Origin of the sequence: Actinomyces sp. HMT897, from assembly GCF_016626125.1 — a bacterium.
In the GTDB taxonomy this organism is placed as follows: domain Bacteria; phylum Actinomycetota; class Actinomycetes; order Actinomycetales; family Actinomycetaceae; genus Actinomyces.
Window position 1 is genome coordinate 2358906 of sequence record NZ_CP067336.1, and the last position, 115343, is coordinate 2474248.

A 115343-nucleotide genomic window follows, 5' to 3' on the forward strand; every position below is an offset into this window, starting at 1 on the left:
TAGCTGGCGGGCGGGTGCGCGGAGACATAGGTGTCAGCCGCCTCCGGGGTCGTAATCGCCTCGAAGCCGGTCAGACGCCGAATATTGCGACAGCCTCGGCGGTCGGGGGAGGGATACTCGGATCGATGATGTCCTCGATGGTGATCTCATTCTCGATCGGGACCCTGAGGCGCTCTGCCAGAACAGCTCGCGTCGCCTTGGGGCCGGGGTAGCCATCGACATCGACCACGAGCGGGTAGCCCAGAGCGGCGACCTTGGGGAAGTTGTCCTCGACGTCCCACCAGGCGGTGATGTCACCGTCTCGTGTGAAGTGGCCCTCAAGGACGCTGGCGACCTGGGCGCGCGTGGGGCCGGAGCCGATGTACAGCGTGTACTCGGTGCCGGTATCCCAGTCATCGGCGTCCATGTCACTCGTCACGTCTCCAGCGTAGCTCCTGGTCGTCCGGGAGGAGAACCATGACCTCGTCTACCTGGTCTCCGCTCTGGGAGAGCACAGGCCAAAGCACCGGATCATCCCCGCTTGCTCAAGGTCAGTGAAGCGGGGCCCATTCCCGGGCGTTCTGGACGTCTACCAAGGACGTCGGCCTCTTATTTCAAGGCTAGCCCAGGGGAAATCCCCGCTTCGTAGCTGATTCTACACCGGATCATCCCCGTTTGTACAGGGTTAGGCATGCGTGTCACCGTCGCGCTCGACGGCCGGGGGCCATCCCCGCGCAAGCAGGGTTAGCTGGCTCCGCAAGATGGTCGCCTGGCTCTTCGTCGGATCATCCCCGCTTACGCGGGGTTAGCTCCGGGACTGGGTTGCGGCCCTGCTCCCAGCTCGGATCATCCCCGCCGCGGGGTTAGCCCCAGGGCCGTACCAGGGCTACGTAGTTGGGCCGATTATCCCAGCTCGCGCGGGGTTATCGCCGAGGCGGGCACGACCCAGTTGCGGCCGATCGGATTATCCCAGCTGGCGCGGGGTTATCCTTGGGGATCCTTGGGATTCCAACGGTCCTGAAGTCTACCAGACCCCGGTTTCCCTCACTGCCGACCCGGCGCCCGCTCGGTGGCACTGCGGTCGCACCGCCGACTGGCCGCGACAGATCGTGACTGCCTCGGCAGCCTGATTGGTGACCTGGTCGGGGTGGCGCCCGGCAGCCGCCCGTCGTCACCAGCCGTGGCCCGGACTAGGGGTTCCCTGCTCCGCACCTGGGGTGCTATGGCACCGTCAGCCCGCCTCGCCCCGCACCTGGAGCGGGGACGGGGGGTTATACACGGCCACGGCGGTGGTGGGCGGACGGTTCTGTCGCAATCTGAGGATCAGAGCCGACCCCACCCCGTTCCCAGCTTTGTACACTCAATGTCCACGCAGGTCAGGAGCCTGGGCCCCGACGCGGCCGAGGGTGGCCCTCGTTCTGATCCTCAGATTGCGACAGGCACATGAACCGGGCCAGCAGACAGGCGGAAGATCATCCGAGGGACTGCATAGAACCACCCGAGTCCGCGCCACGAGAGACCGGGAACCCTCGCCCCCGCAAATCAATCTCGTCCTGCTCGCGCTACAGGCGAGGGAGAAGTCGCAAGAGGGCGTGTGACCTGTTTCGCTGTCGCCTGTGTCCGGTAGGTCAGGGAGGCGTACGCGCCCGACATGACCGTGCCCTGCCCGTAGAGGATGTCGTAGCGCACCGCGGTATCTACCCGCCAGGGGTTGTGCCGTACTGTCCGGGGCGCCGCGGCCGCCATCCCCGGGTTCCGGGTGGTGCCCCCCGTGGGGCTCGAACCCACGACCTTCGGATTAAAAGTCCGCAGCTCTGACCGACTGAGCTAGAGGGGCGTACGGGGTCGGAGGTGGGCCGACGCCGGTGCGGGCCCAGCATAGCGAGCTTGACGTAGTGCCGATAGTGGTCCGTTGGTGAGCTCACCATCCGGCCAGCAGGCTTACCACCCAGCCGGTGAGCTGGCGGCGGCTGGTGTCGGCGACCTGGGCGGCCGCGCGCTCCAGACCGTCACACGGGTGGCGTCGGTATGGGAGTCTACCCTACGCGGTCTCATAAAGTGAGACGTTGTGCGAGGTGCTGTACAGGTACTCACTCCTCTAGTAGCGTGACCTGTGACCTATTCGTCGCACTACGTCGCCGCTGGTTGAGGGAGTTAATGCCATAAGAAGAGTCGTCATTGCTGCTGCTGTGGCCGTCCTGGGTGTGGTCGGATGCGTCGGTGTCGGTGCCAGCGTCGGTGTCGCAGCGGCTACGCCGACGCACCCGGATGTCGTGTCCGGCTGGTGGCAGCCCGGAGGGGAGCCCAGGCCGCGTAACTGCTGGTACGTGGACCGCTTCCACAGGGCCTGCCTGCTGGGCGACGGCGGATCGGTCCCCGCGTGAGCCTGCTGTCCCGCCTCGCCCCAGGGGCCCTGGTAGGGGCCGCGCTGCTGGCCTCCTCCTTCCTGGGCTCGAGCGTGTCGGTCTCTGTCAGGGACCGGCTGGAGGGGGTGCGGGACACTCCTGTCGATATCGTCGTGACCTCCCGGGACCCGGTGACGGTCCTGGGGGGTCACCGGTACCTGGCCCCGGACGCCTGGATGACCCAGGGGAGCGTGACCCCTGACCAGGTCCGGGCCCTGCGAGACATCCCGGGGGTGGAGGTCGCCGCCCCGGTCACCGTGGTCGACCTGGCCGACCAGGACACGGAGCAGGTCGTGAGCGCCTGGGTGCCCCGGCCCGCCGCCGACCAGGACGGCGACCACCTGCGGGCCTGGCGCGTCCAGGTCACCGTGTCGGTCACGGACGGCACCGGTACCAGGGCCTCCGCCCCCTCCACCCTCCTTCTCGCAGCCCAGGGCAGGAACATGCTCCTCGCCCCTGGCACGCGGTCCGCCATCAACCTCCTGTCAGGAGACGAGCTGGGGCAACCGGTCCCCGTGGTCACCGACCAGGGCGTAGCCCTTGAGCCGCTGACGGCCCCGGGCCTCTCCTCGGCCGCGATGACGGACGTGAGCCGGGCATCCATCGTCGCCCTGGACCCGGCCTCCGAGGCCGCGCTCGCCAGGGCCAGCGGCGACGAGGCCCTGGCGGCCTCCATGGACTCCCTTGCCAGGGCCGCTGCTGACCCCGGTGCCTTCGTACAGTGGGCACGGGACACCTGGCGGGGCGGTTCGGGCCCGAGGGCGGACGACCCCCTGAGCCTGGACGGTCCCTGGCTCCTGTCCTACGGGTACCCCGTGCCGGCCCTGGTCGCGGACTCGGGCCTGCCCGACATGACGGTGAGCGGGCAGGCCACCGAGCTCGACACCACCGGGACCTCCCTCACCGAGGACGACACGGACAGGGCCTACCGCTGCCCACCGGTCGCGGGTGAGGACTGCCGCTACCTGACCGAGTCCGCAGCCGACCGGCTCCTGGCCCTGCCGGGGCACGATGTCGCCACGGTGCCCACGACGTCGCCCGCCTACTTCTGGCTCGCCCCCGCACACCCCCTGGGGGTCGGCGCCCCGTCCCAGGTCGTGACCTACGGGACCATGTCCTACGGGGACGTCACCACCGACTCCTCAAGGACCGCCACCCGCAAGGAGCCGGCGCCCCTGTCCGCCGTCGACACCACCAGCCCCGGCGGCGACCCCAGCCTGCGCTACACGGCCGTCGCCGGGATCACCTCCTCGGAGTGGCGGGAGGAGATCTACCGGGTCCGGGGGCTGGTCGGGGGCGCCTACCGCAAGCCGGGCATGATCTCAACGGGCCTGTACCCGGTGACCTCGGGGTCCCTGCCGGGCACGGATCCGCTGGCGGCCTCCACCCTGAGGACCAGCCGGGGGCCGGTCGCCCAGGACGTGTCGGGTACCGGGGCCGCCACCTCACCGGCGGGCGCGGTCATCCCCGACACCGCCCTGGACGACCTGGCCCTGGACGGGACCCGGCTGCCCGCCGGCATGGTGCGCCTGCGCCTGGAGCGGCCCGACGGCGGGGCGGCCAGCGAGGACGACCTAGAGCGCGTGGCCGCCCGGGTCGCCGACATGGGCCTGACGCCGACGGTCGTGACAGGCTCCTCGCCGGTGGAGGTGTCCGTGGAGCTGACCGGTTCCATGACCGGCGCCTGGCACGGCACCGCCACCCAGCAGTGGACCGAGCTGGGGGCGGTGGCCCGCGTGGAGGCCGCCTCGTCGTGGACCACCAGGATGCTGACCGTCGTGTCAATGCTCACCTGTGGCCTGCTGGCCCTGGTCGTCGAGGGGCAGGCCTCCGCGGCGCGGGTCCTCCGGGCCCGGGTCCTGGTCCAGTCCGGCTGGTCCGGGCCCCGTCTGCGAGCCCGGCTCCTGGGCGCTCGTCTGCCCGCCCTAGCAGCCGTGCTCCTGGGCGCGGCGGCGGCCTGTGCCGTGAGCGCGACGCAGGGGAGCAACCCGGTGGTCCTCGTCCTGGCCCCCGCGGTCGGGCTCGTCTACGTGCTGGGGGTGGTGGTGTAGGTCCTGTGGGACGCCGCCGCCGCCCTGCGTCCCCAGCGCACCAGGGCCCGGGTCCGGGGGAGCCTGCCGGGGCAGGGCGATACCGACGCCACCGGAAGGTCTCCGCAGGGGTCTGCGCAGGCGGGCCGGCCGCGACTGCCCAGGTGGGGGTCTCGCGCCGTCCGCGCGCAGGCCCGGTCACGGTGGAGGGTCGCCAGGCTCCGGGCGCCTCGTGCCGTCCGCGCGCGGGTCCGGCGGACGGTGCCGGGGCCCGTGGGCGTGGGCTACCGCCTTGCAGGCGCCTCGGGTGGGCTCGCCACCGGGGCCGGCGTCGTCCTGACCGGGCTGGCGGCCGGGGCGGGCCTGACGGTCCTGTCCCAGTACACGTCCCAGGCGGGCACCTCCCAGGCCGCCGGGGTCGGCCTGTCCCTGGCCCGGTTGGCCACGACGGTGCTGGTGGCCCTGACCAGCGTGGCCGCCCTGGCGCTGCTGCTCACGGGCCTGCGCGCCGTGCGCGCACCGCTCACCGGGAGGCACCAGGTCCTGGCGGCGGCCGGCTGGTCCCGCGTCGCCCGTGTCCGGGTGGAGGCCGTGTCCTGGGGGCGCCGGTACGTGCCGGTCGTGCTGCTCCTGGCCTGCCTCACCCCGGTAGTGAGTCTGTGGGTGCCTCAGGTCCCTGCCGCCGCCACCGTCCTGGCCCTGGCGGTCTGCGCCCTGGCCCTGGTCCTTACCGCCGCCGTCCACCTGCTGCCCGCCGTCAGGGCCTCGCGGCCCCAGCGCGCACCGGATAGCGGCTGGCGGCCCGGCCTGTCGCGTCAGGGACGGCGCCTTTGGCAGGGACACCTTTCGCAGGAGGATGTATGAGTGCTCACGCAGCTGACGGCGAGCTTGCCCGTCCGGCAGGGAAGGTTGCTGCAACAGGGACAGTGCCCGGTGACGGCCTCGATCCTGGGACTGGGCCCAGGTCCGGTGATGGCTCCGATCCTGGAGCTGGCCCCGATCCAGGGACTGGTCCCGGCCCAGGAGCTGGTTCCGGGCCCGGTGACGGCCCCGGAGCCGGGTTCGGGGCCCAGGCCGCCTCCGCCTGCTGCCTGGAGACCGACGGCGGATCCGGGGCCCAGGCTCCCCGCTCAGGGCGGATCCCCGGTGGTGCACGTGGTCAGGGCGACGTCGCAGACGAGGCGTCCACCTGGGCGGGCGACGTCGTCGCCTCCCTGGAGGGTGTTTCCATCACGTACGTTACCCGGGGCTCCGCCCGTACGGTGGTCAGCTCCTACGACCTGGTCCTGCGCGCAGGAGCGGTGACCTGCCTGGCCGGTCGCACCGGCTGCGGGAAGACCAGCCTGCTGCGGGTCGTGGCCGGGCTCCTCCAGCCCAGTACCGGTAGCGTCACCTGGGCCGGGGAGCCGGTGCCCTGGCGCCGGCCCGAGCGGGTCGCCGCCGCCCGGGCCGGGTTCCTGGGCTACGCCGGGCAGGACAGTCCCGTCCTGCCCGGGCTGAGTGTTCTGGGGAACATCCTCCTGGGCTGCCCACCAGGCCGTGCCTCCCGCGCCGTGCGGGCCGGCCTCAGGCAGCGGGCCGTCGACCTGGCTGAGGAGCTCGACCTCCACGAGGTCCTGGACCAGGACGCGGCCACGCTCTCCGGCGGTGAGCGTCAGAGGACCGCCGTGGCCCGGGCCCTGGTCGGCGCCCCGCGGCTGCTGTGCCTGGACGAGCCCACCGCCGCCCTTGACGAGGAGACCGCCCGTCATCTCGTCGCCCTCCTGCGGGCGCAGGCCGGTCGGGGCGCGGCGGTCCTGGTCACCTCCCACGACCCGCTCGTCCTGGAGGTCGCCGACGAGCTCCACCACCTCACGCCCCGGCCTGCTGTGCCCGGCCCCTCCCCGACCGCACCCACCTGACGGGCCGCCACCTGCCCCGGCCCGCTGTGCCCGGCCCCTCCCCGACCACCCGTCAGACCGGGTGACACGGTACCGGGCCTGACGGGGCTGGTGGGGACGCGGTTCGGGCTGGGTGAGGACTCAGGCGTCGTGGACGGGTCTGACGGGGTCGGTGGGGACGTGGACTGGTCTCGGGGGTGCTGGCAGTGCGGTACCGGGCCCGCTGGAGCACTGGCCCGGCGAGCCCGGTACCGCTCGCAGGCACCGGGGGGCCCGCACGCAGCGGTGCCAGTGACCTACGTCCCGCGGCCTGTGGTGTGGGCGTCCAGGTCGATAGGGTAGGCTCACGTCCACCATCCAGAGCGGCCGAGAGACCTGGCTCCTTGACGCCGCAGCAACCCGGTAGGCGGGTGCTTCAGCCAGGACCGATGGAGAGATCATGACGTCACCAGCACCGACCCGCCCCACGCTGAGCCTGGAGCTCTTCCCGCCGCGCTCCTCGGCGGCCTGGGGGCGCATTGACCGGCTCCTGGCCACCGCCCCGGACTTCGTGTCGGTGACCTACCGCCCCCGTTTCCTCGCCCCGGGCGGGGCAGGGGAGGGGGCCGACGCCGCCCCTGCCCGCCCGGACACCGCAGGCTCCCGCCCGGACCCTGCTCCCGCCAGCCCCTGCCCGGACCTCACCGCTCCGGCCCGCTCGGACACCGCTCCTGCGGACCCCGTCCCCCGCGTCCGCGTCGTCAGGGAGCGCAATGCCGCCGAGGACGTCGCCGCCCACGTCATCTCCTCCTCCCAGGTGCCTCTCATGGCGCACCTGACCTGCATCGGCTACACCCGGCGTGACACCGTCGAGATCGTCTCCCACTTCCTGGCCATGGGCGTGCGCCGCTTCCTGGCCCTGCGCGGTGACCCGCCCCCCGGCTTCTCCCCCCAGGACGTCCACGGTGAGCTGCGCTACGCCACCGACCTGGTCCAGGTCATCCGCGAGGTCGAGGCCAGTTACTTCGGTGACGACCGGCGCCACGTCACCATCGCGGTGGCCGCCTACCCGGCCGCCGCCGACCACCTCCGGGAGGTCGAGGTCCTGGCCGCCAAACAGGCCGCCGGGGCCGACCTGGCCATCACCCAGGTCTTCTACGAGCCCGAGGACTACGTGGCCCTGGTCCGCGCCTGCACCTACGCCGGGGTGACCATCCCCATCCTGCCCGGCGTCATCCCCCTGACGGACCTGACCCGTCTGACCCGTCTGGAGTCCCTCACCGGCGTCGCAGTGCCCCGCAGGCTGCGCGACTCCCTGTCCACCGCGACCGGGGCCTCCCTGGTGGCCCGCGGCGTGGACGCCACCCTGGGACTGTCAACCGCGCTCCTGGAGGCTGGCGCCCCAGGACTGCACCTGTACACCTTCAACCGCACCCGACCAGCCCTGGACATTATCAGCCATTTGCGTCTAGGGCGGATCCTCGACGGCGCCGCCCCGGACCGGGAGGTGCGTGACGCCGTCGACCGCGGCTACCTCCAGGCCACGCCCGGCCGCGGCCCCTCCTTCCTGCGCCGCGGGGGCCGGGCCGCCGCGGGCGCGCCCCTCCAGCCAGCCCAGCCACACACCACTAAGACCACCATCAAGGAGAACGCATGAGCGCCGCCCCCGACCAGCCCACGTCCGGCTCCCTGCCCCCCCTGCCGGGGGCCACGATCCTGGGCTACCCGCGCATTGGCGCTGACCGGGAGCTCAAGAAGGCCCTGGAGTCGGCCTGGCGCGGTTCCACCACCCTGGCTGACCTGCGTGCCTCCGCCGCCGACCTGCGTGCGGCCACCCGCTCGCACCTGGCCGCCCTGGGCCTGGGCGGGCCCGCCTCCGTACCGGCCGACTTCACCTACTACGACCAGGTCCACCAGGTCACCACCGCCCTGGGGGCCGTCCCCGAGCGCTTTGCCGACCTGCGCGGCACCGCCGGCCAGGGCTTTCCCGGACTGGGCCTGGAGGAGTACTTCACCGTGGCCCGCGGCGAGGGCGAGCGTGCCGCCGCCGAGATGACCAAGTGGCTGGACTCCAACTACCACTACCTGGTGCCCGAGCTGGACGAGACCACCCCGGTGCGCTACGCCCTCGGCTTCGGCGCCGTGGACCCCACCGACGGCCCGGTGGCCCAGGTCCTGGAGGCCGCCCGCGCCGGGACGGACGTGCGGCCCGTGGTGGTGGGCCCCGTCACCTACCTCCTCCTGGCCAAGGCCTCCGACGCCGCCGGCCGGGACTTCCACCCCCTGGACCGCCTGGGTGACGTCCTGGACGCCTACGCCCACCTCCTGGTCGACCTGTGGGCCGCGGGCGCCACCTGGGTCCAGCTCGACGAGCCCGCCCTGGCCTGCGACGCCTGGGACGTGCCGGAGGAGCGGATCCTCGCGGCCGTCCACCAGGCCTACACGCTGCTGTCCGCCGTGACCGAGCGCCCCCGGATCCTCGTGGCCGGCACCTACGGCCCGCTCGGCGCGGCCCTGCCCGTCCTGGGCGCCACCGGGGTGGAGGCCGTCGGCCTGGACCTGGTGGCCGGCCGCCTGCCCAATGCCGAGGACCTGGCCACCCTGGAGGGTAAGACCGTGGTGGCCGGGGTGGTCTCGGGGCGCAATATCTGGCGCACCGACCTCAGTGCTGCGCTGTCCACCCTGGAGGCGCTGCGTGACGCGCTGCCCGCGGGCACGCCCGTCACCGTGGCCACCTCCACCTCCCTCCAGCACGTGCCCCACGACGTGGGGCGTGAGACCGGCATCGACCCCGAGATCCGCTCCTGGCTGGCCTTCGCCGACCAGAAGGTGGGTGAGGTCCTCACCCTGGCCAGGGGACTGGCCCAGGGTCGTGAGGCGGTCGCCGACGAGCTGGCCCGCGACGCGGAGCTGCGGGCCCGGCGCGCCGCCCACCCCGGCGTGCGCCGGGACGAGGTGCGCGACGCCGTGGCCTCCGTCACCCAGGCCGACCGCACCCGGGCCCCCTACCCCGAGCGCAAGGCCGCCCAGGACGCGCGGCTGGGCCTGCCGCTCATCCCCACCACCACCATCGGCTCCTTCCCGCAGACCGCCGAGATCCGCAGGGCCCGGGCCGCCCACCGCCGCGGTGAGCTGGGCGCGGCCGGCTACGAGGACGCCATGCGCGCCGAGATCGCCCGCGTGGTGGCGCTCCAGGAGGAGATCGGCCTGGACGTGCTGGTGCACGGCGAGGCCGAGCGTAACGACATGGTCCAGTACTTCGCCGAGCTCCTGGACGGCTTCGCCGCCACCGAGCACGGCTGGGTGCAGTCCTACGGCTCACGCTGCACCCGCCCCTCCATCCTGTGGGGTGACGTCGCCCGGCCCGCGCCCATGACGGTGGCCTGGTCCGCCTACGCCCAGTCCCTGACCGACAAGCCCATGAAGGGCATGCTCACCGGCCCGGTGACGATTATGGCCTGGAGCTTCGTGCGCGACGACATCCCGCGCGCCCAGGTGGCCGACCAGCTGGGCCTGGCCCTGCGCGCCGAGGTGGCCGACCTGGAGGCGGCCGGGATCGGCGTCGTCCAGGTCGACGAGCCCGCCATCCGCGAGACCCTGCCGCTGCGGCGCGCCGACCGCCCCGCCTACCTTCAGTGGTCGGTGGGCTCCTTCCGCCTGGCCACCGGCGGGGCGGCTCCGGCCACCCAGGTCCACACCCACCTGTGCTACTCCGAGTTCGACGTCGTCATTGACGCCGTGGACCACCTGGACGCCGACGTGACCAGTATCGAGGCCTCCCGCTCGCGCATGGACATCCTCCCGGCGGTGGCCGCCCACGGCTTCGAGCGCCAGCTCGGCCCCGGGATCTGGGATATCCACTCACCGCGCGTACCCAGCGTGGAGGAGTGCACCGAGCTGCTCCGGCGGGCCGTGGACGCCCTGGGAGCGGGCAGGGTCTGGGCCAACCCGGACTGCGGGCTCAAGACCCGCGCCTACGCCGAGACCGAGGCGAGCCTGCGCAATCTTGTGGATGCCGCCAAAGCTGTCCGCGAAAGCCTCTAACCACTCGTCAAGACCCCACTTTCCATGAGATCATGGGCGCATGACGCTCTTCGCTCTCGACGACGACCGCCTCACCCCCGTCATCTGGGGGCGTGAGGCGTCGTCACAGGTACGGGCCCAGGTGAGGGCGGCCCTGGCGACCCAGACGACCGCCCCCGTGTTCGAGTTCCTGGACGCCGACGCCCTGGTGTCCGCCATCGCCGAGATGTCGGACACCGGGCTGACCATCCTGACCGAGGGCGTCAGCGATGACGTGCGCGCGAGCGTACGACGCCTGTCCGAGGCCGGGGTACATATCCGTATCGTGAGTGTGCGCAGCTACGGGGGCACCGTCCTGGTGAGCGTCGAGTCCGTGGAGGACGCCGCCCTGGCGAGTATCCGCCAGGCCACGCCCATCCAGATGGTCGAGGAGACCAGCGGGAGCACCGGCGACGAGAGCGTGTGGGCCGCCTCCCGTACCACCGGGGACTCCCGTACCACCGGGGAGACGGCGGGGACGACGGGGCGGACCTCCCACGCCGCCCCGGACAGCCCCTGGGCGGCCCGTAGCGCCGCGGAGGAGGCGTGGGCCAGCAGGCGTGAGGCGCCCTCGGAGTCCAGGTCGAGCCGGGGGAGCACGGACTGGAGGTCCAACGAGTTCGAGACCACCCCCATGCCCCGTATTACGGTCCCGACCTGGGAGGGCGACGACGTCACCGTCGAGGAGCTGCCCGGCCTGCGTCGCGGGCACCGCAGCACCGGCCCTGTCCTGGGGGCCCAGCCCACGGTCACCTCGGGCAACGAGGCCGCGCAGGCGCTGGCCCTGGTCGCCGCCAGCCTCCAGACCCCCGCCCGCCTGGTGTGGGACCGGCCGCGTCGGGGGATCCACCACGAGGCCATCCTGGACCGCAGCGGTCGGATGACCCTGTCCACGGGGGAGTCCTTCGTGGATCCCTCAGCCGCCGCCAACGCCGCCCAGCACACGCAGGACATTGACGGCTGGCGGGTGTGGCGCCTGGGTGTCACGGGCCCGAGCCTGGCCGAGCTCCTGACCCGCTAGGCCTGCTGGCTCCGGGAGTCAGGCCGCCCGTGTGGCTGCCCGGCTCCGGGTGTCTGCTTAAGTCGTCTGGCTCCGGAGTCTTCTCAGGCCGCCCTGGGGATCTACCCAGGCTGCCCGGCTCCAAGCGTCTTCCGACGTGTCTCGGTTTTCTGGAGTCTTCTGGTATTTTCGAGCGTCTCCTGAAGTCTCTTAGCTTTTTCTGGTGTCTTCTGGTGCTTTCTAGCGTCCCCTTGTGTCTTCGAGCGTCTCCTGGCGCGGGGCCGTCCTGGTCCCGCGCCATTCTCTTGCCCCCCTTCCGCGAGAACGGTACTTGTTCTTCGCGAGAACGGTACTTGTTCGTCGCGAGAACGGTACTTGTTGGCCGTGAGAACGGTACTTGTTGGCCGTGAGAACGGTACTTGTTGGCCGTGAGAACGGTACTTGTTCGACACGGACGTGCCTTGGTCGCCGGGGACGTACCTCTACGGTACGTCCCCGGCGACCAAGGTACGTTGCCAGCGAGGTCGGGGTCGCCAGGTCGGGACAGGGCTGTACTTGGGGCCCTGCTCCCTACAGGATCGGCGGGTACCCCTAGTGGAGGGCTGGGTACAGGGACCTGAGTCCTACTCCGCCCTCAGGATGGAGTGTGCCGAGAAGCGGAGGGAGGGCTGGTACAGGACCCGAGATCTGCGGGAGCTCGTACGGGCGGCACGTGGACGACGGGACCCGTCTGTCCCCCAGGTGCAGTGGGGCAGACGGGTCCCGTCAGGTCTAGGTACCGGCACGTCCGTTCTCGCGAAGAATAAGTACCGTTCTCGCGGAAGGGGGCGGGTGTCAGAAGCGCACGGCGTAGGGCATGGCCCCTGAGTAGCGCATGGCGGTCACCCGCACGGTCATGCCGAAGGTCGGGGCCTCGATCATCTGGTCGTCACCCAGGTACATGGCCACGTGGTAGATGCCGGACTGGGTACCGTTGTCCGACCAGAAGACCAGGTCACCGGGCTGGACGCTGCCCAGGGGCACCAGCGTTCCCTCGCCGTACTGCACACGTGAGGAGTGGGTGAGGTACACCCCGGCACTGCGCCAGGACAGCATGGTCAGGCCCGAGCAGTCCACGCCACCGTAGGACTCCCCGCCCCAGACGTAGGGCGTGCCCAGGAAGGAGTAGGCCGAGTTGATCGCGGTCGAGGCCCCGCCGTAGGAGGGCGCGGGCTCGGGGTCCGGCTCAGGCTCTGGCTCGGGCGCAGGTGCCGGCTCGGGCTCGGGCTCCGGGTCGGGCTCAGGTGCCGGGGCCGGTGCGGGCTCGGGGGCCGGTGCGGGCTCAGGCTCAGGGTCGGGTGCGGGCGCTGGTGCTGGCTCCGGGTCGGGTGCCGGTGTGGTCGGGTCAGGTCCCGGGGCGGTGGGGGCGGGGGCCGCGGGCTGGCTGGCAGCAGCCTGGTCCCGGGCGGCCTGGTCGGCAGCCGCCCGCGCGGCAGCAGCCTGGGCGGCCGCCTCAGCCGCCGCCTTGGCAGCGGCCTCCTCCTTGGCCTTGCGCTCGGCCTCCCGCTGGTTCTGGTACTGGGTCTCCAGCTCGACGGTGGTGTTGCGCTGGGTGGCGAGCTGGCTAATGAGGTTGGTGCGCTTGGTCTCGGCGTCGGTCACCGCCGCCTGGGCCTGCGCGGCCGCGGTGTCGGCGGTGGCCTTGGCGCTCTGGGCGGTGTCGGCGGCAGTCTGCTTGGCCACGACCTTGCTGTCCGCGATGGACTGCATGGTGTCGGCCACGGCCTGGAGGGCCTCCACCCCCTGGACCTTGGCGTCAGAGTTCTCCCCGGCGCGCATGAGGGCCACGTTCTGGTCGGCGAGGTCCGCCAGCGACTCGCTGGTCAGGTAGGGGGTGAGCATGTCCAGGGGGTTGCCACCCTCCTGGTAGGTCTGCACCACCACGGAACCCAGCGCGGTGCGGGCCTCGGTGGTCTCCTGCTTGGCGTTGTCCGCGTTGGTCTGGGCGGTCTGCGCGCTGGTGGTGGCCTGGTCGAGGTCGTCCAGGGCGACCAGGTAGTCCTCGTTGGCCTTCTCGGCGCTGATCTGGGCGGCGTTGAGACTGGCGTTGAGCTGGGAGAGCTGGGCCTCAAGGGTCGCGATGGAGGCCGACGTCGAGCTCTCGGCCGCCTTGGACTTGTCAATGTCGTCCTGGGAGACATCGTCCGCGACCGCTATGGGGCCCAGTCCGGCTGCCAGGGCGAGAGCGGTCGCCGCGAGGACGGCTCTGGTCGTCCTGCGGTGAAGGATGCTGCTCACGGGTCCTCCGTTCCTCGGCGCGCCACCTTGACGGACGCGCCTGGCTCACTACTGAGAACACTAGCGGGACGTGGGGCCGCAAGAAACACTGTTCCCACAAATCACAGGTGTCACACGCTCACCATCTGTCCCGTCAGGGCGGGAATCGCGCGCCAGGACACGGCAGAACGACGTCGGTGAGACTGCTCACACGGACGCGCTGTTCGCCCCCAGGAGACGTGCCTGTATCACTTGGTGGTCGCGGGTGCCCGCTATCCGGACGGCCGGGTGCTCCCGGCCCCGGCGCCGCCCCCCGAGAAAGGAACCGGCGCCACCCGGACCTGGTCCCTTGAGTTTGCGCGCCCCGCGGACCCGTGCCTACGGTGGCCCCATGTGCTGCACCCGCCGAATGCGCAGCTGACGCGCACGCCGCCACCGGCCCACAGGCCCTGGCCCTCGTGCACGTCAAGTCCTGCGGTCCCGCCGTGCGCGGGCCGTGACCCTCGCGGACGGGGCGCCGCCCCACGCCGGAGGGCGTAGGCGCGCAGGTTGCCCCCGTGACCCTCGCGGACGGGGCACCGCCAGGATCCTCCCTCCTGGGTGCCGCAGTCCTCCCGGCCTGGCCACGCCGTCGTCCGCCCCTGAAGACCCCCGCGACGTACCGCACCAGGAGCGAACCATGAGCACCCCGACCCCCAGCCACCACACCGACACCGCCCACGCCGACGCCGCCCGAGCCGAGGCCCCCGCGACGGGCCGCCCCGCCGGTGGGCCGGCTGGTGCCGCCGACGCACCCCCTCAGGCGCCCGCGGCGTCGGCCCCGCCCAGCGCCGCCGACCCCGCTGGCTGGCACTTCGAGACCAAGCAGGTCCAGGCCGGTCACACCCCCGACTGCGCCACCGGGGCCCGGGCCGTCCCCGTCTACCAGTCCACCTCCTTCGTCTTCCCCTCCGCCCAGGAGGCCGCCGACCGCTTCGCCCTGCGCAGCCTCGGCCCTATCTACACCCGCCTGGACAACCCCACCAACGCCATTGTGGCCGCCCGGGTCAACGCCCTGGAGGGCGGGGTCGGCGCCCACCTGGTGTCCTCCGGCATCGCCGCCGAGACCCTGACCTTCCTGACCCTGGGGCAGGCGGGCAGCAATATCGTCGCCTCCCCCTCCCTGTACGGGGGGACCACCAACCTCCTGACCCACACCCTGCCCAAGTTCGGCATCACCACGCGCTTCGTGGAGGACCCCGCCGACCCCGCCTCCTGGGCGGCCCAGGCCGACGAGGGCACCGTGGCCTTCTTCGGGGAGACCATCCCCAACCCCAAGGGCGACATCCTGGACATTGAGCCCGTTGCCGCCGCCGCCCACGCCCTAGGCATCCCGCTGGTGGTGGACAACACCATTGCCTCCCCCTACCTGACCCGGCCCATTGAGTGGGGTGCCGACATCGTGGTGGAGTCGGCCACCAAGTACCTGGGCGGGCACGGCTCGTCCGTGGGCGGGATCCTGGTCGACTCCGGGAACTTCGACTTCGCCTCCGTCCCCGAGCGCTTCCCCGGCTTCAACACCCCCGACCCCTCCTACAACGGCCTGGTCTACGCCCGTGACCTGGGGGTGGGCAGCGAGATGGGCAACGTCGCCTTTATCCTCAAGGCCCACACCGAGGGCCAGCGCGACCTCGGCTTCGCCGCCAGCCCGTTCAACGCCTTCCTCATCGCCCAGGGCGTGGAGACCCTCTCCCTGCGCATGGAGCGGCACGTGGACAACGCCCTGGCGGTCGCGCGCTTCCTGGAGGGGCACGACGGCGTGGCGCGGGTGGGCTACTCCGGCCTGCCCTCCAGCCCCTACTACGAGCTGCACCGCAAGTACTGTCCGCGCGGGGCCGGGGCCGTGCTGTCCTTCGACCTGCCCGGGGGGCGGGCGGCGGGCGCCGCCTTCGTGGACTCCCTGAGCCTGTTCTCCCACCTGGCCAATATCGGCGACGTGCGCTCCCTGGTGGTCCACCCCGCTACCACCACCCACTCCCAGGTCGACGACGCCGGCCTGGCCCGGGCCGGGATCAGCGCCGGGACCGTGCGCCTGAGCGTGGGGATCGAGCACATTGACGACATCCTCGCCGACCTGGAGCGGGGCCTGGACGCCGTCGGCGCCTGAGCCCCGGCAGCGGATCCCGAGGAGGGACACCATGACGATCCCCGAGAGCGTTCCCTACGGCGTGGGTACCGCCCGAGCCAAGCTCGTGGACCGCAAGGCCGGGTCCCCCACCGGGGCCTGGCGTCCCGGTGACGACCCCGGCCACCGCCGCTTCCTGGAGATCGGCGACCTGCCCCTGGACTCCGGGGAGGTGCTGCCGGACACGGTCCTGGCCTTCGAGACCTGGGGGGAGCTCGCCCCGGGGCGCGACAACGCCGTCCTGGTCCTGCACGCCCTGACCGGGGACTCCCACGTCACCGGCCGGGCCGGGCCGGGGCACCGCAGCGCTGGGTGGTGGGGCGACGTCGTGGGGCCGGGGCGGGCTGTCGACACCGGGCGCTACTACGTGGTGGCCGCCAATATCCTGGGCGGCTGCCAGGGCTCCACCGGGCCGTCGTCCACCGCCCCCGACGGGCGGCCCTGGGGCTCCCGCTTCCCCTGGCTGACCACCCGCGACGCCGTCCGTGCCGAGGCCCTCCTGGCCGACGCCCTGGGGATCGACACCTTCCACCTGGTCATCGGGGCCTCCCTGGGCGGGCACCGCGCCGTCGAGTGGGCCGTGACCTACCCCGAGCGGGTGAGCAACCTGGCCCTGGTGGCCACCGGGGCCTCCACCACGGCCGACCAGCTCGCCTGGTGCCACCTCCAGGAGCTCGCCATCGTGGCGGACCCCTACTTCCTGGACGGCGACTACTACTCCCACCCCATCGGGCCGGTGCGGGGGCTGGGGCTGGCACGGGCGATCGCCCACACCACCTACCGCAGCGCCGCCGAGCTCGACGCGCGTTTCGGGCGCGCCCCCCAGGGGGAGGAGGACCCGGCTGTGGGCGGGCGCTACCAGGTGGAGTCCTACCTGGACCACCACTCCGGCAAGCTCCTGGCCAGGTTCGACGCCAACAGCTACCTGATCGTCACCCACTCCATGATGGTCCACGACGTGGGCGCCGGGCGCGGGGGGACCCAGGCGGCCCTGGGGACGGTCACCGCCCGGACCCTGGTGGTGGACGTGGACTCCGACCGGCTCTTCCTGCCGCCCCAGGCCGAGGAGCTCACCCGGTGCATCCCCCGCACGGTACGTCGCACCGTGCACTCCCTGCACGGGCACGACGGCTTCCTCATTGAGCACCAGCAGGTGGGCGCCATCCTGCGCGAGTTCCTGGCGGGGCCTGACGACGTCGCACATTCTTCCGACGGGGTCCGGTAGGGCGGTGGCGTAGTTCCAACGATTTCCCGACCTGGGAGGCGGCCGGGGCCAGGATGAATGTGCAACAGCGCCTCCGTTGCACATTCATCCTTGTGCCGGACGCTGGACCACGTCGCAGATCCGCGTGATTCCGCGGTTCCTTGATCGAGGTCTGAAAGAAGAATGTGCGGTCCCGCCAGGTGGGCCTGCTGGTCGGCCGCCGCGCCCCTGACATAATGGGGTCGTGAGCACCTCCACCACGACCCCTGGTGCCCCTCAGGCTCCCGTGGGCTCCTGGGGCCCCGACATCCTGGGGCCCGGCTTCCAGGCCCGGACCCTGCCGCTCCTGCCCGACGAGGAGGACGACGGCGCCGTGGCCACCCTGGTGCGCCACGTGCCCGCCCTCGACCCGCATGCCCTGGCCGCCACCCCCACGACGCCGTCGTTCTCCTGGCTGTACCTCCACGGCTGGAACGACTACTTCTTCAACACCACGCTGGCCCGCGAGGTCGCCCGGATCGGCGGGGCCTTCTACGCCGTGGACCTGCGCCGCTACGGCCGGAGCCTGCGCGAGGGCCAGATGCTGGGCTGGACCGCCAACCTGACCGACTACGACGAGGAGATCGGGCAGGCCCTGGCGGTGGTGCGCGCCGAGACGGGCATGGACACCCCGGTGGTGCTCTGCGGGCACTCCACCGGCGGGCTGACCGCCTCCCTGTGGGCCGACCGCCACCCCGGGGCCCTGGCGGCCCTGGTCCTGAACTCCCCCTGGCTGGTGATCCAGGGCGCTGACCCGGTGCGCCTCGTGGGCGAGCCGGTGGTCAACACCCTGGCCCGTCGGGATCCGCGCCGTCCCGTCCCCCTGCCCAGCTTCCCCGAGGAGAGCCTCTTTACGGTCCTGTCGGGCTGGGACGTGGAGCGCGACGGCGAGCTGCCGGACCCCGCCTGGGAGGGTGACGAGTACGTGCGCGGCTGGCAGGTGGAGCACCGGTGGAAGGTGCTCCCGACGGCGCCGGTGCGGCCCGGCTGGCTCCAGGCCATCCTCGCGGGGCAGGCGCGGGTGTCCGCGGGGCTGGACGTGCGCTGCCCCGTCCTGTGCCTGGCCAGCGCCCGCAGCCGCCTGGGGGTGACCTGGAACGAGGACGCCCGCCACGTGGACACGGTCCTGGAGGTCGACGAGGTCGTCGCCCGGGCGGTGCGGCTCGGGGCCCTGGTGACGGTGGCACGCTTTGAGGGCGGGGTCCACGACCTCATGCTGTCGGCCCCGCCCGTGCGCGAGCAGGTGCTCAGCGTGGTGCGCCGCTGGGTCGCCGCCTACGTCCTGCACTGACTACGTCCCGGCAGAGCGGCCGCACCGACGGCGCGCAAGGTGGCCACCGCCCCTCCGCGAGAACGGTACTTATTCCTCGCAAGAACGGTACTTATTGCTCGTGAGAACGGGTCGTGCCTGCCGGTGGGCCGGCCCCGGGCCCCCGGTCCTGCCGATGCCGCTGGGACGGGCCAGCACCAGCCCGGCAGCCGGCGACACGGCTGGCACCCGGCGACGTCGCCAGCGGCTGGCTGGCGGCACCCGGCGATACGGCTGGCACCCGGCTTCCGGCGCCCGACAATATGGTGGGTGACCAGCAGGCGTCAGGCTCCCGGCGACGCGCCAGGCTCAGTGGCCCTCGCGCGCCACCCGCTCGGCCTCACGGGCGTAGGAGACGCGGATCTCGGCCTCGGCCTCCTCGCGTCCCACCCAGTGGGCGCCCTCGACGCTCTTGCCCGGCTCCAGGTCCTTGTACACCTCGAAGAAGTGCTGGATCTCCAGACGGTGGAACTCCGAGACGTCCTCGATGTCGGTACGCCAGGAGGCGCGCTGGTCGGCGGCCGGCACGCACAGGACCTTGTCGTCCCCGCCCTTCTCGTCGCGCATACGGAACATGCCCAGGGCGCGGCAGCGGATGAGACAGCCGGGGAAGGTGGGCTCCTCCAGGAGAACCAGGGCGTCCAGGGGGTCCCCGTCCTCGCCCAGGGTGCCGTCAATGAATCCGTAGTCGTCGGGGTAGCGGGTGGAGGTGAAGAGCATCCGGTCCAGGCGGATGCGGCCGGACTCGTGGTCCACCTCGTACTTGTTGCGGTTACCCTTAGGGATCTCAATAGTGACGTCGAACTCCACCGGTGCTCTCCTTCGCGTGACGCGCCCCTGGCGGTGCCCGCGTGGACGGGCGTCGTGTCGGGACGGCTGGCAGTGTTGGCACTAGTGTGACCCACGACGGCGCCTCGCACGAGGCTGCCGCGCGGTACCGTTCCAGTCAGGCGCCCTCGGCCGTTCCGCCACGGAGGCGGACGACGGCGTCTCCCGACCAGATCCTGACCGTCCCGACCCTACTGGAGGACTCGTGCGCAAGGCCACCACCGCAGCCCTTACCGCTGCCACGCTGCTCGTGGTCGGCGGCTACTACGGGCTGGCTGACGCCCTCGACCTCGTCCCGGGGCCCCTGACGGTCGCCGCCGCGGACTACCCGATCCAGCCCTTCCCAACCCCGGCAGCGGGCACCCTCGTGAGCGCGCAGGCGGCTGGTCTGTCGCCGGACGCGCCGGTGCCCTCCGACGGCGTCCTGACCAGGTACGCCGACGCCCTGGCCGCGGACTCCCTGGTGGGCACGGGCAAGGTGGGGGTCAGCGTCATTGACGTGGCCACCGGGGAGGTGCTGGTGGACCGGGGTGCCGACACGCCCCTGACCCCGGCCTCCTCCAACAAGGTCCTCACCGCCTGGTCGGTGCTCTCCGTCCTGGGCGCGGACCACAGGGTGTCGACCACGGCGACCCTGTCAGGCTCCACGGTGACCCTGGTCGGTGGCGGGGACGTCCTCCTGTCCGCCGACGCCGGGAAGCCCGGTGACACCGTCGGCCACGCGGGCCTGGGTGACCTGGCCCGGGCCACCGCCGAGCAGCTGACGGCCAAGGGGGTCACCAGCGTGAGCGTGGCCCTGGACGACACCCTGTTCACGGGTCCTGCCTGGAATTCGGCCTGGGAGGCCGGTAATGAGGCCTTCGTGGCCCAGATCCAGCCTCTCATGCTGGACGTCACCGCCCACCACAACAGCGGTAGCTACCCCGCCGACCCGGCCATGGAGGCCGCCCAGACCTTCGTCACCCGTCTGGGCGAGGCCGGTATCACGGTCACCGGCACGGTGGCCCGGGCCGCCTCGCCCGCTGACGCCGTCGAGCTCGCCAAGGTCGAGTCCGCGCCCCTGGAGGACATTCTCAAGGTCTCGCTCAAGTCCTCGGACAATACGATGACCGAGGTGGAGGGGCGGTTACTGGCCTCCGCCGTCCACCAGGAGGCCAGTTTCGAGGGGGCTGCCGCCGCCGTCATGAGCCAGCTCACCAAGGACGGCTTCGACGTCACCCGCACCGTCCTGCTGGACTCCTCCGGACTGGCCGTGGGCAACAAGGTTCCTCCCCGGCTCCTGGCCCAGGTCATTGCCCGCGCGGCCGGGGACTCGGGCGGCACGACGGGGCGGACCCTCCTGGCGGACCTGCCGGTAGGCGGCCTGGACGGCACCCTGAACGAGCGTTTTGTGGGGGCTGCCGGTGAGGGGACGCTGCGGGCCAAGACCGGCTCACTGGACCAGAGCGCCTCCCTGACGGGCACGGTGGTCACCCAGGACGGGCGGCTCCTGGCCTTTGCCGTGGTCGTGGACGGCTTTGAGTCCGGGGGGCTGACCGCGGCCCGCACGGCGATCGACAAGGACCTGGCGGGGCCGCTGGCAGCCTGCGGGTGCCAGGGCTGAGGCGCCGCCACCGGGGCCGGTGCACCCGGGACGCCTGGGGTGGTCCCCTGCATGCGTGGGGATGATCCCTGAGCCCCCACCGTCAAGCCCTTGATCGACGGGTAAACCCCGCACGCGCGGGGATAATCCCAGGACCTCGCGGTGCAGGTGACTTGGGGCGATCCGTCCGGGGCGTCGGCGGTTGGGCCTACGCCGCCTGTCACCTGGCGGACGTTGCCTGCCACCTGGTGCACGCCGCCCGATCCGTCCGGGACGCCGGGCGGGTGGTCCCCGGCCTGCGGGCCTGCCCCGCGTAGGCTGACGACGTGACTGAGCCGACCGGCATACCCCCAGCCTCGAGCGCCGCCGACCTGGTGGACTGGCGCACCGCCACTACCCTGGCGCGCCTGGGGACCCCCGCGGGGCCGGTCGTGCCCGCACCCGTGCGCCGCTCCACGGTCGAGCTCCTGCGCCGCAGCGCCATTGAGGCCCCCTCCTGGGTCGGACGGATCACCGGCCTGCGGCGTGCGGCCCAGCTGGCGGCAGACAGGACGGAGGTCCTGGTGGTGGACCGCGCCGGGCTCCAACGAGCCTCGGCGGAGGCGCTTCAGGGCATCCTGACGCGGGTGGACGCCCCGTGCCTGTCCGGCAGGCTCGCACGGGCGGGGTGCCTGCCCGCCACCGTCCAGCTCGCCGGGGCCCTGGGCGCCGTCTCCACCCGTCTCCTGGGCCAGGTCGTCCCGGTCATGGCCGGGCAGCGGCCTGCTGGCCGACGGCGGCCGGGACCCGCCACCGCGGAGGCCGACCTGGTGACCTCCCGGATCCTCCTGGTGGCCCCCAACGTCCTGGCGCTCCAGCGTCGCCTTGACCTGGACCTCCTGGACCTGCCCGCCTGGATCTGCCTGCACGAGACCGCTCATGCCGTCCAGCTCGCCGTCGCCCCCTGGCTGGCCGAGCAGATCGTCTCCGACCTGGCCGCCGTCCTCGGTGCCGTTAGCCAGGTCGGTACCAGCCAGGCCGCCAGTCCGGCTGGTACCACCGGGCAGGCCGCTGACCAGGCCGCTGGTCAGGCCGGCACCGGGCAGGTCGCCAGCCCGACTGGTGCCGCTGGTCAGGCCTCTGGCCAGGTCTCCTCTGACCACGGTGGCGCGGAGCCCGGGCCGTCCCCGGTGTCCACGGTCCTGGGACGTCTGACCCGTATCGCGGCCGTGGCCCGCCTGGACGGCCCCACGCCCGCCAGGCTGGGTGGCGTACTCAGTGAGGAGGGGCGGGAACGACTGGCACGGCTGGTGGCGACCCTAACCTTCCTGGAGGGGCACGCCGAGGTGGTGCTCGACGCCGTCGAACCTGCCCAGATGCCCTCGGTGTACCGTCTGCGCTCGCTCCTGGCGCACTCACGCCGACGTGAGCAGGGGGTCGGACCTGGGCTCGGGCTGGGGTCCCTGATCTACCGGCTGGCAGGGCTGGAGGCCAAGAGGGCGCAGTACGCCACCGGGGCCGCCTTCGCCCGTGCGGTCGTGGAGCGGGTGGGGCACACGGGCCTCAACGCCGCCTGGGCCGGTCCTGAGATGATGCCCCGCCCCGAGGAGCTGGAGCACCCCCGCGCCTGGATGGACCGCGTCCTGGGGTAGGGCGCGTCCCTGCCCGTCCCACCCTTGTGCGTGGCGTGCACCTGCCCCGCGGCGCGCAGGCGACGCAGCCGGGAGCTCGCGGCCGACGGCAGCCGGGAGCGCCTGTCCGGCACGCGGGCGACGCCTTCGAGGGCTCCCGTCCTTGCCTGGGGAAGTACTGACCCCGTCCTGGTGCGGGTCATCCTCCCGTCCTCGCCCGGGCAGATCCCGGACCAGGTGGTGAGGATGCGCCGAGGCCAGCCTGTGGCAGGCTTGGGGTGTCGGCGCGGAACCGGCCCCCAGCCGTCGGGCCCTGCTGGCGGCGTCGGCCACTGGTCCTCACCGGGACCGGCTGGTCGGCTGGAACCTGCACGGCGGGAGCTGGGCCTCACGCACCCGCAGGCACCTGCCCGCCGTCGGGCAATGCGCGGCAGGACCTTGCGGCAGGACCCTGCGACGGGAGCCAGCCGTTGCCGACACCGTACCGGCGCCAGATGCCACACAGTGAAGGACTGAAGTGATGGACGCAGGAGACATGGACGGCGACCTCGCACAGGTGCTCATTACCGAGGAGGAGATCGCCTCCCGCCTGGACGCCATGGCGGCCCAGATCGAGGCCGACTACGTCGACAAGGACGTGCTGCTCGTAGGCGTGCTCAAGGGCGCCGTCTACGTCATGGCGGACCTTTCCCGCCGCCTGCACCGTAGCGTGCCCATGGACTGGATGGCGGTGTCCTCCTACGGGTCGGGCACCAAGTCCTCCGGTGTGGTACGTATCCTCAAGGACCTCGACGCCGACCTGACCGGCAGGCACGTCCTGATCGTGGAGGACATTATCGACTCCGGGCTGACCCTGTCGTGGCTGGCGGGTAACCTGTCCTCACGCGGGGCCGCCAGCGTGCGTATTGCGACCCTTCTGCGCAAGCCTGAGGCCCTGAAGGTGGAGGTGGACGTGTCCTACGTCGGCTTTGACATTCCCAATGAGTTCGTGGTCGGTTACGGCCTGGACTATGCCGAGCGCTACCGCAACCTGTCGTTCATTGGCACCCTGCGGCCTGAGGTGTACCACCACTGAGGGGGACGCGGGCGACAGGTGCGCACCCGCGCGTGGCTGGTCGCAGGCTCCTCTGCCAGCGCCTTCAGGGGTAGGGCATGATAGGCCCATGAGCAAGACCGTCCGCCTGTATGACGCCCTTGATCCGCCTCAGGGGCGGCGCTGTCCGTTGTACTGGAGGCGACGGCGTCGTATTGTCGTTCCCGCGGTCAGGCAGCCGAGCATGCTGCTGGGGTGCCTGCTCTTTTTCCTTACCTTTGGGGTCGGCGGCTCCTGCTATTTTGTCAGCCAGGTCCCGGAATGGCTGCACGACTGGCGTTCGCACGTGGGGTCGGTAGTCCTCTCTGCCCTGATCGGGATACTCACGGCCGCGGTCTGCGCGGTCGTCGTCTTCTACTCCGTACTGTTCGGTACGTCCGCCACCTGGTTCGACCGCGAGGGGGCGCACGTCTTCTACCTCTGGAGGCCGAATGTGCTGGTGCCCTGGGAGACGGTTCTGGCGGAGGGGAGCCTACGGCAGGAGAACGTCCACACCACCGTCTCAAGCTCCCTGCCGTTCGTCTTCGTCACGGTGAGCGACGACCCCCGGATCTGGCTACCGGGGTTCGCCCGCCTGGGGGTGCGGGCGCGCGCCCGGGGGCCGCTCATGCGGCGTATGCGCCGCGTCCTGCGCTGGGCCGACTGGGCAGGCTACCTGGAGGAGGCCAAGCGCCACCTGGGTGACGACCCCGACACCCGCAAGGAGGAGCGCTACACCTGGTACCAGTCCTCGTCCCGGGCCTCCAGGAGGGGCAGGGTACGTCGGCCGGGCAGGCACGCGGCCACCCGGCTGGGCCCTGAGGACGACACCCCGTAGTCCCGGTCGACTGCCAACGCCAGTCGGCTCCTGACCCAGGCCGCCTTCTGCGAGGACGACACCCGGTGTCTGCCACTGGCACGTGCTATTGTCCGCGCCAAGCTCCGCCACCAGACGAATGTGCTGCGCCGTGTGGGACGGCGGGGGCTGGCCGAGACCGTGACCGAGACCTGCTCCGCCCTGCGCGACGCCGTCCGAGAGGCTGGTGCCGCTGCAGACGTCCAGGAGCTCATGGGCGTGGAGGGGGCGGCGTCAGCACGGTACTTTGCCTGCGTCTCCGCGCTGTTGCCTGAGGAGATGCGTTTTACCGCCCGGAGCCGTCGCCCGCCTCTGGATCTTCCTAACGCGGCGCTGTCATACGCCTACGCGATCCTCCTGGGAGAGTGCGTGGGGGCGTTGCTGGCGGCTGGGCTGGAGCCCTCTCTCGGCGTGCTGCACTCCTCCACGGACAAACGCCCCAGCCTCGCCCTGGATCTGATGGAGGAGTTCCGGCCGCTGTTGGTGGACAGAACTGTTGTCGCGCTGCTGCGCACCGGGCGTTTGAGGGTGGAGCACGCGGTTCCCTCACCGGATGGTGAGGGTGTGTGGCTGAGCCGTGATGGTAAGAAGGCGTTGGTGGACGGTTACGAGGCTACTATGCAACGTCAGGTCAAGGGGGCGCTGCCGGGTTTCTCCGGGACGTGGCGGCGTCACCTGCACCACGAGGCCCAGTTGCTGGGGCGGGCGATTGTGGAACCTGGTTATGAGTGGGTGGGGGCGTCGTGGCGGTGACCGTGATAGCGGCCTATGACATCTCCTCTGACCACCGGCGGGGACGTCTGGCTGCTGAGTTCCAGGGGTGGGGGTACCGTCTGCAGGAGTCAGTATTCCAGCTGCGGATCGAGCCCGCTGACCTTGAGGTACTGCGTGGTAGGATCAGGGACATTATGGCCGGAATTAAACAAAACGGTATTCTGGGGTGGCTTCTGCGGGGTTCCTGGTTGACGTCTTCGGAGTATCTCGTGTAGGATTGTCTCGTGCAGATCGACATGACGAACGAGGAGCGGGACGTCCTCATCAGGTGGAAGAAGCGTTCGGACACCTACAAGCTGGTTCGGATGAAGGCGGAGGCGATTGTGTACGCCGCCCGTGGCGTCGGCCTGGACACCGTCGCGGAGATGGTCGAGCGGACCGAGAGGACGGTACGCGAGTGGCTCTCGGAATGGCGGAGGTACAGGCTGGGATCCGTGGTGACCGGTCACGCCGGAAACGAGAACGCGGCGAAGCTCAAGAGGGCGCAGAAGGAGGAGCTGGAGGAGATTCTCAGTAAGCCGCCCTCGGAGTCGGGAGTCAAGGCCGCCTTCTGGGACGTCCCGGCCCTCAAGGACGTCGTGCAGATAAGATTCGGAGTCGAGTACAGGTCGGACTCCTCCTACCGGCTGCTCATGCGCTTCCTGGGAATGAGTTTCAAGCTCCCCGACCCCTTCGACAAGCGCCGCGACGAGGAGGCCGTCACCAGGCGGATGACCGGGACCCGGCACCAGGTCGCAGGCCTCCTGAAAGAAGGCTGGGAGGTCTACACCGTCGACGAGGTCCGCGTCGAGCACGAGGCCGAGACAAGACGCATGTGGCTCCCCAGAGGAAGGAGGACAAAACTGTACGTGGACCGCGAGAAGGCGAGCCAGTCGTTCTTCGGGGCACTGAGCCTGACGACCAAGAAGATGAGGATCTACCCCATCGAGGGAAACCAGAACACCGAGCAGACCATCCTCATGATGGACCGTCTTCAGCGCGAGACCGACGAGGGAAAGAAGATCGCCGTCGTCCTGGACAACGCCAGGTTCCACCACGCCAGGGCCCTGACCGACCTGTACGCCCCCGGCCAGGCCCTGGAACGCATAACACCCATCTACCTTCCCCCCTACGCCCCCGACCACAACCCCACGGAACACGTGTGGAACGCCGCCAAGAACAACATCGCCAACCTCCAACGCGACACCCCGGAGAAAACCTTCACGGCCTTCACCACCTACATCACCAACCGCACCTTCGACTACGACCTCGAGCACCTCCCAGTCACACCACCACACACCGATCTTGTTTAATTCCAGCCATATTAAGGAGTCCGACGACGTGGTCCACCTCTGTCTGTTGTGCACGTCCTGTGCGGGACGGATGGAGGTCTACGGCACGGCGCCCGCGCTCGACGACGGGGGCCTGTACCGGGGGATCTGGTGAGGGGGCGTGGTGCGGTGCCCGCGGGGTTGAGGCCGGTCGAGTCTGTGGTCTTGGTCACTACCGATGTGGTGCGGGACACCCCTCCCGACCGCCACTTTTCCGCATGGTCTCGTCCAAAGCCGGCGCCGGATCCGCTCCCGGGGTCGTCGGTGGCGAGTGGCGTCATACCAACGAAAGGTGGTAGAAATGGCCCCGTTCTGGCCACCTCCGGAAGGGCCTCCACAGGCCGGTGGCGATCCAGCCCCTGGAAACGTTGCAATCACGCGGCTCCCAGAGGCAGGGTCAGGGAGCACCCCGCACCGCTAGGTGCATTAAGACGCAGTAGCAGGTGTCCACGGTCTCACCCGCGTCCCACGTCAGGGAGCACCCCGCACCGCTAGGTGCATTAAGACCCACGATGGCTGGTTGCTGGCGATCACCTCCAGCCAGTCAGGGAGCACCCCGCACCGTTAGGTGCATTAAGACCCACGATGGCTGGTTGCTGGCGATCACCTCCAGCCAGTCAGGGAGCACCCCGCACCGTTAGGTGCATTAAGACACGGCATCCACCGTGCCGGAATACGCTTCCATTTTAGGTCAGGGAGCACCCCGCATCCCTTTAGCCCTCTTGGTGCGGACGGGGCAGGGTCTGCTTGCGGGGGTCGGGGCTCCTGGTCACGCGGGTGAGGGTGGTGTGGGGGGACGTTTTGTGCGGGGCGGGACATTTTGTGCACAGGGTGACGTTTTGCGCAGAAGGTAACGAATCTGGGTTGTTTTCTGCGCAATCGGTTACCTTGTGCACAAAATGTTCCCCTAGGCGGCCGCACTGGTCCTCTTTGCCGGGAGGGCCGTCTCTGGCCTGGTCTCATGAGGTGGCCTCCTGTGGCGTGGTCAGGGTAAGGGGCCTGGTTGTGGGGGTGGGGTCGGAGGTGGGCCGTCGGGGTTGGCTTCCTTGTCGGGGTATCTGCTGGTTGTGTCGTCCTGTAGGGGTCGGGGCGCGGGGTGTTTGCTTCCGGGTTGAGGTAGCGTGCAGGTCGTGTGGGGGCGGGGGTGGTCGCCGGTGGGAGGTCGTGGTGCCTGCTGGTGGCGTGGGGCCGTGTTGCACATTCATTCTGGGGTCCTGGTGGGGTCGGTGGCGTGGTTCCAACGTTTTCTCGCCCTGGGGGGTGTCCGGGGACAGGATGAATGTGCAACTCGGGCGCTGTTGCACATTCATCCTGTTTCCGGGCCCTGGTTTGCCGGGAAGATCCGCGTGATCCCGCCGTTTACTGATCGCGGTTTGTAAAAAGAATGTGCAACTCCGGCTGACGGCCGCTCGCGAGCGCCGCCTGAGCCACTATGGCCTGTCTGTGGGCGCCGCCCGAGCTGTCCGCGAGCCACCCGAGCGCCGCTTAAGCTGCTATGGCCTGCCTGTAGGTGCCACCTGAGCCGCCATGGCCCATCCGGGACCCGCCGTGGCCCGCCCGTGAACCGCCATGGCCTGCCTGTGGGCGCCGCCCGAGCCGTCCGCGAGCCACCCGAGCGCCGCCTGAGCCGTCGTGGCCCGTCCGTGAACCGCCTGAGCCACCCGGGTGCAACCTGAGCCACTATGCCTGCCTGTGGGTGCCATCTGAGCCGCCGTGGCCTGCTTGCGAGCCGTCCGCGGCTGCCATGGCCCGTCCGCGAGCCGCTTGAGTCGCCGTGGAGACGCCGCTCTGCGACCATCGGGGCTGAGTGGCGTATAGGAGCCACCCGGGACCTGCCCGGGCGCCACCCGAGCCACCGTGGAGGTGCCTCACGCCGAGCCACCTCCTTAACAGTGTGCGCTCCGACACGCTCGAGGGTGAGAGACAGACCGCCCTCCCGTGTGGCAGGATGACCCATGTCACAGCCCACCGGAGGACGTCCCCATGCACCTGGTCATGCTTGAGACGAACGGTAACCAGCGGTTCGTCTTCACCTCCCCGCGCCAGCGCGAGAACATTGGCGCCTCCTACCTGCTGACCATGCTCGCCCCCTGGACGCTCGCCGCGGCCCAGGACCTGGGGATCGACGCCACCCCCGTCTCGGTGTCCTCCGGCAAGATCATCCTCACGGTCCCCGACGAGCCCAGCGCCAGGCGGCTCATTGGCGCCGTCACCCGCCAGGTCCTGGCCCTCGCCCCCGGCATGGACGTCAGCGGCGTCTTCAAGGAGATCACGTCCCTGACCGAGGACGAGCTCAGGGACATCCACGTCGTCGCCAACCGCTACAACCTCGCCCGGCCCCCGGCCGAGGCGCGCTTCGCCCAGATCCCCTACCTGGTGCGTGCCGACGACTCCTCCCTGCCCGCCGCACCCGCCTCAAGAATCCTCGGTGGCATGCCGCCGGAGGAGCGCGCCTACTCCCTGCCCAGCCAGGTCAAGCGCGCCTGCTCCCTCAAGGCCCGTAACCGGCTCGTGGCCCAGGCCCGGGAGAGCACGAGCTTCAGGCACGACGACGAGTTCATTGAACGCCTGGCCAAGAGCCTGAAGACCCTGGAGGACGCCTTCGACCCCGACCCCTTGGCGCAGGGTGCCGGTGACGCGCCAGGAGAGGACGCGGCCACCACGCGGCCCGCGATCGACCTGTCCAAGATCGCCGTCATCCACATTGACGGCAACGGCGTGGGCGCCATTATGCGGGACATTAAGGCGAGCATGGACAGCATTCCCGCGGACGACCTCGACACCGTCCTGTCCCCGCCCCCACCGCGGTCCGCCAGCACGGGCGGGGCCGTGCCGCCCGGCGGGCCCGACGCGCCGCCCAGCGAGCCCGAGAGGCTGCGCCGCTTCCTCCTGGCCGTCAACGAACGCCTTGACTACGTGGTCAGGGAGTCGTTCTTCCGGGCCTGGCGCGAGATCGCCCAGTGGTGGGCCCTGGAGCAGGAGGGCAGGCCGGGTCGCGAGGACGTGCAGGAGGGCGGGCCCCTGCTCACCGGCGTCATCCCCGTGGTGCCCATCCTCCTGGGCGGGGACGACCTCACGGTCCTCACCGAGGGGCGGTACGCCCTGCCCTTCATGGCCTCCTACCTGACCGCCTACGAGAAGCTGACCAGCCAGGACACGATCCTCCGTCACCTGAGCCCTCGGGCCCGGCGCGACGGCGTCCCCACCCCCATGACGGCCGCCGCCGGGGCCGCCGTCGTCCCGCGTCCCTTCCCCTTCCACCTGGCCTACACCCTGGCCGAGCGCCTGGTGGCCGAGGCCAAGAAGGTCGGCAAGGCCGAGAGGCAGGAGTGCTCCACCCTGACCTACCACGCTCTGTTCGACTCCACCGTGGCCGACGCCGGGGAGCTGCTCAAGGGCTACGAGACCTTCACCGCCCGCCCCTACCGCCTGGACGCCACCGTGGCCGGGACGTCTGCGCCTGACGCCGGGGACGACCACGCGACGGCCCTCCCGCCCCACCCCGGGCCGCAGGCGCCGTCCGGGCCCGCCAGCCCCGACGCCCTCCCCGAGCCTGCCGCATCCCAGAGCGTCGAGCCCGACCTGGTCGAGCCCGACCTGAGGGGCACCTCGTGGGCGCACATGTGCGACCTCAGCCGCCGCTTCCGGGGCCTGGGTGCGTACACCGGGGACGGCCCCGCCCCCGCGGACGCCCCGGGCGCCGGACCTGACGCCGGCACCACCTCCTTCCCCAAGACCCGCGCCGCCCGTATACGCAAGCTCCTCTCCGACCGCGCCGCCACTGACAGGCAGGAGGAGCAGGAGGAGCTGACCGGGAGGATCGCCGACGAGTGGGCGGACGCCCGCCGGGTCCTGGGCGAGGACCTCGTTGACACGATCGGCGACCCCCGTTACGTCTTCGACCTCATTGAGCTCACCGACCTCCTCCCAGCGTCCTACCTGACGGGGGCCGACTCCGCCAGGCCGGCCGCCGCACCCGGGGCCGGTCGGGAGCGCACCACCTCAGCGACCGCCCAGGAGGACCAGTGACGCCGGAGCCGAGCACAGATCTCATCCTCCGCCTGACCCTGACCTCCGACTGGGGCGTGGCCACGGGCGCCGGCGTGGCCGGGGGAGTGGACGCCGTCATCGAGAGGGGAGGGGACGGCCGCCCCGTCGTCCGCGGCACGGTAATCACCGGGCTCATGCGCGAGCAGGCCCTCAACGCCGCCCACGCCCTGGACGGCGCCCGCCCGGACGGCCCCTGGGCGGCCCTGGCCACCACCCTGTTCGGCACCCCCACCCAGCCGCGCCTGGTCGCCTTCTCCGACGCCCCGGTCAGCGTCACCCCCGCCACCGCGCCCGACGGCCGCCCGCGCCCCGCCACCCACGAGGTCGTCGGCGTCTCCATTGACGCGGAGACCGGGACCGCCAAGGACGACTTCCTGCGCTTCCTGGAGCGCGCCGGCTCCGGTGTCGGCGAGTCCGCCGTCACCCTCCTGACCGAGACCCTGGACCGCACCCCCGTCACCTGGAGCCCGCGGCAGTACGCGGACGCCCGGCTCCTGCTGGCCCTGGCCGCCCAGCTCGTCACCGCCGTCGGCTCGGACCGCTCCAACGGCGACGGCGCCTGCCAGGCCCTCCTGTGCGACGACGACGCCGAGCTGGGACGGCAGTGGTGCGCTGAGGTCGTGCGCCGGCTCCGGGCCCCGGGGGCGGTCCGCGCACCCCACCTGCCCACGCTGGCCACCAGCGAGCCCGCCCGCCTGGCCTCCCCGGCTCCCGCCAGGACCGGTGGGGGTGCCCCCGCCCCGGCTGGCGCAGCCCGGAGCGGTGCCCCGGGTGCCGTCGGCCGCCCTGCCATGGCGGCCCGGCCCGGCCCTGCCACGGCAGCTGAGCCCGGCCCTGCCATGGCGGCCGAGCTCGCCCTCACCATTGTCCTGACCACCCCGCTGGTCTCCTACGACGTGCCCTACTCCAACGAAGTCCGCTCCCTGGACTTCCTGCGCGGCACCGTCCTGCTGCCCTGGGTCCACTCCCGCCTGCGCCACGCCTTCGCGGGCTCGGACCTGGTGCGCGACGCGGTGGTCACCGGGCGCCTGCGCGTCAGCGACGCCACCCCGGTGGTGGGCGGGGTGCGGGGCCTGCCCGTACCCCTGGTGCTCTCCCGCCCCAAGGTCCCCGGGGCGCGCCAGGAGACCCTGGAGATCTGGAACCGACTGCTCCGCGGCGAGCCGTCGGAGGTCCACGTCCCCCTGCGCTCCGGCTACGTCTTCTACCCCGGCCCCAGGGCGGACGCCGCCACCGGCGCACCCGGCGGCACGGCCCCCGGAAGCGCGACCGCCTCCGGCCCCACCGTCTGCCTGGGCGCCCCCGTCCTGACCGGGCGGCAGTCCACCGCCATGGACGCCGCCACCGGCACCGTCGCCACCGGACAGCTCTTTATGGTCCGCGCCATCCCCGCCGGGGTCACGCTCCAGGCCCAGGTGAGCCTGTCGGCGGACCTGTACGACGCCGTCGGGTCCCGCCTGGCCGAGCTCCTGTCCGTCCCCGCCCGACTCGGCTCGCGGCGGTTCTCCGGGAGCTACGGGCAGGTCGTCTGCCAGGCCGGGCGGGCTGACACCGGTCTTAGGGCCGGGGGCCACCCTGAGGCCGGGGGCCACCCCGAGGGCGGGCGGGCCACCAGCCGCTCGGGTCCCGGTGGCGCCCCCGGAGGTGCGGGTGGCGCTGGAGGTGCGGGTGACGCCAGAGGCGCGGATGACGCCGCCGGGGACGCCGTGACCGTCTGGTGCACCTCGGACCTGCTGCTGCGCTCGCCCCGCCTGGGCCCGGTGGACGGGATGACGGGCCTGCTGCGCGCCCTGGGAGGGGGCATCGAGCTGGAGCTCGTCGGCTCCTCGGGCCCCCTCGCCCCTGGCCCCCACCTCACCCCGGCCCCTCGGGGCCCCGGGGGTGCCCGCGCCCTTCGCCCCGGCGGCTCCCCGGGCCTGCCCGCGGTGGTCGGCCGGGCCCAGGACGCCCGCTACTCGGCGGGCCTGCGCTACCGGCGGGTGGACGGCTGGTCGGCAGCCGACCAGCAGCCCCGTGCCAGCCGCGTCGCCGTCCAGGCGGGCTCCACCCTCCGCGTGCGCCCCACCGACCCCGGTGCCATGGGCTCGCTGCGCCGCCGCCTGGCCCGCCTGGAGCGTGACGGCGTCGGGCTGCTGCGGGAGCAGGGCTACGGGCGTATCGCCGTGGGGCACCCGTTCCTGGGGCCGGGCCCGGACGTCATCCGGGCGCGCGTCCTCCAGCAGTCCGACTTCACCACGGAAGGGCAGGGACAATGAGCGTGACCCGCTACGAGGTGGACCTGCGTCTGGTCACCACCTCGCCCCTGCACTCCGGCGGGGCCGAGCACCAGGTCGACCGCTCCCCGTCCCGCCGCTCCCGGCCGGGACCGGGCCAGGAGGCGCCCCGGCGCGAGAGCGAGCCGCGGCGTTTCGTCCGCGACGGCTGCGGTCGTCCGGTCCTTCCCGGGCGCTCGGTCAAGGGCGCCCTGCGGGCCGCCTGGGTGAGGGCCTACGGCGGGCGGGCCGGTGGGGACGACACGGAGCCAGCCGGTTCTGACCGGCTCCTGCCCCTGTGGGGCGGCCCGGAGCGTGCCGGTTCCCTGAGGGTCCACACGATCGCGCTCGACGGCGTGGAGATGGTGGAGCGGATGGGCAACGCCGTAGACCGCTACTGGGGCAGCGCCGGGGACACCGCCCTGTTCAGCCACGAGATCGTGCCCGCCGGCGTAGCGCTCAGGCTGCACCTGTCCGGCCAGGTCGGCAGCGTCCACGACGACGGCGACCCCCAGGGCCTGGAGAGGCTGCTGGGCCAGGTCCTGGGGCTGCTCCAGGCCGGGCGCGTCAGCCTGGGCGGGCGCCAGAACGCCGGGTGGGGCGGGGTGCGGCTCAGTGACGCCGGGACGAGGAGCGTGGACGTCGCCCGCTACCGCCTGGACGGCCCCGACGGCCTGCTCGCCCTCCTTGACGGCAGGGGCAGTACCGTGGCCGTCCCCCTGGTGGCGCCGCCCGACCCGGGGCAGCTCACCGTGACCGTGACCTGGGACAGCCCCACCGGCATCCTGGTGGCCGAGCCCCGGGACAAGGAGCAGAGGGGCGACCAGGAGACCGTGGACACCCTCCCTCTGCGGACACGCTCCCGCAAGGGCCGCGACCCCCAGGACGCCGGCACCCTGGTCCTGCCCGGCAGCTCCGTGCGCGGCGCCCTGCGCAGCCGGGCCAGCCGGATCGCACGCACCGTCCTGCTGGCCGGTCAGCAGCTCCCGGGGCAGGCGGACTGGTCCACCACCGGCGTCCACGACCAGCTGGCCGAGGACCCGCCGCTGGTGCACGCCCTCTTTGGCAGCACCGAGCGCCGCGGTGCGCTGCGCGTCCTGGACACCCTCGCCCTGGGGCGGACGCAGACGCTCAAGCGCACCCACAACGCCGGGGACAGGTGGACCGGGGGCGTGGTCGACGGCGGCCTGTACGCCGAGCAGGTGCCCGCCCCCACCACGCGGTGGGACAGCATCACCCTGGTAGTGGACCTGGCGCGCCTGGGGGGCCCGGGCCAGCGTCGGGCTGCACTGTGCCTGCTGGGGCTGGTCCTGGCCGAGCTGGCCACCGGCACCCTGCCCCTGGGCAGCCGGGGCACGCGCGGACTGGGGGAGGTCAGCGTCAGGGCCCTGAGCCTGACCGGTGACACCAGCCTGCTGGGCGGGCCCTGGGAGATCCGCGCGGGGGCCGAGGGCGGCACCGGCGTCGCCCGCGACCTCCTGGCCCGCCTGCGCACCCTGAACGACGACGTCGGCGGCGCGGGCTGGACGGACTACCTCGTGGACGCGCCGCGCACGGCACAGGACGGTGAGTGAGATGACGCAGGAGCAGGATGCCGGGCACACCGGCCTGTTCGCCCAGGACATTAGACAGGCCCGGGACCTGGCCCAGGAGCTGGGCAGGTCCGGGGACCTTCCCGCCCTGGAGGAGGGCGCCTGGGGCGTGGAGGTGGACGAGGCCGCCACCTTGGACCACGTACTGGGACGCCTGGGGACCGGGGAGTGGACGGGACTGGCGTTCACCACCCGGGGCACCCGCGTCCTGGGGACCGTGGCGCTGGACGGCCTGAGGGACACCGCCAGTGCCGTGGTGGAGCTGGACACCGTCTACGAGCTGCGGCTCTGGCAGCCCGACGGCGGGCCGGAGCCGGGGGTGGCGGCCCACGAGCTGCGCTGGCTCAACGGGTCGGGGTGCGCCGAGATCCGGGTGTACACCTCCCCCAGGGCCGACGGCGCCCCTGCCGGGGCGGGTACCGGCGCGAGGGAGGGCGCGAGGGAGGCGGCGCCCCCCGGCCTGCCCCTGGAGAGCTGCTGGTACCGCCGGAACCGCTACCTGGAGCACCGCAGCGCCTCCCGCTCCGGCGCAGCCGGCCGTATGACGGCCCTGGAGGTCTTTACCAGGGAGCCGGTCTACGGGAACACAGTCTTTACCGACGAGATCCTGACAGGAAGGTGGACGTGAGATGGGTGAGTTCCACTCCGCCGTCAACCGGATCCCGGTCCTGCGGCGGGCGGCGGCACGGCTCGTTGACGGCGGCAGGCTCCCCGCCGCCCTCTTTACCGACCACGAGGCGGCTGGGCACGACCGCCTCCACCCCCGCAGGTGGTCGGGGACCATCGACCTGCGTATGACGCTCATGACCCCGCTCGTCCTGGGTGAGCAGGATGCGTCACCCGACGGCAGGCAGGCGGGCACCGTCCGCCTCCCCCGGGACACCAGCGGGGGCGTCGTGGTCCCGCCGACCATGGTCAAGGGCATGCTGTCGCGCGCCTACGAGGCCCTGACCGCCTCACGGTTCCGTGCCCTCCAGCCGCGTGCCGACCGCCTCACCTACCGCTCCGACGCCGCCGACTCCCTGCGGCTCGTGCCCCTGCGGGTGACCAGGGTCAACGAGGACGGCAGCCTGGAGGCCGAGCTGCTGGCCGGGTCGTCCACACAGACCGTCAGCCACGACGGCAAGAGGATCCCGGTCATGCGGGCGGCGGCCATGCAGACCGGCTACAAGGGCAGCGCGACCCTGGTCCTGGATGGCAGGGGGCGCAGGCTCACGGCCATGACCCACCACGGCAAGCAGCTGCGCTGCCACCTGGCCCTGTACGTGCACGGCAGCGGCAGGTACGCCTTCTGGCACGTGACCCACCTGGGGGTCGGGGAGGCGGAGCCGGAGGAGGCCTTTACCGTCGGCGGGGAGTCCGCGATTCCCAAGTACATGAACGAGTACGACGTGACCGGGTACGTCTACCGGACCGCGAGCGACCAGGACGCGGAGCAGCCCTGGCTGCTGTACGAGAAGAAACGCTACGAACGGGTGTTCTTCACCACCGAGAAGGAGCCGCTGACCGTCACCATTACCCCCGAGGTGGCCAGGGGCTACACCATTGTGGCCAACAGCTACCGTGAGCAGCGCGAGGAGGAGGAACGCCGGCAGGTCAGGGCGGGCCGGACCCAGAGGGCCAACCGGGTGACCGAGAAGGCCCTCGCCGGCAAGGAGGCGGGGCACCCGGGGCTCGCCGAGGGCGACCTCGCCTACGCGCTGCTGGGAGAGGAGAGCTACCGGGAGGACAACACCCTTATCAGGGGCGTGGCGCACAAGGTGGTCCAGCTCGTCCCCACCATGATCGGACGACGCGCCTACGACTTCTCCCCCCAGGACCTGGGACGCGCCCAGGGGGTCCTCCCCCTGGCCTCCCGCTGTGAGGCCAGCGCGGCGGACCGGCTCTTTGGCTATGTCGTCCAGGACGCCCCGGAGGGGGCCGTCGGGGGCGACGTGGCCGCCAGGGGGCGGGTCGCCGTCGGGGTCGTGGACACGAGTCAGGCCCAGGTCACGCGCGGCAGGGGTGAGCTCCTGGCGCCTCTCCTCAGCCCCAAGCCCGCCTCGGCACGGCGGTTCCTGACCGACTCCGAGACCGGCCGGACACCGGCCGACGGTGGCCGTCCCCTGCCGCGCCCCAGGCTCTTCTTTATCCCGGGTCAGTACCTGGGCCTGGCCGCCTACCCGGTCCACCGGGGCGTCCTGGGGAGGAAGGGACTGCCGCGGGAGGCCACGAGCGTGCCGCCCCAGGAGGGGCTGGACGTCCCCGCGGACACGGTGCGCCTGCGCGTGCGCGACTGGCTGGAGACGGGCAGCGTCCTGACCTGCCGGCTGCGGGTGGACGACGTCGAGCCCGAGGAGCTCGCAGCGCTCCTGTGGCTGCTGGACCCCAGAAACCTCGTCCCGGCCTCCGAGCGCACCGGGCAGGCCGTGGGCTTTATGCGCATGGGCCTGGGCAAGCCGCTGGGGCTGGGGGTGGTCAAGGTGGAGGTCCCCGAGGGCGGCGTGCGCGTCCACACCGGGCAGGCCCTGGCGGACGGCTACCGCAGCCTGGAGGGGTGCCTGGGGGTGGTGCCCACGACTCCGCCTCCCACCCTGTCCGACGGCGTCCTGGACGTCCTGGACCGGCGCCCCTGGGTCAGGGCCATGCAGCGTGCGGCCTACGGCTACACCGACGGGGTCCCCGTACGCTACATGAGCCTGAAGGAGAACCGGGCCAACAACCAGACCGAGGAGGGCAGGCCCAAGAAAGGACGCGGGCAGTCCCCCACACCACTGGCGGACCCCCCGAGGCCGCTCAGTATTGAGAACCCGGCCCGGCGACAGGGCAGGCAGGTCCCGGGCCCGCCGCAGCGGCGCGGAGGCTACGGGGGCCGTGGGGGCCACGGGGGCCGTCGATGGTGAGCTACAGACTGGTCAACCTCAACCCGCACGAGGTGGTGCTCATAGGCGACGGGCAGCAGCTGGTCCTGCCGCCGTCGGGCACGGTCCCCCGCCTGGTGCTGGGCGGTGGCACCACGGTCACCGTGGGCGCCCTCGGTGCCGGGGACGGTACCGGGGAGGAGACGCCGGTGACGCTGTCCCTCACCTACGGGGAGGGCCTGGTAGGGCTCGACCCGCCCCTGCCCGACCCGCAACCAGGAGTGTTGTACGTCACCAGCAGGGTCGTCGCTGAGCACTGCCCGCAGCGGGACGACCTGGCCTGGCCCCACGAGCTCGTCCGCGATACGGCCGGGCGCCCCGTCGGCGCTCGCGGCCTGGCCACGGTGGGACCCCCTCCCGGCCAGAGCGGGAGGAAGAGCTTGCCATGACCATGCTCATTCACGTCGTCGGCCGCTCGGACCTTGGCGTCGGCACTGGCAGGAACGCCGGTGAGCTGGACCTGTACGCCCTGCGCAGGGCAGAGAAGCTGAGGGCCCTGGCGGGGCGCCTCCGGTCGTCCCGCGAGCCGGCCGGTGACGGCCCGGGCCCCCGGCGCCCGGACGGTAGGGCTGCCGTCGGCGACGCGGTCATGAGCCCAAGCCCCCGGCGTCCGGACGGTAGGCCAGCCCCTGGGACGGAGCCCCCCACCGAGCAGACCCTTCCTGAGGAGGCTGTCCGGCGCGTGGTGCAGGCGCTCCTTGACGGCGTCCACCCCGACGCCAAGACCGCGGAGCAGGCCGACCGGGTCGAGATCGTCCGCCCTCACGAGGGGACGCCGCTGTACAAGTACCTTAAGGCGCTCGTCCAGTGCGGGCGCGCGGACATTGACCTGCTGCTCGTGGCCACCCGTAAGGGACGCGGGGCCACCGAGCCGTACCTGAGGGCCGTGCACGAGTGCCTCAGTGAGCCCGGGGTGCGTGCCGGGCTGCGCGACCGCACCGGCGCCACGCTCCGGCTCCGGGAGCCGGTCCTGGTAGCGGACCTGGGGGAGCTGGAGGACCTCATGAGCCAGGTCGACCACCGCCTGACCGACTACTGCGGCCACGTGGCGCTCGCCTTCGGCTCGGGCGCGACCGCCTTCTCACTGTCCCTCGCGGGGACCGTGGCCGCCGCCCAGGCCGACGAGTGGTCCCTGATCCTGGCCGGTGAGAGCGGGCCCGCCCGTATCGAGGACATGTCCGTCACCGGGGTGACGGCACACCACCCGGAGCGGGGCTGGTTCCTGGGCCTGGGGCTGCCCACCTGCCTGGAGGACCGCGACAACGACGACGTCGTCAAGGCCGCCGTCCAGGTAGCGCGCCGGGCGGCAGGGGATAGAGGCCACCCGACGTCGCACGACCTCGGTGAGCTCCTGCTGTGCGACCTCGCCCGGGGGGACCAGGCAGCGGGGATGGCGGCCAGGGCCTGGCTGGTGGCCGAGTACCGCAGTCGCAGGGAGCAGTACATGAGGGACTCCGGGGAGGCCCCCGAGCAGGTTACCGACCAGGTGAGGCAGGGAAACCGAGACCGCATGCTCGGCCGCGTCCTGGGGAACCTGGAGAAGAAACGGAGCCGGGGCAGGGTGCTCCTGCCGCACGACGAGTGGCTGCGCACCAAGGGCTGGCTCAATGATATCGGCAAGCGCGCCACCCACGAGCTCGGTGTCATTGGGGCGGGAACCGGTTCCAGGACCAGCCCGGGCACCGAAGGCGACCAGGAAGACCTTAAGGATCAGGCGGAGGCCGGGGTGGATGCCGGGACCAGCCCGGACAATAAGACCGGCCCGGACAATGGGACAGACCCGGGCGCCGGGCCCCGGTCCGGGGGCTACCCTGGGGCGGCCGTGAGCCCGGTGGACCGCGTGGCCGACCTGCTGAGCAGCTGCGGGATCGAGCGGCCCGACTGGCTGTCGTGGCCGGGCGGGGACATTGCCATGGTCTGCGCGCAGTCCCGCCCCCAGAGCGACCGCGGTACCGGGTGGACCCGCCCCTCCCCGGCGGAGCAGATTCTCCACGGCCTGCCTCACGCAGAGGATCTGGCCCAGGTGCGCCAGGCGACGGGTAGCGGCGGGCCGTTCACGCTCCACCTCATGCTCCTGGCCTCCCAGGACATGGAGGACTACGCCCAGAAGGAGAGGCAGAAGATCAGGTGCCTGACCGCCAGGCCAGAGGGCCACCCGGCGGGTGAGGGTTCCGGGCCCGACGGCCTGGCCGGGAGGGGCCCGGGTACGTGGCCCTCCGGCCAGGACCAGGGCTCTTCGACGGCACCGGCAGCGTCGACCTGGTGTAGGTGGTCCTCTAGCCAGGACCAGGGGCTGGCTGCCCACTGGGAGCCCGCTGACGTGCGGGTGACCCCTTACGGGACGGCTTTTAGTCGGTATAAGGACGGCAGACGCCAGATGGCGGCCTTTAACGGCCTGCGTGAGGGTGTCAAGGACTGGCTCGACTCCCTGGACCCCCGGCCGCGGGCGGTGGTCGTCTACGCGGCGGGGGAGAAGCAGGCCCTGCTCGCGGCACTGCGGGTCGCCCAGGAGTACGGGGCTGGGCACGGGGTGCCGGTCTTCCTGGTCTCGGGCACCACGCGCCCGCCTGCCAGCTCGCAGTCCTCCCAGGGGCGTGAGCACCTGACGACCCACCAGTTCGGGCTCGATAAGGACGCGCGCCAGGTCCTGATCGAGGCTGCGCATTTCTGCCTGCGGCGTCTGGACCTGCTCACCGCCGCGCGCCTCCTGCGCCTGGGATCCCCCGAGGCGGCCTCGCTGGCCGACCAGGCCCAGGACCTGGCCCGTGGGCTCGCGGAGCCAGCGGGTGCTGACGACATTGACGTCTACGCCCCCCGGCTGCTCTCGGTCATGTGCGGTGTGGCCCGGATGTGGCCTTCTGTCACCAAGCCCGATGCCCGGGCACGCCTTATGACCATAGTCGGCGAGCTTATTGCCGACCCCCCGAGACGCCACGCTTGTGTCCTCCAGAAGTCCAACGTGGACAACCTGGAATCCTGGAAGAGAGCAAAGGCGGCGGACCTTCTCCGTGTAGTGGTGCGCGTGCGCGATAACACCACGGTCACCCACGGGCCGGGCGATAAGGATCCGTTCGCCGTCGCCTGCGCTATTACCTTCGCAGGCTGGGGCCGTGAGAACGTCCCGCCCGGGGACACCTTTGAGGGGGTTGACTACCCGGAGCTGCTGGAGCGCGCCGTCGCGGCGGTGCGTGACAAGCACGGCGTCGAGCCTGACGACTGGGCGCAGCGGCTTGCTGACCTCGATGAGAAGATGGGTCAGCTGGTGAGCGCGTCCCCGTCGGGCTGCGCGCCCGCCTCCACGTCCACCACCCCCATGCCGTAGGCGGTGTGCGATCCGGCGTTGGTAAAGCAGGCCAGGGCCATGAGCCGGGAGAGGACCTGCGCTGTCGCCCCGGGGCGTGCGCTAATACGCAGCTCGCCCTCGTAGGCCACGATCCGGTTCGCGGAGAGCCTGCCCCGGCCGTCACCGCGCGGCATGGCCAGGCCCACCTCCACGGGCTCGGTACGGTCCACGGTGGTGAGCGCCTCCGCCAGGGCCTGGCGGTCGGGCAGGCGCAGCGGTCCCGTCGGGCTGTAGGCGCACCAGCGGGCGTGCAGGCTCGCCGCCAGGGAGGCTGGTGAGACGCCGGGCACGTGCCTGCCCCGGCTCGAGAACACCGTGGGGGTGAGCAGTCGCACCACCCATGACGTGTCGGTGTCCTGCGCCTCCAGCTCGGCCCAGGTGCGATGCTCCACCACCTGGGCACTGCGCGCCGCCAGGGCCACGGTGCCCCGGCCCCCGTCACCTACCGGCAGCACGCCGCCCCAGGTGAGCCAGCCGTCGAGGGTGTCCACCAGGCGGTCGTCCAGGAACCGCAGCTCGAACCCGTACGTCCTGCCCGACGCCGTCGTCTGCCCCACGCAGTACGGCTTGGGGCCGCCCAGGGCGTGCGGGGGCCGGGGCGCCAGGGCCGGCAGGGACCGGGCCCGCTCGGGGCTGACGCCCTCAGGCAGGTCCAGCACCCGACCCCAGGCCGCGTGCAGGCGGCGGGGCGTGGCCTCCACGGGGGCGGGGGAGTCGAACTCGATAAAGACGGTGGTGGGCATGACTGACCTTCCTGGCCCGTGAGGGCCGGACCGCTGCCGGGGTGAGGGCCGGACCGCTGCCAGGCCACCGTGTCACACGACGTGCGCGGTACCTGGCATGTGACACAGTAGACCCATGAGCCCTGAGCCTGCCGTGACAGCCTTTATGAATGTCGGTGGCCCCGGTGACGCACGCCTGGTGATCGTTATCGAGGGGCACGCAGACCGGTGCTGGGACGAGGCCTTCCCAGCCGGCCCGGGCCGTCCGTGGCACACGGGGACCGCCACCTTCCGCACCCGGGCCGGGGCCAAGAGCCCCCGTGACGTCAGGCGGCAGGTGCTCCACCGGGAGGTCGCCGAGAGGCTGCTGGACAACGACGTCCGCCACCACGTCGTCCTCAACGCGCAGGAGGCTCCTGAGCTAATGCTGCCTGACGGGTGCGTCCTGGTTCTCGGCGCCCTCGAGGTGCTCCATATCGGTACGCAGTCGGTGCCGGGGACGGCCTTTATGGTGGTGGTCCACGCACGTGCGGCCAGCCTGCCGCAGCGGGCGCTCCACGACCTCTTCCAGAGCAGGTACCGGGAGAACTTCCTTGCCGTGGTCGGGGACCTGCTGGGTGCGCACACCACGCACGACGTCGGTTTCAGGCTCCAGTACAACGCCATGAGCGACCGCACGGTCCCGCTGTTCACCGTGGTCTGGGTCCCCTACCGCGACGCCGTGGCGGCGGTGGAGGGGGCGTCCGCGCGCCTCCCCCTGGGCCAGGAGGTCCTCGCCGGGATGAGGCCGCTGCCGGCGGGGGCGCGGCTGGGCGTGCATGAGTGCGTCGTCGTCGGGTGGCAGATGGCGTGGCTGCCCACGCCGATCTCCACGGAGCTGGGGGAGGAGAAGCTGGCCGAGGTGCGCGGCGCCACCCACCTGCTCTCGCAGAGCTGGTCGGTGACCATGAACGAGAACGTCGTCGCCTACGTACAGCGCCAGGAGGACGCCTGGGGGCCGCGCGGGCGCCTGGCCATGGTCACCACCCACCTGGACATCTACCTCCTGGTGCTGCTGGGCCGGGCGCGGGTCAAGGAGCTCTCCAGCCGTCTGGGGCAGGCCGCCGCCGAGCTGCGCTCCCTGGTGGGCTCGACCGCTGAGGGGGTTACCACGGGTGCGCGCCACCGGCCGCATGCCGATGTCGGGGACGCGGACCAGGCGGCACGAGGGCGGGGAGCAGACCCGGCCCCCGGGGAGCAGGCCGTGCCGACGCTCGACGCGGCTATCGACAAGGCCATTACGCTGGACAGCGAGGCCGTGGTCTTCCTGGCCGGGGAGTGGTGGACCGACGTCACCGACGCGCCCCTGGGCGACCGGCTCCTGCGGTGGATGCAGGCCACCGGCGGGCTGGAGCGCTCCGTCCAGCAGGTCGTGGAGCAGGTCCACCAGCTCCGTGAGAGCGTCCAGAACCTGCTGGGGCGTCAGGAGCAGCGCATTGAGCTCGAGCGCCAGCGCTCCAGCCGGGTGATGGAGAAGGCCCTGGCCGTCCTGGCGTTCGTGGGGGTGCCGCTGAGCGTCGTGCTGGAGCTGTGGGTCAACTGGGACCCGGACCGCGGCGTGGGGGACCGGGGGTGGCTGGCCTGGCTCCTCCTGGCGGGCATGATCCTGGCCAGTATCGGCGTGGGGCTGGCGCTCACCGTGCTCATTGGGGGCCGGTCATGGTCGGATCACCGGTCCCGGTCGGACCGGGGGTCCCGGTTGGATCGAGGGTCCGCCGAGTCCTGAGCCGCGGGGCCCGACCTGAGCCGCGGGGCCCGACCTGAGTCCCACGCCGACCTGAGCCGCAGGGCCCGTCCCCGAGCTGCGGGACCCGTCCCTGACGGGAGGCGCGCCAATGCCCCGGAGGGCGGGGCCGGCGCCCAGGCGGCCCGTTTCCGACGGGAGGTGCACACCGCCGTCGTCTGTTACGATACGGTTACGTCTTGATCGTCCCGACGACAGGAGATGACGAGCGTGACCACGCCTGAGACCGCGTCCCAGACCACACGCAGACGTGTGGTCGGCTCCCTCAGCGCCCTCGTCCTCATCCTCATACTGGCCGCCTCCGCCGTCATATCGCCGGTCATGCACCCGGGCCCGGGCGCCTCGGGCGGTCCCCGGCTCAACAGCACCGCGGACCTGCTGCGGGTCAGGGGCCTGTCCGGCACCGTGGCCACCCTGGGGACCGTGAGCGCCGGTGACGGGGGCGCCATGTCCTACTCGGTCACCGACTCGTTGCCTGCCGGTGACCTGGGGGACATTGCGGTGCCCCTGGCCGACGGGCGGTGGGCGGTGCCCGAGGGCCTGCCCACCGCGCCGCGGACCGTGCCCGACCCGGCCGCCGTCGAGGACACCGTGGCCCGTGCCATGACCTTTGCCGCCGCCGGGGAGGCCCTGCACTGGGACTCCGGGCGCGCAACACCCCTGTCCGACCAGGTCGTCCACGACACCCAGACCCGCCCCTACGCCGTGACCGCCTCCGCGTTCGTCGGCATGGTCCTACGGGGCTGGGACTACGAGCACACCACCTACGTGGCGGGTGGGAACACGCAGGTGGGCCAGGCGGTGGACTTCGGGACGACGTCGGGGGCGGAGCTGGGGCAGGCGAGCAGACTGGCCCGGTGGTTCTACGCCCACGGGGACCTGTGGCTCGACACGGACGGGCAGTACCAGCGCGGGGACGTCCTGTTCTTCTCCAACCAGGAGCACGCCGGGACCCAGCCCGGTGGCGCCCCCTACTTCGGCAACGTCTACCACACCGCCGTCTACCTGGGGGACGGCAGGCTCGTCCACGCCACCGGTCCCACCACGTCCGCCGGGGTCCACGTGGACGCCCTCTCACCCAGCCTGCAGGCGGACTTGACCTTCGTGGCCCGGCCCCACGGCGTCACCGTCTCCACCGGCCTGCCGGCCCAGGGTAACGGGCAGCCGGACCAGGGTGACGGGCAGCATCCCCAGGGTAACGGGCAGCCGGACCAGGGTGACGGGCAGCATCCCCAGGGCGACGGGGCCCCGGGCGGGGCCGCGTCTGCGCAGGGCGACGGGACCCAGGCCAACCGCACCGCCTCCCCGGACGGGGCGCGGGGCCGGGGCGCCTCCTCAGCACGGGCCTCCCAGGACGGCCCGACGTCGCAGGGCACGCCCCTGGAGGCCGACCCCGCCGAGGGCACCGTGCCGTCCACGCCGACGGCGGCGTCCACATCCCACGGCACCGACCAGATCCGGGGCGGCGTGTCCCTGGCGGCCATGATCGAGGAGCGCCGCCGTCACCACCGGCTGGTCAGGAACGTGACCGGGACGGGGGTGGCGACCATGGCCGCCTCCGCCAGCGGCCTGATCCTGGCCCGGTACCGACGGCACCCGGGGCAGCAGGACGATGACGGCTGAGGGGCTTCAGGCACCCTACGCGGATACCGTCCAGGACGGCTTTCACACACCCCCGAGCGCGTTCATCGCGCACACCGGGCCCGGCCGGGGGCGAGCGGGGCCGGGGCGCCTTGAGGCCACGCCGGGCGCGAACGAGGGGGCAGCGGGGGCGAACGCGGGTCGCCGTATCGGCTACCGTCGGGTCAGCAACGCGTGAAGGGATACCTCGCATGAACCACACTGGTCGGCCTCGTCAGAGCCGCCCCTCCGGCCACCCGGACAAGGGGGGCGCCAAGGGCCAGGGCCCCAAGGGCCGTAAGAAGGGTCTGGCGAGCGGCCCCCTGGGCAACCCGCTGACCTGGGTCCTGCCCTTCGTCCTGCTGGCCGTCCTGGCCTGGAGCCTGCTGAGCGCCATGAGCGGCTACCGCAGCGTGGACACCTCCGACGGCCTGGATATCCTCAAGAACAGCGCCTCCACCGTCAAGTCCGTGACCGTCATCGACGGCACCCAGCGCGTGGAGCTGGATCTCACCGAGCCCTACACCCTCAAGGCCAAGAAGGAAGGGCAGGCCGACCAGGAGATCGGTACCAAGGTCCAGTTCGTCTACACCTCCGCCCAGGCCAAGCAGGTCGATGAGCTCGTCCAGGCCGCCAACCCGTCCGGTGGCTACAACTCGGTGGTGCCCACCTCCAGCTGGTGGGGCTCCACGCTCCAGCTCCTGCTGCCCATGGTCCTGTTCCTGGGCCTCATGTGGTGGCTCCTGGGACGCATGCAGGGCGGCGCCGGGGGAGCCCTGGGCTTCGGCCGCTCCAAGGCCAAGGTGGGGGAGAAGGAGATGCCCGACGTCACCTTCGCGGACGTCGCCGGGGAGGACGAGGCCGTCGAGGAGCTCCAGGAGATCCGTGAGTTCCTCTCCGAGCCGGAGAAGTTCCAGGCCGTGGGCGCCAAGATCCCCAAGGGCGTCCTGCTCTACGGGCCTCCCGGCACCGGTAAGACCCTCCTGGCGCGGGCCGTGGCCGGGGAGGCCAGCGTGCCCTTCTTCTCCATGAGCGGCTCGGAGTTCGTGGAGATGTTCGTGGGCGTGGGGGCCTCGCGCGTGCGCGACCTGTTCGAGCAGGCCAAGGAGAACGCCCCCGCGATTATCTTCGTGGACGAGATTGACGCCGTCGGGCGCCACCGCGGATCCGGCATGGGCGGGGGCCACGACGAGCGCGAGCAGACCCTCAACCAGCTCCTGGTGGAGATGGACGGCTTTGACGCCACCACCAACGTCATCCTCATTGCCGCCACCAACCGCCCCGACGTGCTGGACCAGGCCCTGCTGCGCCCCGGGCGCTTTGACCGGCAGATCTCCGTCGAGGCCCCGGACATGGCCGGGCGCGCCGCCATCCTGCGCGTCCACGCCAAGGGCAAGCCCATGACCCGCGACGTCGACCTGGACCTGGTGGCCAAGCGCACCCCCGGCTTCACCGGCGCGGACCTGGCCAACGTCCTCAACGAGGCGGCCCTGCTCACCGCCCGCTCCAACGCCCAGCTCATTGACAACCGGGCCCTGGACGAGGCCATTGACCGGGTCATTGCCGGCCCCCAGAAGCGCACCCGGGTCATGAACGAGCACGAGAAGGCGGTCACCGCCTACCACGAGGCCGGGCACGCCCTGTGCGCGGCCGCCGGCGCCTACTCCGACCCGGTCACCAAGGTCACCATCCTGCCGCGCGGCAAGGCCCTGGGCTACACCATGGTCATGCCCAGCGACGACAAGTACTCCACCACCCGCAACGAGCTGCTGGACCAGCTGGTGTACGCCATGGGCGGGCGGGCCGCGGAGGAGATCGTCTTCCGTGACCCCACCACGGGGGCCTCCAACGACATTGAGAAGGCCACCGCCACTGCCCGCAAGATGGTCACTGACTACGGCATGAGCGCCAGCGTGGGAGCGGTCCGCCTGGGTACCACCGAGCCGGACAACCCCTACGGCCTGGGCTCGGGCGGGCGTGACTACTCCGAGGCCGTGGCCGGGAGGGTCGACGCCGAGGTGCGCGCCCTGCTGGACGCCGCCCACCGGGAGGCCTGGGAGATCCTCACCCGCAACCGCGCCGTCCTGGAGGAGCTGGCCAGCCAGCTCCTGGCCAAGGAGACCCTCCTGGAGAAGGACCTGGAGGCGATCTTCGCCCCCGTGGTCAGGCAGCCGCCCCGGCCCCTGTGGAGCGCCGACGAGGAGCTGGTGGCCGGTGAGGAGCTGACCGGCTCCTTCACCGCCGCCCGCCAGGCCGACGCGGCCTCACCGAGGCGTCCTGCTGGCAGCGGGCTCGGTTACGCTGTCCCCGCTGCCGGCTCCCTGGCTGGCGAGGCCGACTCCCCGCGTAACGTCGCCGCCGCCCCGGAGCAGGCATGACCTATGACGCCGAGGGCGTGCGCCGGGCCGTGTACGACCTCCTGGTGGCCATTGGCGAGGACCCGGAGCGTGACGGGCTGCGCGAGACCCCCGAGCGCATGGCCCGCGCCTACGCGGAGATGTTCTCTGGCCTGGGGCAGGACCCGGCCGCGCACCTGGAGCGGGTGTTCGACGTCGGCCACGAGGAGATGGTCCTGGTGCGCGACGTCCCCATGTACTCGGTGTGCGAGCACCACCTCCTGCCCTTCCACGGGATGGCCCACCTGGCCTACATCCCCGGGGAGGACGGGCGCGTCACCGGCCTGAGCAAGCTCGCCCGGCTCGTGGACGGCTACGCCCGCCGGCCCCAGGTGCAGGAGCGCCTGACCGCCCAGGTGGCTGACGCCCTGGTGGGACGCCTGGGGTGCCGGGGGGCCCTGGTGGTGGTGGAGGCCGAGCACCTGTGCATGTCCATGCGGGGTGTACGCAAGCCCGGCGCCAATACGGTGACCTCCGCCGTGCGTGGGATTATGCGTAAGTCCGCTACCCGCGCGGAGGCCATGAGCCTCATTATGGGGAGGCGGTCCTGAGTCTCGCGCTCCTGAGTCGCGTTGTGGGGTGGTCGCCCTGGGTGCGGGGCTGGGGGCCTGGTCCGGGGCTGGCTCCCGGCGGACGTGATGGGCAGGGATGTTCTGTGGGCGAGGATGTTCTTGTGTGGGGAGGCGTCCTGCGCACAGAGGAACATTTTGCGCGTGGGGGAACACTTTGTGCACAGGGTAACCGATTGTACAGAAGGTAACCAATCCAGGTTGCTTTCTGCGCAAAACGTCCCCCTGCGCACAAAATGTCCCGTTACGTGTGACAGGCCTTGGGGGGCGACGGGGCAGGTCGTGGTGCCGGGGCGGGTTTCGTGCGGCCGCCTGGGCTACCTGTGGGCTACCTGGGCCGCACACGCAGGCAGAACGGAGGACGACACGGCCTGCACAGGCTACGCGCCCAGGCGATCCGGGCCGTACACGCAGGCGCGGGGGACGGGGTCACCGGCGCTAATGGTGGGGTCGTAAGGGACGGCCGCCGCACACGCAGGCAGAAAGCGGGGGATGGTCAGGTACACCTCCTGCCGGGGGCGCCTGAGGAGAGCCGCACACGCAGGCAGAACGAGGGACGGGGATATTCTTCTGGTTTGTGCTACTGCTGGCGGGGCATGGTCCCAGGTCCCCCGTCAGGCGGGCACACCACTCCGTTGCGCTGGTGCTGGCAGGGGTGCAGCGGCGGCGTGGGCGGCCATGTGCGTGGCCTGCGTTGTACCGGTGCTGGTGGGGATATGGTTCCGGGTCCCTGCGCCAGGTGGGCCCACTGTGCCGGCGCGGGCGGGGGCGCGGTGACCGAACTTGTCCTCAGGTGGCCAGGACGGTGGGGATGGCCTTGTCGAGGTACCAGGTCCAGAAGGCGCGGCGTGCTGGGACGTCGGTCTGCTCGAGCGGCTGCCAGTTCAGGGCGCCAGCAGCTGCGCTCGCGCAGCTGTAGCTGGACTCGAGGGTGTCGGGAAGCATCTCGTCGTCGTCGACCATGTCGTCGTACTCCTCCCACAGGTCCATGTCAGGATCACGATAACAGGCCGAGATAGTCATCATAGAGGCGGCGTCGGCGACAAAGGAAGAAGCTTCCTTGGTAGCATCTGGCTTCAGTAGTCCGGGTTCCACCTCTGTAGCACTTGCGTTTACGTTATCGATTACGCCAACAAGCAGGCTCTCGGCGTCCTCCTGGGCCTGGTCCGTGTCTGTTTCCCTCCTGTCCATGAGGTCCTGGGTGAGGGTGATCATCTCCTCGACCCGCTGGTCGCCGGGGAATCCGCGGTACCAGACGGGTAGGACGTGTCGGACGCAGGCGATCTTGAGCCTGATACGGTGCTGGTAGGAGACCTCGTCGTCATCGGGGTCGAGCATAGCCCGCCAGATCCGCTTGCGCGTGGGCAGGGACAGGATGCCCTTGGCATTCCCGGGGTCGGCCAGCTCGGCCCGCGCCGCCCGGATCTCACGGTCCACGGCCTCCATGTCGATCATGAGGGGATTGTCCCCCACGTTCCTGGTGGGGTCAAGGTCTTCCTTCCTGGGGCCTGGTACCAGCGAAGATGCTCGTCTAACGCAGGCACATAAAGCGCAAGTTCTGGATAGTCCTAGTTGAAGTAGTCGGGGTACTCGGTGTAGGGGTCGTGCTCGGAGTGGTCGACCCAGTTCGTGGTGATCTGCTCCGGGGTGATACCGGGGTACAGGACGGTGTGCCCGGAGAAGGAGTCGTCTACGAACCACAGGACGAGGCCCGGGTCCGGGTTCGCCTGACGCACCCAGGCCGCCACCTCGGCCGCCTGGTCAGGTGTCCCGTCAGTCGAGACCATTCGATTGTTAGGGAAGTGATCTATAGAGAATGAGGGTTCGTCTTGCGGCTCCATCTGAACAAGCGTAGTCTGACTATCTTTACTTCGATTTGCGTCGAAGACCTCGCATCCTGGCCACCTCTCCTGCGCCTCGCGCACGAAGATGTCGGCGCCAAAGATGAAGTCCTCGGACCTGACGGCAAGGACCACGTAGTTCACGCCCATAACAGTTATCCTTTCTCGCTATGGTGTAAATCGTACCTCAAAAGGTATCTTACCGTCCAGAGCCTCTAGTGCTCGCTGGTAGAGATATGCTTGTGCTTCGGGCGTGTTGGTGGCTAGCATGAGGCGGTTCGCAGGGTTGCCGCTAGATTCGACTATCGCTCGATATCTTTTCGTCTCTTTATCGAAGCCGGACATAAGTATGTTTTGAAGTTTGGGCGAGGTATTCCCCTCATACAGGGATCCGCGCCCGCTGCCGGAGCGCTTAGCGGCCCAGGCGATGTAGGTGCTCCCGTCCGGAGTGACGGCATCGGCAAAGATCTCCTTACCGTCATCGGAGACGGGCCTCCGCTCAACGGCTGTTGGGAGATTTTATGCACGTCACGCAGAGCGGCAATTGTCTATCGCGGCAAAAATACCTGCCATTGGAGTGTTAAAAATGTCTGTAACGACTGCCAAGAGTACTTTTCTAAACTTGCTCAGTATCAGGGGGGAGACTGGTATGTTGCTGACCCTAGTTGGACCTGGATCTTCCACTCTGACGGGGTCGTAACAAAGCTGCCCAGGTCGTAGACGGACCCTGGGCGGACGTGTTACGGTAGAGCTGTCACGCCTGACTGAAGACAAGACTAAGGAGAGTTCAATCATGATCGATATGGAGGCCGTGGACCGTGAGATCCGGGCGGCGCGGGCCGAGCTGGCCGACCCCGGGAATGCCAAGGGCATCCTGTCCCTGCCCACGCGCAAGCGGATCTGGCGGGCTATGCTCGACCCCGATGACGACGAGGTCTCCTACCAGCACCGTATCAGGCTGAAGATCGCCTGCGTCCGGCACGTCCTACCCGTCTGGTACCGCGGATTCCCCGGCGACCAGAGGGTCGAGGAGATGATCACCCTCACCCAGGACCTCATGGACCGACGCACAACGGATATAGACCAGGCAAGAATGACGGCCGGAACATTCCTCTCCAACGCCATCAGCGACGCAGAACCAGACACAACCGAACCAGAACCGGGCGAAAGCGTGATCTACCCGGACCCGGTCAAAGACGTCTCAGCTCTCGTCGCCAACGCCGCCTCGCTCATGGTCGTCTCGGCCTGTCACCGTGATCCTGACATGGACCTGTGGGAGGATTTTGACGACATGGTCGACGACGACGAGCTCCTCCCGGACTCGCTTGAGTCCAGCTACAGCTGCGCCAGCGCCGCCGCTGGCGCCCTGAACTGGATGCCGGTCGAGCAGACCGACGTCCCCGCCCGCAGGGCCTTCTGGACCTGGTACCTCAACGAGGCCATCCCCACCACCCTGACCACCTGAGACCTGGTTACCTCTTACCCAGCAGCTGCACTCCCGGTCGTGGTGCCGGGCGGCTAAACCGCTTGGTACCATGACCTGCCTTGTTGACCCTTCTCAGGTAACGGGGGACAATCCCCCCATGATCGATATGGAGACCGTGGACCGTGAGATCCGGGCCGCTCGGGCCGAGCTGACAAACTCCGGTAACGCCAAGGGGATCCTGTCCCTGCCCACGCGCAAGCGCATCTGGCGGGCCATGCTCGACCCCGATGACGACGAGGTCTCCTACCAGCACCGCATCAGACTGAAGATGGCCTGCGTCCGGCACGTCCTACCCGTCTGGTACCAAGGCTTCCCCGACGACCAGAGGGTCGAGGACATGCTCGCCCTCGCCCAGGACCTCATGGACCGACGCACAACGGATATTGATCAGGCCCAGGAGGACGCCGAGACCTTCCTCTCCAGTGCTATCAGCGCCGCGGAGTCAGACGAGCTGGAGCCGGGAACCGATGTCACGAGGACAGACCCGGTCAAAGACATCTCATCGCTTGTCGCCGACGGCGCTTCTCATGCCGTATTTTCGGCTTGTTATCGTGACGCTGACATGGACCTGTGGAAGGAGTTTGACGACATGGTCGACGACGACGAGATGCTTCCCGATACCCTCGAGTCCAGCTACAGCTGCGCCAGCGCTGCCGCTGGCGCCCTGAACTGGCAGCCGCTCGAGCAGACCGACGTCCCCGCCCGCAGGGCCTTCTGGACCTGGTACCTCAACGAGGCCATCCCCACCGTCCTGGCCACCTGAGGACCAGTCGGTCACCGCGCCCCCACCCGCGTCGGCACAGTGGTGCGCCCGCCTAGCGCGGAGACCCGGAACCATGTCCCCGCCCGCACCAGCACAAATCAGGAGGTGGGGTCCGTTCTCCGTTCTGCCTGCGTGTGTACCACCTACGAGCCGGTAGGGCCCTGCGGTCCGCCCCCGTTTTGCCTGCGTATGTGGCCTGAGTGGCTCCAGGTGGCCGTACCAAGACCGGTTCGGGCCCATGGGACAGTTCTTGACCCTGCCTTGGGCTGTGGTGGACAATTGTCCTTGTGATTGACATGGATGCTGTGGACCGTGAGATCCGGGCGGCACGGGCCGAGTTGGCTGATGCCGGAAACACTAAGGGGATTCTGTCGTTGCCGACCAGGGTGAGGATCTGGCGTGCCATGCTCGACCCCGCAGACGACGAGACCTCCTACCAGCACCGCGTCAAGCTCAAGATCGCCTGCGTCCAACACGTCCACCATCTTTGGTACCGGGCCTTTCCTGAAGACCAACGGGTCGAAGAGATGCTCACCCTTGCCCAGCAGCTCATGTACGGTCAAGTAGATCCGAATCAGACAATGGAAGATGCGGAGAGCTTCTTTGCCAGCATCTACGAAGAGATAGAGGATTTTAACAGCATTACCCAGCCTGCAGTCTATGTTGCTGATGCCTCTGTGCACATGGTCACGTCGACCTGCCATCTCTCTCCCAATTACGACACCGTAGGCAGAGCGGTAGATGACGACGACTTGCTCCCGGACTCGCTTGAGTCGAGCTACAGCTGCGCCAGTGCAGCTGCTGGTGCCCTGAACTGGATGCCGGTCGAGCAGACCGACGTCCCCGCGCGCCGTGCCTTCTGGGCCTGGTACCTCGACGAGGCCATCCCCGCCGTCCTGGCCACCTGAGGACCAGTCGGTCGCTGCGTCCCTCGCCCGCGCCGGTACAGTGGTGCGCCCGCCTGGCGCAGGGACTCGGAACCATATCCCCACCAGCATTAGCACAACCAGAGGGGGTCCGTCCCCTGTGCCTGCGTGTGCGGCCTGGGTGCTTCCGGGCAACCGCACGAGGAGCGCCCGGGCCATGGGACAGTCCTTGACCTCGCCTTGGGATGTGGGGGACAATTGTTCCTATGATCGACATGGAGGCCGTGGACCGTGAGATCCGGGCGGCGCGGGCTGAGCTGGCTGATGCTGGGAACACCAAGGGGATTCTGTCGTTGCCGACCAGGGTGAGGATCTGGCGGGCTATGCTCGACCCCGATGACGACGAGGTCTCCTATCGGCACCGCGTCAGGCTCAAGATGGCCTGCGTCCGGCACGTCCTACCCGTCTGGTACCAGGCCTACCCCGAGGACCAGAGGGTCGAGGAGATGCTCACCCTCGCACAGGACCTCATAGACCAAAAAGAGGTGGACACGGACTGGTTGCAGGATTATGCGGAGGAGTTTATCTCCAATGCCATTAGCGATGCAGAACTGGACACTACCGAACCAGGGCCGGGCGAAAGCGTGATCCATCCGGACCCCGTCAAGGAGATCGCCTCTTTTGTTGCCAGCGGAGCCGCTGGCACGGCTATTTCTGCGTGCTACCGCGACTCCGATTACGACACCGCCGAGGAGAGTGACGACATCGCTGATGACGACGAATTGCTGCCAGACTCTATTGACGAAAGCTACAGCTGCGCCAGCGCCGCCGCTGGCGCCCTGAACTGGATGCCGGCCGAGCTGACCGACGTCCCCGCGCGCCGCGCCTTCTGGACCTGGTACCTCGACGAGGCCATCCCCGCCGTCCTGGCCACCTGAGGACCAGTCGGTCGCTGCGTCCCTCGCCCGCGCCGGTACAGTGGCGCGCCCGCCTGGCGCAGGGACTTGGAACCATGTCCCCGCCCGCGCCGGTACAACGCAGGCCGCGAACGTGGCCGCCCACGCCGCCGCTGCGCCCCCGCCAGCACCGGTGCAACGGAGTGGTGCTCCCGCCTGGCGGGGGACCTGGGGTCATGTCCCCGCTAGCAGTAGCACAAACCAGGAGGAGGTCTCCGTTCTCTGTTCCTGGGTGTGCGGCTCCGTACCACCTACGAGCCGGTAGGGCCCTGCGGTCCGTCCCCGTTCTGCCTGCGTGTGCGACGCGGGTGGCTCCAGGTGACCGCACAAAGACCGGTTCGGGCCGTGGGACAGTCCTTGCCCTACCCGGGAGCGTGGGGGACAATCCCTCCATGATCGACATGGAGGCCGTGGACCAAGAGATCCGGGCGGCGCGAGCTGAGCTGGCCGACCCCGGTAACGCCAAGGGGATCCTGTCCCTGCCCACGCGCAAGCGCATCTGGCGGACCATGCTCGACCCCGTAGACGACGAGGTCTCCTACCAGCACCGTATCAGGCTCAAGATCACCTGCGTCCGACACGTCCTACCCGTCTGCTACCGCGGATTCCCCGGCGACCAGAGGGTCGAGGAGATGCTCGCCCTCACCCAGGACCTCATGGACAGGAGAGCAGCAGACACGCATCAAGTTATGGTCTCCACCCAACATCTCTTTGTACAGGTAATGGACGACGTTAACTCGAGCGCCACAGAGGTGGAACCCGATGTGCTGAAGCCGGAGGTCACCAAGGAAGTAGCCTCCTTCGTTGCCGACGCTATTATGCACACTGTAACCTCGGCCTGTCACCGTGACCCCGACATGGACCTGTGGGAGGAGTTTGACGACATGGTCGACGACGACGAGCTCCTCCCCGACACCCTCGAGTCCAGCTACAGCTGCGCCAGCGCCGCCGCCGGCGCCCTGAACTGGCAGCCGCTCGAGCAGACCGACGTCCCAGCACGCCGCGCCTTCTGGACCTGGTACCTCGACAAGGCCATCCCCACCACCCTAGCCACCTGAGGACAAGTTCGGTCACCGCGCCCCCGCCCGCGCCGATACAACCTCATGCGGGTTAAGTTACAACAATGCGTTGTACCGCGCCTCTCCGCCCCCGCCAGCACCAGCGCAACCGGACTAGTGCGCCCACCTGGCGCAAAGACCTGGCTGAGTGTGGTGGGTGCGCGTGTTTAGGAGTAGGTGCGCCCATGGCGCGGGAGCCTGGGGCCGTGTCCCACCAGCATCAGCACAACAAAGAGGAGGTCCCCGTTCCCTGTGCCTGCGCGTGCGGCGGCCGTCCCCTACGCCCCCGCCAGCGCCAGTGACCCTGTCCCCCGTGCCTGCGTGTGCGGCCCGGGTGGCTCCAGGCAACCGCACGAAGACCGGTTCGGGCCCATGGGATACTCCTTGACCACGTCTTGGGCTATGGGGGACAATTGTCCCTGTGATCGACATGGAGGCCGTGGGCCGTGAGATCCGGGCCGCTCGGGCTGAGCTGGCCGATGCCGGTAACGTGAAGGGGATCCTGTCCCTGCCCACGCGCAAGCGGATCTGGCAGGCCATGCTCGACCCCGATGACGACGAGGTCTCCTACCAGCACCGTATCAGGCTCAAGATCGCCTGCGTCCGACACGTCCTACCCGTCTGGTACCGCGGATTCCCCGGCGACCAGCGGGTCGAGGACATGCTCGCCCTCGCCCAGGACCTCATGGACAGGAGAGAAACAGACATAAACCAGGCAAGAATGACAGCTGGAACACTCCTTGCTGACGTGATTGACGAGGCCGCTTCAGACGACGTCGAGCCGGAAGTGGACGTTAACACCACCGAACCGAACTCGATCAAGAATGTCGCGTCACTTGTCGCCGATGCTGCCTCTCTCATGGTCGTCTCGGCCTGTCACCGTGACCCCGATATGGACCTGTGGGAGGAGTACGATGATATGGTCGATGATGACGAGCTTCTCCCGGACACACTCGAGTCGAGCTACAGCTGCGCCAGCGCCGCTGCCGGTGCCCTGAACTGGCAGCCGCGCGAGCAGACCGACGTCCCAGCACGCCGCGCCTTCTGGACCTGGTACTTAGACGAGGCCATCCCCACCGTCCTAACCACCTGAGAACCAACCCAATGACCCAGCCGGGTGACAAGAGACCAGCACCCGTAAACACTCCACCGCCCCGACCTCACGACCCGACCCGCCGCCCCCAGCAGGCCACACCCCGTACCCACCGCGACCCCGGACGACCGCCCGGAGCCACCTGGAACACGGCCCCTGGTTGCGGGGAATAGGCCACCTCCTGGTTACGCCAGCGCGGACGGGGCCATTACGCGGGGGCGCGCATAGAGTAATTCTCTAGCGCAAGTGAAACGAGGGAGGCAGCGCCGGTGTCTCTCGCGCGCGGCACGGATCTGGGTACTCGTGGTACAGATTTGGATGCTCGTGGTATGGACCGGGTGCTCGCGGCGCAAATCTGAGTGCTTAATGCGACATCCTGGATGATCTTCCGACCGTCCGGTGGACTGGATCCGTGTGCGTGTCGCAATCTGAGGATCAGAGCAGTAGGCACTCATGGCCGTCCTGAGGTCCGAGGCTCTGACCTGCATGGACATTAAGTGTACAAAGATGAGAGTGGGGTGGGTCCGGTTCTGATCCTCAGATTGCGACAGAACCAGACTCCGGTGCCTCAAGGCCGTGCATAACCTCCGGTCCTCCCGCAAGCAGGACAGGCCGCCGCCTCCTGACAGACAGTATTTGTAGGAGCACCAGTCCGCCGCGGAGCACCTGTAGATGGCGACGACATGCCGGGGGCGGTTGGGCGGAGCAACAGCTCACCCAGGGGCACCTGGTGGGGGAGGGGGCTGGCGCGGCGGCCGGCGGGGAGCACCAGCCCGCCCAGGGAGCAAGGGAGCACCTCCTAACCACCCGCCCGCGCCACAGGTGCGCCAATAGCAGGAGCCACGAATGCACCAACAGCAGAATACTGCGAAGGTCGTGGCGCTAGCGAGCCGTAGCCTCCCGCCACGAGTGCACCAACAGCCCGCGCCACGGGTGCACCAACAGCAGGCCGGTGGGCCCCTACTAGGCCTGTCCCTACCGGGCCTGTAGCGGCACGCTCAGGATCACCGTCCAGCGCCCGGCCCCGCCCGAGGCGCTCAGGGTGCCCCCCAGCGCCTCTACCCGGCGTCGGGCCCCCTCCAGGCCCAGGCCGGAGGACAGCGCCGCCTCCCGGCCGTCCGCCACGTCCTCGGCCACGGCGTTGGTGACCATGGCCTCCAGGCTGTGGCCGTCGCTGTCCAGCTCCAGGCGGGCGGTGCTCGACGCCGCCGCGTACTTGGTCATATTGCTCACCAGCTCGTTGAGCACCCGTACCAGCTGCTGACGGACCCCGGGGCTGACCTCCTGACGCTCCAGGAACTCCAGGCCGCGGACCTCCAGCACCGTCCCCCGCCCGGCCAGGACCTGCACGGCCTGGACCAGGGACTCCTCCAGGGGCCGGGGGGCCGAGGACGCCAGGACGTCGAGCCCGCCCCCGCCGGCGTCGTTCATGGCCCGCAGGCTGGACCTCAGCTGCTCGACGGCCGTGCGCACCGCCAGCGTCATGGCTCCCAGCTCGTCGGCCAGCGGGCTCTGCCCGGGGTGGGCCAGGCGGGCCTGCTCAGCGGTCATGACCGCCCGGGTCAGGTCACGCACCACCGTGTCGTGCAGCTCGGAGACCACCAGCAGACGCTGACGCTCCAGGTCGGCCTGGTAGCGCGCGGCCACCGTGTCAGCCTGCTCGCGCGGGCGGCGAATGAGCTCAGCCACAATGAGGAAGGCAGCTCCTATGAGGTACACCATGAACGGGACCTCTGTGTAGTTCTCCGTCCCCGCCAGGCGGAGCGAGAGGAAGAGGACCACAATGGTCATGACCACCAGGCCGTAGGCCGCCAGACGGTTGAAGCCGCGGGTCAGGAGCACGCTGGCGCACAGCCACGGCCCCAGGACGAGGGCGATCCCGACGGGCTCGTCGGTGACCATGGTGACGCAGAAGCCGCAGGCCGCCAGGAGCTCCACCGCGCTGCCCACCAGGGGGCACGTGCTCAGCAGCGCCAGCCCCACGCCCCCGGCCAGCTCGTAGGGGATTGCCCGTGAGCCCAGCGGGTGCATGGACATCATGCTGAACAGCGTGAACAGGGCCGCGCAGGCCAGGCACAGCAGGTGGGTGCGGCCCCTGGGGGACCAGGTGTCGAAGCAGGAGCTGCGCAGGAGCATGCCGAGGCCCCGGACGACGCCGGTGCGGTCTGGGCCCTGGGACTGGGAGCCACTGACGCCGTAGGCGGCAGGACCGCTCGTGGCCCGGGAGCCGGTGACGGCCTGCAAGGCGGCTGTGGTCCGTGCAGCCCAGGGGCAGGGGGTACGGGCCGGGCCCCGGGGCGCTCGTCGCACGGTCCCCTCCTTCCTGCTCAGAGTCGGTAGCATCCTGCCATGTTCCCCACGTCCCCACCTGAGTCCCCTCCCGGGGCCGTGCCCTCTGACGTCCCTGCCGCTCAGGTTGTCCGGGTGGCACTCGTCGACGACGACCCCTTCGTGCTCACCGCCCTGCGCGCCTACCTGTCCTCCTCCCCCCGCATCGAGGTCGCCTCCACCTTCAACCGGGCCGCCGACGCCCTCGCCTTCCTGCGCACGGTGCCCGTGCACGTCCTGCTCACCGACGTGCGCATGCCCGGCATGGACGGGCTGGAGCTGCTCACGCGCGTGCGCTCCCGCCACCCCAGGACGGCCGTGGTCATGCTCACCTCCTTCGACGACGACGAGGCCATGCTCACCGCCCTGTCCCAGGCCGCCAACGGCTTCCTCCTGAAGGACTCCGCCCCCGAGGAGATCGTCCGGGCGGTCCTGGCCGCCGCCGACGGCGGCACCACCATCTCCCCGGCCACCGCCTCCCGGCTCGTGGCCCACCACCTGCGCCCGGTACGCACCAGCCGACGCACCGACCTGACCCAGGCCGAGCAGTCCGTCCTGGCCCTGCTGTGCGAGGGCTACTCCAACGCCGAGATCGCCGCCCAGCTCTTTGTGGCCGAGTCCACCGTCAAGACCCACGTCTCCCACCTCATGCGCAAGTACGGCACGACCTCCCGCCTCAAGCTGGTGGTGGCCGTCCACCGGGAGCGGGAGGCCGCCTGAGCCGGTGGTGCCCTGCCCACCAGGGCCTGCGGTGCCCCGTTCACCAGGGTTGGCGTCACCCTGCCTAGCAAGCCCGGCACCTTCCCGCCTACCAGGCCCGGTACCGCCCTGCCCACCACCTGGCTGCGTACCGGGTGCCGGCACGAGGACAGGGCGGTGCGGGCCCTGAGCGCCCCTACCCACCATCACTCCACCGCCAGGGCGGCCAGGGCTGCGACGTCCGTCTGGCATGTCGGTCGGGTGAGCTGCCACTGCCAGGGCGACGGTGCGGCGCATATCGAGCAGGCGGGGCACGGTCTTCTCTCCCTCAGTCGGCCGCCAGGGCGGTCACCGGGGTCACGGCGGCGGCGCGTCCGGCGGGCCGCAGGGAGGCCAGCACGCCGACTGCCAGCGTGACGGCCAGGATCCCGGCCAGAGGCAGGTAGGGGACGGCGACGCTGACCCCGCCGTCGCCCAGGGCCGCGAGCGTGCACGCCGCGCCCAGGGCGGTCCCGGTCACCATCCCCAGGACGCCGCCGACACCGGCCAGGAGCGTGGCCTCGGTGGTGATCAGGCGCCGGATCCCGCCGCGCCGGGTGCCGGTGGCGCGCAGGACGCCGATCTCGCGGGTGCGCTCCAGGACGCTCACGTCCGTGGTGTTGGCCAGGCCACTCAGGGCGATCACCAGGGCCGAGCCCATGACCAGGGCGGTGACGGCCACGATCTGGTTGAGCGTGGCGCTGAAGGTACTGCGTCCCGCGGCGCTCCCGTTGACCATGAGGTCCTGGCCGCGCACGGCCTGGCGGACGGCGGTCTCGACCGCCTGCGCCTGGGCGGAGCCCTCGTCGGTGGTGCGTACCCACATAATGGCGTCGGTGGCCTGGCCGCCGGTCAGGCGCGCGGCGGTGGCGGTGGTGACGGCCGCGCCCCAGCCCTCCCGCACCCGGGCGGTCAGCTCCACGCTGCCACCCGGCCCGGTGAGGGTGACCCTGGTGCCGTCGGGGACGTCGTAGATCTGGCCGACGATGAGGGTGGAGTCGTCCAGGTCCTCCAGGCCCTTGGCGGAGCGCACCACGGGGGTGACCGCCTTGGTGTCCACGGCGATGACCTGGGTCTGCGCGCTCCGGCCGTCCGCGGTCTGGGTGAGGTCCATCACGGGTACCACGGTGGTGGACTGCACGCCGTCGATCCCCCGGATGGTGGAGGTCAGTGCGGCGGTGTCCGTCTGCGGGGTCACCCCGAGGACCGTGATATCGACCGGTGAGCTCTGGGCCAGGACGGCCTGGAAGGAGGAGCTGAAGGAGAACAGGCCGACCGCCAGGGCCGAGCCCACCATGACCCCGATGAGGAGGGTGGCGGCGGTGGCCGTGGAGCGGCCGGGGTTGCGGACCAGGTTGCGGGCGGCCAGGTGGAGGACGGGGTAGCGGCTCCAGGCGCCCAGGCGCCCGATAAGGCCCACGACGGCGGTCATGAGCAGGGGCAGGGCCGCCAGGACCCCGAGGGCGACCAGCACGCCGCCCCCGACCGTCAGGTAGAGGTCGTGGGCGAGGGTCCCCATGACGGTGACGGCGGCGCCGCCGACCATCACGACCAGGCCGGTGACGGCGGCCCACCTGTGGGCGCGACCGGTCCGCCCGGGGGCCGCGGTGGTGCCGGTCAGGGCGATCAGCGGGGAGACGCGGGTGGCCCGGCCCGCGGGTCGCAGGACGGATACGAGGGTCACCAGCGTGCCGGCTGCCACGGCGGCGAGCAGGGAGGTGGGGGAGACGGTGAGGTTGTCGGCCTTCAGCCCCGGCACAACCCCCGAGTGGATGAGGGCTGCGGCTCCGGCGGCCCCGGCCGCGGTGCCGGTGGTGGAGCCGACCAGGCCGGTGAGCAGGGCCGTGCGCAGGACGGCCAGGCGTACCTGGCGCCTGCTGGCGCCCACGCAGCGCAGCAGGCCGATTACCCGGTTCTGGCGGGCCACCAGGGTGGTGAAGGTGGTGGCGATGACGATCCCGGCCACCAGGGCGCACACCGGCGCCAGCAGGTTGAGGACCACGACGATCGTGGTGCCGCCCCCGGTGGAGGAGACGGCGCGCCGGGCGATGACCTCGTCGGCGTCCTGCACAATGGCGTCGGACTGGACGGCGTGGACGGTCCGGGCGACCTCCTCGTGCAGGTCGCTGGTGTCCGTCCCCGGCCGGCTGGTCACGTACAGCCTGTCGTAGTCGGTCCTCGCGCCCATGGCCGCCAGCTGGTCGGCGGTGGCGTAGACCTTGGGGAGGTCCTCCAGGCCCGTGTCGGCCCCGGGGGAGATAATGCCGACGACGGTCGGGCTGGAGTGGACGGCGCTGCTGGGGCTGCCGGCGTCGTCGGTGCCCTTGGTGCTGCTGGCGCCGTGGCGGTCCGCGGACCTGCTCCTGAGGCGGATGGTGTCCCCCACGCCCAGCCCCTGCTGCTCGGCCAGGGTGGCGTCAATGGCGACCTCGCCGGTGGCGGTGGGCAGGCGGCCGGAGACCAGGGTGGTGTAGGCACTGAGGGTGGGCACGTCCTGGGCGGCCAACGTCGCCCCCACGGCGTTCGCGAGCTGGCTGGGCAGGTCCAGCTCAATGACCTCCCAGTGGGTGCCGCGCACGGAGGCGACGCCGTCCAGGGCGGAGACCCTCGCCGCCAGGGCGTCGTCGAGCGGGCCCTGGGACGGGTCCGACCCGCGGTGGCTGGCGACCACGACGTCGGCCCCGCCCACGGACAGGCGGGCGCTGGCCTGCATCTGGGTGCGCATGGAGCCGGAGACCACCAGGGCGAGGGCAATGAGGGCGGTGCTCATGGCCACGGCCACTAGGGCGGCGGCGGTGCGGCGCACATCGAGCAGGGCGGGCATTAGCGGGCCCCCGTCCCGCTGGCGCGCCCGGTCCCCGGGCGGGTGGGCAGAGGCCCTGGGGACGCCGGGGCGTCCGGGGCGGTCCCAGGGGCGGCGTGGGTGCCGGCCGGGTGGTGCACGGGGGCGTCGCCCACGACGTGCCCGTCGCGCAGGCGGATAACACGGCTGGTGGCGGCCGCGGCGTTCTCGTCGTGGGTGACCATGACGACGGTCTGGCCGAGCTCGGCGCACATGCGGGCCAGGGTCTCCAGCAGGGAGGCGGCCGAGGCGGTGTCCAGGGCGCCGGTGGGCTCGTCGGCGAAGACCACCGCCGGGCGGCCGATGAGGGCGCGGGCCACGGCGACCCGCTGCTGCTGGCCGCCGGAGAGCTCGGTGGGGCGGTGGGTCAGGCGGTCCCCGATCCCCAGGGCGGAGACGACGGCGTCCCACCACTGAGGCTGCGGCCTGCGGTGGGCCAGGCGCAGGGGCAGGAGGATGTTCTCCTCGGCGGTCAGGGTGGGCAGGAGGTTGAAGGACTGGAAGACGAACCCCAGCTGGTCACGGCGCACGTCGGTCAGCTGCCTGTCGTCCATGCCCGTCAGGTCGGCCCCGGCGATGAGGACGCGCCCGGAGGTGGGGGCGTCCAGGCCGGCCAGGCAGTGCAGGAGGGTGGACTTGCCGCTCCCCGAGGGCCCCATGACGGCGACGAACTGGCCGGTGGGAACGCTCAGGCTCACCCCGTCCAGGGCGGTCACGCGGGCCTGTCCCGAGCCGTAGACCTTGGTCAGCCCAATGGCGGCCACGGCGGGCGTGCCCGGGACGGCGGGGACCGGGGTGACGGGGCCCGGGGCGGACGGGGCGGCGGGCGCCGTCCCCGGGACGGGCGGTGCGGCAGGGGCCGGTACGCCCCTCGCGGCGTCTGCCGCGGGTGCGGCGGGGTACTGGTCGTGGCGGACCATGCGTGGCCTCCTTAAGGCTCTGGGCTGGTTGCGGGTGCTCCCCACGCCCCTGACGCTAGGGGCGCCGCCCCGGGGCGGGAACGCTCCGAACGTCGTCGTTCCCGCCCGTGCGTCCCCCTAAAGGCGGAGGCTCCCGGCCGTCTCCACCTCGGGACGACGAATAAGACAGCGTCAAACAATGACCTTGTTCTATGTTAGATTATTTTACAATGTGTTTATAGCTCCTGTTTCCTTGCTCCTGGCGAGGAGACGGAAGACCAGTCTCAGCATTCCTTCAGGCATCCCGATAGTCTGGGTACGTGACTGTGCCCGCCCCCCCACGCCCGGCGCCGCTGCCGAGCACGCTGCCCACCGACCGCACCCTGGTCATGGGCGTCATTAACGTCACCCCGGACTCCTTCTCCGACGGCGGCCGCTGGCTGGCCCCCGACGCCGCCCTCGCCCACGCCCGCACCCTGCTGGACCAGGGCGCCGACCTGCTCGACGTCGGGGGCGAGTCCACCCGGCCGGGTGCCGAGCGCGTCACCCCCGACACCGAGCAGGAGCGCGTCCTCCCCGTCGTCGAGGCCCTGGCCGCCCAGGGCGTCGTGGTGAGCGTGGACACCGTCCACGCCGCCACCGCCGCGGCCGCCGCGGCCGCCGGGGCCCTGGTGGTCAACGACGTCTCGGGGGGCCTGGCCGACCCGGGCATGTACGACGTCGTGGCCTCCACCGGCGTGGTCTACGTCTGCCAGCACTGGCGCGGCGACCCCGGGACCATGGACCGCCTCACCGACTACCCCCGGGGCGTCCTGGCCGGGGTGGAGGCCGAGCTGGCCCAACGCCTGGACGGGCTTATGTCCGCCGGGGTGGCCCGTCACCAGGTCGTCATCGACCCCGGGCTCGGCTTCGCCAAGACCCACCCCCAGTCCTGGGAGCTGCTGCGATCCACCGGCCGCCTCGTCCAGGACCTGGGCCTGCCGGTCCTCGTGGGGGCCTCCCGCAAGCGCTTCCTGGCCCTGGCCGCCGACCCGGCCCGGGCCACCGACCCCCTGGCGCGTGACTCCGTCACCGCCGCAACCACCGCCCTGGCCGCCAGCGCGGGCGCGTGGGCCGTCAGGGTCCACGAGATCCCGTCCAACCTGGACGCCGTCCGCACCGCCTCCCTATGGAAGGACCACCGATGAGCAGCACCACCGCCCCTGACCGGATCCGCCTGACCGGTCTGTCAGCCCGTGGTTTCCACGGTGTCCTGCCCTTTGAGAAGGAGGAGGGGCAGCTCTTCCTGGCCGACGTCACCATGGACCTGGGCCCGCGCGGGACCGTCGTGGCCTCCGTGACCGACGACCTGGACGACGCCGTGGACTACGCCGCCGTGGCTGACGCCGTCGTGGAGGTCATTACCGGGGAGAGCGTCAACCTCGTCGAGACCCTGGCCGAACGCATTGCCGACGTGGTCCTGGCCTTCCCCCGCGTGCTCCAGGTGGAGGTCAGCGTCCACAAGCCCCAGGCGCCCCTGGACGTGGCCTTCGACGACGTCTGCGTCACCATTACCCGCCAGGGCGTGACCAGCGAGCCCCGCTCCGAGGGTCCGGGCGCCCTGGGCGGGCGCGAGGCCCTGCCGGCACGCGGGCAGGCCGGGCGCCCGGCCCCGGCAGGACGTGAGGAGCCGGTGGGGCGTGCGGACGCACCGGCCTCCCGGCCCGCCTCGGGGCGTGAGGACGACCTGGTCGCCCCCTTCGTCGACCCCGCCCACTCCGTGGTCGCGGCCGCGGACTCCGCCGCTGACATCCTCCCCGGGGGCTCGTCCTCCGTCGCGGCCACCGGCCCGCGCTCCCTGGCCGGGGGCGCCGACGCCGGCCGGTCGCGGGGGCTGGACCAGGAGCCGGCGTCCTCGGCACCGGCACCTGACTCCTGGGACGACCAGAGCCCCGCCTGGGCCCTGTTCGCCTCCTCCACCCAGGAGCCCACCACCAGCGCGGCCGCGGCGGACGGCATTGTGCCGCCCATGTTCCGTGAGGACCACCTGGTGGCCACCGAGCCCGCCTCGGCCTCCTCCGCCGAGCTGCCCTGGCAGGCCGGGCTCTCCCCGGTCACCCCCTCCCCGGCGACGGGGGGCGCGCACCCGGGTGCCTCGGACGTCCTGGGGCGCGCCCCGTCCCCGGGGCGTCCCGAGCAGGACCGGGCCGGGGACCCGGCCCCGACCGCCTCCGAGGAGCCCGTGGACCAGGGCCCCCACCAGCACTCCTACACCCCGGCGTCCTCTGCCTCGGTCTCCGCCTCCTCCGCCGAGCCGGTCGGGTGGTCCGAGCACCCCCAGGAGGCCGGGGGCACCCCGGTCCCTGAGCGGGCTGGCCGCGTCAGGGACGAGGTCGCCCTGGACGCCGTCCTGGGCGAGGGCACCCCGGCCCGGGCGGTGACGCCCGACGAGCCCCTCGGAGCGGGCCCCGCCGGGACCCCTGGCGGGACCCTTGGCGGGACCTCTGGCGGCGAGCCCCGGCCGCAGACGGCCGCGTCCGCCCCCAGCGGGCCGCAGGCCTCCGGGTCCCACCGCGGCGGGGAGCCCTGGGACGCAGAGCCCTGGGAGCCCGAGCCCCAGGCCCTCCCCGAGCCCGTCGCGCAGGACGTCCCCCGCCCCGGGGCCCACGCCCTGGAGCCGACGCCGCAGCAGGACGCCTCGGTCCCGGTGGTGCTGGGCCCGGAGATGGTCCCCACCCCACAGCCTGACGCCCCGGCCCACAGGCCGTGGAGCCCCTCGGCGCCCTCCGCCGTGGACTCCATGGCGGCCCCGACCGACCCGGCCGCGGCAGTCGAGCCCCTCGCGGCCTCCGGGGACCTGCCCCAGCGCCCCGTGGAGCCCTTTGACTCCCCGACCGACCTGGCGGAGGCGTCCATTGACGTCCTGGGACAGGCCCCTGCGCGCCCCGTCCCCGTCGTCATCGGCCTGGGCGGTAACGTCGGCACCGTCGTGATCGCCCTGAGGACCGCCGTCGCCACCCTGCGCAACACCCCGGGTATCACCGTCACCCAGGTGGCGCCCCTGGCGCGCTCGGCCGCGGTGCTGGAGGAGGGCAGCCCCTCCCAGCCCGACTTCCTCAACACGGTGGTCCTGGCGGACACCACCCTGTCCCCGCGCGACCTCCTGCAGGTCTGCCACCAGCTGGAGGACGCCGCCGGGAGGCTGCGCACCGAGCCCAAGGGGCCGCGCACCCTGGACGCGGACATTATCACCTACGGCGAGATGACCTCCGACGACCCCGAGTTGACGATCCCGCACCCGCTGGCCGCCCAGCGGGCCTTCGTCCTGGCCCCCTGGGCCGAGGCCGACCCCTTCGGCGAGATCAACGGCCAGTCCGTCGCCGCCCTGGCCGACGTCGCCCCCGACCGGGACGGCCTGCGCTGGCTGGCCCTGGACTGGCTGGAGTCCGACCACCTCCCGGCCCTGCCCACGGGCCAGTACGTGGCCCCGCCCACCGGCTCCGCGGAGCAGGCCCCGGAGGAGTCCGCCCCTGACGCCGGGCACCCGCTGCCTGAGGCGGCTCCACAGGACGCCGGGGCGCAGGAGCCCTGGCAGGAGGAGCCCGCCGCGCCCGCCGAGCCGTGGAGCACCTCCGCCTCCCTGCCCCCCGTCGCCCAGTCCTCCTCCCGCTCCGCCCGTAGCCCCCGCTCCGCCCACAGCGCCGAGCTCGCCCCCGGGGCCGAGTTCGCCCCCGGGGCCGAGCCCGCGCCCGCTGACGGGCCTGGTGCCCCTGGCGCCGCCGGCGTCGCGGAGGCCGCCCCCCAGGGGCGTGCCCAGGAGCGGCGTGACGGCATCGGCTCCCTGTTCCCCGACAGCCGGTCCGGCTCGTGGTCCGAGCCCCTGGGGTGGAACGACGTCCTGGGCCGGGACGGGCGGTCGTCCTGATGCACCGCACGCGGTGGACTACCCTCCTCGCGTGCTTCCTCCTCCTGGCGGTCCTCTCCGGCGCCGGGTACGACCTGAGCCTGCGCCACCACGGGTGGGTCCCGGCCGTCAGCCTCTGGGGCGGGGCGGCGGTCCTCGTCATGACGCTCCTCGTCCTGGTGGCAGGGCGTGGCGTCAGGAGGCTGCGTGCGCACGAGCCCACCTGGATGACCCCGACGGGCGCCGCCATGACCGCCCTGGCGGCCCAGTCCTCCAGCCTGGGCGCGGCCGCGCTCGGCGGGCTCTACGCCGGGGCACTGGTGTGTGCTCTGGTCCACCGCGGGACGCCCGCCATGACGGGCCTGACGTGGAGCGCGGGCGGCTGCGTGGCGGCCTGCGTCCTGTGGCTGGGCACCGGTCTGCTCGTGGAGCACTGGTGCGCCATTGACGAGTCCGACGACGACACCCAGGACCACGGCCCGCACTCCCTCCCGCCCGGGAGCGCCGCCGCCTGACCCGTCCCCCCGTGAGGGAAGAGAAGAGGTCCTATGAGCCAGACCACTACAGCGACGTCGCCTGACCCCTTTGCGCCCCCGGGCGTCACCTTCTTCCCCGTCTCACCCCGGCTCGTGACCGTCAGGCTCATTGGCGCCTGGGCCGGTGGCGTGGTCCTCGCGGCTGGCCTGGCGGTGCCCGGCGTGCTCCTGAGCCCCTGGTTCCACCTGGGGGGCGTGGCCGCGCTCGCCGGGTCCGCGTGGCTGACCTGGCTCGTCCCCCGCCAGGTCAGGGCCATGGGCTACGCCCTGGACGAGGACCACCTCCTGTGGCGTCACGGCGTCATGTTCCGCACCCTGTCGGTCGTCCCCTACGGACGCATGCAGTTCGTGGACACCAGCCAGGGGCCCCTGGCCGCCCACTACGGGATCGCCAAGGTCCGCCTCCACACGGCCTCGGTGTCCACTGACGCCACCATTAACGGGCTCCCGGCCGCCGAGGCCGAGCACCTGCGCCGGATCCTGGCCGAGCGCGGCGAGCAGCGGATGGCCGGGCTGTGAACGACCCAGCAGCCCCCGACGCCGTCGTGCCGGCGCACGGACAGTCCGGGCGGACCAGCCGGTTCGCACGGCAGATCCACCTGCCTGGGCACCTGACCTGGCATCGGGTCCACCCCGTGAGCCTCCTGCTGGAGACCTGGCACACGCTCGTGGCCGTTGTCGCCGTGGGCGCTGTGAACAACCTCGACCAGGTCCGGGACATCTACCACGCCGCCCGCGAGCACGGCCTCAACCTCCTGGACGACGGGGTGCTGACCAGGGCCGTCATAGTAACCGGGGTCGTCCTGCTGGCCTGGACCGGTTTCCAGGTCGCCGTGTGGTGGACCCGCCGCTACGCCGTGGACGCCGACGCCGTCTACTACCGCACCGGCGTCCTCGTGCGCCGCCTGCGCGTGGCCCGCCTGGTACGGATCCAGTCCGTCGACGTGGTCCACCCTCTGGCCGGACGCCTCCTGGGCCTGGGCAGGCTCACCCTGGAGGTCGTCGGCGGCGCGGACTCCCACGTCACCATTGGCTACCTGCCCTCACGTGAGCTGACGGCCCTGCGTGAGGAGATACTGCGCCTGGCTGCCGGTGGGCCTGTTGCTGTTGGTGGGGCTGTTACTGCTGGTGGAGGTGTTGCCGCTGCTGGTGGGGGTGTGACCGCCAGCGAGCCCGTGACCACTGACGGGGCTGTGACCGCTAGTGGGTCCGTGCCCGCTGACGGAGCCCTTGCCGAGGTGCCCGGAGCTCCCGAGGTCCCTACCCTCGCTGTCTCACCCGCCCCATCCACCTCGTCTACCTCACCCATCTCACCTGTAACGTCAGCCTCCTCCACCCCGTCCGCCTTACCCACCCCGCCCGCTCCGCTCGGCTTTGCCGACGCGCTCGCGGCCCCGGTGCGCCCCGACGGTATAGGGAGGGTGGAGGAGCACGACCTCTACCACGTCGAGCCCAGGATCCTCATTGGCTCCCTCCTGCGCAGCATCGGCGTCCTCTCAGGCGCTGTCGGTGGCCTCCTCCTGGTGGCCGTCAGCGTGATCGAGTCCGCGACCGGCCACGCTGGCGCCCCAGGAGGCGGGATCGGGCAGGTACTCGTCATTGTCTCCGGGCTCGTGGGGTACCTCTCCTACGCCTGGAACCGCCTGCGCTCAGGCTGGGGCTTCCGCGCCTGCGCCACCCCCGCCGGGATCCGCCTGCGCTACGGGCTGACCGACGCCGTCTCGGTCACCCTGCCGCCCGGGCGCGTCCACGCCGTCGAGCTCTCACGCAATATCCTGTGGCGGTCCAGGGACTGGTGGGGTGTACGGGTCATGCTCGCCGGGCGGGAGGGCGAGGGCGGTGACGACGTGCGCTCCCAGGCCAGCCGCCTGCTCCCCGTCGGTACCCGCACCGACGCCCTGCGGGCCCTGTGGCTCGTGGTCCCCGACCTGGGAGTGGACTGTCCGGACCGCCTGCTCGCCTCCGCCCTGGACGGCCGGGGCTCACCCACAGGCACCCCGGAGCCCGGGTGGACCGCCTGCGCCCCCCGCCGCTCCCGCTGGCTGGCGCCCCTGGGGTGGAGGTGCCAGGCGGTGGCGCTCACCAGCACCTGCGTCGTCATCCGCCGGGGCCGCTGGCGACGCCGCGTCACGGTGGTGCCCTACCCGCGGATCCAGTCCCTGCGCCTGCGTCAGGGGCCGGTTGCCCGCCGCCTGGGGCTGGCGGGGGTGCTACTCAATATGGTCGACGCGACCAGCCTCATGGGCTGCCTGGTGCGCAGGATGGACCAGGCCGACGCCGCCCGCACGGGTGAGATGGTGGCGCGCCGTGCCCTGGAGCGCCGCGAGCAGGAGCATCTTGACCGCTGGCTGGAGCGCGCCGCCGGGACCGCGCCCTGGACCGGTGAGGTGGGCGGGAGTGTCCCGGAGCCCAGGACGTGAGACGATCACGCCGTGAGCGAGCCCGACCACCGTCCTGACCGTCCTGACCGGCCCGCCGCCAACCCGGCCCGGCCCGCTGACCTGGGTCGCCCTGCTCCTGCCAATCTGGGCCGCCCTGCTGACCGTCCCGCCTCCGCCGCTCCGGGCCGTCCCGGTCCCGCCGCCCCGGGCAGGCGACCGGGTCGTCTGGGGGTGGGGGTCGTGAGCGCGGGCAGGGTGGGCGCCGTCCTCGGCTCCGCCCTGCGCGCCGTGGACCACCAGGTCATTGGCGTCCACGCCGTCTCCCAGGCCTCCCGCGAGCGCGCCGAGACGCTCCTGCCCGGTGTCCCCCGACTTGAGGTCGAGGAGATCCTCGAGCGCTGTGAGCTGGTGCTCCTGGCCGTCCCCGACGACGCCCTGGCGCCGCTGGTGCGGGGGCTGGCCGACCTGGGGCGCTGGCAGGCCGGGCAGATCGTGGTCCACACCTCCGGACGCTACGGCGTCAGGGTGCTGGAGCCCGCCGCGCGCTGCGGAGCCATCCCGCTCGCCGTCCACCCGGCCATGACCTTCTCGGGGATGAGCATGGACCTGCCCCGGCTGGTCGGCTGCCCCATGGCCGTCACGGCCCCCGCCGTCGCCCTGCCCATAGCCCAGGCCCTGGCCGTCGAGCTCGGGGGAGAGCCCTTCGTCCTGGAGGAGTCCGCCCGCCCGGCCTACCACGCCGCCCTGACCCACGGGGCCAACCACCTGGTCACCCTCGTGGGCCAGGCGGCGCGGGTGCTCGCGGCCGCCGGGGTGGACGACGGCGGGCAGGTGCTGCGCCCCCTGCTGACCGCCGCCCTGGAGCGGGCGCTGTCGGAGGGGGCCGACGCCGCCCTGACCGGCCCGGTGGCTCGGGGGGACGCGGGGACGGTGCGCGTGCACCTGGATACCCTGGCAGGGCTGGACGACGGGACGGGGGCGGGGTTGGGCGACGTCGTGGAGTCCTACCGGGTGCTGGCGCGCGCCACCCTGGAACGGCGCGTGGGGCGCCTGGGTCCCGAGCAGGCCGCCGCCCTGCGTGAGGTACTGGGGGACTGATAATGCCGGGGTGGGGTGCTGTCCGCCCTGACTGCTGCCCTGCGCGAGGTGCTGGGGGACTGCTGAGGGGCTGTTCCCGAGGCCTGCTGGCCGGGGCAGGGCAGCCTCGAGAGGGCCGGGCGTGCCTGGGACAGGACTAGCGTTGGGGCCATGGCCTCCACCTGCGTCCCCGTCCTGACCCGTTCCCGCCCTGAGCTCGCCGACGCGCTCGCCGCGGCCCCCGGCCCCCGCGCCGTCGTCATGACCATGGGGGCCCTCCACCAGGGGCATCTCGACCTGGTGGCCGAGGCCGCCCGCCGTGTCGGCGCCCACGGCACCGTGGTCGTGACCATCTTCGTCAACCCGCTCCAGTTCGCCGCCGGGGAGGACCTGGACGCCTACCCGCGCACCCTCCGGGCCGACGTCCAGGCCCTCGGCGACGCCCTGACCGGCCCGGACGGCGCGCTGGTGGTGGGACGCCTGGTCGTGTTCGCCCCCACCCCCGAGGTCATGTACCCCGGTGGCCAGCCGGCTGTGCGCATTGACCCCGGCCCCGTGGCCACCGTCCTGGAGGGCCGCACCCGCCCCACCCACTTCGCCGGCGTGTGCCAGGTGGTGCTCGCCCTGCTGCACCTGACGGCCCCCAGGTGGGCCCTGTTCGGCCGCAAGGACGCCCAGCAGCTCGCCATTGTGCGTGCCATGGTGCGCGACCTCGCCGTCCCGGTCGAGGTCGTCCCGGTGGACATCCGCCGTGAGGCCGACGGCCTGGCCATGAGCTCGCGCAACGTCTACCTCAGCGGCACCCAGCGTCAGCAGGCCCTCGCCCTGTCCCGGGCGCTGGCGGCCGGCAGCCGGGCGGCGGCGGGCGGGGCCGACGGCGCCGGGGTCCGTCAGGCGGCGCTGGCCGTCCTGGGCGGTGCCGACGGGGTGGAGGTCGACTACGTGGCCCTGGTGGACCCGGACTCCTTCGTGGATCTTGCCGACGCCGGGTTGGGACTGCCCGCGGCCCCCCAGGTCGCGCCGGCAGAGCTGGGGGCTGGTACCGGACAGACCGGGGACGAGCCGGGGGCTGGCGCCGGGCCGGAGACCGGAACAGGGCCGCAGGCCGGGGACGACCCTGGGCGGGAGGTCAGTGCCGGCGCCGGGCGCACCGCCCTGGATGGTGGCCTCCGCCAGGACGACCGGGGCCGCGGGCAGACCGGGGTAGGTCCGGAGGCCGGGGACGACCCTGGGCGGGAGGTCAGTGCTGGTGCAGGGCGCACCGCCCTCCTGGCGCTGGCCGCCCGGGTCGGCAGCACCCGCCTCATTGACAACGCCCTGGTGGTGCTGCACTGAGTGCCCTCTCACGTTGCCGTGGGTCAGGGGCCTGCCTACCCTGGGCCGCGATGAGCTCACGACTGCGGACGATGATGACGTCCAAGATCCACCGTGCCACTGTGACCCAGGCCGACCTGCACTACGTCGGTTCCATCACCGTGGACGCCGACCTCCTCGACGCCGCCGACCTCCTGCCGGGTGAGCGCGTCGATATCTGCGACTGCACCAACGGCAGCCGCCTGTCCACCTATGTCATCCCCGGTGAGCGCGGGTCGGGGCGGATCTGCGTCAACGGCGCCGCCGCGCACCTGGTGAGCCCGGGCGACGTCGTCATCCTCATTGCCTACTCCCAGATGTCGGACGCCGAGGCCCGCACCTACCGGCCCCACGTGGTCTTCGTGGACGCGGACAACCGGGTCGTGGAACGGGGCAGCGAGCCCGGTCAGGTCCCCCTGGGCTCCGACGCCGCCCGTCTTCAGGGGCTGCGGTCCTCCGGACTGCCCCTGGGCGGCTGAGTTGCACATTCTTTTTACAATCCTCGATCATAAAATGGCGGAATCATGCGGATCTGCGATTGGAGGGCGGGCTCTCTGACAGGATGAATGTGCAACGGCGTCCTCGTTGCACATTCATCTGCGTGCGGTGGGCCCCGCATGGGGACTGCGCCGGGGCCTTCCGCTCAGGGACGCCACCGTGCCTAGACTGCTCCCGGGGGCGTCCGCCACTGCCTCCGCAACCCCCCTGACCGTGACACTCCGGAGGAACCGCGATGACGCACAGGAAACACACCGCGTTGCGGACCGCTCTGCTCCTGGTCGTCGTGTTCGGCCCGCTGGTGCTCGTGGCCGTGGGCCTGCGCTACCTCGTGGTCCGGGTGGAGAGGGGTGAGATGGTCGGTGTCTCCCAGGCGATCGTCCTGGGGGTGCTGGCGGTCGTCGTGCTGGCCCTGGCCGTCTGGGTGTACCGGAGCGCCTCGAAACTCCGTGCCGGTTCCATGACCCCGGCACAGCGCCTCATGCTCAGGCAGCTTAACGAGGACACCACCCTGACCTTCCCCGCCTTCTACCTGGGGCCCCAGCCGGTGGGGACCGACGGCGCCCCCATGACGGACAAGGTGTCCCTCATTGTCACGCGCCACACCGTGAGCGTGCGTCCCGGTCCCGGTGCCGGCGTGGGGACCGTCCTGTGCGACGCCGACGGCGCCCGGGTCCGTTCCCGCCTCCTGCCCGACCCCCGCCTCGGCGGCCCCCGCGTCGGCGAGCGGCAGCCGGGGCCGACGGTGCCCGGCCTGGCAGTCGCCCACCCCAGCCTCCTGTACCCTCAGGCCGTCGGGAGCCTGGAGGCCGAACGGCGCTGGGAGGACGGTCCCGAGGCTCTGACCGCCTACGCCCAGCAGGTCGCGCTCGAGACGGGGCTGGATGCCGGGGAGCTGGCCGACGCGCTCCTGAGCGGGGACGCCCGGCGCGTGGCCGCCCTGGACGCCGCCGCCGGCGGCTACCTGGGGCAGATGGTTCCCGGTCCCGGGGGAGGGGTGGTGTTCCGGGCCCCTGAGATGCGCCTGGTCGTCGCCGACCCGGAGCGCCCCAGCGTTCCGGCCGACGAGGTCGTGGTCGGCAAGGCGGCGCTCGCGGTGCGGCAGACCCTGGAGGGGCCGGGTGCGCCGTCGCAGGGTGGGCCCGGCACTGGGTGAGCCCCCACCGCCCGGGGCCGAGCTGCGCGGTCCCCTGCCCCTGAGCTGACCCGACCGTCCCCACCGCCCGGGGCCGGGGCGCTCGCGGAGGTGGCCAGTGCCGACGTCGACAGGGACCGTCCCCAGCGTCCGGGGCCGTGCAGGGGCCCGCAGCGGTGACGAGGTTGTGGCCACTGGAGGCCGGGACCTGCCCGGCCCCATGAGGTGAGGAGCACCCTGCGCCCCGCCTCCCGACCACCGGGGGAGGCGCGGATAGACTCGCGCGCGTGACTCATGCACCCGTTCCCGCTCCCGACACCGTCAACCAGGGCCCTGCCCCCGAGCCCCCGAGCACCGCCAGGACACCCAAGGCTGACCCGGGCCCGGGTGAGCAGTTCCAGGTACGTGCGGACAAGCGTCAGCGCCTGCGCGACGAGGGCTGGGACCCCTACCCCGTATCCGTCCCCGTCACCACCACGATCTCCGCGGTCCGCGAGGCCTACGGCCACCTTCAGGCCGGCCAGGAGACCGACGACGTCGCCGGCGTGGCCGGGCGCGTGGTCTTCCTGCGCAACACCGGCCGCCTGTGCTTCGTCACCCTGGCCGACGGCGCGGGCACCACCCTCCAGGCCATGCTGTCGGCCAAGGCCCTGCCCGCCAGCGGCCACACCGCGCTGGCCGCCTTCAAGACGGACGTGGACCTGGGCGACCACCTCTTCGTCCACGGCCGCGTCATCTGCTCACGCCGCGGGGAGCTGTCGGTCATGGCCGAGCCCGTCCTGCGCCAGGGCGTGGCCCCCGCCGACGCCGGGGACGACGACGTCGCCGTCCCTGCCTGGCGCATTGCCTCCAAGGCCCTGCGCCCCCTGCCCAAGACCTGGACCAACGAGGCCGGTGAGGCGGTGACGCTCTCGGAGGAGGCGCGCGTGCGCCGTCGTGAGCTGGACCTGCTCACCCGCCCGGCCGCCCGCGACATGGTGCGCACCCGCGCCGCCGTCGTACGCTCCCTGCGCGACAACTTCCACCGCCGTGACTACCTGGAGCTGGAGACCCCCATGCTCCAGGTCATCCACGGCGGGGCCGCCGCCCGCCCGTTCATCACCCACATGAACGCCTTCGACATGGACCTCTACCTGCGCATTGCCACGGAGATCTACCTCAAGCGCGCCGTGGTGGGGGGCGTGGACCGCGTCTTCGAGATCAACCGCAACTTCCGCAACGAGGGCGCCGACTCCTCCCACTCCCCGGAGTTCACCGCCCTGGAGGCCTACGAGGCCTACTCCGACTACGACGGCATGGCCGAGCTGACCCGCGACCTGGTCCAGCAGGCCGCGCGCGACGCCTTCGGCCTGCCCGAGGGCGGCGAGGTGGTGACCCTGGCCGACGGCACCGAGTACGACCTGTCCGGGCAGTGGGACAAGATCGACCTCTACACCTCCGTCTCCCAGGCCCTGGGGGAGGAGGTCACGGTGGACACCCCACGCGAGCAGCTGGTGGCCCATGCCGAGCGGATCGGCCTGGAGGTGGACGACTACGCCGTGGCTGGCAAGGTCGTGGAGGACATCTTCGAGGAGCTGGTGGGCAACAAGCTCTGGGCCCCGACCTTCGTCTACGACTTCCCCGAGGACACCTCGCCCCTGACCCGCTACCACCGCTCGCGCCCGGGGCTGACCGAGAAGTGGGACCTGTACGTGCGCGGCTTCGAGACGGCCACCGCATACTCCGAGCTGGCCGACCCCGTGGTCCAGCGCGAGCGCTTCGAGGCCCAGGCCCTGGCGGCCGCCAACGGCGACCCCGAGGCCATGGTGCTGGACGAGGACTTCCTGGTGGCCATGGAGCAGGGCTTCCCGCCCTGCGGCGGCATGGGCATGGGCATTGACCGCCTGCTCATGGCCCTCACCGGCCAGGGCATCCGCGAGACCATCACCTTCCCGCTGGTCAAGCGCTCCTGAGACGACGGCGCGGCACCGGGATCCGGGGCCCGTAGCATAGTGAACGAGGCCTGAATAAACAAGGCTTGAACCGGAAGAAAGCGTGGGCTATGTTCACCCTGCCGGGCGGGAGCGTCCGGCGGGGTGAACCGTGCTACGTGAGGAGACAGCGGTATGACCATTAGCGAGACCACGAGTTCCGCGCGCGACTCCAGCGTCCACACCGGCCTGTCTGCCGACTTCCCGATGACCACGGGTGAGAAGAAGGTCCGTGAGGTCGTCAACAACGAGCTGCTCGTCGTCGTCGAGTTCGTCCTCGGCGCCGACCAGCTGATCCACGAGGAGGAGCCCTCGCCCATGCCGACGGTCCTGCACGTGCTCGAGGGAACGATCCGGTTCTTTATCGACGGCATCGAGCACGAGCTGAGCGCCGGCGACGTGGCCTACATGGCGACCGGCGCCAGGCACGGCGGCCGCTCGGTGAGTGCTGCACGGTTCAGCCTCGTCGGGCTGAAGCAGGGTGGTGCCAGCGTGTGACCGGACCCGGTGGGGGGCGATCCCGTCGGACGTCCCCCACCGCACCGGGGCCGCTCGGGCCAGGTCGGCCTCGATCCCGGCCCAGCGGGGACGTCTTGGGCTCCGTGGCTCAGGCCACTGAACCCAGCCCTCGATCCCGGCCCAGCGGGGACGTCCCCCACCGCACCGGGGCCGAGCGGCTCGCCATGCGGTCCCTGCCGTGACTCGGTAGGATCGGCTGCCATGGATGAACGCAGGCTCACCGGGATCAGTCGGGTGCTGTCGCACGCGCTCCGCCACGACCCGGGCTACTACGGGCTGACGCTCGACCCCGAGGGGTGGGTGGACCTCAAGGACATGGTGGCCGCCCTGCGGCGCACCCGTGGGCGGCGTGACGTCACCGCCGCCGACGTCGAGCAGGCTGTCGCCACGGCGAGCAAGCAGCGCCACGAGATCCGCGACGGCCGTATCCGGGCGCTGTACGGCCACACGGTCGACGTGCGGATCGAGTACCGGGCCGCCGTCCCGCCCGACGTCCTCTACCACGGCACCTCCCCGGCCAAGGTCGGCCTGGTGCTGGCCAGGGGCCTGCTGCCCATGGCCCGCCAGAAGGTGCACATGTCCGCCGACGTGGAGATGGCCACCGCCGTCGGGTCACGTCACTCCCCCACCCCCATGATCCTGCAGGTGGACGCCGCGGCCGCGCACGCCCACGGGATCGAGTTCTACCCGGGCAGCGAGCGCATCTGGATGGCCGACGAGGTACCGCCCGCCTACCTGAGCGTCTTCGTCCAGGAGTGAGCCAGACGGGTGAGGTGGGGGGCAGGGCCCGCCCACCAGCAGCCCTCCCCACCTACCCACCCACCGCGAGAACGGTACTTATTCGCCGCGAGAACGGTACTTATTGTTCGTGAGAACGGTACTTATTGTTCGTGAGAACGGGCACGCGACCGCCGCGGGCACCGGGATCCGGGTGGCGGCCGCCGTGCTGGGGTCGGACGCGGACAGTGCCCACCGCGGGCACCGGGATCCGGGGCGCGCACCTCCCGGCGTCAGGCACCGGGCGGGAGCCGGGGCGCGCACCAGGGGCGTGCGCACCTCCCGGCGGGTCCTTCAGGCCCCGGGGACGGTGGGACGGTTGCCGAGCCGTCCTGGGAGAGCGGGTGCGAGCCGCCTCAGACCCGGGGACGCTTGCCGGGCCGGGCGGCCCCGGGGCCTTAAAGACCGGCCTGCGCCAGGCGCTGCCGGGCGGCGGCGAGCTCGTTGCGCAGGCGGGCGTTCTCCTGCTCCAGCCCGGCAACGTACTGGTCGTGCTCGCCCCCCGGGGCCACCGCGGCCCCCGGTGCCGTCGCGGCCCCGGCCTGGGCGCCGCCCCCGTCACCGCTGAGGTTGCTGGCGGCCCACTTCTCCCAGGTGTACAGGGTCTCGGCCAGGTCGTCGAGGAAGGTGTCTACCTCCGGCTGGGAGTACCCCTCGTGGCGTCGGGTCGCCCGGAAGCGGCTGCCGGTGACCATGGCCGAGGTGACCTGCCCCTGGGACCAGGCCGTCCGCACGTCCACGCTCTTCCCGGAGGCCAGCGCGTCGGACAGGCTCTCCCAGGTGCGCAGGGTGCCGGTCACCTCCTCCAGGAACTCGTCGACCTCGTCCTGGTCGTAGCCCTCGCGGAACCTGGTCGCCTTGAATTTCTGGCTCGTCACGTCCTCAGCGCTCAGCTGTGCCATTGTCTGCACCTTTCCTCTCTGTCGGCGTCGTGGCGCCGGTTACACCAGGGTAACTCAGGTGCTGACCGATACGGTGGAGACGGCCCGCTGGGCGTCCTGACGCGCCCGTCCCACCGACGTCGAGCTCAGCGCCGGTGGGACGGGCGTGAGGCTAATCCCGCGGGCGTCGGGCTCGGCGCCAGGAGGCTTCTGACGCCCTGACGAGAACGGGCGCCGCCACCAGAGGTCGGGCTCGGCGCGGGGGCTACCGGCTGGCGTTAATGTCAGCCATCTGCCTCTGCGTCCAGGGGGCGACGGCGAACACGCCGAGCGCCACCACGATGGTGGCCGCGCCCAGGCCGTAGAAGTACACCGCGTCGCTGACCTCCTTGGTGTTGGCGATGACGACGCCGGCCAGCCCCTGGCCCGTGGAGATGGCCAGCAGCCACAGCACCATTGCCTGGGAGGCGAACTGCTTGGGGGCCAGCGCGGTGGTGGTGGCCAGGCCCACCGGGGAGAGGAACAGCTCGCCCACGGTCTGGATCACGAACACCAGCGCCAGGAACCACCACGGCGCCAGGTTCTCCCCGCCCGTCCAGAGCTGGAAGCCGTAGCCGGTGACCAGGGCGGAGACGCCCACAATGAGCACGGCGGTGGCGAACTTGACCACCGTGGGGATGGAGCGGCCGAGGCGTCGGGCGAAGAACCACCCGACCAGCGGGGCCAGCACGATAATCGCGGCCGGGTTGACGGACTGGTAGGCCTCCGGGCTGAGGACCCAGCCGAAGGGAGTGGTCCCGTCGGTGTTCTTCTGGGCGAATACCGCCATCTTGCCCGAGGCCTGCTCGAAGATGGTGAAGAACAGCACCGCGCCGACCCACAGGGCGATATAGGCGCGCAGGTGGACGCGCTCGGTGCTGGTGACCTTGGGGGAGCGGAACATGAGGGTGAAGTAGGCGATCGAGGCCCCCAGGGCGATTGCGAAGACAATGTAGGTAATGGCGTCCGGCAGGGAGTGGAGGAAGATGTTCAGGACCCAGGTCACCAGGACGACCGCCGCGATCCCGGCCCCGCTCATGACGAGCAGGCGGTTGCGCTCCTCGGGGCGGAGCGGGTTGGGTACGTTAAAGGCGAAGGCGGAGAGCTTGCTGCGCCCGTAGACGAAGGCGACCAGGGCCAGGGCCATGCCGACGGCGGCCGCCATGAATCCCGCGTGGTAGCCGTAGTGGTTCTTGAGCCAGCTGGTGACCAGCGGCGATGCGAAGGAGCCAATGTTGACGGACATGTAAAACAGCTGGAATCCCGCGTCGCGGCGCGGGTCGTCGGAGTCGTACAGGCCTCCGACGATCGTGGAGAGGTTGGGTTTGATAAAGCCGGTGCCAATGGCCACCAGGACAATGCCTACCCAGGCCATGGCATTGACCGGGACGGACAGACACACGTGCCCCGCCATAATTACGACGCCGCCGTACAGGGTGGAGGGCCAGGGGCCGATCACGCGGTCGGCGAATATTCCGCCAGGAATTGCCAGGAGGAATACGGCGGCCCCGTATACCGCCATAATAATGGTCCCGGTGTTGTCGTCGATACCCAGCCCGCCGTCCTCGACCGCGGCGGTAATGAAGTACAGCAGGATGGCGCGCATCCCGTAGTAGGAGAAACGCTCCCACATCTCGACGTTGAGCATCCAGGGCAGGCCCCTGGGGTGGCCCAGCAGCCCGCGGTCCTCCTTGGAGGGGGTGGTGCGCAGGGTGGCGGGTTTCCACATACTGGTTCTGACAGGTTCGTCATCGGTACTGTTGACGGTGGTTGGGGTGCGCCTCATGGGTCCCTCTTCCTGCTAGAGCGTCTGCTAGAGCATGCCTGTTGATTCAGGCCAGCGACGTTAGGGAAGCCTACCCTGGAGACGCTGGGCGCGCCCCCCTCCTCCCGTCTGGGGCGTGCCTCGTCCCGTCCAGGGCGCGGCAGGGCGTGACAGGGCGTGGTGAGTCTGAGGGCGCCCCCTGCCTCCGCGCCCTGGCGGGTCGGTGGGTTGTCCCCTCGGGCAGGACGGGCTCGGTCGCCTGCCTTTGTGCCCTGGCGGGTCGGTGGCCGACGTCGGCCCGCCAGGACACGGCCGGGGGACGCGCTGGGGGACACGGCCCGGGGGCGCGGCCGTCGGCCCACTGGCTCAGGCGCGCCCGGCCGGGGCTCCCCGGAGCCCGCCCCGTCCCCGCCAGCTCAGGCCTACTCGGCCAGGGCCCTCAGGCGCGCCCGCACCCCCTGCTCGCGCAGGGCCGCCAGCTCCTGGGCGTAGGTGGAAGCAAAGCGCTCGTCGTCCGCCAGGTCCCCGAAGACCTCCTTGTTGCCGATAAAGCCGGTGGCCTCGCCGTCGGCCTGGGCCCGCGCGAAGGGGCGCAGGTCGTCCACCACGGGGATGGCCGCGCCGTTCTCGTCGGTGCCGAGCACGCCCAGCGACCAGGCGGCGCACATGGCCGTCCCCAGGCGGATGGGGCCGTCCGCCTCCAGGTTGGCGCGCACGGTCGGCAGGACGAACTTGGGCATGCCGGAGGGGGCGAAGAAGGCCAGGCGCGCCAGGGTGTCGGCGATCGCGGCGTTGGTAAAGCGCTCAAAGAGCGTGTCCACGTACCGGTCGAGGTCGATGCCGGGCACCGCCAGCAGCCGCGGGCGCGCCTCCCGGGTGAGGAAGGCGCGGGTCCAGGCGGCGATCTCGGGGTCGGCGGCCGCCTCGTGGGCGTACTCAATGCCCAGCAGCCGCCCCCAGTGGGCCAGGGCCTGGTGGGAGGCGTTGAGCAGCCGCAGCTTCATGAGCTCGTAGGGGACGACGTCGTCGACCATCTGCACCCCGACCTCCTCCAGGGGCGGGCGCCCGGTGGGGAAGGCGTCCTCGAGCACCCACTGGGTGAAGGGCTCGCACACCACCGGCCAGGCGTCCTCCACCCCGAGCTCGGCGGTGACCTGCTCGACGTCCGCCGGGGTCGTCACCGGGGTGATGCGGTCCACCATGCAGTTGGGGAAGGAGACGTTGGCCTCGATCCAGTCGGCCAGCTCGGGGTCGCTCATGCGGGCCTGGCCCACGACGGCGGTGCGGGCGACCTTCCCGTTGCCCGGCAGGTTGTCGCAGCTCATGACCGTGAAGGGGGCGGTGCCCTCCGCCCGGCGCCGCCTCAGGGCCTCGACGATGTAGCCGAAGGCGGTGGTGGGCTCGTGGGGGCTGGCGGCGTCGTGGCGGGCGCCGTCGGAGCCGGTGCGGAAGGCCCCGGTGGCGTCGTCGGTGTTGTAGCCGCCCTCGGTGACGGTCAGGGAGACAATGCGGGTGGTCGGGGCGGTCATGACCTCCAGCACGCCCTGGCGGTCCTCGGGGGCGAAGCGGTAGTCGTGGATGGAGCCGATGACCGTGGTCTCGTGGTGGCCGTCGGGGTGCTTGAGGGTCAGGGAGTAGAGGTGGTCCTGGCCTGCCAGGGCGTCGCGCATGCGCGCGTCCCCGGGCATGAGGCCGACGCCGCAGATGCCCCAGTCCAGGGCCTTGCCGTCACGCATGAGGCGGTCAAGGTACATGGCCTGGTGGGCGCGGTGGAAGCCGCCGACCCCCATGTGGACGATGCCGGTGGTCATGGCGGAGCGGTCGTAGGTGGGGGCCAGGGGGGAGCTGGCCAGTGAGGTGGTCATGGTCAGGCCTTTCAGCTGCGTCGGGGGGCGTGGACACGGCAGCCGTGACGACTGTCATATCTATTGTGCGCCACCTGTCCCACAGCCGTCGAGACCCGGACTCCTTGGGCTGAGGCGCCCTGGGGGCCGGGGGCGGCCCTACAAGGTCGTCGGCGGCACCTGCCTTTGGGGCGAGGCGCCCCGGGGGGCCGGGGCTGGCACGGGCGATTGCCCGCACCGGACTCTTTGGGCCGGAACCCCCCGGCCCGCGGCGCCCCGGCCCGGTCCCACCACTGCGCCTCCCGTTCCTACCACCGCGCCGCCCGGTTCACCCCTCACGGTCGGCAGTCGCACCCGCAACCGGGCGTAGTCCGTTCTCACGGCGAACAAGTACCGTTCTCGCGACGAACAAGTACCGTTCTCGCGAGGAATAAGTACCGTTCTCGCGGTGGGTGGGGAGGAGGTGGTGGGGCTAGTGGGCGACGACCACGCCCAGGTGGCGCGGGCCGTGCACGCCGTTGACGCGCACGAGCTCAATGTCGCTGGTGGCCGAGGGGCCCGCCACCCAGGTCATGGGGCGTGTGGGGTGCGCCCCGAGCACGTCCACCGCCTGGGGGACGGTGGGGACCACCATCTGACGCTCCAGGACCACCACGTGCCTGTCGGGCACCAGGCTAATGGCCCGACGCCCCTGGTCGGGCTCGCCGTCGAGCACGATCGTGCCCGAGATGGAGATACCGACCCGTGAGCAGGTCACCACGGCGTCGACCTGGTCCAGCTCCAGGGTGGGCACAGGCGCCTCACGGGAGTCCTGGCGCAGGGTGCGCCCGCCCCGGGCGGCGGCGTCCTTGTAGGCCTGGGGCAGCCCGGAGGGCACCACCACGACCCGGGCGCTACCCAGGAGGGCGTCAATGGCGTCCAGGACGCCCTGCTCCGTGGGCTCCACCCTCACGACGGCGTCGTAGTCCTCCAGCTTGTCCACCATGTCGGCCACGACGGCCTCAGAGCCCGGGGCGTGGGCGCCCACGCGGATGTAGTTACGCGGCACGGGGCGGGCGGGTCCCCGCTGGGAGCGGGAGATCGCGTCACGGGCACGGGCCAGGACGGCGGTACGGGCGTCCATCAGTCCTCCTTCTTGGTGCGGGTGGTGGCGGTCGCGCCCTTGGCGCCCCCAGCGCCGGTGGGGGTGGTGGTGGGAGCGCCAGTGCTGGCCCCCGGCGCGGTCCCGGAGGTGGTACCGCCAGCGGCCGCCGGTACGGTCCCGGCCCCTGCCGGTGCGGCCCCGGCCCCCGGTGCGGCCCCGGAGGCGGTACTACCAGCGGCCCCGGGGCCGTGGGTGCGCCTCCACCAGTCACGGAAGTTCTCCGCCGGGGGCGCCGGGATGTCGCGTGACACCGTCCACATGGAGGCGGGGAAGGGCAGGGCCCCGATCCGGCCGCTGCGGCCCACCAGGCGGGTGGCCTTGACGGCCTGGGCGGCGGCGGACCACAGCCGCCCGCTGCTCATGACCGGGGCGGTGGTGCCCATGGCCAGGTCCCACATGTCCGGGACCACCTTGCGCTTGACGTCCACGCTGCGGGCACGCAGGTGGATGAGGATGGTGGGGATGTCGATCTTGACCGGGCAGGCCTCCCCGCAGGCCCCGCACAGGGAGGAGGCGAAGGGCAGGGTGTGGACCGGGTCGTCGTCGGCCAGCCCCTGGGTGAGCTGGGGGGTCAGGGCGGCCCCGATGGGCCCGGGGTAGACCGAGCCGTAGGCGTGCCCGCCGGTGTGCTGGTAGACGGGGCAGATGTTCATGCAGGCCCCGCAGCGGATGCAGTGCAGGGCCTCGCGTCCGATGGGGTCGGCCAGGGCCTTGGTGCGCCCGTTGTCCATGAGGATCAGGTGGAACTCCTGGGGGCCGTCACCGGGGGTGACGCCGGTCCACATGGAGGTGTAGGGGTTCATACGCTCCCCGGTGGCGCTGCGCGGCAGGAGCTGGGAGAAGATCTCCACGTCCTGGAAGCGGGGCACCAGCTTCTCGATCCCCATGAGGGTGATGAGCGTGTCCGGCAGGGTCAGGCACATGCGCCCGTTGCCCTCGGACTCGAAGATCGAGACGGTCCCGGTCTCGGCCACGCCCATGTTGGTGCCCGAGACGGCCACGGAGGCGTGGAGGAACTTGTGGCGTAGGTGGGCGCGGGCGGTGGCGGTGAGCTCGCGGGGGTCCTCGGACAGGTCCGCGGGGGCGTCGTCCATGCGGTCCAGGAAGATGCCCCGCACCTCGGCGCGGTTGCGGTGGATGGCGGGGACCACGATGTGGGAGGGCATGTCGTCGGCGAGCTGGACGATCATCTCGGCCAGGTCGGTCTCGTGGGCGTGGACGCCCCGGTCGGCCAGGTACTCGTTGAGGTTGGTCTCCTGGGTGGCCATGGACTTGATCTTGACGACCTCGTCCACGCCCTTGGACTCAATGATCGAGGCCACGATCCGGTTGGCCTCGGCGGCGTCGCGGGCCCAGTGGACGATCCCGCCGCGGGCCGTGACATTGGCCTCGAAGCGCTCCAGCAGCTCGGGCAGGTTGCTCATGACCTCGTTCTTCACGGCGCTGGCCGCCTCGCGCAGGTCCTCCCAGTCCGGCATCTCGGCCACGCGCAGGTCGCGCTTGGCCCGGATGGTGCGGGTGGCGTGGCCCAGGTTGCGGCGCATCTGGGTGTTGGCCAGGGTCTTGTGGGCGCCCTGGGGGAAGGTGTGGCCCCAGCGCAGGGTGTCGCGGGGCTGGACCACGGTGGTGCGCCAGCCCCCGGTGTGGGCGGCGGGGTCCAGGGCCTCGGTCTTGGCGGCGGGGCGGGGCATGCCCAGGAATGTCAGGCTCATCGGATGACCGCCTCCTGGGCGGAGGGCGCGAAGGACTGGAAGCCGTTGAAGGGGGCGTCCTTGGTCGAGGCCAGGATCTCGGCCAGGTGCATAATGCGCACCCCGGAGTTGAGCCGGGACAGGCCTCCGCCAATGTGCATGAGGCAGGAGTAGTCGCCGGTCACCAGGACCTCGGCGCGGGTGGACATGACGTTGGACACCTTGTCGGCCAGCATGGCGGTGGAGGTCTCGGAGTTCTTCATGGAGAAGGTCCCGCCGAACCCGCAGCAGACCTTCTCCTCGGGCAGCGGGGCCAGGTCGATGCCCTCCACGGCCTCAAGCAGCCGGTAGGGGCGGTCGCCCACCTTGGTAATGCGCAGGGAGTGGCAGGTCGGGTGGTAGGTGACCCGGTGGGGGAAGTAGGCGCCGACGTCGACCACCCCCAGGACGTCCACCAGGAGCTCGGTGAGGTCGTAGGTACGGGCCGCCACCTGGGTGGCGCGGCGGGCCAGGGCGGTGTCGCCCACGTGCTCGGCCACCAGGGCCTGCTCGTGGCGGGTGGCGCCGGTGCACGAGCCCGAGGGGACCACAATGGCGTCCCACTGCCCGTCGAGCACGGGGGAGAAGGTCCGCACGTGGTTGCGGATGAGCTGGGCGGCCTTCTCGAAGTACCCGGTGTTGGCATGCATCTGGCCGCAGCACACCTGCCCCTCGGGGAAGACGACCTCGTGGCCGAGCCTCTCCAGGAGGGTCACGGTGGCCTGCGGCGCCTGCGGGAACATGGTGTCCCCGATACAGGTCGCGAAGAGTGCGATTCGCACGGTCGAGCCTCATTTCAACGACGGCGTTGCAGGTCTGGTGCCAGCACGGTACCGATGCCGGCCGCCGGGTCCTGGCGCGCCTCGACCCCGCCCGCGCCCCGGGGGCCGTTGACCAGCGGGATCGCGGGGATCCGGGGGCTCGGTCACCAGGGCGGGCCTACAGGCTCCGGGGCGGTGTGCGACCGGTTTTGCGTCACGACGTCGTGTGCTTTTGCGTCCCGTCCCCCGCGCCGGGGACCTGGCCCGGCGCAGCCGTCACGCAGGGCCGTCGTGTGGGCCGCCGTCCCCCGCGGCGGGGACCGGGCCCGGTACCGGCAGGGCCAGGACGGCCGTCAGCCCCCCGCCCGGGTTGGCACGCAGCTCCAGGGTCCCGTGGTGGGCCAGGGCGACGGCCGAGACAATGGCCAGGCCCAGGCCGTGGCCCGACCCGCGGGTCCGCCCCCGGCCCTCCCCGCGCACGAAGGGCTCGCGCAGGGAGTCCAGCTTGTCGGCGGGCACTACCGGGCCGTCGTTGCGTATGGTCAGGCGCACGGCGTCCGTCTCCTGGGCAAGGGCGACCTCGACCCGGCCGCCGGGGGTGTTGTAGCGCACCGCGTTGCGCAGCAGGTTGGAGACGGCCTGGCGCAGCAGCACCGGGTCGCCGTGGAGGACGGCGGCGCCCAGGTGGTGGTGCACGCTCACGTCGTGCTCGTCGGCCTGGGGGGCGAGCGCCGCCAGCTCGGCGAGCACCACGGCCTCCAGGTCCACCTCCTCGTGGGCCAGGTTCCCGGACTGGGCGTCGGCCAGGTCCAGCAGGGCGTCGATCGTCTCCACGTTGGCGTGGTTGGTCCTCCACACGCGCCTCATGAGGGCCCGCAGGTCCTCCACCGAGGCGTCGGGGTCGGCCAGGGCCACGTCGATCATGGTCTGGGTGGTGGCCAGGGGTGTGCGCAGCTCGTGGGAGGCGTTGGCGGCGAACCGGCGGTGCGCGGCGAAGGAGCGCTCCAGGGAGTCCAGCATGCGGTCAAAGGTGTCCGCCAGGTCGTGGATCTCGTCACGCGGCCCGGACAGGGCCAGGCGCTGGCTGAGGTCGCCCGAGGCGGCACGGTTGGCCACGGCGTTCATGGAGGACAGGGGCCGCAGCATGCGGCCGGCCAGCACCCAGCCCACCGTCCCCGAGACGACCGCCAGCAGCACCAGGGCCACGACGGCCGAGCGCAGCACGCTGGTCAGCAGGTCGAGCAGGTTGGTGTCCACCCGGGTCGCCTCGCTGGGGACCTTGATCTGCATGCCCGACGTCGGGGCGGTGCCCGTGCCCTGGGGGGGCAGGTCGAACTGGATATTGAAGGTGACCAGGCGGGTGTAGAGGTAGACCATGGCGATGAGCACGGTCCCCGAGGTGGTCACCAGGCCGGCGTAGGTCAGGGTCAGGCGCATGCGGATCCCCAGGCGGCGCGGCCGGTGCAGCCCGGCGTCGGGCTGGGTGCGCCCGGTGCGGCGGCGCGTCGTGGCCCCGGCGTCCCTCACGCGCTGAACCTGTAGCCGGCACCGGGGACCGTCTGGATCACCCAGGGCTCACCGAGCTTGCGGCGCAGGTGGGAGATGGTCACCCGGGTGGAGTTGGTGAACGGGTCGGCGTTGGCGTCCCAGGCCTTCTCCAGCAGGGTCTCGGCGCTGAGGACCCCGCCGTCGGCCTCCATGAGCACCTGGAGGACGGCGAACTCCTTGGGGCTGAGCCGGACGAACCGCCCGTTGCGGTACACCTCCCGCCTGAAGGGGTCCAGGCGCACCCCGTGGGCCTCGATCACCGGGGTCCGGGCGGGCTGGCTGCGCCGCCCCAGGGCCCGCAGCCGGGCCACCAGCTCAGGGAACTCGAAGGGCTTGGTCAGGTAGTCGTCCGCCCCCAGCTCGAAGCCGTCCACACGGGCGTCCAAGGTCCGGGAGGCAGTGAGCATGAGCACTCGCGTATGGGGATAATCACGTACTATGGTGCGGCACACCTCGTCGCCGTGGACGACCGGCAGATCCCGGTCCAGCACCACGATGTCGTAGTCGTTGGTGGTGATCTGCTCCAGGGCGCTGGCCCCGTCCCCCACGGTGTCCACCGCCATCGCCTCGCGCCGCAGCCCGGTGGCGATCGCCTCGGCAAGGTACTCCTCATCCTCCACGACCAGCACCCGCACGCCCTCGTCCCCCTTGCTGCCACAGGCCCGAGGCCGTCCCGGACCGTCCGGGAAGGATACACCCTGGACCTCGACGATGTTGCTGAAACATAAGCGAATTCCTGAACGCTCCGGCAACACCGGCTCCGGTTGCCTGGTGCCCAACACCAGGGGGTGCGTCCGCGCCCCACCGGATTCTGAGAGGAACACACACTGTGAAGAAGACCCAGGGCACCAAGGTCGTGGCTCTCCTGGCCTCCGCGGTCTGCGCCGTCGGCCTGCTGGCCGGCTGCTCGGACTCCTCGGACAAGGCCTCCGGCCAGGCCTCGGCGTCGGCCACCGTCAAGGCCGACGAGTACCTGCTCAAGATCGCCCAGTGCATGCGGGACAAGGGCGTGGACGTCCCCGACCCTGACAGCACCGGCAGCATCAGGATCCCCGACGGCTCCGAGTCGGTGGCCAAGGAGTGCGAGAAGACGGTCGGCCTGCCCGGCGGCGACGGCGGCAACGACCTGGCCCAGCCCGGGGTCCAGGACGAGCTGGTCAAGGCCGCCCAGTGCCTGCGCAAGGAGGGCTACGACGTGCCCGACCCCAGCGCCGGCCAGGGGATCCAGCTCAACGGCAACATCCCCCAGGCCACCATGCAGAAGTGCTTCTCCTCCCTGAACGGGGGCAAGTGATGAGGCTGCGCAGGAAGCACGCAACGACCCCGGAAGCACACCACACCGGAACAGGTACCAAGATGGACGAGATCACTGCCTCCTCGCTGGAGGACGACGGCGCCGTGGCCCTGGCCCGCCCCACCTCGCGCCGCTCCTTCCTGGCCGTCGGGGCCGCGGCCGTCCTGGCCGCGGGCGCGGGAGCCACCGTCTTCGTGACCCAGGCAGGCCCGTTCGCCGCCAAGCAGGCTCCTACGACGGCGGCCTTCACCGGTGCCACGGACACCATTACCCGCGGCACCCTCCAGGGGGAGACCACCGTGTCGGGGACCCTGCGCTTCTCCGACGCCCACAAGCTCAAGGCGGGCTTTGACGGCATCCTCATCCAGCTGCCCGCCTCCGGCACCGTCCTGACACAGGGTGACGTGCTCTACCGCACCGGTGACCGCGTCGCCTACCTCATGCACGGCTCCCTGCCGGCCTGGAGGACCTTCGAGATCGGCATGGAGCGGGGCGAGGACGTCCGCCAGCTGGAGACCCTCCTGAAGGGCATGGGCTACTTCGACTACGAGCCCGACGACCGCTTCACCTGGGCCACCACCAGCGCCATCGTCAAGTGGCAGAAGGACGTCGGCCTGGCCCGCACCGGGACCATCCCCCTGGGCCAGATGGTCTTCTCCCCCGGGGACCTGCGCGTGGGCTCGGTCGCGGCACGGGTCGGGGACCGCGTGGCCGACGGCACCGACCTCTACGACGTCACCAGCACCACCCAGGTCATTGACGCCAACGTCAAGCTCGGCGACCAGAAGCTCGCCGTCGTCGGCTCGACCGTCACCGTCAAGCTGCCCGACGCCACCACCACCCCCGGCACCATCACGGCCGTGGGCACCCCCACCGAGAAGTCCACCGGCTCGAGCGAGACCAAGGAGCGGGTCATCCCCATTACGATCACCCTCACCGACGCCTCCGCCGCCGCCAACTTCCAGGAGGCCTCGGTCACCGTGGCCCTGCCCAGCGAGAAGCGCGAGAACGTGCTCTCGGTACCGGTGGGGGCGCTCCTGGCCCTGAGCCCCGACCAGTACGGCGTCGAGGTCGTGGAGGACGACGGGACCACCCGCAAGGTGCCCGTGACCCTCGGGCTGTTCGCCGGCGGACGTGTGGAGATCTCCGGGGAGGGCCTCTCCGAGGGCCAGCGAGTGGTGGTGCCGCAGACATGAGCCGCATCCTGTCTCTGCGCGACGTGCGCCGCACCTACGGCCAGCCGCCGGTGGCCGCCTGCGCCGGCGTGAGCCTGGACGTGGACTACGGGGAGTTCGTCGCCATCGTGGGGCCCTCGGGGAGCGGCAAGTCCACGCTCCTCAACCTCATTGGCACCCTGGACCGCCCCAGCTCGGGTACCGTCGAGATCGACGGCGTGGACGTGGGCAGCCTGGGCGACACCCGGCTCTCGGCCCTGCGCGCCAACCGCATCGGCTTCGTCTTCCAGCAGTTCCACCTGGCCGACGGCGTCAACGCGGTGGACAACGTGGCCGACGGCCTGCTCTACAACGGGGTACCCCGCTCCGAGCGGAGGCGGCGCGCCCGCTCCGCCCTGGAACGGGTGGGCCTGGGGCACCGCCTGGACCACCGCCCCCACCAGATGAGCGGTGGTGAGCGACAGCGCGTGGCCATTGCCCGGGCGGTGGTGGGCGACCCCCCGCTGCTGCTGGCCGACGAGCCCACGGGCAACCTGGACTCGGCCTCCGGGGCCTCGATCGTCGAGCTCCTCCACGAGCTCCACCGCCAGGGGACCACCGTTATCGTCATCACCCACGACAATGAGCTCGCCGCCAAGCTGCCCCGGCAGATCGCCATCCGTGACGGGCGCGTTGTCGGTGACTCCCGTGAGGAGGAGATCGTCCATGACGACGTCTACGCCAGCGTCTGACAAGGGGAAGGAGTCCACGGCGGCCCAGCGGGCGGCGTCGGCCCGACGCCGGGGCGGGGCGCTGCGGCGCTCGCGGCTGCGGCTGGGGGACGTGCTGCGCCTGGGGGCCACCGGCATCAGGGCCCGGCCCACCCGCGCCTTCCTGTCCGCCCTGGGGATCGCCATCGGCATTGCCGCCATGATCGCGGTGGTGGGGATCTCCGCCTCCAGCCGGGCCCAGCTCTCCGCCCAGCTGGACTCCCTGGGCACCAACCTGCTGACGGCCAGCGCAGGGCAGGACCTGTTCGGCAACAAGAGCTCCCTGCCCGAGGACTCCGTGGGCAAGGTGCGTCTCATTAACCAGGTGGAGCAGGCCTCCAGCACCGGGCTGATCAAGAACTCCCTGGTGTACCGCACCCCGCTCATTGACAAGAACGCCTCCGGGGGCCTGTCCACCATGGTGGCCGACCAGTCGCTCCTGGACGTCGTGGCGGGCGAGGTGGACAAGGGGACGTGGCTCAACCAGGCCACCAGCCAGTACCCGGCCACCGTGCTCGGTGCCGCCGCCGCCCAGCGCCTGGGCGTGGTCTCGCCGGGGACGCAGGTGTGGATCGGCGGGAAGTGGTTCACCGTGGTGGGCATCCTCAAGCCGGTGGTCCTGGCCCCCGAACTGGACTCGGCCGCACTGGTCGGCAAGCAGGCGGCCACCTCGCTGCTGGGCTACGACTCCAAGCCGACCACCGTGTACACGCGCATCCAGGACAAGTCGGTGGCCTCCGTGCGCGACCTCCTGGCGCCGTCGATCTCACCGCAGGCCCCTAACGAGGTCAAGGTCTCGCGTCCCTCCGACGCGCTGGAGGCCAAGAACGCCGCCGACAAGGCCTTTACCACCCTGCTGCTGGGGGTGGGCTCGATCGCCCTGCTCGTGGGTGGTATCGGGGTGGCCAACACCATGATCATCTCGGTGCTGGAGCGCCGGCGGGAGATCGGCCTGCGCCGCTCCCTGGGGGCGATGCGCCGCCACATCCTGGTGCAGTTCATGAGTGAGGCCCTGCTGCTGGCCTCCCTGGGAGGGGCCCTGGGCTGCGTCATCGGCATCGGGGTGACGGCCGGGATGTCGGCCGCCAACGACTGGCCGTTTACCGTGCCCGTGATAGCCGTCGCGGGGGGCTTGGGGGTGACGATCGTCATTGGTGCCCTGGCCGGGGTGTACCCGGCGGTGCGGGCCTCGCGTACCCCGCCCACCGCGGCGCTCAACGCCCAGTAGGGCAGGGGCGCCGGAGCCGGTAGCGTCCTGGGGCTGGCAGCAGGTGGTGGATCCCAGGACCAGGTGGTGGGGCGTGGGGCCGGGACCGGGCCGGTGGGGCCCGGGACCGAGGTGGTGGGCTGGCCCCAGGTGGCGCCGGGCAGCGCCCGGACGATCGGCGTCGGCCAGGTCATGGTCAGCCCCAGGTGGCGCCGGGCAGCGCGCGGGGCCCCGTACTGTGGGTGGTACGGGGCCCCGCCGTCGTGCTCCACCGCCCCACCCCTCGCCCGCCCACCCCAACCGTGAGAACGGTACTTATTGGTCGCGAGAACGGTACTTGTTGTTCGCGAGAACGGTACTTATTGCCCGTGAGAACGGGGGCGTGCCCGCTGGCGCTGACTGGTGGTGGCCCACCTGCCGGCCCGGGCCAGTTTGGCCGGGCTGCTCGGCGGTGGGGAGGGGGCGTGGCAGTACCCTGCCCGCCCGGTCCAGTTACGGCAGGTAGTTGCCCAGCCAGCCCTGGGAGGCGACCAGGACCAGGCTGCACAGGGCCAGCAGCAGGCCGAGGGAGTACGGGGCGGCCCGGCGCAGCAGCTCGGCGTCCTGCCCCGGGGCGTCCACGGCGGTGGTGGCAATGGCCAGGTTCTGCGGGGAGACGATCTTGCCGATGCCGCCGCCGATGGTGTTGGCCGCCAGGAGCACATTGGGGTCGAGCCCGGCCCCGGCGGCCGCCGTCGCCTGGAGGTTGGCGAACAGGGCGCCCGCGCTCGTGGCCGACCCGGCCACCGCCGTCCCGATCCACCCCAGGACCGGGGAGAGGAAGGCGTAGGCGGCGCCCGTGGCCGCCAGGGCCGCACCGATGGCGCTGGTCTGCCCGGAGAAGTTCATGACGTAGGCCAGCGCCATGACACTGACAATCGTCAGCACCGCCAGGCGCAGGTTGTAGCAGGTACTGGCCAGGGTCCGCAGCCCTTGTCCCAGGCTCATCTCGAACCTCCCGGGCACCGAGCGTGCCGCGTACACCACGGTGACGACCACCCCGGTGGCAAAGATCCAGGTGCCCGGGTTGGACAGGATCTGGAGGGTGTAGACCGCGCTGGCGGAGGGCTCGCCCCCGGCGTTGAGCAGGTCGCCGTAGACGCCGGGCCACCGGATCTTGACGTCCGTGCCGCTGAGGACCTGACTGAGGTCGAACCCCACCTTCCACAGCTTGGTGACGGCGATCATGGCCACCACCAGCACGTAGGGCAGCAGGGCCAGGACCACGCGCTCGGGGGTGGGCACGTCCGCGGCGTCCACCTGGGAGCGGTACTCCCGGGGCGTGGTCGGGGTCCACACCAGCAGGAAGACGTAGCTGGCGGCCAGGCCCAGCAGGGAGGCCAGCACCGCGGTGAGCTCGTAGGAGACCGACGGCGTCACGAAGTGCCCGGCCCCCGTGGCCAGGCCCGACACCACCGCCAGCGGCCACAGCTGCCTCACGCCGCGCAGGCCGTCGAGGACGAACAGCAGCACCAGCGGGATAAAGGCGCAGAAGACCCAGGTCAGGTGCCCCATGGTGGCCGCGACCGTCACCGGCTCGGCCCCGCCGAGCCTGGCGGCGGTGGTGACGGGGATGGACATGGCGCCGAAGCCCACGTTGATCGCGTTGCCCACCATGACCACGACGGCGGACTTGATCCTGGGCAGCCCCAGGGCCGCGACCATGGCGGCGGCGATCGCCACCGGCGCCCCGAAGCCGGCCAGCCCCTCCAGCAGGCCGCAGAAGGAGAAGGCCACCATGAGGGCCTGGGCGCGCACGTCGCCCTTGCCGATCACGTTGAACACCGCCCGCAGGTCGGCGCTGCGTCCGGAGACGTCGGTGAGGTTGTACAGCCACACCGCCGCGACAATGATGTAGACGATCGGGACCAGGCCCATGACGGCGCCCTGGGCCCCGCTCATGACGGTCATGCCCACCGGCATGCGGAACAGGGCCACCGCCAGGACCGCGGCCAGGCCCAGGCTGACCAGGGAGCACCAGTGCGTCTTGAGCTTGACCACCCCCATGAGCACGAAGAAGGCCACCAGGGGGGCCAGGCCCACCAGGGCGGTGAGGTAGACGTTTCCGCCGACGGCGGTCGTGGAGGGGGTGAAGGAGGTGGCGGGGGCCGTCAGGGCCAGCAACGGCGTCATCGGCGTCAGAGGCATGGGTCAGGGGCGTCCTTGCTCAGCGGGTCGAGTGTGCGAGGCACATCATGACACAGTGTAAGCACGTCTGCTGACACGGTAGGGCCGACGCGGTAGGACCGGGGTGGGCGTCCGGAGCGGCTGGCGGTCCCGGCCTGGCCGTCGGTGCCGTCGTGCCCGACCCGGCTGCGGGTACGCTCAGGCGGGTCCGGGACGGCGTGTGTGAGTCCCTATTTCTCATTGCGGGGACACGGTGCCGGGTGCGGGAAAGTGGGACCATCGGAGGTATGGACGTTGCTCTTCTGGTCAAGGCCCTGACGGCCTTCTTCGCGATTATGAACCCCTTTGTGAACCTGCCGCTCTTCCTGAGCCTGACCGCCAACCAGGAGGCTGCCACCCAGCGTCGCACCGCTATGCGCGTGGTCATGTTCTGCGCCATTATGTGCATTGTTATCCTCGGCACTGGGAGCGCTTTTCTGAAGATGTTCGGTGTGAGCGTGGACGACTTCCGGGTGGCTGGCGGCCTGGTGCTCCTTATTATCTCCTTAGGTATGCTCTCCGGCAAGGGCTCCACCGCCCACGAGGGCACCAAGGGGGAGAAGCGGCAGCAGTCCGACCGCGCCGCTGCCAACGACGTCGCCTTCTACCCCCTGACCTTCCCCATGCTCGTCGGGCCCGGCACGATCGCCACCATCATTGTCATGGACGCCCACACCCAGGGGCTGGGCGACCGGCTGACCGTGGCCCTGGCGCTGGCTGCCGTGCTCGTGCTCCTGGGCGTGGTGCTCTTCTTCTCCGCGCAGATCGGTCACCACATGTCCCTGACCCTGCGCACAATCATGACCCGGCTCATGGGCATGATCCTGCTGTCCATTGCCGTGTCCATGATGGCGGCCGGTCTGACGACGCTCTTCCCGGGGTGGGTCTGAGACGGCCGGACAGGTGGTCCCGGCCGGCCCCGCCGGGTGCCGTGGTCGTTCCCGACGGCACGCGCGGTGCCTGACGGCGCTGGGCGGGTGGGGCTGCTCGTGCGCCCAGGAAGGTAGCGCGGGGCCAGCCCGTTGGGCCGGGCTGGCAGGCGCGATAATGAGTACTTGTGGATACCGCCCTTCTTATTAAGGCCTTCGGCGCCCTCTTTGCGATCATGAACCCCTTCGCGCACCTCCCCCTGTTCCTGTCCCTCACGACCGGGCGGAGCGTCGCCAGCCAGCGCCGCACCGCCCTGAGGATCGCCGGGTACTCCGCGGTCATCTGCGCGGTCTTCCTGGTGACAGGGACATCGGTCCTGCGCTTCTTCGGGGTCAGCGTGGACCACTTCCGGGTGGCCGGGGGACTGGTGCTGCTGACTATTGGCCTGTCCATGCTCTCGGGCGCCGGGTTCGCCGCCCACGAGGGCTCCCGGCGTGAGCGCAGTGAGCAGGAGGAGCACGCCCACGACCCGGCCTCCGACGTCTCCTTCTTCCCCATGGCCTTCCCCGTGGTGGTGGGGCCCGGGACGATCACCACGATCATTGTCATGGACGCGCAGGCCCGGGGGCTGGGCGGCCACGTGGCGGTGGTCGCCGCCATCGCCCTGGTCCTGGTCGTCCTGGCGGTGGTTCTCTTCTTTGCCGCGCAGATCGGGCAGCACCTGTCCCTGAGCCTGCGCATGGTCATGACCCGGCTCATGGGCATGATCCTGCTGTCCATTGCCGTGGCCATGATGGCCTCGGGGCTGACCGTCCTCTTCCCGGGGATCGCCTGAGGGTCCCATCTGGCGGGCGGCGCGCGGCGGTCAGTGGGCCGGGGGTGCCCTATATGCGGTGCGGCAGGCGGTGGTAGGTAGGCGGTGGCGGGCAGCCAGTGGGCCGGGAGCGCGACTCCCAGAAGCGCACCGCCCAGGAGGAGCGAGGCAGCCAGCGGGCTGGCGACCCACCGGGGGACGGCCCGCCCGGGGAAGGCGACCCCACCCCGTGCCGCCTCCTGACCGCAGGCAAATTAGGTGAGGCAGACGCTTCCTAAATACCGTACCTCCGCTTAGTGCCGTTCTACGGCGCCCGCAGGCCTTACACTGACAGGACAGTCAAAACCAGGCGCAGGACGCCCTTGGTCAGGCCCCGGTGAGGCCCTGGGTACAGTCGCCGCAGGACCCCGCGCCCCGGAGGCCCTGACCGCGCAGCTGCGGCTCAACACAATGACTTAAGGAGGTGCCTGTGGCAGATCAGGCCAGACCGGCTACGTGCTCCGGCACCCACCCGACGGCGGACCCGCTCGCGTCCCCGGCCCCGCACCGGGCCGCCGGTCCCGCAGGCCCCGGCGTGCACCGGTCCTCCAGTTCCCGTCAGGCCGCCCGCACCCCCGGCCCCTCCGCCCAGGGCTCCACTCCCGGCCCCTCCGCCCCCGCTGCTCGAAGCTCTGCCCCCGCCGCCCGGGGCACCAGGCTCGACGCGGACGTCGTCGTGGTCGGTGCCGGCCCGGCCGGGTCCTCGGCCGCCTGCCACCTGGCCACCCTGGGCCTGGACGTCGTCCTGGTGGAGAGGCACGAGCTCGGCCGGGACAAGGTCTGCGGCGACGGCCTGACCCCCTCTGCCGTACGCGAGCTCGCCCTCCTGGGGGTGGACACCACCGGCTGGCAGCGCAACAAGGGCCTGCGCGTCATAGGCGGCGGCCACCTCCTCCACTTCCCCTGGCCCGAGCAGGCGTCCTTCCCCTCCTACGGCATGGCCCGACGTCGTGCCCTCCTGGACCGTGAGCTCGCCGAGCACGCCGCCGCCCGCGGCGCACGACTCCTGACCGGGGTCAGCGTCACCGGCCCGGTCACCAGCGCCACCGGGCGCGTGACCGGGGTGGAGGCCCGGCCCACCGCCCGGGTGGCCGAGCCCGGCCTCACCGGCCCGGCCACGATCACCGCCCCCCTGGTCATTGACGCCGGCGGGGTCTCGGCCCGCCTGGCCACCGCCGTCGGGCGCACCCGTGACGAGCGCCGCCCCATGGGCGTGGCCGTACGCGCCTACTTCCGCTCCCCGCGGGCCCGTGACCCCTGGATGGAGTCGCGCCTGGAGCTGTGGGACGGCCGTCCCGGGGACTCTGACCTCCTGCCCGGCTACGGCTGGATCTGGAGCGTGGGGGAGGGGCTGGTCAACGTCGGGCTCGGCTCGGTGAGCTCCACGGCCACCTCCCACGCCATGAACTACCGGGAGGTCTTCGCCCGGTGGATGGACAACGTCCCCTGCTCCTGGGGCTTCACCCCCGACAACCAGGTCGGGCGGCTGGCCAGCGCCGCCCTGCCCATGGCCTTCAACCGCAAACCCCACTACGCCGACGGGCTCATGCTCCTGGGCGACGCCGGGGGCATGGTCTCCCCGTTCAACGGCGAGGGGATCGCCCAGGCCCTCATGTCCGGGCGCCTGGCCGCCCAGGCCGCGGCCCAGGCCGCCGTGCGCTCCACCCGGGGCGGACGCGAGCAGGCCCTCGCCCAGTACCCCGTGGCCGTCTCCCGCGAGCTCGGCGGCTACTACACCCTGGGGCGCGTCTTCGTCTCCCTCATTGAGCACCCCGAGGTCATGCGGATCTGCACCCGCTACGGGCTGCCCCGCAGGAACCTCATGAAGCTCGTCACCAAGCTCCTGTCCGACGGGTGGGAGCGTCACGGCGGCGACAGGCTCGACCACCTCATCCAGCTCCTGACAAGGATGGTGCCGGCAGCATGAACCCCTACGTGCCCCTGCTCATTATGGCGGGCCTGGCCCTGCTCGTGGCCGTGGGCGGCCTGACCCTGAGCGCCGTCGTCAGCCCCACCCGGCGCAACCGGGTCAAGGTCGCCAACTACGAGTGCGGTATCGACCCCACCCCGGCCAACACCGAGCACGGACGCTTCCCCGTGGCCTTCTACCTGGTGGGCATGACCTTTATCGTCTTCGACGTCGAGGTGGTCTTCCTCTACCCCTGGGTCACGGCCTTCGGGCGCCTGGGCGTCTTCGGCCTGGGCGCGGCCCTGCTGTTCATCGCCATTATCACGGTGCCCTACGTCCTGGAGTGGCGCCGCGGCGCCCTGGACTGGGACTGAGCGCAAGAATCTCAAGGACACACCATGAGCACCTCCGAGTACCGCGCATACCGCGAGAAGATGCGTAGCATCCCCTCCAAGCGCGACGACCTCCAGCTCGCCGCCGAGCAGTCGGTGGACGGCGCCGGCTTCCTGCTCACCAGCGTGGAGAAGGTCACCGGGCTGGCCCAGGCCCGCTCCCTGTGGCCGGTGACCATGGGCCTGGCCTGCTGCGCCATTGAGATGATGGCCACCGGCACGCCCCGCTTCGACATGGCCCGCTTCGGCTGGGAGGTCTTCCGCGCCTCGCCCCGCCACGCCGACGTCATGATCGTCTCGGGCCGCGTCTCCCACAAGATGGCCCCCATCGTGCGCAACGTCTACGACTCCATGCCCGAGCCCAAGTGGGTCATCTCCATGGGGGCCTGCGCCTCGAGCGGCGGCATGTTCAACAACTACGCAATCGTCCAGGGCTGCGACCACATTGTCCCGGTGGACATCTACCTGCCCGGCTGCCCGCCCCGCCCCGAGATGCTCATTAACGCCATGCTCGAGCTCACCCGCCTGGTGGAGCGCAAGACCGTCTTCGGCCACCGCGAGGAGATCGCCCGGGCCGTGGAGGCCGCCGCCCTGGCCGCCGCCCCCGTGCACGAGATGAAGGGACTGCTCGCATGAGCGGCACCGCCCCTGACGCCGTCGGCCCCGCCGGGGCCGTCCCGGAGGTCGCCGGCACCCCCGTGCGTCCCGAGCTGCGCCTGGAGGTCGTGGCCCACCACGTCGGCCAGTTCGGCGCCCCCGACGCCGGGGACACCACCGGCTACGGGCTCCAGCGCCAGGTGGTCACCCTGGCCCCGGCCGCGGTGCGCCCCTACGGCTCCTGGTTCGACGCGGTCGTGGACGCCCTCATCGAGGACCTGGCCGCCGCGGGGGTGGACCCGGCCGCCGCCATTGAGAAGGTCGTCGTCGAGCACGACGAGCTCACCCTGTTCGTCACCCGCGAGCACCTGCTGGACGTGGCCCGCCCCCTGCGTGACGACCAGGACCTGCGTTTCGAGCTGTGCCTGGGGGTCAGCGGCGTGCACTACCCCGAGGACCTGGGCCGCGAGCTCCACGCCTGCACCGAGCTGCTCAGCCTCACCCACGGCGGGCGGGCCCTGCGCCTGGAGACCACCTGCCCCGTCTCCGACCCGCACGTACCCTCCCTGGTCCCCCTCTACCCCGGCAACGACTGGCACGAGCGCGAGACCTGGGACCTCATGGGCATCGTCTTCGACGGCCACCCCAACCTCACCCGCTCCGCCATGCCCGACGACTGGGTGGGCCACCCCCAGCGCAAGGACTACCCCCTGGGCGGCATCCCCGTGGAGTACAAGGGCGCCGCCACCCCGCCCGCCGACACCCGGAGGTCGTACCGCTAATGACTGCCGACACCCTCCGGGCCTCCGGCCCCGCCACCGAGGACCTGGCCGACGGCGCCCCCCAGTACACGCTGACCGGCGGGGACTGGGACGAGGTCGTGGCCGCCGTCGCCGCGCGCGACGAGGCCGACCGCCTGCGCAACGACCGCATCGTGGTCAATATGGGGCCGGTCCACCCCTCCACCCACGGGGTGCTCCGCCTCGTCGTCGAGCTCGACGGCGAGAGGGTCACCGACGTGCGGGTGGGTACCGGCTACCTGCACACGGGCATTGAGAAGAACATGGAGTACCGCACCTGGACCCAGGGCGAGACCTTCGTGACCCGCATGGACTACGTGGCCCCCTTCTTCCAGGAGGTCGCCTACGCCCTGGCGGTGGAGAAGCTCCTGGGGATCACCGAGGAGATCCCCGAGAAGGCCACTGTCGCCCGGGTGCTGCTCATGGAGCTGGGCCGGATCGCCTCCCACCTGGTGGCCATCGGGTCCGGCGGCAACGAGATGGGCGGTACCACGCTCATGACCATCTCCTTCAGGGGGCGGGAGAACATCCTGCGCGTCTACGAGATGGTCTCGGGGCTGCGCATGAACCACGCCTACGTGCGCCCCGGCGGCCTGGCCCAGGACCTGCCCGAGGGCCTGACCGACTTCGTGCGCTCGGTCATGCCCAGCATTAGGAACGACGTGCACGAGCTGGAGTCCCTGCTCATGGCCAACCCCATCCTGCGCTCCCGGTTCGTGGGCGTGGGGGAGGTCAGCCTGGCGGGGGCCATGGCCCTGGGCCTGACCGGCCCCTGCGTGCGCGCCGCCGGCTACCCGCTGGACATGCGCAGGATCCGCCCCTACTGCGGCTACGAGACCTACGACTTCGAGGTCCCCGTCTACGACCGCTCCGACTGCTACAACCGCCTGGCCGTCCGCTTTGACGAGTGCTACCAGAGCTTGAAGATTATCTCCCAGTGCCTGGAGAGACTGGACGATATTACAGCTCGTGGAAAGCACCCCTCTAATACGACAATGGTGGCTGACCCCACTATTGCCTGGCCCGCCCGCATGGCCATTGCCAGCGACGGCCAGGGCCAGTCCCTGGAGCACGTGCGCGAGATCATGGGCACCTCCATGGAGTCCCTCATCCACCACTTCAAGCTGGTGACCCAGGGGTTCCACGTGCCCGCCGGGCAGGTGTACCAGACCGTGGAGCACGCCAAGGGGGTCCTGGGCGTCCACGCCGTGTCCGACGGCGGCACCCGGCCCTACCGGGTCCACTTCCGCGACCCCTCCTTCTCCAACCTGCAGTCCCTGGCCATGATGGGGCAGGGCGGCATGCTCGCCGACCTGGTCCCCTCCCTGGCCTCCATCGACCCCGTCCTGGGAGGCGTGGACCGCTGATGAGCACCACAACCAGCACCCCTGTACCGGCGGCTGACGGTGTCGCGATCGACCCCCAGGCGGTGCAGCCCGGCCCTGCGGCCGCCGTCGGCTACGAGGGCGAGACCGCCCACCGCCTGGAGGCCGACATCGCCGAGATCTGCGGACGCTACCCGGCGGGGCACTCCCGCAGCGCCCTCATCCCCATGCTCCACCTCATCCAGAGCGTGGACGGCTACGTCTCCCCCCGCGGTATCGCCCTGTGCGCCCTGGTCCTGGGCCTGACCCGCACCGAGGTCAGTGCCGTGGCCACCTTCTACAGCCAGTTCCGGCGCCACCCGGTGGGGGAGTACCACGTGGGCGTGTGCACCAACGCCCTGTGCGCCGTCATGGGCGGGGACCAGGTCTGGGAGGCCGTCAGCGCCGCCACCGGCCTGGGCAACGACGAGACCAGCGAGGACGGCCGCATCTCCCTGGAGCGCATTGAGTGCAACGCCGCCTGCGACTACGCCCCGGTGGTCATGGTCAACTGGGAGTTCTTCGACAACCAGACCCCCGCCAGCGCCGTCGACCTGGTGCGGCGCCTGGAGCGCGGCGAGGAGGTGGCCCCCACCCGCGGCCCCGAGACCCTGCCGACCTTCCGCGACAACGAGCGCCTCCTGGCCGGCTTCGAGGACGGCCGGGCCGACCAGGGCGTGGGCGCCGGCGGCCCCAGCCTGCGGGGCCTGCGCCTGGCCCGTGACAACGGCTGGACCGCACCCAGGGAGGAGCGGCAGTGAGCGCCACCGACGTCACCGGGCCGGGGCCCTCCTTCACCGCCCCGGGCACCCTGACCCCGGTCCTGACCGACATGTGGGACAAGGAGCGCTCCTGGACCCTGGAGTCCTACCTGGACCACGGTGGGTACCAGGGCCTGGAACGGGCCCTGACCATGAGCCAGGCCGACCTGGTGGCCCTGGTCAAGGCCTCGGGCCTGCGGGGGCGCGGAGGTGCCGGCTTCCCCACGGGCCTGAAGTGGTCCTTCCTGCCCGCCCCCGACGGCCTGCCCCGCTACCTGGTGGTCAACGCCGACGAGTCCGAGCCCGGCACCTGCAAGGACATCCCCACCATTATGGCCAACCCCCAGGCCCTCATTGAGGGCGTGGCCATCACCTCCCGGGCCATCGGCTGCGACCACGCCTTTATCTACCTGCGCGGGGAGGTCGTCCAGGTCTACCGCCGCCTCCTGGCGGCCGTGCGCGAGGCCGCCGACGCCGGGTACCTGGACACCGGCTTCGGCCTGGACGGCCGCCAGCGGCTGCGTATCACCGCCCACGCCGGTGCCGGGGCCTACATCTGCGGGGAGGAGACCGCGCTGCTCGACTCCCTGGAGGGGCGCCGCGGACACCCCCGCCTCAAGCCGCCCTTCCCCGCCGTGGCCGGCCTGTACGGGCGCCCTACGGTCATTAACAACGTGGAGACCATCGCCTCCGTGCCCGCCATCCTGGCCCGCGGCGCCAGCTGGTACAACGCCATGGGCACCGAGCGCTCCCGGGGCCACGGGATCTTCTCCGTCACCGGGCACGTGGCCCACCCCGGCCAGTTCGAGGCCCCCTTCGGCATCACCATGCGCCAGCTCATCTCCTTGGCCGGCGGGATCCGCCCCGGGCACCAGCTGAAGTTCTGGGTGCCGGGGGGCTCCTCCACCCCGATCCTCGGCCCTGAGGAGCTTGACGTCCCCCTGGACTACGAGTCGGTCGGGGCGGCCGGTTCCATGCTGGGCACCCGTGCCCTGCAGGTCTTTGACGAGACCGTCTCGGCGGTGCGCGTGGTGGCCCGCTGGACGGAGTTCTACCAGCACGAGTCCTGCGGCAAGTGCACCCCCTGCCGGGAGGGCACCTACTGGATGCGTCAGATCATGGCGCGCCTGGAGGCGGGGCAGGGGCTGCCCGGGGACGTGGAGAAGCTGGAGTCCATCGCCTCCAATATCGCCGGGCGCTCCTTCTGCGCCCTGGGCGACGCCTCCGCCACCCCCGTCCTGAGCGGCATCAAGCGGTTCCGCGCGGAGTTCGAGGCCGGGTACACCACCCCCGCCGCCGAGCTCTTCCCCTACGCGGCCTCTGCCATTGTTGAAAGCGCACGGTGAGCCATGACGACTGCAACGACCCAGCTGGTCAATATGACGATTGACGGCCTGCCCGTGGCCGTCGAGAAGGGCACCCTCCTCATCCGCGCCGCCGAGCAGGTGGGGGTGCGCATCCCCCGCTTCTGCGACCACCCGCTGCTGGCCCCCAGCGCCAACTGCCGCCAGTGCCTGGTGGAGGTGGCCATGCCCGGGCGCGACGGCGTCGTGCGCTCCATGCCCAAGCCCCAGCCCTCCTGCGCCATGACCGCCGTGGAGGGCATGGAGATCTCCACCCAGGCCACCAGCCAGGTGGCCGCCCGGGCCCAGGCCGGGACCATGGAGTTCCTCCTGATCAACCACCCCTTGGACTGCCCGGTGTGCGACAAGGGCGGGGAGTGCCCGCTGCAGAACCAGGCCCTGGAGCTCATGGCCTCCGGGGCCCAGAGCGCCACCCGCTTCACCGACGTCAAGCGCACCTTCCCCAAGCCGCTGCGCCTGACCAGCAACGTCCTGCTGGACCGCGACCGGTGCATCCTGTGCCAGCGCTGCGTGCGCTTCGCCGACCAGGTCGCCGGGGACCGCTTTATCGCCCTCCAGGGGCGCGGCGGCGGGCACGTCGGCGGCGAGGTCACCGGCGGGCTGTACTCCGAGCAGATCGGACGCTTTGACGCCGGGGTGCTGGACTACGCCGGGGGCGCCGAGCAGGCCGCGGCCCGGGGGCTGGCGGTGGCCGAGATCCGTGGCGGGGCCAATCTGGTGCCCGAGGCCGAGCACGCCGGGCCCGGGGGCGAGCCGGGCGTCGTGGACGGCCTGGCCACCGGGCCGGCCGGGGAGGAGCTCGACGTCTCCGGACGCCCCTTCGCCTCCTACTTCTCGGGCAACATTATCCAGATCTGCCCGGTAGGGGCCCTGACCAGCGCCCGCTACCGCTTCCGGGCCCGCCCCGTGGACCTGGTCTCCACCGACTCCGTCACCGAGCAGGACGCCTCCGGCTCGGCCCTCCGCGTGGACATGCGCCGCGGTGTGGTCCTGCGCCACCTGGCTGGCAACGACCCCGAGGTCAACGAGGAGTGGATCACCGACAAGGACCGGTTCGGCTTCGCCTGGTCCCGCCTGCCCGACCGGCTCACCAGCCCCCTGGTACGCGACGAGGACACCGGTGAGCTCGTCACCGCCTCCTGGCCCGAGGCCCTGGACCTGGCCGCCTCCGCCCTGGGGCGCGCCGCTGACGGCGGGGTGGGGCTCCTGCCCGGCGGGCGCCTGACCCTGGAGGACGCCTGGGCCTGGTCCCGGTTCGCCCGCACCGTGCTGGGCACCAACGACATTGACCAGCGGACGCGCCCGACCGGCCCCCAGGAGGAGGCCTTCCTGGCCGCCCGGGTGGCTGGCACCGGCCTGGGTGTGACCTACACCTCCCTGGAGCGGGCCGGTCAGGTGCTCCTGGTGGCCCTGGAACCGGAGGACGAGTGCGGCGCCCTCTTCCTGCGCCTGCGCAAGGCGGTGCGCGCCAAGGGGACGCGCATAGCCACCGTCACCACCCTGCGCTCAGCGGGCTCGACCAAGCTCGACGCCCAGGTCGTCCTGACCCTCCCGGGCCGGGAGGCCGACGCCGTGGCCGACCTGGCACGCACCCACCCGGCACTGGTGGAGGCCCTGGGCGCCCCGGGCGCCACCGTCCTGGTCGGTGAGCGTGCTGCCGCCGTCCCCGGGCTGCTGGGCGCCGTGGACGCCCTGGTCACCACTACCGGCGCCCGCCTGGCCTGGGTGCCGCGCCGCAGCGGCGAGCGCGGCGGCATCGAGGCGGGCCTGCTGCCCGGCCTGCTGCCCGGAGGCCGCCCCGTCTCCGACCCCGCGGCCCGCGCCCAGGTGGAGCGGGCCTGGGGACTGGGCCCCGGCAGGCACCTCCCTGCCGCACCCGGCCGGACGGCGGAGGAGATCCTGGCCGCCGCGGCGCGCGGGGAGCTGGCTGGCCTGCTGGTAGGCGGCGTGGACCTGCGCGACCTGCCCGACCCGGCCCTGGCCCGCACCGCCCTGTCCCGGGTGGGCACCGTGGTCCAGCTCGAGGTGCGCCGCAGCGAGGTCAGCCGGTACGCCGACGTCGTCCTGCCCGTGGCCCCGGCCGTGGAGAAGAACGGCACCTTCGTCAACTGGGAGGGGCGGGTGCGCCCCTTCGGCCAGGCCCACGTCTCCCGGGCCCGCACCGACCGTCAGGTCCTGGGCCTCCTGGCCCGCCAGATGGGCCACGACCTGGGCGTGGACGACCTGACGGCCCTCCACGCCGCTCTCGCCGCCCTGGGGCTGTGGACCGGGCCGCGTACCCCGCTGGCCCCGGCCGGGCAGGCGGGGCCGGGAGGCTACGGGGGCGGGGCCGGCGGCCAGGACGTCTGGAACGGCGTCGGGCTGCGTGCCCTGCTGGCCACCCACAAGCCCCTGCTCGACGCCGGCCGCCTCCAGGACGGCGAGCCCTTCCTCGCCGCCACCGCCAAGGCCCCCGTGGTCAGGGTGGGTACGGACATTGCGACGAGCCTGTCGCTGGGTGCGGGGGAGATCCTGACCGTGTCCACGTCCACCGGCTCCGTCACCCTGCCCGCGGTCGTGGGAGGCGTGGCCGACGGCGTCGTGTGGCTGCCCGAGTGCTCACCCGGCTCCACCGTGCACCAGACCCTGGGCGCCCGCCACGGCTCGGTGGTGGGCGTGTCCCGACCCAGCCCCTCAACCCCCTCGGAGGTGGTCCGGTGAACCCGGTAACCCTTGCGGCCCCCGTCGGCCCCCTGCCCCTGAGCGGGGGCGTGGCAGCCGACTTCTCCGCCGAGACCTGGTGGCTGACCCTCGCCAAGGCGGTCTTCATCGTCGTCTTCCTCATTGCCAGCGTCATCCTGGTCCTGTGGGTGGAGCGCCGTGGCCTGGCGCGTATGCAGACCCGCCCCGGGCCCAACGTCAACGGCCCCTTCGGCCTGTTCCAGGCGTTCGCCGACGCCGCCAAACTCATTATGAAGGAGGACTTCTGGCTCAAGGGGGCGGAGAGGACCGTCTACCTGCTGGCACCCGTTATCGCCGCGTTCAGCGCCTTCATGGTCTACGCGGTCATCCCGTTCGGTCCCAACGTCAGCGTCCTCGGGCACTCCACGCCCCTGCAGCTGACCGACTTCCCCGTCGCGGTCCTCTATATCCTGGCCATTACCGCGTTCGGGGTCTACGGGATTATCCTGGGCGGCTGGTCGGCCCACTCCACCTACCCGCTGCTGGGGGCGGTGCGCAGCGCCGCGCAGGTCATCTCCTACGAGCTGGCCATGAGCCTGTCCGTCCTGACGGTCTTCCTGGCCTCGGGCACCATGTCCACCTCCGGGATCGTGGGCGCCCAGACCCGTATGTGGTGGGCGGTGGCCATGATGCCCAGCTTCGTCATCTACGTCGTCTCCATGGTCGGCGAGGTCAACCGCCTGCCCTTCGACCTGCCCGAGGCCGAGGGCGAGCTCGTGGCCGGGCACATGGTGGAGTACTCCTCCATGAAGTTCGCCTGGTACTTCCTGGCCGAGTACATCAACATGTTCAACGTCTCGGCCGTGTGCGTCACCCTCTTCCTGGGGGGTTGGCGTTCCTTCGTCATCGCCTCGTTCTGGCCCGGGGCCAATGAGGGCTGGTGGCCCGTCCTGTGGTTCGTGGCCAAGATCTGGGCGGTCATGTTCGCCATGATCTGGACCCGTGGCACCCTGGTGCGTATCCGCTACGACCACTTTATGAAGCTGGGCTGGAAGGTCCTGATCCCCGCGGCCCTGACCTGGTTCGTCATGGTCAGTGTCGTCACCGGCGTGAGGACCTTCTCCGGCACCCAGCCCCGTACCCTGCTCCTTGTCCTGGCGGCCGTGTTCCTGGTCGTCACGGCGGTCCTCGTGCTCGTGCCCGAGCGCGGGAGCCAGGAGGCCCCGTCCCCTCCCGGTAGCGGTCCCGGTGAGCTCGTGGCCCCCGGGCAGGTCCTGGACGCCTTCGCCGGAGGCTTCCCCGTCCCGCCGCTGCCCGGGCAGGTCCTGCCGCCCTCCCCGCGCTCCCGGCGCGCTGGCGCCGGGGCCTTTCTGCCTGCCGCCGACCCGGGCACCGCCCCGACTGAAGGAGGGAACCGATGACCAGCAGCACCGGTGCCGACCACGACCAGTGGCTGCGTGAGGACCCCGGGGCCCTGGGCTCCTTCCTGGCCCCCGTCGCCGGCTACGGGGTGACCATCTCCTCCATGTTCCGGCCCACGGTCACCGAGCAGTACCCGTTCGAGAAGCCGGTCCTCATGCCCCGCTACCACGGGCGCCACCAGCTCAACCGCTATGACGACGGCCTGGAGAAGTGCATTGGCTGCGAGCTGTGCGCCTGGGCCTGCCCGGCCGACGCCATCTACGTCGAGGCCGCCTCCAACGCCCCGGACGAGCAGTACTCGCCCGGTGAGCGCTACGGGCGGGTCTACCAGATCAACTACCTGCGCTGCATCTTCTGCGGCATGTGCATCGAGGCCTGCCCCACCCGGGCCCTGACCATGACCCACGAGATCGACGAGCTCGTCGGCCCCACCCGCACCGGCCTGGTCTACGAGAAGGAGGACCTGCTGGCCCCCGTGCCCCCCGGCGCCCTGGCCGCCCCCCACCCCATGGTCGAGGGCACCGAGGACGCCGACTACTACCGCGGGAAGGTCACCGGCCCCACCCGGGCGCAGGTGGACTGGGTGCGTTCCCACCGCCCCCAGGACCCCACGCTCTCCTCCGCCCGCCCGGTGGGCACGGCCGTGAAGGAGACCCGCTCATGACGGCCCTGACCTCGGGCGGCGCCCTGGCCGCGCCCGCCACCCTGACGAACGCCGGTACCGTCTCCACCGGCGAGACGATCCTGTTCTGTGTCGTCTCCCTGGTCACGGTGGTCTGCGCCCTGGGCGTCCTGACCGCCCGGCGGGCCGTGTCCGCGGCCGTCAACATGATCGGCATTATGATCGGCCTGGCCGTCCTCTACCTGGCCAACGAGGCGTCCTTCCTGGGGATGACGCAGGTCGTGGTCTACACCGGCGCCGTCATGACCCTGGTCCTGTTCGTCATTATGCTCGTCGGGGTCGGCGGGGAGGAGCCGGTCGCGGGCTCCCGGGGCGTGCCCGCCCCCGTGGCGCTCCTGGCCGGCGGGGGCCTGGTGGCGGTGCTGGCCGCCGTCGTCTGCGCCACCGTCTTCCCCGGCGCCGCCGGCCTGCTCGACGGCGAGGCCGCGACCCCCGCCGCCCTGGCGGAGGTGCTGCTGGGCAACTACGTGGTCACCATGGAGCTCACCGGAATCCTCCTGGTGGTGGCCGCCCTGGGGGCCCTGACCCTGACCCACCGTCAGCGGCTGCGCGGGGTACGTACCCAGCGTGAGCAGGCTGAGGAGCGCATGCGCGCCTACGCCACCAGGGGGGTCCACCCCGGCCAGAGGCCTGCGCCCGGGGTCTACGCCGCCACCAACTCCGCCGCCGCGCCCGCCCTGGACGCCTCCGGACAGGCCGTGGAGGTCTCCGTGCCCCGCCCCCTGGTGGTGCGCGGACAGGACCTGGACGTCAGCCAGGTCTCCCCGGGGACCGGCACCCAGGTCGACGGCGCCCTCGCCGCGCGCGACCAGGCGGTGCCCCGTTCGGGTATGCCGGCCATGCCCGGTGCCGCCGCGCCCGTGGTCGTCCAGCCCCTCCTGCCCGGTGCCGGCACCCAGCCCGGTGCCGACGCCCCCGCGCCCGCCCCGAAGGAGGAGCCCACGTGACTCTGCCGATCTCCGCCTACGTCGTCCTGGCCATGGTCCTGTTCACCCTGGGGGCCCTGACCGTCCTGCTACGGCGCAACGCGATTATCGAGCTCATGGGCGTGGAGCTCATGCTCAACGCCGTCAACCTGGTGCTCGTGACCTTCTCCCGCCTGCACGGCAACCTCACCGGGCAGATCTTCGCCTTCTTCGTCATGGTGGTGGCCGCCGCCGAGGTCGTCGTGGGGCTGAGCATCGTGGTGTCCATCTTCCGTACCCGCAGGTCGACGTCCGTGGACGAGACCAACCTGCTCAAGAGCTGAGGGGACTGGCATGACCACCGCACCGTCTCTCGCCGCGCTCCTGGCCCCCGCCCCCGCGTCGACGGCCCCCACCGGGCTGGCCGCCTGGGCCTGGCTCCTTGTCGCCGTGCCCGCGCTCTCCGCCGCGCTCCTGCTACTGGGCGGGCGCCGTACCGACGCCTGGGGGCACTGGGTGGGCCTGGCCGCCGCCCTCCTGGACGCCTGCCTGGGCGGGGCGGTCCTGGCCCAGGTCCTGGGGCTGCCCGCCGACCAGCGCACCATGGACCTGAGCCTGTGGCGCTGGTTCGGCGTGGGGGACCTGGAGGTGCGCGTCGGGCTGCGTATCGACCCGCTCTCCCTGACCTTCGTGGCCCTGGTCACCTTTGTGGGTTTCCTCATCCACCTGTACTCCGTGGCCTACATGGCCCACGACCGCGACCGGCGCCGCTTCTTCGCCTACCTGAACCTGTTCGTCGCGGCCATGCTCACCCTGGTCCTGGGCGACTCCTACGTGGTGCTCTTCGTGGGCTGGGAGGGCGTGGGCCTGGCCTCCTACCTGCTCATCGGCTTCTGGAACACGGCCGACGCCGACGCTCCCGACGCGCTCAAGGACGCCAGCACCTCCAACGCCACCGCCGCCAAGAAGGCCTTCATTATGAACCGTGTGGGCGACGTCGGCCTGCTCCTGGCCATGATGGCCATGGTGGCCCGGGTGGGCTCGGTGAGCTTCACCGACGTCCTGGGCCGGGCCTCGCACGGCGCCCTGTCACCGGGCTGGGCCACCGCCACGGGCTTCTTCCTCCTGGTGGCCGCCTGCGGCAAGTCCGCCCAGTTCCCCCTCCAGGCCTGGCTGGGTGACGCCATGGCCGGGCCCACCCCGGTCTCCGCCCTCATCCACGCCGCCACCATGGTCACCGCCGGCGTCTACCTCATGGTGCGCTCCGGCGCGGTCTACCAGGCCGCCCCCGACGCCCAGCTGGCGGTGGCCGTCGTCGGCGCCGTCACCCTGGTCCTGGGGGCGGTCATCGGGTCCGCCAAGGACGACATGAAGAAGGTCCTGGCCGCCTCCACCATGAGCCAGATCGGCTACATGATGCTGGGTGCGGGACTGGGGCCGGTCGGCTACGCCTTCGCCGTCTTCCACCTGCTGACCCACGGCTTCTTCAAGGCCCAGCTGTTCCTGGGGGCCGGCAGCGTCATGCACGCCATGGGCGACCAGGTGAACATGCGTCGCTTCGGGGGACTGCGCCGGGCCATGCCGGTCACCTGGGTGACCATGGGGATCGGCTGGCTGGCCATCCTGGGCGTCCCGCCCCTCTCCGGCTTCTGGTCCAAGGACAGGATTATCGAGGCCGCCTTCACCGGCCAGGGGGCCCGGCCCTGGATCCTGGGGGGCGTCGCCCTGCTGGGCGCGGGCCTGACCTCCTTCTACATGTCCCGCCTCTTCTTCATGATCTTCCACGGCACCCCGCGCTGGACCACCAAGGCCGACCCGGAGGGGCCCGTCCACCCCCACGAGTCAGGGCCCCTGATGACCGTCCCGCTGGTCGTCCTGTCCGTCTTCTCCCTGGCCCTGGGCGGGCTGCTGGCCGTAGGCGACCGCTTCACCACCTGGCTGGAGCCGGTCACCGGCCACGTCGAGCACGGCGAGCCGGTGCTGGCGGCAGAGGTCATTATGGGAGCCACCCTGGCCCTGGTGGTACTGGGCGTGGTGGCGGCCTGGCTCGTGTACGTGCGTCACCAGGTGCCTGTGGTGGCCCGGCCCGGCCCGGCCCTGGTGGAGGCGGCCCGCCACGACATGTACCAGGACGCCCTCAACGAGGCCGTCGCCATGCGGCCCGGTCAGGGGCTGGTGGCGGCCGTGACCGCCACCGACCGCTACGTCGTCGACGGCGCGGTGGAGGGCCTGGCCGCCGCCACCGCCGCCTGCGGGCGCCTGGTGGGCCGCACCCAGTCCGGGTACGTGCGCTCCTACGCCGGCTACATGCTGGTCGGTACGCTCCTGGTTCTCGTCGCCGTCCTGGCCAGCAGGTTCTGAGAGGACAGGTAACCGACATGACCGACACCACCGTGGCAGCCTCCTTCCCGGTTCTCACCCTCATGGTGCTCCTGCCCCTGGCCGGGGCGCTGGTCGTGGGGGCCGTGGCCCCCCTGCGCCGCCGGGCCCGCGCCCTGGGGCTCGTGTTCTCCGTGGCCGAGTTCGCCCTGGGCGTGGCCGCCGCCTGCGAGTTCGACGCCGGCCAGGGGGCGGCCGTCCAGCTGGCCGAGACCCGTCCCTGGATCCCGCTCATCGGGGTCTCCTGGGCGCTGGGGGCCACCGGGCTGAGCCTGGCGATGCTGCTCCTGGCGACCTTCCTGGTACCCCTGGTCCTCCTGGCCTCCTGGGGGGAGGTCCCCGCCCACCGGCAGGGCCTGTTCACCAGCCTGGTCCTGGTCCTGGAGGCCTTCGTCGTCGTCATCTTCACCGCCCGCGACCTGTTCCTGTTCTACCTGTGCTTCGAGGCCATGCTCGTCCCGGTGTACTTCCTCATCGGGGTGTTCGGGGGGGCGGGCAGACGTCGTGCCGCCCTGAAGTTCCTCCTGTACTCCCTGGCCGGGGGCCTGGTCATGCTGGTGGGCGTCATAGCCCTGTTCGTCTACGCCCACAACGGCACCCAGACCTACCTCTACTCCAGCCTGGCCCACAGCATGTCAGCCTCACCGGCCGTGAGCCGCTGGATATTCCTGAGCATCCTCGCCGCCCTGGCCGTCAAGGCCCCTGTGGTGCCGTTGCACACCTGGCTTCCCGACGCCGCCGAGCAGGCCACCCCGGGTACCTCCGTGCTGCTCATCGGGGTCCTGGACAAGATCGGCACCTACGGCATGGTCGCCGTCCTGCTGCCCGTCTTCCCGGAGGCGTCCCGGTGGGCGGCTCCCGCCGTCTGCGTCCTGGCGGTGGTCAGCATCGTCTACGGCGGTCTGGCCGCCGTCGGCCAGGACCATCTCTACCGGCTCATCTCCTACACCTCTGTGAGCCACTTCGGATTTATGGTCCTCGGGATATTCGTGGGCAGCCGCGTGGCAGCCGCCGGCGCCATGGTCTACATGGTGGCGCACGGGCTGTCCATCGCCGGTCTCTACCTGGTCACCGGGTTCATGGCCCGGCGTACCGGTACCGTGCGCGTCAGTGAGCTCGGCGGCATAGGGCGGGTCATGCCGCTGGTGGCGGGGACCTTCCTGGTCTCGGGCCTGTCCGGTATCGCCCTGCCCGGGCTGAGCGGCTTCGTCCCCGAGTGGATGGTGCTCACCGGTACCTTCTCCGTCTCCACCGCCCTGGGGGTGGGGGCGGTCGCCGGCGTCGTCATTGCCGCCGTCTACCTTCTGCTGCCCTACCAGCGGGTCTTTACCGGGGCCCCCGCTGCCGCGCGCGTGGGCAGCCCGGACCTGGACGGCCGCGAGAGGCTCGTGCTCGTCCCGATTATCGCCGCCATGCTGGCCCTGGGCCTGGCGCCCGCGGCCCTGGTGGACACGCTCGACGGTATCGCCGAGCAGGTCGCCACCGTCACGGAAGGGAGCCTCCAGTGAGCTTCACCGCCCCGGTCATTAACTGGGCCGGTCTGGGCCCGGTCCTCATTATCCTGGGCGCAGGCCTGTTGGGTGTCCTCGTGGAGGCCTTCGTGCCGCGCCGGGCGCGTCAGGTCACCCAGACCGTCCTGAGCCTGCTGGCACTCCTGGCCTCCGGGGTCGTCCTGGCGGTGCGCTGGGTGGCCCTGCGGGACCCGCTCCTTGCCGGACGCGCTGCTGTGCGCCCCTCCGGCCTGGGGGAGGTGGAGGACGGCCTGTCCGTCGTCGCCCAGGGCGTCCTGCTGGTCATCGGCTTCCTCGCGCTGCTGGTCATGGCCGACCGCACCACCGTCGGTGACGGCGCCTTCGCCGCCCAGGCGGCCGACCGCCCCGGAAGCGCCGAGGAGTCAGAGTCCACCCGCGCCGGGTGGACCACCACGGAGGTCTTCCCCCTGGCGCTCTTCTGCTTGGCGGGCATGATGCTCTTCCCGGCGGTGGGCGACCTCATTAGCCTCTTCGTCACCCTGGAGATGGTCTCCCTGCCCCTGTACGTCCTGGCGGCCACGGCCCGCCACCGTCGTCTGCTGAGCCAGGAGGCGGCCCTGAAGTACCTCGTCCTGGGAGCCTTCGCCTCAGCGCTGCTGCTCATGGGGGCGGCCCTGCTCTACGGCGTCGCCGGGAGCGTGGACTACGCCACGATCAGTGCCGCCATGAGGCAGGCGCAGGGGGGCTGGATGTCCCTGGCCGGTATCACGCTGGTGACGGTCGGCCTGCTGTTCAAGGTGGCGGTAGTGCCCTTCCACGCCTGGAGCCCGGACGTCTACCAGGGGGCGCCCACCCCGGTGACCGGGCTCATGGCCGCGGGGGTCAAGGCCACCGCCTTCCTGGCCCTGCTGCGCTTCTCCCTCAGGATCGGCTACCTGGTGGTGGACGACCTCAAGCCCGTGCTGTGGGCGCTGGCCGTCCTGACCATGCTCGTGGGGACCGTGGTCGGTGTCGTCCAGAAGGACGTCAAGCGCCTGCTGGCCTACTCGGCTATTGCCCACGCGGGCTACATGCTCATTGCCGTCACGGCCCTCGACCAGGTAGCTGTCGTCGGCCTGGTCTTCTACGCCCTGGCTTACGGCGTGGCCACGGTCGGCGCTTTCGGGGTGGTCACCCTGGTACGCACCTACCACGGCGGGGGCGTCGGGGTAGCCGGTGCCGCCGGGGCCGAGGCCACCGGTCTGGGGGCCTACCGGGGCCTGGCACGCCGCAGCCCGTGGCTGGCCGGGGCCATGGCGGTCTTCCTGCTGTCCCTGGCCGGTATCCCGCTCACGGCGGGGTTCATGGGGAAGTTCATAGTCTTCCTGGCGGGTGTGGGCGCCGGGGCCACCTGGATCGTGGTCGTCGCCGTGGCCTCCTCGGTCGCTACCGCCTTCTTCTACATGCGTCTGATCGTGCTCATGTTCTTCCATGACCCCGAGGACCAGGACGTCGTAGTGGTCGGCTCGACCGGCCTGAGCATGGCGGCGATCGGTCTGGCTGCGCTTCTCACGGTCACAATGGGGGTCCTGCCCCAGGCGGTTCTGGAGACCCTCCTCCAGGCCGCTATGCTCATCTCGTGACCGCCACGCTGACCCTGGACGCGCCTCAGATCGAAGGTCGGATCTCTGAGGCCCTTGAGGCCGTGGAGACCCGCCTGCTGGAGGTGGTCAGCAGCGCGGACGAGACCATTAACCCGCCCACGTCCCACCTGGCTGCGGCGGGCGGCAAGCGTCTGCGCCCCACCCTGACCCTGCTCACCGCCCAGCTGGGCGACCCGGTGCTGGCTGCTGGTGAGCAGGTGCGCGATGCCGGTGTCGCCGTCGAGCTCACCCACATCGCCACCCTCTACCACGACGACGTCATGGACGAGGCGCCTCTGCGTCGTGGGGCCCCCAGCGCCCAGACGGTGTGGGGCAACTCCGCCGCCATCCTCACCGGCGACGTCCTGGTGGCGCGGGCCTCCCAGCTCGTGGCGGCCCTGGGGCCCGAGGCGGTGCTGGCCCACGCCCGTACCTTTGAGCGCCTGTGCATGGGCCAGCTTCACGAGACCCTGCCCCGTCCGGCCGCCAGCGACCCGGTGGAGCACTACATCCAGGTCCTGGCGGACAAGACCGGTTCCCTGACCGCCGTCTCCGCACGGTACGGCGCCATGCTCACGCGCGCCGGGGCGGGTGTGGAGGCGCTCGTGCAGGACTTCGGGGAGAAGATCGGCGTCGCCTTCCAGCTGGCTGACGACGTCATTGACCTCACCAGTGACTCGGCGACGACCGGCAAGACCCCGGGGACCGACCTGCGTGAGGGGGTGGAGACCATGCCGGTGCTGCTCCTGCGCCAGGCACTGGCCGCCGGAGAGCTCGACGCCGCCGGGCAGTCCATCCTGTCCGCCCTGTCCACCATGGACCTGTGCGACGACGTCGTGCTGGCCGGGGTGGTGGCCCGGTTGCGTGAGCACCCGGTGCTGGCTCGTACCCGTCAGATGGCCCTTAGCTGGGCGCGTGAGGCTGTCGCCGCCCTGGAGGGCCTGGAGGAGGCCACCCTGGCCGGGACACGTGAGCGCCTGACAGGTGACAGCATTCAGGCCCAGGGTGCTCAGAGCGCCCTGGCCGAGGCCGGTGAACGGGCCCGGGTGGTCCGGGACGCCATGGAGCAGTTCGCCCACCTGCTGGTGGACCGGGCAGCCTGAGTCGGGGTGTCGTCGGGTAGTCCGGACTTGTGCGAAGCGGTGGTCATTGGACTCGCGGGGGTGAACCGGACGGGGCAGGGGCTGGGCTCAGGACCCAGCTGACGACGGCACGCCACCTGCGGTGAGCTGTGGACCTGGCGGGGGCCGCGTCCTCGACGGCGTCGTGGTCACCATGGCCGAGCAGCTGGACCTGGCGGGGGCCGCGAGTTGGTCCTCTGCCACGGTCGAGACCAGTTTGCTCCGGCCTGGTGCAGGCCGCCTGGCGGGCGTTGGGCCCCTGCCACGGTCGAGACCAGTTTGCCGTATATCCCTGCCCGTAGGTCCGGACGTACTCAGGGCGCGCCGCGAGATGCTCGCCGGGCGGGCCACCACGCCGTGTAGGTCCGGACGCACTCAGGGCGCGCACGGTGGCGGAATATAGCGCGGGCAGGGCAGAGTCTGGTTGCGTGGAGGTCAGGGCCTGCCTGGCGTGAGCAGGGCAGGGTCTGGTTGCAGGGGTCGGGGCCGAGGTCAGGCCGTCAAGGTCAGCCTTCCGGTCGAGGTGCCTGCCAGCTGCGTGGGGGCGGGGGCTGCACCCCCGGCCGGGACTCGGCCGGGCGGTCGTGCCCGCCAGCTGCGTGTGGGGCCGGCCGTACGACAGGCTTCTCGAACTTATCCGCCACCGTGTGCCCGCCAGCTGCGTGGGGGCGAGGGGCCTCTTCCGCTGGGCAGCTGGCGGCAGGGGCGCCGCTCGCCAGCTGCGTGGGGGGTGGGGGAGCGCCCGTCAGCGGTTATTTATGGTGAGGTCGTGCCCGCCAGCTGCGTGTGGGGCCAGGGCCGGAGGCCAGCCCTCCAGGGCCGTGGGGTGTCTGCTGGTGGCGTGGGGGCCAGCCCCTCATCGGCTGGTCCCCGTGCCGTTACGTGGGGGCGCCTGCTGGTTGCGGGGGTCGGGGCCGGGGTCAGGTCCTCAGGGTCAGCCTCCCTGTCGGGGTGCCTGCCAGTTGCGTGGGGGCTGGCCTCTCACCGGCTGGCCCTGTGCCGCTACGTGGGGTGTCCGCTGGTTGTGTGGGTCGGGGCCGGGGTCAGGCCGTCAGGGTCAGCCTCCCTGTCGGGGTGTCCGCTGGTAGTGCGGGGCTGGGGGCGGCGGCTGCTGGGTGGGAGGCCGTGGTGGCTGCCGGTGGGGCGTTCGTCGGGGGCCTGGGTGGCGGTGTTGCACATTCATCCTGGGGTGCTGGTCGGGCCGGTGGCGTGATTCCAACGTTTTTCCGCCCCGGGGGGCGGAGGTGAGCAGGATGAATGTG

The 115343-nt window shown here is 71.5% G+C and carries 84 protein-coding genes, 1 tRNA gene, 2 pseudogenes and 1 riboswitch; of the genes and pseudogenes, 68 read left to right on the forward strand and 19 right to left on the reverse strand.

From position 1 onward, the window contains the following. Positions 1-70: 70 nt before the first annotated feature. Complete coding sequence (locus tag JJJ15_RS09245; protein WP_200510544.1) at positions 71-418, reverse strand: hypothetical protein; 348 nt, start codon at positions 416-418, stop codon at positions 71-73. Positions 419-1739: 1321 nt separating this feature from the next. Next, positions 1740-1816, reverse strand: a tRNA-Lys gene (locus tag JJJ15_RS09250). Positions 1817-2359: 543 nt separating this feature from the next. Here JJJ15_RS09250 and JJJ15_RS09255 point away from each other — a divergent pair. The 6 genes from JJJ15_RS09255 (at position 2360) to JJJ15_RS09280 (ending at position 11356) form a co-directional block, all read left to right on the forward strand. Continuing rightward, positions 2360-4435: a hypothetical protein gene (locus JJJ15_RS09255; RefSeq protein ID WP_200510545.1), complete on the forward strand. Its 2076-nt coding sequence runs from the start codon at positions 2360-2362 to the stop codon at positions 4433-4435. A 258-nt stretch (positions 4436-4693) separates the two neighbouring features. Further along, positions 4694-5278, forward strand: coding sequence for a hypothetical protein (locus JJJ15_RS09260; RefSeq protein ID WP_200510546.1), 585 nt, complete (start codon positions 4694-4696; stop codon positions 5276-5278). Beyond that, positions 5275-6315: an ATP-binding cassette domain-containing protein gene (locus JJJ15_RS09265; protein WP_200510547.1), complete on the forward strand. Its 1041-nt coding sequence runs from the start codon at positions 5275-5277 to the stop codon at positions 6313-6315. Before JJJ15_RS09260 ends, JJJ15_RS09265 begins: the two co-directional genes overlap by 4 nt. A gap of 329 nt (positions 6316-6644) precedes the next feature. Then, positions 6645-6729, forward strand: a riboswitch (SAM riboswitch). 4 nt (positions 6730-6733) lie between these two features. Beyond that, complete coding sequence (locus JJJ15_RS09270; protein ID WP_200510548.1) at positions 6734-7930, forward strand: methylenetetrahydrofolate reductase; 1197 nt, start codon at positions 6734-6736, stop codon at positions 7928-7930. Beyond that, a complete protein-coding gene (gene metE, locus JJJ15_RS09275) occupies positions 7927-10317 on the forward strand; it encodes a 5-methyltetrahydropteroyltriglutamate--homocysteine S-methyltransferase (RefSeq protein WP_200510549.1) in 2391 nt (796 codons plus the stop codon). The genes JJJ15_RS09270 and metE overlap by 4 nt, the downstream gene beginning before the upstream one ends. 40 nt (positions 10318-10357) lie before the next feature. Next, positions 10358-11356, forward strand: coding sequence for a hypothetical protein (locus tag JJJ15_RS09280; protein ID WP_200510550.1), 999 nt, complete (start codon positions 10358-10360; stop codon positions 11354-11356). Between the two features lie 813 nt (positions 11357-12169). Here JJJ15_RS09280 and JJJ15_RS09285 read toward each other — a convergent pair. After that, positions 12170-13612, reverse strand: a complete 1443-nt coding sequence (locus JJJ15_RS09285; protein ID WP_246742002.1) for a C40 family peptidase — start codon at positions 13610-13612, stop codon at positions 12170-12172. Positions 13613-14270: 658 nt separating this feature from the next. Between JJJ15_RS09285 and JJJ15_RS09290 the strand changes: the two genes are divergently transcribed. From JJJ15_RS09290 to JJJ15_RS09300, 3 genes are all read left to right on the forward strand, one after another. Beyond that, positions 14271-15737, forward strand: a complete 1467-nt coding sequence (locus JJJ15_RS09290) for a PLP-dependent transferase (protein WP_200510551.1) — start codon at positions 14271-14273, stop codon at positions 15735-15737. Positions 15738-15768: 31 nt separating this feature from the next. Next, positions 15769-16980, forward strand: coding sequence for a homoserine O-acetyltransferase (locus tag JJJ15_RS09295; protein ID WP_200510552.1), 1212 nt, complete (start codon positions 15769-15771; stop codon positions 16978-16980). A 223-nt stretch (positions 16981-17203) separates the two neighbouring features. Continuing rightward, on the forward strand, positions 17204-18289 hold the full coding sequence (locus JJJ15_RS09300) for an alpha/beta hydrolase (protein WP_200510553.1): 1086 nt from the start codon (positions 17204-17206) through the stop codon (positions 18287-18289). A gap of 327 nt (positions 18290-18616) precedes the next feature. Here the strand turns inward: JJJ15_RS09300 and JJJ15_RS09305 are convergent, their stop codons facing one another. After that, a complete protein-coding gene (locus JJJ15_RS09305) occupies positions 18617-19117 on the reverse strand; it encodes an inorganic diphosphatase (protein WP_106110398.1) in 501 nt (166 codons plus the stop codon). Positions 19118-19340: 223 nt separating this feature from the next. On the opposite strand from JJJ15_RS09305, the gene dacB reads away from it, so the two are divergent. The 14 genes and pseudogenes from dacB to JJJ15_RS09375 all read left to right on the forward strand — a co-directional run bounded on the left by dacB (position 19341) and on the right by JJJ15_RS09375 (position 40455). Further along, positions 19341-20738, forward strand: coding sequence for a D-alanyl-D-alanine carboxypeptidase/D-alanyl-D-alanine-endopeptidase (gene dacB, locus JJJ15_RS09310; protein ID WP_200510554.1), 1398 nt, complete (start codon positions 19341-19343; stop codon positions 20736-20738). Between the two features lie 305 nt (positions 20739-21043). Further along, on the forward strand, positions 21044-22348 hold the full coding sequence (locus JJJ15_RS09315) for a zinc-dependent metalloprotease (RefSeq protein ID WP_246742003.1): 1305 nt from the start codon (positions 21044-21046) through the stop codon (positions 22346-22348). Between the two features lie 499 nt (positions 22349-22847). Further along, complete coding sequence (hpt, locus tag JJJ15_RS09320) at positions 22848-23402, forward strand: hypoxanthine phosphoribosyltransferase (protein WP_106110400.1); 555 nt, start codon at positions 22848-22850, stop codon at positions 23400-23402. 88 nt (positions 23403-23490) lie between these two features. Next, a complete protein-coding gene (locus tag JJJ15_RS09325; RefSeq protein ID WP_200510555.1) occupies positions 23491-24237 on the forward strand; it encodes a hypothetical protein in 747 nt (248 codons plus the stop codon). Between the two features lie 18 nt (positions 24238-24255). Further along, a pseudogene (gene cas1 / locus JJJ15_RS09330) lies at positions 24256-25008 on the forward strand (CRISPR-associated endonuclease Cas1); the annotation flags it as partial. A 2-nt stretch (positions 25009-25010) separates the two neighbouring features. After that, complete coding sequence (gene cas2, locus JJJ15_RS09335) at positions 25011-25244, forward strand: CRISPR-associated endonuclease Cas2 (RefSeq protein ID WP_246742271.1); 234 nt, start codon at positions 25011-25013, stop codon at positions 25242-25244. A gap of 9 nt (positions 25245-25253) precedes the next feature. Then, the gene (locus JJJ15_RS09340; RefSeq protein WP_200510557.1) at positions 25254-26321 is read left to right on the forward strand and encodes an IS630 family transposase; all 1068 of its coding nucleotides are present in this window, start codon (positions 25254-25256) and stop codon (positions 26319-26321) included. A gap of 2001 nt (positions 26322-28322) precedes the next feature. Continuing rightward, positions 28323-30368 (forward strand): hypothetical protein, encoded by a 2046-nt coding sequence (locus JJJ15_RS09345; protein ID WP_200510558.1) that lies wholly within the window; start codon positions 28323-28325, stop codon positions 30366-30368. After that, positions 30365-32644 (forward strand): RAMP superfamily CRISPR-associated protein, encoded by a 2280-nt coding sequence (locus tag JJJ15_RS09350; protein WP_200510559.1) that lies wholly within the window; start codon positions 30365-30367, stop codon positions 32642-32644. Before JJJ15_RS09345 ends, JJJ15_RS09350 begins: the two co-directional genes overlap by 4 nt. After that, on the forward strand, positions 32641-34215 hold the full coding sequence (locus JJJ15_RS09355) for an RAMP superfamily CRISPR-associated protein (RefSeq protein ID WP_106110406.1): 1575 nt from the start codon (positions 32641-32643) through the stop codon (positions 34213-34215). Before JJJ15_RS09350 ends, JJJ15_RS09355 begins: the two co-directional genes overlap by 4 nt. Position 34216: 1 nt before the next feature. Then, complete coding sequence (locus JJJ15_RS09360; protein WP_106110407.1) at positions 34217-34861, forward strand: hypothetical protein; 645 nt, start codon at positions 34217-34219, stop codon at positions 34859-34861. Position 34862: 1 nt separating this feature from the next. Next, positions 34863-37115, forward strand: a complete 2253-nt coding sequence (locus JJJ15_RS09365; RefSeq protein WP_200510560.1) for a hypothetical protein — start codon at positions 34863-34865, stop codon at positions 37113-37115. Beyond that, a complete protein-coding gene (locus JJJ15_RS09370; RefSeq protein ID WP_129591610.1) occupies positions 37112-37522 on the forward strand; it encodes a hypothetical protein in 411 nt (136 codons plus the stop codon). Before JJJ15_RS09365 ends, JJJ15_RS09370 begins: the two co-directional genes overlap by 4 nt. Then, entirely contained in the window at positions 37519-40455 is a 2937-nt protein-coding gene (locus JJJ15_RS09375) for a hypothetical protein (protein ID WP_200510561.1), read from the forward strand. The genes JJJ15_RS09370 and JJJ15_RS09375 overlap by 4 nt, the downstream gene beginning before the upstream one ends. On the opposite strand, the gene cas6 is transcribed toward JJJ15_RS09375, so the two are convergent. Continuing rightward, entirely contained in the window at positions 40389-41219 is an 831-nt protein-coding gene (cas6, locus tag JJJ15_RS09380) for a CRISPR system precrRNA processing endoribonuclease RAMP protein Cas6 (protein ID WP_200510562.1), read from the reverse strand. The two genes, JJJ15_RS09375 and cas6, sit on opposite strands and share 67 nt — an antisense overlap. A 115-nt stretch (positions 41220-41334) precedes the next feature. Here cas6 and JJJ15_RS09385 point away from each other — a divergent pair, with 115 nt between their 5' ends. The 4 genes from JJJ15_RS09385 to folE all read left to right on the forward strand — a co-directional run bounded on the left by JJJ15_RS09385 (position 41335) and on the right by folE (position 47548). Then, positions 41335-42963 carry a hypothetical protein gene (locus tag JJJ15_RS09385; RefSeq protein WP_200510563.1) on the forward strand — a complete coding sequence of 543 codons (1629 nt, stop codon included), beginning with the start codon at positions 41335-41337 and terminating at the stop codon, positions 42961-42963. 228 nt (positions 42964-43191) lie between these two features. After that, complete coding sequence (locus tag JJJ15_RS09390; protein ID WP_200510564.1) at positions 43192-44604, forward strand: hypothetical protein; 1413 nt, start codon at positions 43192-43194, stop codon at positions 44602-44604. A 209-nt stretch (positions 44605-44813) separates the two neighbouring features. Further along, on the forward strand, positions 44814-46979 hold the full coding sequence (gene ftsH / locus JJJ15_RS09395; protein WP_106110414.1) for an ATP-dependent zinc metalloprotease FtsH: 2166 nt from the start codon (positions 44814-44816) through the stop codon (positions 46977-46979). Further along, the gene (gene folE, locus JJJ15_RS09400; protein ID WP_106110415.1) at positions 46976-47548 is read left to right on the forward strand and encodes a GTP cyclohydrolase I FolE; all 573 of its coding nucleotides are present in this window, start codon (positions 46976-46978) and stop codon (positions 47546-47548) included. Before ftsH ends, folE begins: the two co-directional genes overlap by 4 nt. Before the next feature lie 807 nt (positions 47549-48355). Here the strand turns inward: folE and JJJ15_RS09405 are convergent. Together JJJ15_RS09405 and JJJ15_RS09410 are read right to left on the reverse strand one after the other, a co-directional pair. Next, the gene (locus tag JJJ15_RS09405) at positions 48356-49021 is read right to left on the reverse strand and encodes an Imm5 family immunity protein (protein WP_200510565.1); all 666 of its coding nucleotides are present in this window, start codon (positions 49019-49021) and stop codon (positions 48356-48358) included. Between the two features lie 113 nt (positions 49022-49134). Beyond that, entirely contained in the window at positions 49135-49557 is a 423-nt protein-coding gene (locus tag JJJ15_RS09410; RefSeq protein WP_200510566.1) for a hypothetical protein, read from the reverse strand. Positions 49558-50200: 643 nt separating this feature from the next. Here JJJ15_RS09410 and JJJ15_RS09415 point away from each other — a divergent pair. The 6 genes from JJJ15_RS09415 (at position 50201) to JJJ15_RS09440 (ending at position 55629) form a co-directional block, all read left to right on the forward strand. Further along, positions 50201-50872 carry an Imm5 family immunity protein gene (locus JJJ15_RS09415; RefSeq protein ID WP_200510567.1) on the forward strand — a complete coding sequence of 224 codons (672 nt, stop codon included), beginning with the start codon at positions 50201-50203 and terminating at the stop codon, positions 50870-50872. Between the two features lie 118 nt (positions 50873-50990). After that, a complete protein-coding gene (locus tag JJJ15_RS09420; protein WP_200510568.1) occupies positions 50991-51656 on the forward strand; it encodes an Imm5 family immunity protein in 666 nt (221 codons plus the stop codon). Positions 51657-51952: 296 nt separating this feature from the next. Then, positions 51953-52564, forward strand: a complete 612-nt coding sequence (locus tag JJJ15_RS09425) for an Imm5 family immunity protein (protein WP_200512022.1) — start codon at positions 51953-51955, stop codon at positions 52562-52564. Positions 52565-52788: 224 nt separating this feature from the next. After that, positions 52789-53460, forward strand: a complete 672-nt coding sequence (locus JJJ15_RS09430; RefSeq protein ID WP_200510569.1) for an Imm5 family immunity protein — start codon at positions 52789-52791, stop codon at positions 53458-53460. Between the two features lie 410 nt (positions 53461-53870). Next, on the forward strand, positions 53871-54536 hold the full coding sequence (locus tag JJJ15_RS09435) for an Imm5 family immunity protein (protein ID WP_200510570.1): 666 nt from the start codon (positions 53871-53873) through the stop codon (positions 54534-54536). A gap of 430 nt (positions 54537-54966) precedes the next feature. After that, positions 54967-55629: an Imm5 family immunity protein gene (locus tag JJJ15_RS09440; protein ID WP_200512023.1), complete on the forward strand. Its 663-nt coding sequence runs from the start codon at positions 54967-54969 to the stop codon at positions 55627-55629. 975 nt (positions 55630-56604) lie between these two features. On the opposite strand, the gene JJJ15_RS09445 is transcribed toward JJJ15_RS09440, so the two are convergent. Continuing rightward, positions 56605-57939 (reverse strand): histidine kinase, encoded by a 1335-nt coding sequence (locus JJJ15_RS09445; RefSeq protein WP_246742005.1) that lies wholly within the window; start codon positions 57937-57939, stop codon positions 56605-56607. Positions 57940-57978: 39 nt separating this feature from the next. On the opposite strand from JJJ15_RS09445, the gene JJJ15_RS09450 reads away from it, so the two are divergent. Continuing rightward, positions 57979-58677, forward strand: a complete 699-nt coding sequence (locus tag JJJ15_RS09450; protein ID WP_200510571.1) for a response regulator transcription factor — start codon at positions 57979-57981, stop codon at positions 58675-58677. A 307-nt stretch (positions 58678-58984) separates the two neighbouring features. Here JJJ15_RS09450 and JJJ15_RS09455 read toward each other — a convergent pair whose 3' ends face one another. After that, the gene (locus JJJ15_RS09455) at positions 58985-61519 is read right to left on the reverse strand and encodes an ABC transporter permease (protein ID WP_200510572.1); all 2535 of its coding nucleotides are present in this window, start codon (positions 61517-61519) and stop codon (positions 58985-58987) included. Then, on the reverse strand, positions 61519-62457 hold the full coding sequence (locus tag JJJ15_RS09460; RefSeq protein ID WP_200510573.1) for an ABC transporter ATP-binding protein: 939 nt from the start codon (positions 62455-62457) through the stop codon (positions 61519-61521). Before JJJ15_RS09460 ends, JJJ15_RS09455 begins: the two co-directional genes overlap by 1 nt. Before the next feature lie 299 nt (positions 62458-62756). On the opposite strand from JJJ15_RS09460, the gene folP reads away from it, so the two are divergent. The 12 genes and pseudogenes from folP (at position 62757) to JJJ15_RS09520 (ending at position 76547) form a co-directional block, all read left to right on the forward strand. Then, positions 62757-63623 (forward strand): dihydropteroate synthase, encoded by an 867-nt coding sequence (gene folP, locus JJJ15_RS09465; protein ID WP_246742006.1) that lies wholly within the window; start codon positions 62757-62759, stop codon positions 63621-63623. Further along, positions 63620-66340, forward strand: coding sequence for a 2-amino-4-hydroxy-6-hydroxymethyldihydropteridine diphosphokinase (gene folK / locus JJJ15_RS09470; RefSeq protein ID WP_200510574.1), 2721 nt, complete (start codon positions 63620-63622; stop codon positions 66338-66340). The genes folP and folK overlap by 4 nt, the downstream gene beginning before the upstream one ends. Beyond that, complete coding sequence (locus JJJ15_RS09475; RefSeq protein ID WP_200510575.1) at positions 66340-66834, forward strand: DUF3180 family protein; 495 nt, start codon at positions 66340-66342, stop codon at positions 66832-66834. The genes folK and JJJ15_RS09475 overlap by 1 nt, the downstream gene beginning before the upstream one ends. 33 nt (positions 66835-66867) lie before the next feature. Then, complete coding sequence (locus JJJ15_RS09480; RefSeq protein WP_200510576.1) at positions 66868-67374, forward strand: PH domain-containing protein; 507 nt, start codon at positions 66868-66870, stop codon at positions 67372-67374. Between the two features lie 116 nt (positions 67375-67490). Beyond that, positions 67491-69275, forward strand: a complete 1785-nt coding sequence (locus JJJ15_RS09485) for a PH domain-containing protein (RefSeq protein WP_200510577.1) — start codon at positions 67491-67493, stop codon at positions 69273-69275. 12 nt (positions 69276-69287) lie between these two features. Next, a complete protein-coding gene (locus JJJ15_RS09490; RefSeq protein ID WP_281433022.1) occupies positions 69288-70334 on the forward strand; it encodes a DUF2520 domain-containing protein in 1047 nt (348 codons plus the stop codon). A gap of 150 nt (positions 70335-70484) precedes the next feature. Beyond that, a pseudogene (gene panC / locus JJJ15_RS09495) lies at positions 70485-71315 on the forward strand (pantoate--beta-alanine ligase); the annotation flags it as partial. Between the two features lie 383 nt (positions 71316-71698). Next, positions 71699-72145: an aspartate 1-decarboxylase gene (gene panD / locus JJJ15_RS09500; RefSeq protein ID WP_106110425.1), complete on the forward strand. Its 447-nt coding sequence runs from the start codon at positions 71699-71701 to the stop codon at positions 72143-72145. Positions 72146-72399: 254 nt separating this feature from the next. Next, positions 72400-73320: a hypothetical protein gene (locus tag JJJ15_RS09505; RefSeq protein ID WP_200510579.1), complete on the forward strand. Its 921-nt coding sequence runs from the start codon at positions 72400-72402 to the stop codon at positions 73318-73320. A gap of 266 nt (positions 73321-73586) precedes the next feature. Beyond that, on the forward strand, positions 73587-75251 hold the full coding sequence (locus JJJ15_RS09510) for a lysine--tRNA ligase (protein ID WP_246742007.1): 1665 nt from the start codon (positions 73587-73589) through the stop codon (positions 75249-75251). Positions 75252-75404: 153 nt separating this feature from the next. Then, a complete protein-coding gene (locus JJJ15_RS09515) occupies positions 75405-75767 on the forward strand; it encodes a cupin domain-containing protein (protein ID WP_200510580.1) in 363 nt (120 codons plus the stop codon). Between the two features lie 222 nt (positions 75768-75989). Beyond that, complete coding sequence (locus JJJ15_RS09520; RefSeq protein WP_106110428.1) at positions 75990-76547, forward strand: RNA 2'-phosphotransferase; 558 nt, start codon at positions 75990-75992, stop codon at positions 76545-76547. Positions 76548-76963: 416 nt separating this feature from the next. Here the strand turns inward: JJJ15_RS09520 and JJJ15_RS09525 are convergent, their stop codons facing one another. The 8 genes from JJJ15_RS09525 to JJJ15_RS09560 form a co-directional block, all read right to left on the reverse strand. Beyond that, positions 76964-77467, reverse strand: a complete 504-nt coding sequence (locus JJJ15_RS09525) for a DivIVA domain-containing protein (RefSeq protein WP_106110429.1) — start codon at positions 77465-77467, stop codon at positions 76964-76966. A gap of 244 nt (positions 77468-77711) precedes the next feature. Continuing rightward, positions 77712-79271: an oligopeptide:H+ symporter gene (locus JJJ15_RS09530; protein WP_200510581.1), complete on the reverse strand. Its 1560-nt coding sequence runs from the start codon at positions 79269-79271 to the stop codon at positions 77712-77714. A gap of 401 nt (positions 79272-79672) precedes the next feature. After that, positions 79673-81115, reverse strand: a complete 1443-nt coding sequence (locus JJJ15_RS09535) for a mannitol dehydrogenase family protein (RefSeq protein WP_200510582.1) — start codon at positions 81113-81115, stop codon at positions 79673-79675. A gap of 451 nt (positions 81116-81566) precedes the next feature. Beyond that, entirely contained in the window at positions 81567-82217 is a 651-nt protein-coding gene (locus JJJ15_RS09540) for an LUD domain-containing protein (RefSeq protein WP_200510583.1), read from the reverse strand. After that, on the reverse strand, positions 82217-83950 hold the full coding sequence (locus JJJ15_RS09545; RefSeq protein ID WP_200510584.1) for a LutB/LldF family L-lactate oxidation iron-sulfur protein: 1734 nt from the start codon (positions 83948-83950) through the stop codon (positions 82217-82219). The genes JJJ15_RS09540 and JJJ15_RS09545 overlap by 1 nt, the downstream gene beginning before the upstream one ends. Continuing rightward, complete coding sequence (locus JJJ15_RS09550) at positions 83947-84750, reverse strand: (Fe-S)-binding protein (protein ID WP_200510585.1); 804 nt, start codon at positions 84748-84750, stop codon at positions 83947-83949. Before JJJ15_RS09550 ends, JJJ15_RS09545 begins: the two co-directional genes overlap by 4 nt. 255 nt (positions 84751-85005) lie before the next feature. Next, on the reverse strand, positions 85006-86166 hold the full coding sequence (locus JJJ15_RS09555; RefSeq protein ID WP_200512027.1) for a HAMP domain-containing sensor histidine kinase: 1161 nt from the start codon (positions 86164-86166) through the stop codon (positions 85006-85008). A gap of 86 nt (positions 86167-86252) precedes the next feature. After that, positions 86253-86912 carry a response regulator transcription factor gene (locus JJJ15_RS09560; RefSeq protein WP_106110435.1) on the reverse strand — a complete coding sequence of 220 codons (660 nt, stop codon included), beginning with the start codon at positions 86910-86912 and terminating at the stop codon, positions 86253-86255. Between the two features lie 194 nt (positions 86913-87106). On the opposite strand from JJJ15_RS09560, the gene JJJ15_RS09565 reads away from it, so the two are divergent. From JJJ15_RS09565 to JJJ15_RS09580, 4 genes are all read left to right on the forward strand, one after another. Further along, the gene (locus tag JJJ15_RS09565; RefSeq protein WP_200510586.1) at positions 87107-87571 is read left to right on the forward strand and encodes a hypothetical protein; all 465 of its coding nucleotides are present in this window, start codon (positions 87107-87109) and stop codon (positions 87569-87571) included. Positions 87572-87633: 62 nt separating this feature from the next. Next, positions 87634-88767, forward strand: a complete 1134-nt coding sequence (locus tag JJJ15_RS09570; RefSeq protein ID WP_200510587.1) for a peptidoglycan-binding protein — start codon at positions 87634-87636, stop codon at positions 88765-88767. Further along, the gene (locus JJJ15_RS09575; RefSeq protein ID WP_106110438.1) at positions 88764-89477 is read left to right on the forward strand and encodes an ABC transporter ATP-binding protein; all 714 of its coding nucleotides are present in this window, start codon (positions 88764-88766) and stop codon (positions 89475-89477) included. The genes JJJ15_RS09570 and JJJ15_RS09575 overlap by 4 nt, the downstream gene beginning before the upstream one ends. Further along, positions 89452-90723: an ABC transporter permease gene (locus JJJ15_RS09580; protein WP_200510588.1), complete on the forward strand. Its 1272-nt coding sequence runs from the start codon at positions 89452-89454 to the stop codon at positions 90721-90723. The genes JJJ15_RS09575 and JJJ15_RS09580 overlap by 26 nt, the downstream gene beginning before the upstream one ends. Positions 90724-91194: 471 nt before the next feature. On the opposite strand, the gene JJJ15_RS09585 is transcribed toward JJJ15_RS09580, so the two are convergent. Further along, complete coding sequence (locus JJJ15_RS09585; RefSeq protein WP_246742008.1) at positions 91195-92889, reverse strand: lactate permease LctP family transporter; 1695 nt, start codon at positions 92887-92889, stop codon at positions 91195-91197. 266 nt (positions 92890-93155) lie between these two features. On the opposite strand from JJJ15_RS09585, the gene JJJ15_RS09590 reads away from it, so the two are divergent. From JJJ15_RS09590 to JJJ15_RS09675, 18 genes are all read left to right on the forward strand, one after another. Further along, the gene (locus tag JJJ15_RS09590; RefSeq protein WP_200510589.1) at positions 93156-93797 is read left to right on the forward strand and encodes a MarC family protein; all 642 of its coding nucleotides are present in this window, start codon (positions 93156-93158) and stop codon (positions 93795-93797) included. Positions 93798-93964: 167 nt separating this feature from the next. Then, positions 93965-94612 (forward strand): MarC family protein, encoded by a 648-nt coding sequence (locus JJJ15_RS09595; RefSeq protein ID WP_200510590.1) that lies wholly within the window; start codon positions 93965-93967, stop codon positions 94610-94612. 448 nt (positions 94613-95060) lie between these two features. After that, positions 95061-96557 (forward strand): geranylgeranyl reductase family protein, encoded by a 1497-nt coding sequence (locus tag JJJ15_RS09600; RefSeq protein ID WP_348641472.1) that lies wholly within the window; start codon positions 95061-95063, stop codon positions 96555-96557. Further along, entirely contained in the window at positions 96554-96913 is a 360-nt protein-coding gene (gene ndhC, locus JJJ15_RS09605; protein ID WP_106110444.1) for an NADH-quinone oxidoreductase subunit A, read from the forward strand. The genes JJJ15_RS09600 and ndhC overlap by 4 nt, the downstream gene beginning before the upstream one ends. A 60-nt stretch (positions 96914-96973) precedes the next feature. Next, positions 96974-97567, forward strand: coding sequence for an NADH-quinone oxidoreductase subunit B (locus tag JJJ15_RS09610; RefSeq protein WP_246742274.1), 594 nt, complete (start codon positions 96974-96976; stop codon positions 97565-97567). Next, positions 97564-98310 carry an NADH-quinone oxidoreductase subunit C gene (locus tag JJJ15_RS09615; RefSeq protein ID WP_200510591.1) on the forward strand — a complete coding sequence of 249 codons (747 nt, stop codon included), beginning with the start codon at positions 97564-97566 and terminating at the stop codon, positions 98308-98310. The genes JJJ15_RS09610 and JJJ15_RS09615 overlap by 4 nt, the downstream gene beginning before the upstream one ends. Then, positions 98310-99695, forward strand: a complete 1386-nt coding sequence (locus tag JJJ15_RS09620) for an NADH-quinone oxidoreductase subunit D (protein ID WP_200510592.1) — start codon at positions 98310-98312, stop codon at positions 99693-99695. Before JJJ15_RS09615 ends, JJJ15_RS09620 begins: the two co-directional genes overlap by 1 nt. Continuing rightward, a complete protein-coding gene (gene nuoE / locus JJJ15_RS09625) occupies positions 99695-100453 on the forward strand; it encodes an NADH-quinone oxidoreductase subunit NuoE (protein ID WP_200510593.1) in 759 nt (252 codons plus the stop codon). The genes JJJ15_RS09620 and nuoE overlap by 1 nt, the downstream gene beginning before the upstream one ends. Before the next feature lie 71 nt (positions 100454-100524). After that, on the forward strand, positions 100525-101799 hold the full coding sequence (nuoF, locus tag JJJ15_RS09630) for an NADH-quinone oxidoreductase subunit NuoF (protein ID WP_200512030.1): 1275 nt from the start codon (positions 100525-100527) through the stop codon (positions 101797-101799). Between the two features lie 3 nt (positions 101800-101802). Next, entirely contained in the window at positions 101803-104517 is a 2715-nt protein-coding gene (locus JJJ15_RS09635) for an NADH-quinone oxidoreductase subunit G (protein WP_200510594.1), read from the forward strand. Further along, on the forward strand, positions 104514-105899 hold the full coding sequence (nuoH, locus tag JJJ15_RS09640; protein WP_246742009.1) for an NADH-quinone oxidoreductase subunit NuoH: 1386 nt from the start codon (positions 104514-104516) through the stop codon (positions 105897-105899). The genes JJJ15_RS09635 and nuoH overlap by 4 nt, the downstream gene beginning before the upstream one ends. Further along, complete coding sequence (nuoI, locus tag JJJ15_RS09645; protein ID WP_106110452.1) at positions 105896-106564, forward strand: NADH-quinone oxidoreductase subunit NuoI; 669 nt, start codon at positions 105896-105898, stop codon at positions 106562-106564. The genes nuoH and nuoI overlap by 4 nt, the downstream gene beginning before the upstream one ends. Next, a complete protein-coding gene (locus tag JJJ15_RS09650; protein WP_200510595.1) occupies positions 106561-107529 on the forward strand; it encodes an NADH-quinone oxidoreductase subunit J in 969 nt (322 codons plus the stop codon). Before nuoI ends, JJJ15_RS09650 begins: the two co-directional genes overlap by 4 nt. Next, on the forward strand, positions 107526-107831 hold the full coding sequence (gene nuoK / locus JJJ15_RS09655) for an NADH-quinone oxidoreductase subunit NuoK (protein ID WP_106110454.1): 306 nt from the start codon (positions 107526-107528) through the stop codon (positions 107829-107831). The genes JJJ15_RS09650 and nuoK overlap by 4 nt, the downstream gene beginning before the upstream one ends. A gap of 10 nt (positions 107832-107841) precedes the next feature. Next, complete coding sequence (gene nuoL, locus JJJ15_RS09660) at positions 107842-109848, forward strand: NADH-quinone oxidoreductase subunit L (protein ID WP_200510596.1); 2007 nt, start codon at positions 107842-107844, stop codon at positions 109846-109848. Between the two features lie 17 nt (positions 109849-109865). Continuing rightward, a complete protein-coding gene (locus JJJ15_RS09665; protein ID WP_106110456.1) occupies positions 109866-111374 on the forward strand; it encodes an NADH-quinone oxidoreductase subunit M in 1509 nt (502 codons plus the stop codon). Then, complete coding sequence (gene nuoN, locus JJJ15_RS09670) at positions 111371-112960, forward strand: NADH-quinone oxidoreductase subunit NuoN (protein ID WP_106110457.1); 1590 nt, start codon at positions 111371-111373, stop codon at positions 112958-112960. Before JJJ15_RS09665 ends, nuoN begins: the two co-directional genes overlap by 4 nt. Then, positions 112957-114063, forward strand: a complete 1107-nt coding sequence (locus JJJ15_RS09675; protein ID WP_106110458.1) for a polyprenyl synthetase family protein — start codon at positions 112957-112959, stop codon at positions 114061-114063. The genes nuoN and JJJ15_RS09675 overlap by 4 nt, the downstream gene beginning before the upstream one ends. Positions 114064-115343 lie beyond the last annotated feature (1280 nt).

Bases quoted from the DNA above. Each gene is read 5' to 3' on its own strand.
- JJJ15_RS09265 (WP_200510547.1), top strand. From the start codon at position 5,275: ATGAGTGCTCACGCAGCTGACGGCGAGCTTGCCCGTCCGGCAGGGAAG.
- JJJ15_RS09270 (WP_200510548.1), top strand. From the start codon at position 6,734: ATGACGTCACCAGCACCGACCCGCCCCACGCTGAGCCTGGAGCTCTTC.
- metE (WP_200510549.1), top strand. From the start codon at position 7,927: ATGAGCGCCGCCCCCGACCAGCCCACGTCCGGCTCCCTGCCCCCCCTG.
- JJJ15_RS09280 (WP_200510550.1), top strand. From the start codon at position 10,358: ATGACGCTCTTCGCTCTCGACGACGACCGCCTCACCCCCGTCATCTGG.
- JJJ15_RS09290 (WP_200510551.1), top strand. From the start codon at position 14,271: ATGAGCACCCCGACCCCCAGCCACCACACCGACACCGCCCACGCCGAC.
- JJJ15_RS09295 (WP_200510552.1), top strand. From the start codon at position 15,769: ATGACGATCCCCGAGAGCGTTCCCTACGGCGTGGGTACCGCCCGAGCC.
- hpt (WP_106110400.1), top strand. From the start codon at position 22,848: ATGGACGCAGGAGACATGGACGGCGACCTCGCACAGGTGCTCATTACC.
- JJJ15_RS09325 (WP_200510555.1), top strand. From the start codon at position 23,491: ATGAGCAAGACCGTCCGCCTGTATGACGCCCTTGATCCGCCTCAGGGG.
- JJJ15_RS09345 (WP_200510558.1), top strand. From the start codon at position 28,323: ATGCACCTGGTCATGCTTGAGACGAACGGTAACCAGCGGTTCGTCTTC.
- JJJ15_RS09355 (WP_106110406.1), top strand. From the start codon at position 32,641: ATGAGCGTGACCCGCTACGAGGTGGACCTGCGTCTGGTCACCACCTCG.
- JJJ15_RS09360 (WP_106110407.1), top strand. From the start codon at position 34,217: ATGACGCAGGAGCAGGATGCCGGGCACACCGGCCTGTTCGCCCAGGAC.
- JJJ15_RS09365 (WP_200510560.1), top strand. From the start codon at position 34,863: ATGGGTGAGTTCCACTCCGCCGTCAACCGGATCCCGGTCCTGCGGCGG.
- JJJ15_RS09375 (WP_200510561.1), top strand. From the start codon at position 37,519: ATGACCATGCTCATTCACGTCGTCGGCCGCTCGGACCTTGGCGTCGGC.
- cas6 (WP_200510562.1), bottom strand. From the start codon at position 41,219: ATGCCCACCACCGTCTTTATCGAGTTCGACTCCCCCGCCCCCGTGGAG.
- JJJ15_RS09385 (WP_200510563.1), top strand. From the start codon at position 41,335: ATGAGCCCTGAGCCTGCCGTGACAGCCTTTATGAATGTCGGTGGCCCC.
- ftsH (WP_106110414.1), top strand. From the start codon at position 44,814: ATGAACCACACTGGTCGGCCTCGTCAGAGCCGCCCCTCCGGCCACCCG.
- folE (WP_106110415.1), top strand. From the start codon at position 46,976: ATGACCTATGACGCCGAGGGCGTGCGCCGGGCCGTGTACGACCTCCTG.
- JJJ15_RS09405 (WP_200510565.1), bottom strand. From the start codon at position 49,021: ATGATCGACATGGAGGCCGTGGACCGTGAGATCCGGGCGGCGCGGGCC.
- JJJ15_RS09410 (WP_200510566.1), bottom strand. From the start codon at position 49,557: ATGGGCGTGAACTACGTGGTCCTTGCCGTCAGGTCCGAGGACTTCATC.
- JJJ15_RS09415 (WP_200510567.1), top strand. From the start codon at position 50,201: ATGATCGATATGGAGGCCGTGGACCGTGAGATCCGGGCGGCGCGGGCC.
- JJJ15_RS09420 (WP_200510568.1), top strand. From the start codon at position 50,991: ATGATCGATATGGAGACCGTGGACCGTGAGATCCGGGCCGCTCGGGCC.
- JJJ15_RS09425 (WP_200512022.1), top strand. From the start codon at position 51,953: ATGGATGCTGTGGACCGTGAGATCCGGGCGGCACGGGCCGAGTTGGCT.
- JJJ15_RS09430 (WP_200510569.1), top strand. From the start codon at position 52,789: ATGATCGACATGGAGGCCGTGGACCGTGAGATCCGGGCGGCGCGGGCT.
- JJJ15_RS09435 (WP_200510570.1), top strand. From the start codon at position 53,871: ATGATCGACATGGAGGCCGTGGACCAAGAGATCCGGGCGGCGCGAGCT.
- JJJ15_RS09440 (WP_200512023.1), top strand. From the start codon at position 54,967: ATGGAGGCCGTGGGCCGTGAGATCCGGGCCGCTCGGGCTGAGCTGGCC.
- JJJ15_RS09450 (WP_200510571.1), top strand. From the start codon at position 57,979: ATGTTCCCCACGTCCCCACCTGAGTCCCCTCCCGGGGCCGTGCCCTCT.
- JJJ15_RS09455 (WP_200510572.1), bottom strand. From the start codon at position 61,519: ATGCCCGCCCTGCTCGATGTGCGCCGCACCGCCGCCGCCCTAGTGGCC.
- JJJ15_RS09460 (WP_200510573.1), bottom strand. From the start codon at position 62,457: ATGGTCCGCCACGACCAGTACCCCGCCGCACCCGCGGCAGACGCCGCG.
- folK (WP_200510574.1), top strand. From the start codon at position 63,620: ATGAGCAGCACCACCGCCCCTGACCGGATCCGCCTGACCGGTCTGTCA.
- JJJ15_RS09475 (WP_200510575.1), top strand. From the start codon at position 66,340: ATGCACCGCACGCGGTGGACTACCCTCCTCGCGTGCTTCCTCCTCCTG.
- JJJ15_RS09480 (WP_200510576.1), top strand. From the start codon at position 66,868: ATGAGCCAGACCACTACAGCGACGTCGCCTGACCCCTTTGCGCCCCCG.
- panD (WP_106110425.1), top strand. From the start codon at position 71,699: ATGAGCTCACGACTGCGGACGATGATGACGTCCAAGATCCACCGTGCC.
- JJJ15_RS09505 (WP_200510579.1), top strand. From the start codon at position 72,400: ATGACGCACAGGAAACACACCGCGTTGCGGACCGCTCTGCTCCTGGTC.
- JJJ15_RS09515 (WP_200510580.1), top strand. From the start codon at position 75,405: ATGACCATTAGCGAGACCACGAGTTCCGCGCGCGACTCCAGCGTCCAC.
- JJJ15_RS09520 (WP_106110428.1), top strand. From the start codon at position 75,990: ATGGATGAACGCAGGCTCACCGGGATCAGTCGGGTGCTGTCGCACGCG.
- JJJ15_RS09525 (WP_106110429.1), bottom strand. From the start codon at position 77,467: ATGGCACAGCTGAGCGCTGAGGACGTGACGAGCCAGAAATTCAAGGCG.
- JJJ15_RS09530 (WP_200510581.1), bottom strand. From the start codon at position 79,271: ATGAGGCGCACCCCAACCACCGTCAACAGTACCGATGACGAACCTGTC.
- JJJ15_RS09535 (WP_200510582.1), bottom strand. From the start codon at position 81,115: ATGACCACCTCACTGGCCAGCTCCCCCCTGGCCCCCACCTACGACCGC.
- JJJ15_RS09540 (WP_200510583.1), bottom strand. From the start codon at position 82,217: ATGGACGCCCGTACCGCCGTCCTGGCCCGTGCCCGTGACGCGATCTCC.
- JJJ15_RS09545 (WP_200510584.1), bottom strand. From the start codon at position 83,950: ATGAGCCTGACATTCCTGGGCATGCCCCGCCCCGCCGCCAAGACCGAG.
- JJJ15_RS09555 (WP_200512027.1), bottom strand. From the start codon at position 86,166: ATGCGCCTGACCCTGACCTACGCCGGCCTGGTGACCACCTCGGGGACC.
- JJJ15_RS09570 (WP_200510587.1), top strand. From the start codon at position 87,634: ATGGACGAGATCACTGCCTCCTCGCTGGAGGACGACGGCGCCGTGGCC.
- JJJ15_RS09575 (WP_106110438.1), top strand. From the start codon at position 88,764: ATGAGCCGCATCCTGTCTCTGCGCGACGTGCGCCGCACCTACGGCCAG.
- JJJ15_RS09580 (WP_200510588.1), top strand. From the start codon at position 89,452: ATGACGACGTCTACGCCAGCGTCTGACAAGGGGAAGGAGTCCACGGCG.
- JJJ15_RS09585 (WP_246742008.1), bottom strand. From the start codon at position 92,889: ATGCCTCTGACGCCGATGACGCCGTTGCTGGCCCTGACGGCCCCCGCC.
- JJJ15_RS09590 (WP_200510589.1), top strand. From the start codon at position 93,156: ATGGACGTTGCTCTTCTGGTCAAGGCCCTGACGGCCTTCTTCGCGATT.
- ndhC (WP_106110444.1), top strand. From the start codon at position 96,554: ATGAACCCCTACGTGCCCCTGCTCATTATGGCGGGCCTGGCCCTGCTC.
- JJJ15_RS09610 (WP_246742274.1), top strand. From the start codon at position 96,974: ATGCGTAGCATCCCCTCCAAGCGCGACGACCTCCAGCTCGCCGCCGAG.
- JJJ15_RS09615 (WP_200510591.1), top strand. From the start codon at position 97,564: ATGAGCGGCACCGCCCCTGACGCCGTCGGCCCCGCCGGGGCCGTCCCG.
- JJJ15_RS09620 (WP_200510592.1), top strand. From the start codon at position 98,310: ATGACTGCCGACACCCTCCGGGCCTCCGGCCCCGCCACCGAGGACCTG.
- nuoE (WP_200510593.1), top strand. From the start codon at position 99,695: ATGAGCACCACAACCAGCACCCCTGTACCGGCGGCTGACGGTGTCGCG.
- nuoF (WP_200512030.1), top strand. From the start codon at position 100,525: ATGTGGGACAAGGAGCGCTCCTGGACCCTGGAGTCCTACCTGGACCAC.
- JJJ15_RS09635 (WP_200510594.1), top strand. From the start codon at position 101,803: ATGACGACTGCAACGACCCAGCTGGTCAATATGACGATTGACGGCCTG.
- nuoI (WP_106110452.1), top strand. From the start codon at position 105,896: ATGACCAGCAGCACCGGTGCCGACCACGACCAGTGGCTGCGTGAGGAC.
- JJJ15_RS09650 (WP_200510595.1), top strand. From the start codon at position 106,561: ATGACGGCCCTGACCTCGGGCGGCGCCCTGGCCGCGCCCGCCACCCTG.
- nuoL (WP_200510596.1), top strand. From the start codon at position 107,842: ATGACCACCGCACCGTCTCTCGCCGCGCTCCTGGCCCCCGCCCCCGCG.
- JJJ15_RS09665 (WP_106110456.1), top strand. From the start codon at position 109,866: ATGACCGACACCACCGTGGCAGCCTCCTTCCCGGTTCTCACCCTCATG.